This window comes from Hydrogenophaga sp. (assembly GCF_014773545.1).
Taxonomy (GTDB): Bacteria; Pseudomonadota; Gammaproteobacteria; order Burkholderiales; family Burkholderiaceae_C; genus Hydrogenophaga.
Genome location: NZ_SDDV01000001.1, coordinates 57,546 through 169,157, shown reverse-complemented (window position 1 = coordinate 169,157; position 111,612 = coordinate 57,546). Strand labels below are relative to the sequence as shown.

111 protein-coding genes, 2 pseudogenes and 1 riboswitch (2 of these 114 running past the window's edge) are annotated in these 111,612 nt (G+C 64.5%); of the genes and pseudogenes, 28 read left to right on the top strand and 85 right to left on the bottom strand.

Translation table 11 applies throughout. The features are described 5' to 3' along the window. From tatC to EST26_RS00670, 28 genes are all read right to left on the bottom strand, one after another. Nucleotides 1-159: the start of a twin-arginine translocase subunit TatC gene (gene tatC / locus EST26_RS00805; protein WP_291064557.1), read on the bottom strand. The gene continues 639 nt to the left of window position 1, outside the view; the window shows 159 of its 798 coding nt (coding positions 1-159); its start codon is at nt 157-159; the stop codon falls past the left edge of the window. Next, nucleotides 159-653, bottom strand: a complete 495-nt coding sequence (gene tatB, locus EST26_RS00800; RefSeq protein ID WP_291064555.1) for a Sec-independent protein translocase protein TatB — start codon at nt 651-653, stop codon at nt 159-161. The genes tatC and tatB overlap by 1 nt, the downstream gene beginning before the upstream one ends. Before the next feature lie 111 nt (nt 654-764). Beyond that, nucleotides 765-1,007, bottom strand: coding sequence for a Sec-independent protein translocase subunit TatA (gene tatA, locus EST26_RS00795; protein ID WP_291064553.1), 243 nt, complete (start codon nt 1,005-1,007; stop codon nt 765-767). Nucleotides 1,008-1,123: 116 nt separating this feature from the next. After that, nucleotides 1,124-1,486, bottom strand: coding sequence for a histidine triad nucleotide-binding protein (locus tag EST26_RS00790; protein WP_291064552.1), 363 nt, complete (start codon nt 1,484-1,486; stop codon nt 1,124-1,126). Between the two features lie 2 nt (nt 1,487-1,488). Further along, the gene (locus EST26_RS00785) at nt 1,489-1,851 is read right to left on the bottom strand and encodes a hypothetical protein (RefSeq protein WP_291064550.1); all 363 of its coding nucleotides are present in this window, start codon (nt 1,849-1,851) and stop codon (nt 1,489-1,491) included. After that, entirely contained in the window at nt 1,848-2,228 is a 381-nt protein-coding gene (locus EST26_RS00780) for a phosphoribosyl-ATP diphosphatase (RefSeq protein WP_291064548.1), read from the bottom strand. Before EST26_RS00780 ends, EST26_RS00785 begins: the two co-directional genes overlap by 4 nt. Beyond that, nucleotides 2,221-2,631 (bottom strand): phosphoribosyl-AMP cyclohydrolase, encoded by a 411-nt coding sequence (gene hisI, locus EST26_RS00775; RefSeq protein ID WP_291064547.1) that lies wholly within the window; start codon nt 2,629-2,631, stop codon nt 2,221-2,223. The genes EST26_RS00780 and hisI overlap by 8 nt, the downstream gene beginning before the upstream one ends. A 2-nt stretch (nt 2,632-2,633) precedes the next feature. Beyond that, the gene (gene hisF / locus EST26_RS00770) at nt 2,634-3,413 is read right to left on the bottom strand and encodes an imidazole glycerol phosphate synthase subunit HisF (protein ID WP_291064545.1); all 780 of its coding nucleotides are present in this window, start codon (nt 3,411-3,413) and stop codon (nt 2,634-2,636) included. A gap of 40 nt (nt 3,414-3,453) precedes the next feature. Then, nucleotides 3,454-4,194, bottom strand: coding sequence for a 1-(5-phosphoribosyl)-5-[(5-phosphoribosylamino)methylideneamino]imidazole-4-carboxamide isomerase (gene hisA, locus EST26_RS00765; RefSeq protein ID WP_291064544.1), 741 nt, complete (start codon nt 4,192-4,194; stop codon nt 3,454-3,456). Between the two features lie 23 nt (nt 4,195-4,217). Next, entirely contained in the window at nt 4,218-4,880 is a 663-nt protein-coding gene (gene hisH, locus EST26_RS00760) for an imidazole glycerol phosphate synthase subunit HisH (RefSeq protein WP_291064542.1), read from the bottom strand. A 22-nt stretch (nt 4,881-4,902) separates the two neighbouring features. Continuing rightward, complete coding sequence (hisB, locus tag EST26_RS00755; RefSeq protein WP_291064540.1) at nt 4,903-5,523, bottom strand: imidazoleglycerol-phosphate dehydratase HisB; 621 nt, start codon at nt 5,521-5,523, stop codon at nt 4,903-4,905. Next, nucleotides 5,520-6,632 carry a histidinol-phosphate transaminase gene (gene hisC / locus EST26_RS00750; protein ID WP_291064538.1) on the bottom strand — a complete coding sequence of 371 codons (1,113 nt, stop codon included), beginning with the start codon at nt 6,630-6,632 and terminating at the stop codon, nt 5,520-5,522. Before hisC ends, hisB begins: the two co-directional genes overlap by 4 nt. Further along, entirely contained in the window at nt 6,629-7,972 is a 1,344-nt protein-coding gene (gene hisD / locus EST26_RS00745) for a histidinol dehydrogenase (protein WP_291064536.1), read from the bottom strand. Before hisD ends, hisC begins: the two co-directional genes overlap by 4 nt. Further along, nucleotides 7,969-8,622, bottom strand: coding sequence for an ATP phosphoribosyltransferase (hisG, locus tag EST26_RS00740; RefSeq protein WP_291064535.1), 654 nt, complete (start codon nt 8,620-8,622; stop codon nt 7,969-7,971). Before hisG ends, hisD begins: the two co-directional genes overlap by 4 nt. Before the next feature lie 76 nt (nt 8,623-8,698). Then, nucleotides 8,699-9,979: a UDP-N-acetylglucosamine 1-carboxyvinyltransferase gene (murA, locus tag EST26_RS00735; protein WP_291064533.1), complete on the bottom strand. Its 1,281-nt coding sequence runs from the start codon at nt 9,977-9,979 to the stop codon at nt 8,699-8,701. Nucleotides 9,980-9,993: 14 nt separating this feature from the next. After that, nucleotides 9,994-10,233, bottom strand: coding sequence for a BolA family protein (locus tag EST26_RS00730; RefSeq protein WP_291064531.1), 240 nt, complete (start codon nt 10,231-10,233; stop codon nt 9,994-9,996). 8 nt (nt 10,234-10,241) lie between these two features. Beyond that, the gene (locus tag EST26_RS00725) at nt 10,242-10,997 is read right to left on the bottom strand and encodes an ABC transporter permease (RefSeq protein ID WP_291064529.1); all 756 of its coding nucleotides are present in this window, start codon (nt 10,995-10,997) and stop codon (nt 10,242-10,244) included. Then, nucleotides 10,994-11,932 carry an ABC transporter ATP-binding protein gene (locus tag EST26_RS00720; protein WP_291064528.1) on the bottom strand — a complete coding sequence of 313 codons (939 nt, stop codon included), beginning with the start codon at nt 11,930-11,932 and terminating at the stop codon, nt 10,994-10,996. Before EST26_RS00720 ends, EST26_RS00725 begins: the two co-directional genes overlap by 4 nt. Nucleotides 11,933-11,994: 62 nt before the next feature. Further along, nucleotides 11,995-12,285 carry an STAS domain-containing protein gene (locus EST26_RS00715; protein WP_291064526.1) on the bottom strand — a complete coding sequence of 97 codons (291 nt, stop codon included), beginning with the start codon at nt 12,283-12,285 and terminating at the stop codon, nt 11,995-11,997. Nucleotide 12,286: 1 nt separating this feature from the next. Beyond that, the gene (locus EST26_RS00710; protein ID WP_291064524.1) at nt 12,287-12,913 is read right to left on the bottom strand and encodes an ABC transporter substrate-binding protein; all 627 of its coding nucleotides are present in this window, start codon (nt 12,911-12,913) and stop codon (nt 12,287-12,289) included. A 103-nt stretch (nt 12,914-13,016) separates the two neighbouring features. Further along, nucleotides 13,017-13,775: a VacJ family lipoprotein gene (locus tag EST26_RS00705; protein ID WP_291064522.1), complete on the bottom strand. Its 759-nt coding sequence runs from the start codon at nt 13,773-13,775 to the stop codon at nt 13,017-13,019. Nucleotides 13,776-13,813: 38 nt separating this feature from the next. Continuing rightward, nucleotides 13,814-14,293 (bottom strand): outer membrane lipid asymmetry maintenance protein MlaD, encoded by a 480-nt coding sequence (gene mlaD, locus EST26_RS00700; protein WP_291064521.1) that lies wholly within the window; start codon nt 14,291-14,293, stop codon nt 13,814-13,816. A gap of 4 nt (nt 14,294-14,297) precedes the next feature. Further along, nucleotides 14,298-15,080, bottom strand: coding sequence for a lipid asymmetry maintenance ABC transporter permease subunit MlaE (gene mlaE / locus EST26_RS00695; RefSeq protein ID WP_291064519.1), 783 nt, complete (start codon nt 15,078-15,080; stop codon nt 14,298-14,300). Next, nucleotides 15,077-15,907: an ABC transporter ATP-binding protein gene (locus EST26_RS00690; RefSeq protein ID WP_291064518.1), complete on the bottom strand. Its 831-nt coding sequence runs from the start codon at nt 15,905-15,907 to the stop codon at nt 15,077-15,079. The genes mlaE and EST26_RS00690 overlap by 4 nt, the downstream gene beginning before the upstream one ends. Before the next feature lie 86 nt (nt 15,908-15,993). Beyond that, entirely contained in the window at nt 15,994-17,475 is a 1,482-nt protein-coding gene (locus tag EST26_RS00685; protein ID WP_291064516.1) for a glutamate synthase subunit beta, read from the bottom strand. 33 nt (nt 17,476-17,508) lie between these two features. Further along, the gene (locus EST26_RS00680) at nt 17,509-22,287 is read right to left on the bottom strand and encodes a glutamate synthase-related protein (protein WP_291064514.1); all 4,779 of its coding nucleotides are present in this window, start codon (nt 22,285-22,287) and stop codon (nt 17,509-17,511) included. Nucleotides 22,288-22,481: 194 nt separating this feature from the next. Further along, complete coding sequence (locus EST26_RS00675) at nt 22,482-23,129, bottom strand: hypothetical protein (RefSeq protein WP_291064512.1); 648 nt, start codon at nt 23,127-23,129, stop codon at nt 22,482-22,484. Beyond that, on the bottom strand, nt 23,126-23,896 hold the full coding sequence (locus EST26_RS00670; protein ID WP_291064511.1) for a transposase: 771 nt from the start codon (nt 23,894-23,896) through the stop codon (nt 23,126-23,128). Before EST26_RS00670 ends, EST26_RS00675 begins: the two co-directional genes overlap by 4 nt. 80 nt (nt 23,897-23,976) lie before the next feature. Here EST26_RS00670 and EST26_RS00665 point away from each other — a divergent pair, with 80 nt between their 5' ends. After that, entirely contained in the window at nt 23,977-25,266 is a 1,290-nt protein-coding gene (locus tag EST26_RS00665; protein ID WP_291064510.1) for a PLP-dependent aminotransferase family protein, read from the top strand. A 77-nt stretch (nt 25,267-25,343) separates the two neighbouring features. On the opposite strand, the gene EST26_RS00660 is transcribed toward EST26_RS00665, so the two are convergent. Together EST26_RS00660 and EST26_RS00655 are read right to left on the bottom strand one after the other, a co-directional pair. Next, nucleotides 25,344-27,635, bottom strand: a complete 2,292-nt coding sequence (locus EST26_RS00660) for an ATP-binding protein (RefSeq protein WP_291064509.1) — start codon at nt 27,633-27,635, stop codon at nt 25,344-25,346. Between the two features lie 310 nt (nt 27,636-27,945). Further along, nucleotides 27,946-28,791, bottom strand: a complete 846-nt coding sequence (locus tag EST26_RS00655; RefSeq protein WP_291064508.1) for a creatininase family protein — start codon at nt 28,789-28,791, stop codon at nt 27,946-27,948. A 230-nt stretch (nt 28,792-29,021) separates the two neighbouring features. On the opposite strand from EST26_RS00655, the gene EST26_RS00650 reads away from it, so the two are divergent. The 9 genes from EST26_RS00650 to EST26_RS00610 all read left to right on the top strand — a co-directional run bounded on the left by EST26_RS00650 (nt 29,022) and on the right by EST26_RS00610 (nt 40,940). Next, nucleotides 29,022-31,256, top strand: coding sequence for a protein-disulfide reductase DsbD domain-containing protein (locus EST26_RS00650; protein WP_291064507.1), 2,235 nt, complete (start codon nt 29,022-29,024; stop codon nt 31,254-31,256). A 53-nt stretch (nt 31,257-31,309) separates the two neighbouring features. Next, nucleotides 31,310-31,933, top strand: a complete 624-nt coding sequence (locus EST26_RS00645; RefSeq protein WP_291064506.1) for a redoxin domain-containing protein — start codon at nt 31,310-31,312, stop codon at nt 31,931-31,933. Nucleotides 31,934-31,944: 11 nt separating this feature from the next. Then, nucleotides 31,945-32,388 carry a rhodanese-like domain-containing protein gene (locus EST26_RS00640; protein ID WP_291064505.1) on the top strand — a complete coding sequence of 148 codons (444 nt, stop codon included), beginning with the start codon at nt 31,945-31,947 and terminating at the stop codon, nt 32,386-32,388. A gap of 102 nt (nt 32,389-32,490) precedes the next feature. Next, complete coding sequence (gene hemE / locus EST26_RS00635) at nt 32,491-33,594, top strand: uroporphyrinogen decarboxylase (RefSeq protein WP_291064504.1); 1,104 nt, start codon at nt 32,491-32,493, stop codon at nt 33,592-33,594. Between the two features lie 400 nt (nt 33,595-33,994). Continuing rightward, nucleotides 33,995-36,118 carry a primosomal protein N' gene (priA, locus tag EST26_RS00630; protein ID WP_291064503.1) on the top strand — a complete coding sequence of 708 codons (2,124 nt, stop codon included), beginning with the start codon at nt 33,995-33,997 and terminating at the stop codon, nt 36,116-36,118. 329 nt (nt 36,119-36,447) lie between these two features. Further along, nucleotides 36,448-37,434 carry a magnesium/cobalt transporter CorA gene (corA, locus tag EST26_RS00625; protein ID WP_291064502.1) on the top strand — a complete coding sequence of 329 codons (987 nt, stop codon included), beginning with the start codon at nt 36,448-36,450 and terminating at the stop codon, nt 37,432-37,434. Between the two features lie 181 nt (nt 37,435-37,615). Then, on the top strand, nt 37,616-39,205 hold the full coding sequence (locus EST26_RS00620) for a Na/Pi cotransporter family protein (RefSeq protein WP_291064501.1): 1,590 nt from the start codon (nt 37,616-37,618) through the stop codon (nt 39,203-39,205). 116 nt (nt 39,206-39,321) lie between these two features. Further along, nucleotides 39,322-40,194: a Tim44-like domain-containing protein gene (locus EST26_RS00615; RefSeq protein ID WP_291064500.1), complete on the top strand. Its 873-nt coding sequence runs from the start codon at nt 39,322-39,324 to the stop codon at nt 40,192-40,194. A gap of 134 nt (nt 40,195-40,328) precedes the next feature. Beyond that, complete coding sequence (locus EST26_RS00610) at nt 40,329-40,940, top strand: hypothetical protein (protein ID WP_291064499.1); 612 nt, start codon at nt 40,329-40,331, stop codon at nt 40,938-40,940. A gap of 3 nt (nt 40,941-40,943) precedes the next feature. Here the strand turns inward: EST26_RS00610 and EST26_RS00605 are convergent, their stop codons facing one another. The 11 genes and pseudogenes from EST26_RS00605 to EST26_RS00560 all read right to left on the bottom strand — a co-directional run bounded on the left by EST26_RS00605 (nt 40,944) and on the right by EST26_RS00560 (nt 53,533). Beyond that, entirely contained in the window at nt 40,944-41,708 is a 765-nt protein-coding gene (locus EST26_RS00605) for an enoyl-CoA hydratase (RefSeq protein WP_291064498.1), read from the bottom strand. A gap of 34 nt (nt 41,709-41,742) precedes the next feature. Continuing rightward, nucleotides 41,743-42,951: an acetyl-CoA C-acyltransferase gene (locus tag EST26_RS00600; RefSeq protein ID WP_291064497.1), complete on the bottom strand. Its 1,209-nt coding sequence runs from the start codon at nt 42,949-42,951 to the stop codon at nt 41,743-41,745. Between the two features lie 141 nt (nt 42,952-43,092). Continuing rightward, a pseudogene (locus EST26_RS10430) lies at nt 43,093-43,473 on the bottom strand (endonuclease domain-containing protein); the annotation flags it as partial. Between the two features lie 2 nt (nt 43,474-43,475). Beyond that, nucleotides 43,476-45,875, bottom strand: a complete 2,400-nt coding sequence (locus tag EST26_RS00595) for a 3-hydroxyacyl-CoA dehydrogenase/enoyl-CoA hydratase family protein (protein ID WP_291064496.1) — start codon at nt 45,873-45,875, stop codon at nt 43,476-43,478. Between the two features lie 10 nt (nt 45,876-45,885). After that, on the bottom strand, nt 45,886-47,691 hold the full coding sequence (locus tag EST26_RS00590) for an acyl-CoA dehydrogenase C-terminal domain-containing protein (RefSeq protein WP_291064495.1): 1,806 nt from the start codon (nt 47,689-47,691) through the stop codon (nt 45,886-45,888). 36 nt (nt 47,692-47,727) lie between these two features. Continuing rightward, nucleotides 47,728-48,432 carry a TetR/AcrR family transcriptional regulator gene (locus tag EST26_RS00585; protein WP_291064494.1) on the bottom strand — a complete coding sequence of 235 codons (705 nt, stop codon included), beginning with the start codon at nt 48,430-48,432 and terminating at the stop codon, nt 47,728-47,730. A 165-nt stretch (nt 48,433-48,597) separates the two neighbouring features. Beyond that, the gene (argB, locus tag EST26_RS00580; RefSeq protein WP_291064493.1) at nt 48,598-49,506 is read right to left on the bottom strand and encodes an acetylglutamate kinase; all 909 of its coding nucleotides are present in this window, start codon (nt 49,504-49,506) and stop codon (nt 48,598-48,600) included. Between the two features lie 70 nt (nt 49,507-49,576). Beyond that, on the bottom strand, nt 49,577-50,236 hold the full coding sequence (locus EST26_RS00575) for a TetR/AcrR family transcriptional regulator (protein WP_291064492.1): 660 nt from the start codon (nt 50,234-50,236) through the stop codon (nt 49,577-49,579). Between the two features lie 287 nt (nt 50,237-50,523). Next, complete coding sequence (locus EST26_RS00570) at nt 50,524-51,945, bottom strand: NAD(P)(+) transhydrogenase (Re/Si-specific) subunit beta (protein ID WP_291064491.1); 1,422 nt, start codon at nt 51,943-51,945, stop codon at nt 50,524-50,526. A gap of 52 nt (nt 51,946-51,997) precedes the next feature. Further along, nucleotides 51,998-52,324: an NAD(P) transhydrogenase subunit alpha gene (locus EST26_RS00565; protein ID WP_291064490.1), complete on the bottom strand. Its 327-nt coding sequence runs from the start codon at nt 52,322-52,324 to the stop codon at nt 51,998-52,000. Nucleotides 52,325-52,399: 75 nt separating this feature from the next. Beyond that, nucleotides 52,400-53,533, bottom strand: coding sequence for an NAD(P) transhydrogenase subunit alpha (locus tag EST26_RS00560; protein WP_291064489.1), 1,134 nt, complete (start codon nt 53,531-53,533; stop codon nt 52,400-52,402). A 127-nt stretch (nt 53,534-53,660) separates the two neighbouring features. On the opposite strand from EST26_RS00560, the gene EST26_RS00555 reads away from it, so the two are divergent. After that, the gene (locus EST26_RS00555; RefSeq protein ID WP_291064488.1) at nt 53,661-54,146 is read left to right on the top strand and encodes an NUDIX hydrolase; all 486 of its coding nucleotides are present in this window, start codon (nt 53,661-53,663) and stop codon (nt 54,144-54,146) included. Nucleotides 54,147-54,344: 198 nt separating this feature from the next. On the opposite strand, the gene arfB is transcribed toward EST26_RS00555, so the two are convergent. Further along, nucleotides 54,345-54,758 (bottom strand): alternative ribosome rescue aminoacyl-tRNA hydrolase ArfB, encoded by a 414-nt coding sequence (arfB, locus tag EST26_RS00550; protein ID WP_291064487.1) that lies wholly within the window; start codon nt 54,756-54,758, stop codon nt 54,345-54,347. A gap of 187 nt (nt 54,759-54,945) precedes the next feature. After that, on the bottom strand, nt 54,946-55,728 hold the full coding sequence (locus EST26_RS00545) for a class III extradiol ring-cleavage dioxygenase (RefSeq protein WP_291064486.1): 783 nt from the start codon (nt 55,726-55,728) through the stop codon (nt 54,946-54,948). 164 nt (nt 55,729-55,892) lie between these two features. On the opposite strand from EST26_RS00545, the gene mnmA reads away from it, so the two are divergent. Continuing rightward, entirely contained in the window at nt 55,893-57,023 is a 1,131-nt protein-coding gene (gene mnmA / locus EST26_RS00540; RefSeq protein ID WP_291064485.1) for a tRNA 2-thiouridine(34) synthase MnmA, read from the top strand. A gap of 26 nt (nt 57,024-57,049) precedes the next feature. On the opposite strand, the gene EST26_RS00535 is transcribed toward mnmA, so the two are convergent. The 13 genes from EST26_RS00535 to EST26_RS00475 form a co-directional block, all read right to left on the bottom strand. Next, a complete protein-coding gene (locus EST26_RS00535; RefSeq protein WP_291064484.1) occupies nt 57,050-58,363 on the bottom strand; it encodes a DUF3422 domain-containing protein in 1,314 nt (437 codons plus the stop codon). 146 nt (nt 58,364-58,509) lie between these two features. Then, nucleotides 58,510-59,007, bottom strand: coding sequence for a single-stranded DNA-binding protein (ssb, locus tag EST26_RS00530; RefSeq protein WP_291064483.1), 498 nt, complete (start codon nt 59,005-59,007; stop codon nt 58,510-58,512). A 244-nt stretch (nt 59,008-59,251) separates the two neighbouring features. After that, complete coding sequence (locus EST26_RS00525) at nt 59,252-60,262, bottom strand: sodium-dependent bicarbonate transport family permease (protein WP_291064482.1); 1,011 nt, start codon at nt 60,260-60,262, stop codon at nt 59,252-59,254. 177 nt (nt 60,263-60,439) lie between these two features. Further along, nucleotides 60,440-60,727, bottom strand: a complete 288-nt coding sequence (locus tag EST26_RS00520) for a hypothetical protein (RefSeq protein WP_291064481.1) — start codon at nt 60,725-60,727, stop codon at nt 60,440-60,442. Nucleotides 60,728-60,838: 111 nt separating this feature from the next. Further along, on the bottom strand, nt 60,839-61,906 hold the full coding sequence (gene fba / locus EST26_RS00515; RefSeq protein ID WP_291064480.1) for a class II fructose-bisphosphate aldolase: 1,068 nt from the start codon (nt 61,904-61,906) through the stop codon (nt 60,839-60,841). A gap of 129 nt (nt 61,907-62,035) precedes the next feature. Continuing rightward, complete coding sequence (locus EST26_RS00510; protein ID WP_291064479.1) at nt 62,036-63,229, bottom strand: phosphoglycerate kinase; 1,194 nt, start codon at nt 63,227-63,229, stop codon at nt 62,036-62,038. Nucleotides 63,230-63,244: 15 nt separating this feature from the next. Next, on the bottom strand, nt 63,245-64,252 hold the full coding sequence (gene gap / locus EST26_RS00505) for a type I glyceraldehyde-3-phosphate dehydrogenase (protein WP_291064478.1): 1,008 nt from the start codon (nt 64,250-64,252) through the stop codon (nt 63,245-63,247). Nucleotides 64,253-64,282: 30 nt separating this feature from the next. After that, nucleotides 64,283-64,975 (bottom strand): phosphoglycolate phosphatase, encoded by a 693-nt coding sequence (gene gph / locus EST26_RS00500; RefSeq protein ID WP_291064477.1) that lies wholly within the window; start codon nt 64,973-64,975, stop codon nt 64,283-64,285. After that, nucleotides 64,975-66,996, bottom strand: a complete 2,022-nt coding sequence (tkt, locus tag EST26_RS00495) for a transketolase (protein WP_291064476.1) — start codon at nt 66,994-66,996, stop codon at nt 64,975-64,977. The genes gph and tkt overlap by 1 nt, the downstream gene beginning before the upstream one ends. 250 nt (nt 66,997-67,246) lie before the next feature. Further along, nucleotides 67,247-68,131 (bottom strand): phosphoribulokinase, encoded by an 885-nt coding sequence (locus EST26_RS00490; RefSeq protein ID WP_291064475.1) that lies wholly within the window; start codon nt 68,129-68,131, stop codon nt 67,247-67,249. 64 nt (nt 68,132-68,195) lie between these two features. Further along, nucleotides 68,196-69,293 carry a class 1 fructose-bisphosphatase gene (locus EST26_RS00485; RefSeq protein ID WP_291064474.1) on the bottom strand — a complete coding sequence of 366 codons (1,098 nt, stop codon included), beginning with the start codon at nt 69,291-69,293 and terminating at the stop codon, nt 68,196-68,198. Nucleotides 69,294-69,334: 41 nt separating this feature from the next. Continuing rightward, on the bottom strand, nt 69,335-70,024 hold the full coding sequence (rpe, locus tag EST26_RS00480) for a ribulose-phosphate 3-epimerase (RefSeq protein WP_291064473.1): 690 nt from the start codon (nt 70,022-70,024) through the stop codon (nt 69,335-69,337). Between the two features lie 54 nt (nt 70,025-70,078). Next, nucleotides 70,079-70,807 carry an HAD-IA family hydrolase gene (locus EST26_RS00475; protein ID WP_291064472.1) on the bottom strand — a complete coding sequence of 243 codons (729 nt, stop codon included), beginning with the start codon at nt 70,805-70,807 and terminating at the stop codon, nt 70,079-70,081. Between the two features lie 111 nt (nt 70,808-70,918). On the opposite strand from EST26_RS00475, the gene EST26_RS00470 reads away from it, so the two are divergent. Next, complete coding sequence (locus tag EST26_RS00470; RefSeq protein ID WP_291064471.1) at nt 70,919-71,854, top strand: LysR family transcriptional regulator; 936 nt, start codon at nt 70,919-70,921, stop codon at nt 71,852-71,854. 218 nt (nt 71,855-72,072) lie between these two features. Here the strand turns inward: EST26_RS00470 and EST26_RS00465 are convergent, their stop codons facing one another. The 18 genes from EST26_RS00465 to EST26_RS00380 form a co-directional block, all read right to left on the bottom strand. Then, on the bottom strand, nt 72,073-72,375 hold the full coding sequence (locus EST26_RS00465; protein ID WP_291064470.1) for a hypothetical protein: 303 nt from the start codon (nt 72,373-72,375) through the stop codon (nt 72,073-72,075). 7 nt (nt 72,376-72,382) lie between these two features. Then, complete coding sequence (locus tag EST26_RS00460) at nt 72,383-73,207, bottom strand: serine protease (RefSeq protein ID WP_291064469.1); 825 nt, start codon at nt 73,205-73,207, stop codon at nt 72,383-72,385. 38 nt (nt 73,208-73,245) lie between these two features. Further along, on the bottom strand, nt 73,246-73,569 hold the full coding sequence (locus EST26_RS00455; RefSeq protein ID WP_291064468.1) for a hypothetical protein: 324 nt from the start codon (nt 73,567-73,569) through the stop codon (nt 73,246-73,248). Nucleotides 73,570-73,642: 73 nt separating this feature from the next. Beyond that, nucleotides 73,643-74,635: a sodium-dependent bicarbonate transport family permease gene (locus tag EST26_RS00450; RefSeq protein ID WP_291064467.1), complete on the bottom strand. Its 993-nt coding sequence runs from the start codon at nt 74,633-74,635 to the stop codon at nt 73,643-73,645. Between the two features lie 47 nt (nt 74,636-74,682). Continuing rightward, nucleotides 74,683-75,312: a BMC domain-containing protein gene (locus EST26_RS00445; RefSeq protein ID WP_291064466.1), complete on the bottom strand. Its 630-nt coding sequence runs from the start codon at nt 75,310-75,312 to the stop codon at nt 74,683-74,685. Nucleotides 75,313-75,320: 8 nt separating this feature from the next. Beyond that, nucleotides 75,321-77,675 carry a nitric oxide reductase activation protein NorD gene (locus EST26_RS00440; RefSeq protein ID WP_291064465.1) on the bottom strand — a complete coding sequence of 785 codons (2,355 nt, stop codon included), beginning with the start codon at nt 77,673-77,675 and terminating at the stop codon, nt 75,321-75,323. 31 nt (nt 77,676-77,706) lie between these two features. Then, nucleotides 77,707-78,636: a CbbQ/NirQ/NorQ/GpvN family protein gene (locus tag EST26_RS00435; RefSeq protein WP_291064464.1), complete on the bottom strand. Its 930-nt coding sequence runs from the start codon at nt 78,634-78,636 to the stop codon at nt 77,707-77,709. A 34-nt stretch (nt 78,637-78,670) separates the two neighbouring features. After that, nucleotides 78,671-78,916, bottom strand: a complete 246-nt coding sequence (locus EST26_RS00430) for a hypothetical protein (RefSeq protein WP_291064463.1) — start codon at nt 78,914-78,916, stop codon at nt 78,671-78,673. After that, a complete protein-coding gene (locus EST26_RS00425) occupies nt 78,913-79,080 on the bottom strand; it encodes an AAA family ATPase (RefSeq protein WP_291064462.1) in 168 nt (55 codons plus the stop codon). Before EST26_RS00425 ends, EST26_RS00430 begins: the two co-directional genes overlap by 4 nt. Before the next feature lies 1 nt (nt 79,081). Then, the gene (locus tag EST26_RS00420) at nt 79,082-79,345 is read right to left on the bottom strand and encodes a 4a-hydroxytetrahydrobiopterin dehydratase (protein WP_291064461.1); all 264 of its coding nucleotides are present in this window, start codon (nt 79,343-79,345) and stop codon (nt 79,082-79,084) included. Continuing rightward, complete coding sequence (locus EST26_RS00415) at nt 79,342-79,785, bottom strand: ferritin-like domain-containing protein (protein ID WP_291064460.1); 444 nt, start codon at nt 79,783-79,785, stop codon at nt 79,342-79,344. Before EST26_RS00415 ends, EST26_RS00420 begins: the two co-directional genes overlap by 4 nt. A gap of 18 nt (nt 79,786-79,803) precedes the next feature. Next, entirely contained in the window at nt 79,804-80,142 is a 339-nt protein-coding gene (locus EST26_RS00410) for a BMC domain-containing protein (RefSeq protein WP_291064459.1), read from the bottom strand. Between the two features lie 97 nt (nt 80,143-80,239). Then, complete coding sequence (locus EST26_RS00405) at nt 80,240-80,485, bottom strand: carboxysome peptide B (RefSeq protein ID WP_291064458.1); 246 nt, start codon at nt 80,483-80,485, stop codon at nt 80,240-80,242. Then, nucleotides 80,485-80,742, bottom strand: coding sequence for a carboxysome peptide A (locus EST26_RS00400; RefSeq protein WP_291064457.1), 258 nt, complete (start codon nt 80,740-80,742; stop codon nt 80,485-80,487). The genes EST26_RS00405 and EST26_RS00400 overlap by 1 nt, the downstream gene beginning before the upstream one ends. Nucleotides 80,743-80,767: 25 nt before the next feature. Then, on the bottom strand, nt 80,768-82,255 hold the full coding sequence (locus EST26_RS00395) for a carboxysome shell carbonic anhydrase (RefSeq protein ID WP_291064456.1): 1,488 nt from the start codon (nt 82,253-82,255) through the stop codon (nt 80,768-80,770). A gap of 10 nt (nt 82,256-82,265) precedes the next feature. Beyond that, complete coding sequence (locus tag EST26_RS00390) at nt 82,266-84,584, bottom strand: CsoS2 family carboxysome shell protein (RefSeq protein ID WP_291064455.1); 2,319 nt, start codon at nt 84,582-84,584, stop codon at nt 82,266-82,268. Nucleotides 84,585-84,642: 58 nt separating this feature from the next. Continuing rightward, nucleotides 84,643-84,969 (bottom strand): ribulose bisphosphate carboxylase small subunit, encoded by a 327-nt coding sequence (locus EST26_RS00385; RefSeq protein WP_291064454.1) that lies wholly within the window; start codon nt 84,967-84,969, stop codon nt 84,643-84,645. Between the two features lie 48 nt (nt 84,970-85,017). Further along, nucleotides 85,018-86,439: a form I ribulose bisphosphate carboxylase large subunit gene (locus tag EST26_RS00380; protein WP_291064453.1), complete on the bottom strand. Its 1,422-nt coding sequence runs from the start codon at nt 86,437-86,439 to the stop codon at nt 85,018-85,020. 167 nt (nt 86,440-86,606) lie between these two features. Here EST26_RS00380 and EST26_RS00375 point away from each other — a divergent pair, with 167 nt between their 5' ends. Continuing rightward, nucleotides 86,607-87,521, top strand: coding sequence for a LysR family transcriptional regulator (locus EST26_RS00375; RefSeq protein ID WP_291064452.1), 915 nt, complete (start codon nt 86,607-86,609; stop codon nt 87,519-87,521). 46 nt (nt 87,522-87,567) lie between these two features. Beyond that, the gene (locus tag EST26_RS00370) at nt 87,568-88,386 is read left to right on the top strand and encodes a symmetrical bis(5'-nucleosyl)-tetraphosphatase (RefSeq protein ID WP_291064451.1); all 819 of its coding nucleotides are present in this window, start codon (nt 87,568-87,570) and stop codon (nt 88,384-88,386) included. A 95-nt stretch (nt 88,387-88,481) separates the two neighbouring features. Here the strand turns inward: EST26_RS00370 and EST26_RS00365 are convergent, their stop codons facing one another. The 3 genes from EST26_RS00365 to dcd all read right to left on the bottom strand — a co-directional run bounded on the left by EST26_RS00365 (nt 88,482) and on the right by dcd (nt 91,928). Next, nucleotides 88,482-89,933 carry a DEAD/DEAH box helicase gene (locus EST26_RS00365; protein ID WP_291064450.1) on the bottom strand — a complete coding sequence of 484 codons (1,452 nt, stop codon included), beginning with the start codon at nt 89,931-89,933 and terminating at the stop codon, nt 88,482-88,484. 103 nt (nt 89,934-90,036) lie between these two features. Then, the gene (locus EST26_RS00360) at nt 90,037-91,140 is read right to left on the bottom strand and encodes a fatty acid desaturase (RefSeq protein ID WP_291064449.1); all 1,104 of its coding nucleotides are present in this window, start codon (nt 91,138-91,140) and stop codon (nt 90,037-90,039) included. 218 nt (nt 91,141-91,358) lie between these two features. Beyond that, nucleotides 91,359-91,928: a dCTP deaminase gene (gene dcd, locus EST26_RS00355; protein WP_291064448.1), complete on the bottom strand. Its 570-nt coding sequence runs from the start codon at nt 91,926-91,928 to the stop codon at nt 91,359-91,361. Nucleotides 91,929-92,009: 81 nt separating this feature from the next. Continuing rightward, a riboswitch (TPP riboswitch) is annotated at nt 92,010-92,123 on the top strand. A gap of 108 nt (nt 92,124-92,231) precedes the next feature. Here dcd and thiC point away from each other — a divergent pair. The 7 genes from thiC (at nt 92,232) to EST26_RS00320 (ending at nt 98,650) form a co-directional block, all read left to right on the top strand. After that, the gene (thiC, locus tag EST26_RS00350) at nt 92,232-94,187 is read left to right on the top strand and encodes a phosphomethylpyrimidine synthase ThiC (protein ID WP_291064447.1); all 1,956 of its coding nucleotides are present in this window, start codon (nt 92,232-92,234) and stop codon (nt 94,185-94,187) included. Nucleotides 94,188-94,190: 3 nt separating this feature from the next. Beyond that, nucleotides 94,191-95,351 (top strand): FAD-dependent oxidoreductase, encoded by a 1,161-nt coding sequence (locus EST26_RS00345; protein ID WP_291064446.1) that lies wholly within the window; start codon nt 94,191-94,193, stop codon nt 95,349-95,351. Continuing rightward, on the top strand, nt 95,344-95,598 hold the full coding sequence (gene thiS, locus EST26_RS00340) for a sulfur carrier protein ThiS (RefSeq protein WP_291064445.1): 255 nt from the start codon (nt 95,344-95,346) through the stop codon (nt 95,596-95,598). Before EST26_RS00345 ends, thiS begins: the two co-directional genes overlap by 8 nt. Nucleotides 95,599-95,602: 4 nt before the next feature. Further along, nucleotides 95,603-96,433, top strand: a complete 831-nt coding sequence (locus EST26_RS00335) for a thiazole synthase (RefSeq protein ID WP_291064444.1) — start codon at nt 95,603-95,605, stop codon at nt 96,431-96,433. 35 nt (nt 96,434-96,468) lie between these two features. Next, nucleotides 96,469-98,094 carry a bifunctional hydroxymethylpyrimidine kinase/phosphomethylpyrimidine kinase gene (gene thiD, locus EST26_RS00330; protein WP_291064443.1) on the top strand — a complete coding sequence of 542 codons (1,626 nt, stop codon included), beginning with the start codon at nt 96,469-96,471 and terminating at the stop codon, nt 98,092-98,094. 95 nt (nt 98,095-98,189) lie between these two features. After that, a complete protein-coding gene (locus EST26_RS00325; protein ID WP_291064442.1) occupies nt 98,190-98,381 on the top strand; it encodes a hypothetical protein in 192 nt (63 codons plus the stop codon). Further along, nucleotides 98,378-98,650: a hypothetical protein gene (locus tag EST26_RS00320; protein WP_291064441.1), complete on the top strand. Its 273-nt coding sequence runs from the start codon at nt 98,378-98,380 to the stop codon at nt 98,648-98,650. The genes EST26_RS00325 and EST26_RS00320 overlap by 4 nt, the downstream gene beginning before the upstream one ends. A gap of 47 nt (nt 98,651-98,697) precedes the next feature. On the opposite strand, the gene EST26_RS00315 is transcribed toward EST26_RS00320, so the two are convergent. From EST26_RS00315 to EST26_RS00290, 6 genes and pseudogenes are all read right to left on the bottom strand, one after another. Next, nucleotides 98,698-99,903, bottom strand: a complete 1,206-nt coding sequence (locus EST26_RS00315) for a M20 aminoacylase family protein (RefSeq protein WP_291064440.1) — start codon at nt 99,901-99,903, stop codon at nt 98,698-98,700. Nucleotides 99,904-99,985: 82 nt separating this feature from the next. Then, nucleotides 99,986-100,240 carry an acyl-CoA-binding protein gene (locus EST26_RS00310; protein ID WP_291064439.1) on the bottom strand — a complete coding sequence of 85 codons (255 nt, stop codon included), beginning with the start codon at nt 100,238-100,240 and terminating at the stop codon, nt 99,986-99,988. Between the two features lie 68 nt (nt 100,241-100,308). Continuing rightward, complete coding sequence (locus EST26_RS00305) at nt 100,309-101,079, bottom strand: type III pantothenate kinase (RefSeq protein WP_291064438.1); 771 nt, start codon at nt 101,077-101,079, stop codon at nt 100,309-100,311. A 52-nt stretch (nt 101,080-101,131) separates the two neighbouring features. Beyond that, nucleotides 101,132-101,557 (bottom strand): rhodanese-like domain-containing protein, encoded by a 426-nt coding sequence (locus EST26_RS00300; RefSeq protein WP_291064817.1) that lies wholly within the window; start codon nt 101,555-101,557, stop codon nt 101,132-101,134. Nucleotides 101,558-101,758: 201 nt separating this feature from the next. Continuing rightward, nucleotides 101,759-102,271 (bottom strand): annotated as a pseudogene (locus EST26_RS00295) (MBL fold metallo-hydrolase); the annotation flags it as partial. Nucleotides 102,272-102,290: 19 nt separating this feature from the next. Then, complete coding sequence (locus EST26_RS00290) at nt 102,291-102,536, bottom strand: metal-sensing transcriptional repressor (protein WP_291064437.1); 246 nt, start codon at nt 102,534-102,536, stop codon at nt 102,291-102,293. Between the two features lie 244 nt (nt 102,537-102,780). On the opposite strand from EST26_RS00290, the gene aroE reads away from it, so the two are divergent. Both aroE and aroQ read left to right on the top strand, forming a co-directional pair. After that, entirely contained in the window at nt 102,781-103,617 is an 837-nt protein-coding gene (gene aroE / locus EST26_RS00285; protein ID WP_291064436.1) for a shikimate dehydrogenase, read from the top strand. Nucleotides 103,618-103,679: 62 nt separating this feature from the next. Next, the gene (gene aroQ / locus EST26_RS00280) at nt 103,680-104,138 is read left to right on the top strand and encodes a type II 3-dehydroquinate dehydratase (RefSeq protein ID WP_291064435.1); all 459 of its coding nucleotides are present in this window, start codon (nt 103,680-103,682) and stop codon (nt 104,136-104,138) included. Between the two features lie 21 nt (nt 104,139-104,159). Here aroQ and EST26_RS00275 read toward each other — a convergent pair whose 3' ends face one another. Both EST26_RS00275 and aroC read right to left on the bottom strand, forming a co-directional pair. Next, the gene (locus tag EST26_RS00275; protein ID WP_291064434.1) at nt 104,160-105,326 is read right to left on the bottom strand and encodes an MFS transporter; all 1,167 of its coding nucleotides are present in this window, start codon (nt 105,324-105,326) and stop codon (nt 104,160-104,162) included. Between the two features lie 39 nt (nt 105,327-105,365). Further along, the gene (gene aroC / locus EST26_RS00270; RefSeq protein WP_291064433.1) at nt 105,366-106,466 is read right to left on the bottom strand and encodes a chorismate synthase; all 1,101 of its coding nucleotides are present in this window, start codon (nt 106,464-106,466) and stop codon (nt 105,366-105,368) included. Nucleotides 106,467-106,710: 244 nt separating this feature from the next. Between aroC and EST26_RS00265 the strand changes: the two genes are divergently transcribed. The 4 genes from EST26_RS00265 to EST26_RS00250 all read left to right on the top strand — a co-directional run. Beyond that, nucleotides 106,711-107,304, top strand: a complete 594-nt coding sequence (locus EST26_RS00265) for a hypothetical protein (protein ID WP_291064432.1) — start codon at nt 106,711-106,713, stop codon at nt 107,302-107,304. A gap of 268 nt (nt 107,305-107,572) precedes the next feature. After that, the gene (gene clpS / locus EST26_RS00260; RefSeq protein WP_291064431.1) at nt 107,573-107,929 is read left to right on the top strand and encodes an ATP-dependent Clp protease adapter ClpS; all 357 of its coding nucleotides are present in this window, start codon (nt 107,573-107,575) and stop codon (nt 107,927-107,929) included. 91 nt (nt 107,930-108,020) lie between these two features. Continuing rightward, nucleotides 108,021-110,357, top strand: a complete 2,337-nt coding sequence (gene clpA, locus EST26_RS00255) for an ATP-dependent Clp protease ATP-binding subunit ClpA (RefSeq protein ID WP_291064430.1) — start codon at nt 108,021-108,023, stop codon at nt 110,355-110,357. Between the two features lie 120 nt (nt 110,358-110,477). After that, nucleotides 110,478-111,612 carry the 5' portion of a circularly permuted type 2 ATP-grasp protein gene (locus tag EST26_RS00250; RefSeq protein WP_291064429.1) on the top strand. 299 nt of this gene lie beyond the right edge of the window, so only the first 1,135 of its 1,434 coding nucleotides appear in the window; its start codon is at nt 110,478-110,480; its stop codon lies beyond the right edge, outside the window.

The following is a 111,612-nucleotide window of genomic DNA, read 5'->3' as shown; positions in this document are numbered from 1 at the left end:
GATCAGACCGGCCGGGCCGGGCCAGATCGCCAGCAACACCATGCAGGCAGCCAGACCCATCAAGCCATAGAGCAGGCGATCGCGCAGCTCCTTGAGGTGCTGAACAAACGGCTGCTCGCTGCCGGCGAGTTCGTCCTTGGAGTCTTTTGCTGAAGCCATTAGCGGGGCGTGGAAGTTGGCCGGGGCCGAAAACGCGCCACCCGGGCGGCACCCGACTGGGTGTGGGTGCGCACACCGTTGCGCATCTTGTACCACTGCGGTATGGCTTTTTGCTTGATGCGCCAGTTCTTTTTTGGTCGCTTGTAGGCGGGCATGGCATCAAAGCCGATACCGTCTGACGGGGCCGACCCCGGCGTGGCAGCAGCATCGAGACCGGCCGTGACGTCCGACCAGGACTTTTCGAACTCGTGCGTACTGCTGTGCACCGAGTCCTCGACCTCGCGCGCCGCGCCTTCCATCGACTCCTTCATTTTCTTGAGTTCTTCGAGATCTATGCTGCGGCTGACCTCGGCCTTCACATCGGCCACATAGCGTTGCGCCTTGCCCAGCAAGGCACCCACCGTGCGCGCAACGCGCGGCAGCTTCTCGGGCCCGATGACCAGCAGGGCCACGGCTCCAATGACAGCCAGTTCAGAAACGCCAAAGTCAAGCATGGGTCAGGAATTCAGGACACGTGGCGCGCGCCGCAAAGACTGCACGCCTGACCCGGTCAGACAGAAAGATCGCGTCAATCGGATCGAGCGATGATCATATGCGGCCAAAGCTCAGCTTTTTTGCCTGGCTTCGACGTCGATGGTGTTTTTGTCGGCCCGGGTTTCCTGCGTGACTTGCGCTGCCGCAGCCGTGCTGGCGTCAGCGTCGCTCGCACCGCTGTCTTTCACGCCGTCCTTGAAACCCTTGACCGCGCCGCCGAGGTCGGCGCCGATGTTCTTGAGTTTCTTGGTGCCAAACACCAGCACCACGACCAACAAAACGATTAACCAGTGCCAGATTGATAAGGAACCCATGATTTTCTCCAGAGATAGGACAAGACGGCAAATGCAAGTGTTGGGATTCTAAGGTCGGCTCAGAGTTCAGGCTTGCGCCTGCGTAAAACCCAGTTCGAGTAAAAAAATAGGCACCCTCAGCCGCGCAGCCAGGGACGCGCGCCGCCCATGACGTGCAGGTGCAGGTGCTGCACCTCCTGCCCGCCTTCGGCTCCGGTGTTGCAGACGATGCGAAAGCCACCCTGCGGGTAGGGGTTGCAACCTTGCTCCAGCGCCAGCCGGGGTGCCAGCAGCAGCATGCGCCCCAGCAGCCGCTCGTGCTCGGGCGCAATCTGCGCCATCGACGCAATGTGCAGCTTGGGCAGCAGCAGAAAATGCACCGGCGCCCAGGGCTTGATGTCGTGAAAGGCGAGAATCTCGTCGTCTTCGTAGACTTTTCGGCACGGAATGTGGCCAGCGATGATCTGGCAGAAAATGCAACTCGAATCAAACGTGCTCATGTTCAGCCCGGCATGGGTTTTTGATCGCTCCAGTAGAGCAGGCCTTTGACGATGCGGTAGATGAACCAGATTGCCGCCACAAACCAAATGAGGAAGCCGACCAGAATGAACATGGTCAACGCGCCCAGCACAGCCCACAGCAAGCTCCACCAGAAGGTGCGAATCTGCCAACTGAAGTGGCTCTGGTACAAGGTACCGGCAGCGTCTTCGCGTTTGACGTAGTTGATCACGATGGCAATGATGCCAGTGATGCCAGCCAGCCAGGACAAGGCGTACAGAATATAGACCACCAGCGTGATCTGGCGCAGGCTGGCGAGTTGCTCGGGCGTTTTTCCCGCGTCTGGCGTCACGTCGAATGCGTTCATGGCCTGACTCCTTGTTGTTCGGATTGTTTTTGCAGCGCTTGGCGCAAGGCCATTTCATCCAGCCCGCTCAGACCCTCGCGGCGCGCGAGTTCGCTGAGCACGTCGGCGGGCGACTTGCTGTAATACGCCAGCGCAATCAGGCAGTGAAACCAGAGGTCGGCGATTTCGTTGACCAGTTTTTGCGCATCGCCGCCGTGCTCGCAGTCCTTTGCCGCCATTACCGCTTCGGTGGCCTCTTCGCCTATTTTCTTCAAAAACGCATCCGGCCCTTGGTGCAGCAGGCGTGCGACGTAACTGGTCTGCGGATCCCCTCCGTGGGCGGGCTTGCGGCTTTCAAGTACGGCCGCCAGTCGGGCCAGGGTATCGGTTTCAGTCATGAGTGGCTTGCGTGTAAATTGATTCGGGGTCTTTGAGCACCGGATCGACCGTCACCCATTGACCATTGTGAAGACGCTGGAAGAAACAACTGTGACGCCCGGTGTGGCAGGCGATGCCGGGCTCGTGGCCGTGCTGGGTGACTTTGAGCAGCAGCACGTCGTTGTCGCAATCGATCCGGATCTCGTGCACCGTTTGCACATGGCCCGATTCTTCACCCTTGAACCAGAGCTTGTTGCGCGAGCGGCTGAAGTAGACCGCACGGCCGAGCTCGGCCGTCTTTTGCAGCGCCTCGCGGTTCATCCAGGCGAACATCAGCACGTCGCCGCTGCCGACCTCCTGCGCAATCACCGGCAGCAGGCCTTGTGCGTCCCACTTGATGGCATCGAGCCAATTGCTTGTCATGCTCAAAGTCTCACGGGTATGCCGCGTTCGGCCATGCGCTGCTTGGCCTGTGCGACGGTGTATTCGCCGTAGTGGAAGATGCTGGCAGCCAGCACCGCGTCGGCACCGCCTTGCTGCACCCCGTCGGCCAGGTGATCCAGTGTGCCGACGCCGCCGGAGGCAATGACCGGCACGTCCACCGCGTCGGCCACGGCACGTGTCAGCGCCAGGTCGAAGCCGCTCTTGGTGCCGTCACGGTCCATGCTGGTGAGCAGAATTTCGCCCGCGCCGCAGTCGGCCATCTGCCGCGCCCAGGCCAGTGCGTCGAGCCCGGTGTTCTGGCGCCCGCCGTGGCTGTAGACGTCCCAGCCCTGGCCGCGGTGGAGCAGGTCCTCGCCCTGACGGCGCTTGGCGTCGATGGCGACCACGATGCACTGCGAACCGTATTTGTCCGACGCAGCGCGAATCAGCTGCGGGTGGGCAATGGCTGCCGAATTGAAGCTGACCTTGTCGGCGCCCGCGTTGAGCAAGCGGCGCACGTCATCGACCGTGCGCACGCCGCCGCCGACGGTCAGAGGAATGAAGACCTGCGAGGCCACCGCTTCGATGATGTGCAGGATCAGATCGCGCCCGTCGGAGGTTGCCGTGATGTCCAAAAAGGTCAGCTCGTCGGCGCCCTGCTCGTTGTAGCGCGCCGCAATCTCTACCGGATCGCCCGCGTCGCGCAGCTCGACGAAGTTGACACCCTTGACGACGCGACCACCGGTCACGTCCAGGCAGGGGATGATGCGTTTGGCGAGCATGTCAGGCCGCCGCGCAGCAGGTCTTGCGGTGCTTCATGGCTCAACCGTTCAAATCATCGGCGAGCTGCTGCGCAACCTGAAAGTCCAGGTCGCCGCTGTAGATCGAGCGGCCGCAGATGACGCCTTCGACGCCCTCGTCTTCCACCAGGCACAAGGCCCGGATGTCGTCCAGGCTGGACAGGCCACCGGAGGCGATGACGGGGATGGACAGCGCCTGCGCCAGCTTGACGGTGGCTTCGATGTTGATGCCCGAGAGCATGCCGTCGCGGCCGATGTCGGTGTAGATGATTCCTTCGACACCGTAGTCCTCGAACTTTTTTCCCAGGTCAAGCACCTCATGGCCGGTCAGCTTGCTCCAGCCGTCGGTGGCGACCTTGCCGTCCTTGGCGTCCAGGCCGACGATGATGTGGCCGCCGAAGGCGGTACAGGCGTCTTGCAGAAAGCCGGGGTTTTTGACGGCGGCGGTGCCGATGATGACGTAGCGCAGGCCGGCGTCCAGGTAGCGCTCTATGGTGTCGAGGTCGCGGATGCCGCCGCCCAGCTGCACATCCACCTCGGAGCCCACCTCCTTCAGGATGGCGCGGATCGCTGCCTCGTTCCTGGGCTTGCCGGCGAAGGCGCCGTTGAGATCGACCAGGTGCACGCGGCGCGCGCCCTTGTTGACCCAGTTGCGTGCCATGGCGGCCGGGTCTGCACCGAACACCGTGGATTGGTCCATGTCGCCCTGCTTGAGGCGAACGCATTGGCCGTCTTTGAGATCGATGGCGGGAATCAGCAGCATGATGGTGGTCGGTAGCGGTTGGTTCAGGGGTTCCAGGTCAGAAAATTGCGGTACAGCGCCAGGCCCTGGTCGGCGCTTTTCTCTGGGTGAAACTGGGTCGCGAACAGGTTGTCGCGCGCAATCGCCGCCGCAAAGCGGCCGCCGTAGTCGGTCTCGCCCACGCAGTGCTGTGGGTGCGTTGGCTGGGCGTAGTAGCTGTGCACGAAGTAAAAGTAAGCGCCATCGGCAATGCCAGACCACAGCGGATGCGGCGCGCCTGGGCCCAGTTGATGATAGACCCGATTCCAGCCCATCTGCGGCACCTTGAAGCGGCTGCCGTCGGCCTGCAAGCGACCCGCGAGCTGAAAGCGCAGCACCTGGCCCGCAATCAAGCCCAGGCCATCGGTCGGGCCTTCTTCGCTGCGCTGCAACAGCATCTGCATGCCAACGCAGACGCCAAACAGCGGCTTATGGGCAGCAGCGTGCAGCACGGCATCGAGCAGGCCGCAGGCGGCGAGTTCGCGCATGCAGTCGGCCATGTGCCCCTGGCCGGGCAGCACCACGCGTTCGGCCTCCCGCACATCCTGCGCACGCGCGGTGACGCGCACGTCCACATCAGCGGCCTGCGCCGCGTGCGCCACCGCCTGCGACACCGAGCGCAGGTTGCCGCTGCCGTAGTCCAGCACGGCGACTGTCTTGCGTCTCATCGGGGTAGGCAGAAAGGCAAACTCAGAGCGAGCCTTTGGTGGAAGGAATCACGTCGCCCAGGCGCGCGTCGCGCTCGAGCGCCATGCGCAGCGCGCGGGCAAAAGCCTTGAACACGGTCTCGGCCTGGTGGTGGGCGTTCTCGCCGTGCAGGTTGTCGATGTGCAGCGTCACGCCGGCGTGGTTGACAAAGCCCTGAAAAAACTCGAAGGCAAGCTGGGTGTCGAAGCTGCCGACCATGCCGCTCTTGAACGGCACTCGCATGTGCAGGCCCGGACGGCCAGAAAAATCGACCACCACGCGCGACAGCGCCTCGTCCAACGGCACGTATGCGTGGCCGTAGCGGCGAATGCCTCTTTTATCGCCTACCGCTTGCGCAACGGCCTGCCCGAGCGTGATGCCCACATCTTCCACCGTGTGGTGGCCGTCTACGTGCAGATCGCCCTGGGCCTGGATGGCGAGATCGATCAGGCCGTGACGGGCGATCTGATCCAGCATGTGGTCAAAAAAACCGATGCCGGTGGCCAGCTTGGCCGCGCCCGAGCCGTCGAGGTTGACGCGCACGCTGATTTGCGTCTCGGCGGTGTTGCGCTGCACCATAGCCACGCGGTCGGCGCTGGGGGAAACGGATGCGGCAGTGGTCATAGGGCTTGTTGCAGGGCACAGATCAATTGCGCGTTCTCGGCCGGTGTACCCACCGTGATGCGCAAACAATTGCTCAACAGAGGGTGCATTTTAGAAACATTTTTGACCAGAATGCCGTGCTGTTTCAAATGCTCGAAGCAGCGTTGCGCGGCGTCCACATCGGCGCTGTCGCGCCCGGGCAGGCGTACCAGCACCATATTGGCCTCGCTGGCAAACGGCTTGACGCCAGGCAAGCGCGCCAGCGCACCGATCAGCAAGCCACGCTGCTGGCGAATCTGCGCCGCCTGCTGCGCAAACACGTCGGCGTGTTCGAGCGCGAACAGCGCGCATTCGGCGTTGAGCACGCTGACGTTGTAGGGCGGGCGCAGCTTGTCCAGCTCGTGCACCAGCGCCTGCGGCCCCAGCAGGTAGCCCAGACGCACGCCCGCCAGACCGAACTTGGACAGCGTGCGCAGCAGCAGCACGTTGGCGTTGGCGAGCGGGTCGGCGCGCATCTCATCGATCCAGCTGCGACTGGAAAAGGGCTGGTAGGCCTCGTCCAGCACCACCAGGCCGTCGAAGCGGGCAGCCTGGGCAATCAGACGCCGGATCACCCCCGCGTCCCACAGGTTGGCGCTCGGGTTGTTCGGGTAAGCGATGTAGGTGATGGCGGGCTGGTGCGCGCACAGGGCGGCCAGCATGGCGGGCTCGTCGAGCTCGAAGTCGGCCGTCAGTGGCACGCCGTGAAAAGCCAGACCCTGCAACTGCGCGCTCATGGCGTACATGACAAAGCCGGGCAGCGGCGCCAGGATGGACGCACCGGGCACGTCGCAGGCCAGCGCCAGCAGCGAAATCAGCTCGTCCGATCCGTTGCCCAGCATCAGCGCGCAACCCGCAGGCAGGTCGACGTAACGCGCCAGCGCTTGTCTCAGGTCTTCGATGCGCGCACCGGGGTAGCGGTTGATCGCCACCGCGCCCAGGCGCTGCCCGAGCTTTTGCTGCAGCCCGGGTGGCAGCGCAAACGGGTTTTCCATCGCGTCGAGCTTGACCATGCCCCCCGCGTCTTGAATGGCGTAGGCGTGCACGGACTGCAGGTCCAAGCGAATCGGGCCCAGCGGCTTGGCACTCATGCGGCACCCCGCATAGCGGGCACCTCGGTCAGCCGCAGTTCGGCAGCGCGGGCGTGGGCCTGCAAGCCTTCACCGTAGGCCAATTCGGCCGCCACCCGGCCCAACTGCTGCGCACCGGCGGCGCTGACTTCGATCAGGCTGCTGCGCTTTTGAAAGTCATACACGCCCAGGGGTGAAGAAAAGCGCGCCGTGCCGCTGGTGGGCAGCACGTGGTTGGGGCCAGCGCAGTAGTCACCCAAGCTCTCGCTGGTGTAGGCACCCAGAAAGATGGCGCCGGCGTGTTGCAGCAACGGCTCCCAGCGCTGCGGCTCGCGGCAGGCCAGCTCCAGGTGCTCGGGCGCGATGCGGTTGCTGATGGCGCAAGCCTCTTGCATGCTGCGGGTGTGAATCAGCGCGCCGCGGTCGTTCAGGCTTTTGGCGATGATGGCCGCGCGCGGCAGGGTCGGCAGCAGACGGTCCATTTCGCGCTGCACCGCGTCCAGGTAGGCGGCGTCGGGGCACAGCAGAATGCTTTGTGCCAGCTCGTCGTGTTCGGCCTGGCTGAACAAGTCCATCGCCACCCACTCGGCCGGCGTGCTGCCATCGGCCAGCACCAAAATCTCGCTCGGGCCAGCGATCATGTCTATGCCCACGGTGCCGAAAACGTGCTTTTTGGCGCTGGCCACGTAGGCGTTGCCGGGGCCGGTGATCTTGTCCACCTTGGGCACGCTGGCGCTGCCGTAGGCCAGCGCGGCCACCGCCTGCGCGCCGCCGATGGTGAAGGCGCGCGAAACGCCGGCCACAAAGGCCGCCGCCAGCACCAGCGCGTTCTTGGCGCCCAGCGGGGTTGGCACCACCATGATGATCTCGGACACGCCCGCCACGTGCGCCGGAATGGCGTTCATCAGCACACTCGACGGGTAGGCCGCCTTGCCGCCCGGCACATAAATGCCGACGCGCTCCAGCGGCGTGACCTTTTGCCCGAGCAGGCTGCCGTCTTCGTCTCGGTAGCTCCAGCTCTGGCCGCAGGCTTGCAACTGCGCCTGGTGGAAGCGGCGCACGCGCTGGGCGGCAAATTCCAGCGCTGCACGCTGGGCCGCCGGCAAGCCCTCAAAAGCCGCCTGGAGTTCGGCCTGCGTCAGCTCCAGCGCCGCCATGCTGTCGGCACTCAGGCCGTCAAAGCGCGCCGTGTACTCCAGCACCGCCGCGTCGCCGCGCCGCTGCACGTCGGCCAAAATGTCGGCTACGCGCTGCTCGATCGCGCGGTCGGTGGCAGCCGACCAATGCAGCCGCGCTGCAAACTGCGTCTCAAAGTCGGGCGCGCTGGTAGACAGTCGAAGAGGCGCTGCAGCAAAGCTCATGATGCGTCGGCGGGGTTGGCGATGGCGTGGGCGAAAACGTCGATAAGCGGCCGAATGGCGGCCCGCTTGAGTTTGAGCGCGGCCTGGTTGATGACCAGCCGCGAACTGATGTCCATGATGCGCTCGACCTCGATCAACTGATTCGCCTTGAGCGTATTGCCAGTCGAGACCAAATCGACAATGGCGTCGGCCAGGCCGGTCAGCGGCGCCAGCTCCATGCTGCCGTAGAGCTTGATCAGGTCTACGTGCATGCCCTTGTCAGCAAAAAATTCACGTGCTATGCGGGTGTACTTGGTCGCCACGCGCAGCCGCGCGCCCTGGCGCACGGCGCTGGCGTAGTCGAAATCAAGCCGCACCGCCACGCTCATGCGGCACTGCGCAATGCGCAGATCGAGCGGCTGGTACAGACCTTGGCCACCGTGTTCGAGCAAGATGTCTTTGCCGGTCACGCCCAGGTCGGCGCCGCCGTATTCGACATAGGTCGCAACGTCGCTGGCGCGCACCAGCAGCACGCGCACGCCGCTGTGGCTGGTCGGCAAAATCAGCTTGCGCGAGCGCTGCTGGTCTTCCAGCACCTCGATCCCGGCAGCGGCGAGCAGCGGCAGGGTTTCGTCAAAAATGCGTCCCTTGGACAGTGCGAGGGTGATCAATCACCTGCTCCTTAAAAATTGATTCTGCCCAGCACAGCGCACGGCTGGCAACGCCCCAAGGCGGCAGGGACCTGCTTCACTTCATCCGCTCGATGTCGGCACCGAGTGCGCGCAGCTTGTTCTCCATCTGGTCGTAACCCCGGTCGAGGTGGTAGATGCGGTCAACAATGGTTTGCCCATCGGCCACCAGGCCGGCAATCACCAGACTGGCCGAGGCACGCAGGTCGGTCGCCATGACGGCAGCGCCCGAGAGCCGGTGCACGCCTTCGACCACCGCCACCCGGCCCTCGGTCTGGATGCGCGCGCCCAGACGCAGCAGTTCGTTGACGTGCATGAAGCGGTTTTCAAAAATCGTCTCAGTCACCCTGGCGGTTCCCTGCGCGATGCAGTTCAAAACCATGAATTGGGCCTGCATATCGGTCGGAAAACCGGGGTATTCGGTGGTGCGAAAACTCTGCGCCTTGAGCTGCCCGCTGGCGCGCACGCGAATGAAGTGACCCGCAGCATCATGCCCGGCCTCGATGGCGGCTCCGGCCTCGTGCAGCTTGTCGATCACCGCGTCCAGGTGTTCGGCGCGACCGTGGCGCAACACCACGTCGCCCCCGCTGGCCGCCACCGCGCACAAAAAAGTGCCGGCCTCGATGCGGTCGGCCACCACCTGGTGCGTGCAGCCCCTGAGTTGCGGCACGCCCTGAATATGAATGCGGCTGCTGCCATGACCTTCGATTTTCGCCCCCATGGCGATCAGCATCTCGGCCAGATCGGCAATTTCAGGCTCTTGCGCGGCGTTCTCCAGCAGCGTCTCGCCTTCGGCCAGCGCGGCGGCCATGAGGAAATTCTCGGTGCCGGTGACGGTCACCATGTCGGTGGCGATGCGTGCGCCATGCAAGCGTTGCTTGCCCCGCGCCAGCGTGGCCACCAGGTAGCCGTGCTCGACCTCGATGGCCGCACCCATCGCCTGCAAGCCCTTGATGTGTTGATCGACCGGACGCGATCCGATGGCGCAGCCGCCCGGCAGCGAAACGCGGGCACGGCCAAAACGCGCCAGCAAGGGCCCCAGCACCAGCACCGAAGCGCGCATGGTCTTGACCAGCTCATAGGGCGCCTCGGGCCTGATGTCGTCGCCCGCCTGCAGGGTGATGCCGCCGCGCTCGCCGTGGGTTTGCGACTGCACACCCATGCTGTCGAGCAGGTGGCGCATGGTGGCCACATCGCGCAGGCGCGGCACATTGGTCAGCGTGACCGGCTCGGCGCTCAGCAAGGCGGCGCACAGCTCGGGCAGCGCGGCGTTCTTGGCGCCGGATATGATCACATCGCCATTGAGTGGGCGGCCACCGGTGATTCGCAGTTTGTCCATCGGGCGTGCTCGATTCAGGCTTGGTCTGCCCATTCGGCGGGGCTGTAGGTTTTCATCGACAAGGCGTGTACTTCATCGGTTCGAATCCGCGCGCCCAAGGTGGCGTAGACACGCTGGTGACGCGCAATTGGGCGCAGGCCCTCGAAAGCGGACGAGACGACCACGGCCGCCCAGTGGCGGCCGTCGCCGCTGACTTCGAGGTGCTGGCACGGCAGGCCGGCGGCGATGATTTGATGCAGTTGTTCAGCGGTCATGGCAGATGTCAGTGTCGTATTTTGTAGCCGGTTTTCAACAGGTGCAGCGCCAGCGCGCTGACGGCCAGCAGCGCGCTGCTGAGCAGCGCCAGGCTGAGCCATGGCGAGACGTCGCTGACGCCGAAAAAGCCGTAGCGAAAACCGTCGATCATGTAGAAAAATGGGTTCAGGTGGCTGACGACCTGCCAGAAATCGGGCAGCGAATGAATCGAGTAAAACACGCCCGAGAGAAAGGTCATGGGCACGATGAGAAAGTTCTGAAAGGCCGCCATCTGGTCGAATTTCTCTGCCCACAGGCCGGCGATGACGCCGAGCGCGCCCAGCAGCGCCGCGCCCAGGACGCCAAACACCAGTATCCACAGCGGCGCCTCGAGGCTGGGGCGGGCCAGCCACCAGGCCAGCGCCAGCACCACCAGACCGACCGCCAGACCGCGCAGCACCGAAGAGCCGACGTAGGCCACGAACCAGGCCCGGTGCGACAGCGGCGTGAGCTGCAAAAACACCAGGTTTCCCATCACCTTGCTCTGAATCAGCGACGAACTGCTGTTGGCAAAGGCATTTTGCAGCACGCTCATCATGGCCAGTCCGGGCAGCAAAAAGGCCGCGTAATCTACCGACTCGAACACCTGCACCCGGTCTTGCAACACGTGGCTGAAGATCAGCAGGTACAAAACGGCCGTAATCACCGGCGCGGCAACGGTCTGGAAACCAACTTTCCAAAAACGCAGCACTTCTTTGTAGAACAGCGCTTGCCAGCCCCTCATGCGCAAGCCCTCGCTGGCGCCGGGGCATTTTCCGCCTGCCCCATCAGATGAAGAAAAACGTCTTCCAGATCGGCCTTGCGAATTTCAACGTCGCGCGCCTGCACGCCGGCCTCGCGCAGGCGCGTCAGCAGCCGCTCGACCGCCAGCGCATCCAAGGCCGGCAGTTGCACCACGCGCCCGGTGACGCGCGCTTGCGCCAGCAAATCGGCCGGCAAGCGCTGGTCGGTCTTGAAGCGCAGCACATGGGACGAAGCGCGCCGCAGCAGCTCGCTGGTCGATTCGAGCGCCAGCAACTGCCCGTTTTTGAGCATGGCAATGCGCCCGCACAAGGCCTCGGCTTCTTCCAGGTAATGGGTGGTCAGCAGCACCGTGCAGCCCAGCCGCACATTGAGGTCGGAGATGAATTGCCACAGGGTCTGGCGCAGCTCGACGTCGACGCCGGCGGTCGGCTCGTCGAGCACGATCACCTGCGGCTTGTGCACCAGCGCCTGCGCAATCAGCACGCGGCGCTTCATGCCGCCCGAGAGCTGACGCATATTGGCGTCGGCCTTGTCGCTCAGGCCCAGGCCAAGCAGCAACTCGTCGATCCAGTCGTCGTTGCGGCGAATGCCGAAGTAGCCGGACTGAAAGCGCAGCGTCTCGCGCACATTGAAAAACGGGTCGAACACCAGCTCCTGCGGCACCACGCCGAGCAGGCGGCGCGTGGCCTGATAGTCGGCCTGCACGTCCTTGCCATGCACCAGCGCGCGGCCGCTGCTGGCGCGGCTCAGACCAGCCAAAATGCTGATCAGCGTGGTTTTGCCAGCCCCATTAGGCCCGAGCAGGCCAAAAAACTCACCCGACTCGACGTCCAGGGACACCGACGTCAGCGCTTGCACATTGCCGCGCGCGCCAGGGTAGGTTTTTGATATGTTTTGAAACGAGACGGCAGCCATGGCGCAGCAAAGCAGCCTGATCGCGCACAGAACATCCGACGCGGGCGGCTGAACCCAGCATTCTAAACGTGCAGCAATTCGCTCACACCGTATAAGCTGGCCAGCGCCAGCAAGCGCGGTGGCCAGTGCTGAATCTGCAGCGTCTTGCCCTGCGCCAGCAGGCGCCTGCGCAGTTCCAGCAACAGCGCCAGCGCTGACGAATCAAACACTTGCAGGGCTTGTGCGTCCAGCGTGGCCGGGGTGCTTGGCTGCTGCACCAGCAGCGCGGTCAGGCGCGCCAGCTCGGCGCCGGCTTGCTGCTGGGTCAGGCGCAGCGGCAAGGCCGCCGCCAATGCGTGGCTGGTCGCTGGCACTTCAACCTGCACGAGGTGCACCGCGGCGGTTGCGCTGGGCCAGGGTGGCAATCAGCCCGTCGATGCCACGGGCGCTGATTTCCTGCGCGAACTGGCTGCGGTAGGTCTCGACCAGCCAGATGCCGAGCACGTTGATGTCGTAAATTTTCCAGCCAGCGGGCGTCTTCTCCAGCCTGTAATCCATCTGGATCGGCTGCCCCCGACCCCGCACCTCCGAGCGCACCACCACCTCGGTGTCCTCGGGGCGCGCGCGCATCGGCCGAAATGTCAAGGTCTGATCGCGCACCTCGCCCAGCGCGCCGGAATAGGTGCGCACCAGCAAGACTTTGAACTCCTCTTGCAGCCGCTGCTGCTGCTCGGGCGTGGCCAAGCGCCAGTGGCGCCCGACCACCGCTGCGGTCATGCGCGGAAAGTTCACGTGCGGCATGATCTTGGCATCGACCAAAGCGGTGATGCGATCAACATCGCCGGCCTGAATCGCCGCGTCGGCCCTGATGGCAGCCATCACCTCACCGGAGATGCGCTGGACCAAGACATCGGGTGCTTCGATTGAAGCGTGGCCAGGCAACGCCTGCACGGCCAGCACCACGGCCAACAGCCCAAGCAGCCCAAAGCGTCTTCTCAACATATCTGTCTTTCCGGGCCAGTGGGCCCATCACACGCAGCCAGCGCCGCGCCATACCGGTGTTGGAGCGAATCGTTCGATCCAAAGTTGCCTGCGCTGCGCCGATTCATGGCGGCGCCGGGTTGGCCTGTAGTTCATTCCGGTCGCGCACGCCGATACCCAGGTCGATCAGGGCTTCGATCTGGGTATCGCGGCGCTGCAGAAAAATGTCGCGCGTAAAACTGTACCTATCCAGCGCCACGGCGTCGAGTATGGCGGTGGCACGCAACAGATTGGCGCGCGTGTCGACCACGCGCAACACCGACAGCACATTGCGCGCGCCGCCATCGTCCAGGCCTTGCAACAAATCGCCGCGCGCCTCGACGCCGCGCGCGGCCGCGTCGCGCAGCGTCGACGGCCCCAGCAGCGGCAGCACCAGGTAAGGCCCGGAAGGCACGCCCCAGCGGCCCAGCGTCTGGCCAAAGTCGAGCCGGGTGCGTTCGATTTTCATCTCGGACGCAATGTCTAGCACGCCGCCAAAGCCCAGCACGGTGTTGACGTTGAAGCGCATGAAGTTTTCCGCCGCCTCCTGCGGTCGCAGTTGCAAGGCAGCGTTGATGAAGGACCAGAAATCGCTCAAATTAGAGAAAAAATTGCTGACGCCGGTGCGCAGCACATCAGGCGTATGGTCACGGTAGGCGATGGCGACCGGCTTGAGCAGCGCAGCATCGACCCGGTCGTTGAAGGCAGAGACGCTGCGGTTCAAGGGCTCGAGCGGGTCGCGCGGGTGCGCCTGCGGGCCGCTGGCACACCCAGCCAGCAGCGCCAATGAGCAGGCCAGACCGAGCGCCCGTCCAGATGCCCAAAGTTTGTTTGCATTCGACATGTCAAGGCCTAGACGTGAATCACTTTCTGCGGCGGGGTTCATTGTGCCTCGTCAGCCGCAGCGCCGCTGTCGGCGCGGTTGAACAAGAACTGGCCAATCAGATTTTCCAGCACCACCGCTGACTGGGTTTGCCGCAGCACGTCACCTTCGGCCAGCACGCGTTCGTCGGCCCCGGGAACGATGCCGATGTACTGCTCGCCCAGCAGACCGCTGGTGAGAATCTTCAGCGAACTGTCGCGCGGGAAAGCGTAGCGCGCCTCGAGTTCGAGCTTGACTTCGGCCTGAAAGGTCTGGTCATCGAAGCTGATGCTGTGCACCCGCCCGACCACCACACCGGCGCTGCGCACCGCCGCCTGCGGCCTGAGGCCGCCCACGTCGTCGAAGCGGGCGCTGACGCGGTAGGTCGGCTCAAAGCTCAGGCCCAGCAGATTGGCCGCCTGCAGTGACAAAAACAGGACGGCGGCGGTGCCGACAAGCACGAACAGGCCGACCCAGACATCGATTTTGGAAGCTTGCATAACGTCAAATATTAAACATCATTGCCGTGAGCATAAAGTTCAGGCCCAGCACGGTCAGAGAAGCCATGACCACGGTGCGCGTGGTCGCGCGCGCCACCCCTTCGGGCGTCGGATGCGCCTCGAATCCCTGCAGCAGCGCGATAAAGGTCACGGCAACGCCAAACACCAGGCTTTTGACAATGCCGCTGCCAACGTCGGCCCAGACGTCGACGCCGCCCTGGATCTGGCTCCAGAACGCACCGGCGTCGATGCCAATCATCAGCACGCCGACGACCCAGCCGCCAATGATTCCCATGGCGCTGAACACCGCGGCCAGCAAGGGCATGGCGATGATGCCGGCCCACAGGCGCGGCGCCAGCACGCGGTCGATCGGGTCGACCGCCATCATCTCCATCACGCTGATTTGCTCGCCGGCTTTCATCAAGCCAATTTCGGCAGTGAGCGAGGTACCGGCGCGTCCGGCAAACAGCAGCGCGGTGACCACCGGCCCGATTTCACGCACCAGCGACAGCGTCACCAGCAGCCCGAGCGCTTCGGTGGCGCCAAAGCGCTCCAGCGTGTAGTAGCCCTGCAAGCCAAAGACAAAGCCAACGAACAGGCCCGAGACGGCGATGATGGAGAGCGAATAGTTGCCCAGAAAATGGATCTGGTCGCGAATCAGGCCAAAGCGGCGCCAGCTCGACCCGCTCAGCAGCAGCAAACGAAAAAACAAGCGCGCGCCCTGACCCAGGTTGGCCAGCCCCTGGCGCACGGCAAAACCCAGCCGGGCCGGATGCCACCACCTCATGCCTGCACCCCGCTGCGGCCCGCGGGGCCGAAATCGGCCGCCACCGAGGGGCCGGGGTAGTGAAAGCGCACCGGCCCGTCCGGCAGCGCCTGCACGTATTGCTGGATCAACGGGTCGCGGCTGTCGCGCACCTGCTGCGGCGTACCCTCGATGGCGACGCGGCCATGGGCCAGCAGCACCACGTGGTCGGCAATGGCAAAGGTCTGCTCCAGTTCGTGCGACACCACCACGCTGGTCAGGCCCAGCGTGTCGTTGAGCTGGCGGATCAGGCGCGCCGCGGTGCCCAGCGAGATCGGGTCGAGGCCGGAAAACGGCTCGTCGTACATCACCAGTTCGGGGTCGAGCGCGATCGCGCGCGCCAGCGCCACGCGCCGCGCCATGCCGCCCGAGAGCTCGGCCGGCATCAGATCGCGCGCGCCGCGCAGGCCCACCGCGTGCAGCTTCATCAGCACGATGTCGCGCACCAGCGCCGCGGGCAGCCGGGTGTGTTCGCGCAGCGGAAAAGCCACGTTGTCGAACACGCTCAGGTCTGTGAACAGCGCGCCAAACTGAAACAACATGCCCATGCGACGGCGCGCCGCGTACAGCGCGGTTTTGTCCATGCAGGTCACGTCCTCGCCGTCAAACAGCAGCGCGCCGCTTTGCGCGCGCACCTGACCGCCCATCAGACGCAGCAGCGTGGTCTTGCCGCCGCCCGAAGCGCCCATCAGCGTGGTGACCTTGCCGCGCGGAATCTGCAGCGAAATGCGCTCGACGACGGCACGTTCACCGTAAGCAAAGCTAAGACTGCGAAACTCGACCAGAGCAGAAGATGTGGGGCTGGGCATGAAGACGGCGATCGGAAAATAGGGCTTCCGATCCGGAGATCATAAGGGACGAGGGAAAACCCGCTGACCGCTGTGCGGGCTGCCACTCAACGCGGCAGGTCGGAAAATCCCATCAGGAACTCGTCCACCGCGCGCGCGGCCTGGCGGCCTTCGCGGATCGCCCAGACCACCAGGCTCTGACCGCGTCGCATGTCGCCCGCGGCAAACACCTTGGCCACGCTGGTGGCGTAGCCGCCGGTGAAGTCGGTGCTGGCCTTGGCGTTGCCGCGCCCGTCCTTGGCCACGCCAAAGGCGTCGAGCACGGCGGCCACCGGGTTCACGAAGCCCATGGCCAGCAGCACCAGGTCGGCCTGGTATTCCTTTTCGGTACCAGCGATCTCGACCAGCTTGCCGTCTTTCACTTCGACCTGCACCGTGGTCAGGCCGGTGAGCTTGCCCTTGTCGCCCTTGAAGGCCTTGGTGGAAATGGCGAACTCGCGCTGCAGGATGCCCTTCTCGGCGCCTTCGTCGTGGCTGGAGCTGGTGCGCAGCTTGAGCGGCCAGTAAGGCCACACCAGCGGCTTGTTCTCCTGCTCGGGCGGCTCGGGCATGAGCTCGAACTGGGTCACGCTGAGCGCGCCGTGGCGGGTGCTGGTGCCCACGCAGTCGGAGCCGGTGTCACCACCGCCGATCACGATGACGTGTTTGCCGTCGGCGCGCAACTGGCTCTTGAGCTGGTCGCCCGCGTTGACCTTGTTCTGCTGCGGCAGGAATTCCATCGCGAAATGGATGCCGTCCAGATCGCGACCGGGCACCGGCAGATCGCGGCTCTGCTCGGCGCCCCCGGTCAGCAGCACGGCGTCGAACCGGGCCTGGAGCGCTTCGGCGCTGATCACGGTGTGGGCGTCGTTGGTGATCTTGAGGCTGTCGGGCAGGCTGCCGATCAAGGTGCTGGTCTGGAACACCACGCCCTCGGCTTGCATCTGCGCGACCCGGCGGTCGATGTGGCTCTTCTCCATCTTGAAGTCGGGGATGCCGTAGCGCAGCAGCCCACCGATGCGGCTGTTTTTCTCGAACACCGTCACGTCGTGGCCGGCGCGGGCCAGCTGCTGGGCTGCGGCCATGCCGGCGGGGCCGGAGCCGACCACGGCGACCGATCTGCCGGTCTTGTGGCGCGGTGGCTGCGGCAACACCCAGCCCTGCTCCCAGGCCTTGTCGATGATCGCGTGCTCGATGGACTTGATGCCCACCGCGTCCTCGTTGACGTAGAGCGTGCAGGCCGCTTCGCAGGGTGCGGGGCAGATGCGGCCGGTGAACTCGGGGAAGTTGTTGGTGCTGTGCAGCACTTGAATAGCGTTCTGCCAGTCGCCCGCGTACACGAGGTCGTTGAAGTCCGGAATGATGTTGTTGACCGGGCAGCCGCTGTTGCAGAACGGCGTGCCGCAGTCCATGCAGCGCGCCGCCTGCAGCCTGGCCTGGCTGTCATCGAGGGTGACAACAAATTCCTTGTGATGCTTCAGGCGCTCGGGCACGGGCTTGTAGCCCTCTTCCAGACGCTCGTATTCCATGAAGCCGGTGACTTTTCCCATGCTGCGTGTCCTTGGTGTGCGTGCGTTCCGGGCTTATTTGGCAGCGGCCGTGGCCTGCTTGGCCGTGCCCTGAGCTTTGGTGGTGGCGGTGGCGGCCTTTTTGCGGGCGTTGATCTCGCCCAGGGCGCGCTTGTACTCGTTCGGGAACACCTTCACGAACTTGCCGCGCGACTCGGCCCAGGTGTCGAGCAGTTCGCGCGCGCGCTTGCTGCCGGTCCAGCGGTTGTGCTCTTCGAGCAGCTTCTTCAGCTGCGCTTCGTCGCTCAGGCCGCGGTGCCAGATGGCTTTGTCCATGCTGGCTTCCTGCTCGGCCGTGCTCAGCACTTTTTCCATGCTGACCATGGCGGTGTTGCAGCGCTTGGCGAACTGGCCGTCTTCGTCGTACACATAGGCCAGACCGCCGCTCATGCCGGCGGCGAAGTTGCGGCCGGTCTTACCCAGCACGGCCACGGTGCCGCCGGTCATGTATTCACAACCGTGGTCGCCCGTGCCCTCCACCACCGCGGTGGCGCCAGAGAGGCGCACCGCGAAGCGCTCACCGGCCACGCCAGCGAAGAAGGCCTCGCCGCTGGTGGCGCCGTACATCACGGTGTTGCCGACGATGATGTTCTGCGTCGCCACGCCGCGGAAGTCCAGGCTGGGGCGCACCACCACGCGACCGCCCGACAGACCCTTGCCGGTGTAGTCGTTGGCGTCGCCGATCAGGTACAGCGTGATGCCCTTGCACAAGAAGGCGCCGAAGGACTGGCCGCCCGTGCCTTCGAGCTGGATGTGGATGGTGTCGTCGGGCAGGCCTTCGGCGTGCACTTGGGTCACCGCGCCCGAGAGCATGGCGCCGACCGAGCGATTCACGTTGCGCGCCGCCTCCATGAAGCGCACCTTCTCGCCCTTGTCGATGGCCGGGCGGCTCTTGGCGATCAGGATGTTGTCCAGCGACTTTTCCAGGCCGTGGTCCTGGTTCTGCGTGTGCAGGCGCGGCACGTCGGCCGGCACGGCGGGCATGGCCAGCAGGCGGCTGAAGTCCAGGCCCTTGGCCTTCCAGTGCTCGATGCCCTGCTGGGTGTCCAGCAGATCGGCGCGGCCGATCAGCTCGTCGAAGGTGCGCATGCCCAGCTGCGCCATGATTCTCCGCGCTTCTTCGGCGATGAAGAAGAAGTAGTTGACGACGTGCTCGGGCTTGCCGGTGAATTTCTTGCGCAGCACCGGGTCTTGCGTGGCCACGCCCACCGGGCAGGTGTTCAGGTGGCACTTGCGCATCATGATGCAGCCCTCGACCACCAGCGGCGCGGTGGCGAAGCCGAACTCGTCGGCGCCCAGCAGGCCGCCAATCACCACGTCGCGGCCGGTCTTCATCTGGCCGTCGGCCTGCACGCGCACGCGGCCGCGCAGGCGGTTGAGCACCAGGGTCTGCTGGGTCTCGGCCAGGCCGATTTCCCACGGCGAACCGGCGTGCTTGATCGACGACCAAGGCGAAGCGCCGGTGCCGCCGTCGTGACCGGCGATCACCACATGGTCGGCCTTGCACTTGGCCACGCCCGCAGCGATGGTGCCGACGCCGATTTCCGACACCAGCTTGACGCTGATCGAGCTGTGCGGCGCCACGTTTTTCAGGTCGTGGATCAGCTGCGCCAGGTCTTCGATGGAATAGATGTCGTGGTGCGGCGGCGGGCTGATGAGGCCCACGCCCGGCACGCTGTGGCGCAGCTTGCCGATGTAGTCCGACACCTTGCCGCCGGGCAACTGGCCGCCTTCGCCCGGCTTGGCGCCCTGCGCCATCTTGATCTGGATCTGGTCGGCGCTGTTGAGGTATTCGGCGGTGACTCCGAAACGGCCCGACGCCACCTGCTTGATCTTGGAGCGCATCGAGTCGCCGGCTTGCAGCACGTAGTCGACCTCGAAAGTGTCCTTGCCCAGCAGCTCGGACATGGTCTGACCCTGCTTGATCGGGATGCCCTTGAGCTCGTTGCGGTAGCGCAGCGCGTCTTCGCCGCCTTCACCGGTGTTGCTCTTGCCGCCGATGCGGTTCATGGCCACCGCCAGCGTGGCGTGCGCCTCGGTGGAGATGGAGCCCAGCGACATGGCGCCGGTGGCGAAGCGCTTGACGATCTCTTGGGCCGGTTCGACTTCGTCGATGGAAATCGCCTTGCTCGGATCGATCTTGAACTCGAACAGACCGCGCAGCGTCATGTGGCGCTTGCTCTGGTCGTTGATGATCTGGGCGTACTCCTTGTACGTGTTCCAGTTGTTGGCGCGCGTGCTGTGCTGCAGCTTGGCGATGGCGTCGGGCGTCCACATGTGCTCTTCGCCACGGGCGCGCCAAGCGTATTCACCGCCGGCGTCCAGCATGGTGGCGAGCACCGGGTTGTCGCTGAACGCCGCCTTGTGCATGCGGATGCCTTCTTCGGCGATCTCGAACACGCCGATGCCGCCGACGCGGCTGGCGGTGCCGGTGAAGTACTTGGCCACCGTCTCGCTGTTGATGCCAATGGCCTCGAACAGCTGGGCGCCACAGTACGACATGTAGGTGCTCACGCCCATCTTGGACATGATCTTGGACAAGCCCTTGCCGATGGCCTTGACGTAGTTGCTGATCGCCTTCTCGGCGCTCAGCTCGCCCGGCAGGCCCTGGCAGATCGCGGCCAGGGTTTCCAGCGCCAGGTAGGGGTGCACGGCCTCGGCGCCGTAGCCCGCGAGCACCGCGAAGTGGTGCACTTCGCGCGCGCTGCCGGTCTCCACCACCAGGCCCACCGAGGTGCGCAGGCCCGCGCGCACCAGGTGCTGGTGGATGGCCGAGAGCGCCAGCAGCGCGGGAATGGCCACCTGGGTGGCGCTCACAGCGCGGTCGCTGATGATCAGGATGTTCTGGCCGCTCTTGATCGCGTCCACCGCTTCGGCACACAGCGACGCCAGCTTGGCCTCCACCCCTTCACGGCCCCAGAACACCGGGTAGCTGATGTCCAGCGTGTGGCTGCGGAACTTGCCCTGGGTCACGCCCTCGATGTCGCGCAGTTTGGCCATGTCGGCCACGTCCAGCACCGGCTGGCTCACCTCCAGGCGCATCGGCGGGTTGACGTGGTTGATGTCCAGCAGGTTGGGCTTGGGGCCGATGAAGGACACCAGCGACATCACGATCGCTTCGCGGATCGGGTCGATCGGCGGGTTCGTCACCTGGGCGAACAGCTGCTTGAAGTAGTTGTAGAGCGGCTTGTCCTTGTCGGACAGCACGGCCAGCGGGCTGTCGTTGCCCATCGAGCCGATGCCCTCTTCGCCGTTGGCGGCCATCGGGCTGAGCAGGAACTTGATGTCTTCCTGGGTGTAGCCAAAGGCCTGCTGGCGGTCCAGCAGCTCGGGCGAGATGCGCTCGGCGCCGGTGGATTGCGGCGCGGTCTGGCTGATCGGCCGTTCGACCGCATCTTCACCGGCAACGGGGTGCTCCACGTCGTCCAGGTGGATGCGCAGGTTCTCGATCCACTGCTTGTAGGGCTTGCTGTTGGCGAGGTTGGCTTTGAGCTCCTCGTCGTCGATCATGCGGCCCTGTTCCAGATCGATCAGGAACATCTTGCCGGGCTGCAGGCGCCACTTGCGCACGATCCTGTTTTCCGGCACCGGCAGCACGCCCGACTCGGAACCCATGATGACCATGTCGTCGTCGGTGATGCAGTAGCGCGAGGGGCGCAGGCCGTTGCGGTCCAGCGTGGCGCCGATCTGGCGCCCGTCGGTGAAGACGATGGAGGCCGGGCCGTCCCAGGGCTCCATCATCGCCGCGTGGTATTCGTAGAAAGCCCGGCGGCGCTCGTCCATGGTGCTGTGCTGCTCCCAGGGCTCGGGGATCATCATCATCACCGCCTGCGCCAGCGGGTAACCCGCCATGGTCAGCAGCTCCAGGCAGTTGTCAAACGTGGCGGTGTCGGACTGGTTGGCGAAGCTGATCGGGTACAGCTTTTGCAGGTCGGCGCCCAGCACCGGCGAGGCCATCACGCCCTCGCGCGCCTTCATCCAGTTGTAATTGCCCTTGACGGTGTTGATCTCGCCGTTGTGCGCCACATAACGGTACGGGTGGGCCAGCGGCCACTCCGGAAAGGTGTTGGTGGAGAAGCGCTGGTGCACCAGACCCAGGGCGGAAACACAGCGGGTGTCTTGCAAGTCCTTGTAGTAAGTGCCGACCTGATCGGCCAGCAGCAAGCCCTTGTAGATCACGGTGCGGCTGCTCATGCTCACCACGTAATACTCTTTGCTGTGCTTGAGGCCGAGCGACTGGATGTGGGCGCTGGCGGTCTTGCGGATCACGTACAGCTTGCGCTCCAGCGCGTCCTGCACGATCACGTCGTTGCCGCGGCCGATGAACACCTGGCGCAAGATCGGCTCCTTTTTGCGCACGGTGGGCGACATCGGCATGTCCCGGTTCACCGGCACGTCGCGCCAGCCCAGCAGCACCTGGCCTTCGGCGGCGATGGCGCGCTCCATTTCCTGCTCGCAGGCCAGACGCGAAGCGTGTTCCTTGGGCATGAAGATCATGCCCACACCGTATTCGCCGGACGCAGGCAGCGCAATGCCCTGCGCGGCCATTTCCTCGCGGTACAGCGCATCGGGCAACTGGATCAAAATGCCGGCACCGTCGCCCATCAGCGCATCGGCGCCCACGGCACCCCGGTGGTCCAGGTTTTCCAGAATCTTCAGGCCCTGCTGGACGATCGCATGGCTCTTTTCGCCCTTGATATGGGCCACGAAGCCCACGCCACAAGCGTCGTGCTCATGCGCCGGGTCGTACAGACCTTGTTGCTGGAGTTGCTGCTGTTCGGCTGCCGTGGTCATGGCGCTTCCTTCTCGGTGGGGGCAAAAAACGGAGCGCTCGATTCTAGTGCGCCACAGCAAAATTTTCAAAACTTTTAATCGGGGTCAGATTCCAATTAATTGCCTTAAAAATCAATTTTCAATAAATCGGGGACAGATTAAGAAAACTGAAATCCATACCCCGTTCCGTCCCCTGCTGGCAGCACGGCGAACACTCAGAGAAAGCAGCTCGACTCGCTCACGATGAGCTTTGCCAACTCGTCCAGCACCGCGTGATGGATCTGGTCCGCACGGTAGCTGGTTTTCACGATCTCCAGTCCGTTGACGCCCGCCAGCCGGAACTGCAACACGGCGATGTCGTGCTCGGCCGTCACGAGCACGCTGGCGTTCGCAGCCCATTCGTACTCGAACACGATGGACTGCAAGCCGTTGGTCTCAGGGTGACGCAGCTCCTGCCGTTCATACGGCACATGAGCGGCACGCAAGCGGCGCTCGACCCGCTCCAGGTCGGGAGGAAAGTTCACCTTCACGCGGGACTTGCCTGCGGTGCCGTCGCGCGGCACCAGCCGCCAGCCCAGCACGAGGTAGTCAAACACTTCCCTGTCGCGCAGCATTTTCTTGCGCGCATCGAAGCGAAAGTCGGTCTGCTTCATCGCCGGCCACGGTGTCTTGCCGTCCAGACTCAGCGCCGCTGCGGCGGGCTCGATCACGTTGAGCTGGCGTGGCAGATCGGCGAAATAGTGCCAAACGGTCTTGCAGGCAAGCTCGGTCACAGCGGTGTTGGCCTCCAGATCCTTGATCTGCGCGCCCTGCTGCGCCTGCAGCGATTGCGCCTGTTGCTTGAGCTGATTAAGAAAACTCATGCGTTGCTTTCTTTCATTGGATTTCCATTTTTTTTCAAACTCGATTCTTTGCAGTCAGCTTGCATGGAATGCGGCTCCTTGGCTTTCAGGAGCGGTCGGCCGGCGCGCATGGGGCTGATCCGGCGCTCGGTGCGCCGTTGCAGATCGGCAACGAAATCCGGCCCGCCCAGGGCCCAGCCGCTCAGGGTCGAGCGGGTCAGCACCGTTTGCTGCTCGGACCCCAGACCGGCGCGCACCAGATCGGCATAGGCCGCCTCGCGGGCAAAAGGCGTGTTTCCCAGCGACCAGGCCAGCGGATGCGGCGTGATGAGCCGGTCGAGCCGCTGCCCGATGTAGTGCGCGTGGCTCGACCAGGGATAGTCTTGCGCCTGCGCCGTCAGGCCCGCGCGCACTGGATTGAGGTCGATGTAAGCCATGCAAACCAGCAGGTAGCGCTCGGATTCGATCAGCGTCGAGCGATAACGCCCTTCCCACAAGGTGCCGCTGCGGCTCTGGCAGTCGTTGAAATAGCGCACGTAGCGCCGCCCCAAGGCCTGCATCATCTGCGGCAGTCCGTCGCTGGTCTCGGGTGTAGCCAACAGGTGAAAGTGGTTGCTCATCAGCACATAGGCGTGAATCGCGACCCGAAACTTGGCCGCATTCTCGGCCAGCAAGGCCAGCAGATGCCGATAATCGTCAGGCCGCGCGAAAATGGGCTGCCGGTTGTTGCCGCGCTGGATCAGGTGGTGCGCATAACCGGGCACCGTGAGTCGGGGAAGTCGGGCCATGTCGGCGTGCTCGCTGCCTGATGCTTGGAATAATTGGAATCTGACCCCGATTGTATTCAGACGAATTGCAAGGATTGCCGATGAACGCGCTGCCGCCTTTCCCCTGGATTCTGGCCCGCCGCAATGAACGGATGAGCCTGTCGCTGATCCGTGAAATCCTGCAGTTGACCGAGAAACCCGGCGTTGTCAGCCTGGCCGGCGGCCTGCCCGAGCTCAATAGCTTTGCCGTCGATGCGTTTGCCGTCGCCTGCGAGCGCGTGCTGCGCGGTCATGGGGTAGAACACGGCCGCGCCGCCCTGCAATACGCCGACAGCGCGGGCTATGCGCCGCTGCGCGAATGGGTGGCGGCCAGTCTGCCGTGGGCGGTCAATCCGGCTCAGGTGCTGATCACCACCGGCAGCCAGCAAGGATTGGATTTGGTGAGCAAGGTTTTGCTCGATGCCGGCAGCCGGGTGCTGGTGGAGAACCCAACCCACCTGGGCGCTTTGCAAGCCTTTGCGTCCATGGAGCCATCGATCGAGGGCGTGGCCAGCGACGCCGAAGGCGTCGCTGTAGACTCGCTGCTCGAGCAACTGAACCGCGGCCCCGATCATGCGGACGATCCGCAGCGCCGTCGCTTGCTCACACTCAATCTGGACCCCGTTCACCCCCCTTCGACGGCGGCGCGCTTTTTGTATGTGTTGCCGAACTTTCAAAACCCGACCGGTCGTAGCATGAGCGCGGCGCGACGGCTGGCGCTGGCGCAGGTCGCCCACCGCGTCGGCCTGCCGCTGGTGGAGGACAATCCCTATGGTGAACTCTGGTTCGACGCGCCCGCGCCGGCGCCCCTGAGCGCCATTCACCCCGAAGGCTGCATCTACCTGGGTTCGTTTTCCAAAATCCTGGCGCCCGGACTGCGCCTGGGCTTCGTCGTCGCCCCTGACGCCCTTTACCCCAAACTATTGCAAGCCAAGCAGGCTGCCGACCTGCACACCCCGAGCTTGAACCAACGCCTGGCGCTCGAGGTCATCAAGGACGGCTATTTGGAGCGTCACCTGCCCAGCGTGCGCGCACGCTATAAGCGCCAGTGCCAGACCATGCTGGAGGCCCTGCGCGAGCAGATGAGCGGCCTGGACGTGCACTGGGACGCGCCCGCCGGCGGCCTTTTTTTGTGGCTGCGACTGCCTGCGGGCCTGAGCGCCGTCGAACTGCTGCCGCAGGCGGTGGAAAATGGCGTGGCCTTCGTGCCCGGCGCCGCGTTCTACGCCCAGCACGCCGACCCGCGCACGCTGCGCCTGTCGTTCGCCAGCGCCAGCGCCGAGCACATCCGCAGCGGCATCAAGGCGCTGGCGCAGACGGTGCGCCAGTGCTTGCCACCCGGCGCGGCTTGACCAAATGCCTGCCCGCGCAGTTGCAGATCAAACCGCCCGGCACGCGCCAGCGCCGCCGGCTCGCGCTGGCCGACCTCTCAGATCGGCTTCGGCCGCGCCAGACGCGCCACCACCTCACAAAATTGTTCTACCGCGTCGGTCTTGAAGACCACTTCGCGCACGCCGGCGGCCAGCGCGCTCGACTGCAATTCGTCGGTGATATACCCCGATGCCAGCGCCACCGACAGCGCCGGGTTGATGGCCAGCACCGCCCGCGCCACGTCCAGCCCCGACATGCCGGGCATGTTGTAGTCGCTCAGCAGCAGATCAAAGCCGTCGGGCTGGCGGCGCACGGCTTCAATGGCCTGCGCCTGGTCGGTGAAGGCGCTGACTTTGTAGCCGCGCCGCTCGAGCAGGCGACGCACCAGAAACACCAGCGCGTCGTCGTCGTCGAGATACAAAATATGACGCGGATTATCGCTTGTGGTGTCGGCCATGTCAGTAGGCTCCACGGTGTGGGCTGCTCGAAAATCGGCAGCGGCGCTGGCAGCCATTGTGCCTTCAACGGCGTCATGCTTTTGCACAGCAAGTGAAGCAGCAGGCGCTGGCGGCGCTGCCATGGCAGGGAAATAGAGGGTGAATGTGGTGCCCGCGCCAGGTGCGCTGTCGACCTCGATGACGCCGCCGTGCGCCTGCACGATGCCCAGCACCACCGACAAACCCAGGCCGGTGCCGCTGCCGACTTGCTTGGTGGTAAAAAAGGGCTCGAAAATGCGGGCGCGGGTGCTTGCGTCCATGCCGCAGCCGTCGTCCTGCACCTGCAAGCGCACCGCCGCGACCCCGCGCGCCGCACACAGCGGCGCCAGTTCCGCAGGGATTCGGCCGTCGCCCGGCGGCAGTTGATCGAGTCTGAATTCGATCCGCCCGGCTTGCCCCTGCAAGGCGTGGCAGGCGTTGGTGCCCAGGTTCAGCAGCACCTGACTGAGCTGGGTCGAGTCGGCCAGAATCGGTGCCATGTCGGCACCGCAAGTCTGCAGCAGCTCGATCTTGGGCGCTATCCCGGCGCGCAACAGGACGCAGGTCTCAGCCAGTACCTGGGTCAGATCAACCGGCTCGGGTGCCATCGGCTGCTGGCGGCTGTAGGCCAGCACCTGACGCACCAGTTCGCGGCCGCGTCGGGCCGCGGTGCTGATTTCTAGCAGACTGCGGTGCACCGCCGCGCCGTCGGGCAGGTCTTGGCGGGCCAGCTCGGCATTGCCCAGAATGGCTGCCAGGATGTTGTTGAAGTCGTGCGCCACGCCGCCGGCCAGCGTCCCTAGTGCTTCCATTTTTTGCGCCTGCGCGAGTTGGCCCTCAAGTGATTTTTGCTGCTGCTGCGCCTGTTTGAGCGAGGTGATGTCGACAAAAGTCAGCACCACATGGCGCAACCCGCCCATGGCGTCGGTCTCCGGATAGGCGCTGCACAAGGCCCAGCGCAGCGGCGTCTGCGTCTGGGCTGTCATGCCAAAAATCACGTCGCGCACCGGCTGCGCTGTGGCCAGCACGCGAAAGAATGGCATTTCGTGCCGACGCATGGGCTGTCCATCCTCGCGCAGCATGCGCCAGTCCTGCGCCATCGACTCGGGCAGCACCGGGTGGACCTGCTCCTCGCTCCAGCCCAGGAAGCAGCGAGCGGCGTTGTTGACGCTGACCAGCGTCTGGTCGGGCCGAAAAACCATCACCGCAGCACCCAGATTGTCGATCAGTGCACGCGACTGCGCCTCGCGCGTCTGCAACACCTGCCGCCCACGCTCGCTGTCTTGCTGCAAGCGATACGACACCAGCGTGATGCAGAGCACAGCCCCCATCAGTATGTTGAGCAGATAGAAAATCAGCAGCGCACGCGCCAACCAGCCATACGGCGCGACCTCGGCACTGGCGGGCCACCACAGAATCAGCGGCAACAGCAGCAAGGCCATCAGCAACGCATCGGTCGCGACCAGTCGCTTGAAGGCGCGCATCTCGCGCGACTGTCGCGTCAAGCGGTGCTGGCGCAGGTCGCGCCAGACGCACAAAACCAGCACGATGATGGCCAAGACCTCCAGCGCCATGCTAGGGGCCCCTGCGTCCGAGTTGATATAGAGCAGCGCATGTGCACCGAACAGCGCCAGCAGAGCGGCCCCGGCAGCGCGCAGGGGCAGTTGCAAGTCCAGGTAGCGGCGTAGCCCGAACCAGACCAACACCAGACTGGCCAACAAGACGGTATTGCCCAAGGCAATGGAGAGCATATCGGGCGCGCGCGAACGCAAGCCAATCAGCAGCACCGCCAGCACGCCGAGCACACTGGCCAACGCCCACCAGCCCGGACCGGGCACGCTGGGGTGGTGGCGCGTCAAGGTGAAAAATGCCATGGCAAAAACCAAGTGGACGCACACCAAGACAAGCACGAGGGTCAACGGTTCGGTGACTGGCATGTGTAGGTGATGAGATGGAAATTCATGCAAATTCATGCGGCCCGGGCCAGACCGCCCATTGAAGCACAGGGGCCAAGCGCGGGGCGAATGAACAGAGGCAAAAAAACCATGGATTTCGCCACGGGTCAAACGCAAACCACAGCCCTGGCTCGACTATGACGTGCAGTTGTAACGCACAGTTGTAACACCATCAGGGGCGAAAAGACGCGGCCTTATGTTCCATATGCCCGCCACACCACACCAGTGTCTAGTTGCCTGCCGGATCATCGGCGCTGTGCAAGCGCAAGGTGTCGGTCGGCAGCTGGTCGATTTCTGCCAGCAAGCGCGCCAGCGCCCCCCCGGCCGCATCGAGCACGGCGCGTCCATCCTGCGCCGTGGCCGCCGCCGCGTGGCCGGCCGCACCAAGGGCGTTGATGTCTTGCATTTGCCAGCCCAGCCGAGCGCTGCGGCCATTGCCCAAAATGGGAAAACGCTGGGCACGCAGGCGCGAGGTGGAAGCAAAATTGCCGGCCTGCGCCATACGGACCCGATCAGGCGTCAGGGCCAGCATGATGGCAGTCTCGATCTGACCCGCATGAATGCCAAAGCGGTGCTCATCGGCGCCAAAGCGCGCGCCCACGTCCTGCCCCTGCGCATCGAGCAGGGGCAGGTTGAACCAGCTCGCGCTGTAAACCAGCATACCAAGCCGGGCACGCAAATCACGCGCAACCAGGTCGAGTGCGCCCACCTGGCCGCCGTGGGCGTTGAAGAGCACGAGTTTCTTGACCCCACTGGCGGCCACGCATTCGCCAATCTCGGTCCACAAGCGCAGCACGGTGTCGGCCTTGAGGGTCAGCGTACCGGCAAAGCCGGCATGCTCGGGGCTAAAACCAATGGCTTGCGTGGGCAGAAAAAACACCGGCAGCTCGGGCGCCAGTTGTGCCAGCGCCGCATCGATCACCGCATCGACGATGTCGGCGTCGACCGACAGCGGCAGGTGCGGGCCGTGCTGCTCGGTGGCGGCCAGCGGCAGCACGGCAATGGCGCGCGCCTTGTCGAGTGCGGCAAAATCGGTGGTTCTCAGATCGGACCAGAACCGAATCGGGTTCGTCATGGCGAACGATTTTACCGCCCTGAAGCCGGACGACACACTGGGCGCCGAACCAAATGGCTCCAGCGCCTGCCCACTCCAAGCGCTGCCGCCCGTTCGGCATGCCACACTGCCACACTGCCGTATATTTCAGCAGCGCAGGTAGCGGAACTTAAAAAACCTGACACGCTCCTACCGACGCAAAGCGCCAGCGTCCCGAGCCGCTGCGGCCACCCCACCACCGAACCAGACCGATGCATTCACTGCTTTTACCCCTGCGGCTTCCGGCCGCCCGGATCGTTCGCCGTTTGCTGGGCTGCTTGCTGCTGGCTGGCTGGCTGCCCTGGGCGGCACAGGCGCAGGGCTTGCCGGGCGCGGCAACGGGTCAAAGCGTGCTGCAAACCGAGCAAGTGCGCGCCGAGCTGCTGGCGCACGCGCCGGCCGGGGCCGCTCCAGGGCAGCAGGTCTGGGTCGGCCTGAAGTTCAGCCACGCCCCGCAATGGCATAGCTACTGGAAGAATTCGGGCGACTCGGGCCTGCCGACTAGTCTGCAGTGGACGTTGCCGCCAGGCGTCTCGGCCGGACCGATCGCCTGGCCGACGCCGCGCAAATTTGCGCTGGGCAAGCTGGCCAACTACGGCTACGACGGCACGGTGCTGCTGCCGGTGCCGCTGCACATCGGGCCCGACTTTACCGGCGCGCAGCTCAACGTCCAACTCCACGCCAGTTGGCTGGTCTGCCGCAAAGAGTGCATCCCCGGCGAAGGCCAGTTCAGCCTGAGCCTTCCGGTGCACGGATCGACCGCCCTGCACGCCCAGACCTTTGCCGCCGCCTTTGCCGCCGCACCGCAAGAGCAGAGCGCTGCAGCCAGCAGCGTGCGCGCCGATGCCGACTTTTTGCACCTCAGCCTTGACGGCCTGCCCGCCGCCTGGCTCGGCCGCACACTGGAACTCTTCCCCGAGACCGGCGGCCTGATCACACCCGGCTCACCCTGGACGCAGGCCTGGGACGGTCCACGCTGGAGCGCACAGGTGCCGCTTTCACCATACCGCAGCGAAAGTCCAAGCCTGCTGCCAATGGTGTTGACGCTGGCCAACCCGCCGGGCACCGGTGCGGGCAGTCCGGGCGTGCGAATGGAAGTGCCGATGCAAGGCAGTTGGCCGGCTGTAGCAGCCCTGCCGGCAGCCGTGCCAGACGCGCTGACCTTGGCGCTGCAAGCCAATGCCGAACGCGCCGCGGCGCAAGCCGCTGCGGCAAACGCCAGCGTGAGCTGGAGCATCTTTGGCTTGGCGCTGCTGGGGGCCTTGCTCGGCGGCATGATCCTCAACCTCATGCCCTGCGTGTTTCCGGTGCTGACCATCAAAGTGCTGGCCTTTGCCCGGCACGCCGAAGACCGGCGCGCGCACCGGCTCAATGGCCTGGCCTACAGCGCTGGTGTGCTGCTCTCTTTTGTGGCGCTGGGCGGCCTGCTGCTGGCGCTGCGCGCCGGTGGCGAACAGCTCGGCTGGGGCTTTCAGTTGCAAAGCCCGGCCCTAGTGGCCGCGCTGGTGCTGCTGTTTAGCCTGATCGGACTGAACCTGGCCGGGGTGTTTGATTTCGGCCGCATACTGCCCAGCCGCCTGAGCGCTCTGTCAGCCAAAAACCCCAATACCGATGCTTTTCTCACCGGTGTGCTGGCCACCGCCATCGCATCGCCCTGCACGGCGCCGTTCATGGGCGCCTCGCTGGGTCTGGCCATTGGGCTGCCGCCGCTGCAGGCGCTGGCGGTGTTTGCCGTGTTGGGGCTGGGCATGGCGCTGCCGTATTTGCTGGCGAGCTGGGTGCCGGCGGTGGCGCGCGCGCTGCCGCGCCCCGGCCCCTGGATGCTGACCTTGCGCCAGTTCATGGCCTTTCCCATGTTTGCCACCGTGGTCTGGTTGCTGTGGGTGCTGGGGCAACAAAGCAGCATTCACGGCGTGGCCGCGCTGCTGCTGCTGGTGGTGGTGCTGGCGCTGCTGCTGTGGGCGCTGGGGCTAAGCGGCAGGAGCCGCACCGCGCTGGCCAGCCTGTCTTTGCTCGGCCTGCTCTGGCTGGGTTGGGCGCTCGGGCCGCACATCACCCGGCAAGCGCTGGCCGCACCGGCCGGCCCAGCAGCCGCTGCGTCTGACCAAACCACCTGGGAAGCCTGGAGCCCGCAGCGCCAGCTCGAACTGCTGGCCCAGGGCCGGCCCGTGTTCGTCGATTTCACCGCCGCCTGGTGCGTGACCTGCCTGTACAACAAGCACAACGCCCTGGCCGACGCCAGCGTGTTGCGCAGCATGGCAGCCCACAACGTCGCACTGCTGCGCGCCGACTGGACGCGCCACGACCCCGCCATCACCGCCGAACTGGCCCGCCTGGGGCGCAGCGGCATTCCGGTCTATGCGCTGCACCAAAACGGCAAGCCAACCGTGCTCTTGTCCGAACTGCTCAGCGCGCAAGAAATCCATGCTGCGCTGGCGCGGCTGTGAAACCAGGCACCCCGATCACCCTCCACCTGCACCCATCCACGATGCCCACGCCGATGAAACGCCGTCCCTTTCTTGCCAGCTTGCTGCTGGGCGCCAGCGCCTGGCTGTGGCCCAGTCTGGCGCTATCGACCCGCCTGGGCCAGATCGTGCCCCCTTTTACCCTGAACGACAGCAACGGGCGGCCCGTCAGTCTGTCTGACTTCCAGGGTCGAATCGTGGTGCTCGAATGGATCAACCCGACCTGCCCTTTCGTCAACAAGCACTATCAAGGCAATGTGCAGGCGATGCAAGCGGAGTTCATCCGCCGTGGCGTGGTCTGGCTCAGCATTTACACCATGCGCGACGACCACCCCCACTACCACACCCCGCCCCAATTGGGGCGCTGGCTGGCGGCGCAAAAGGCACGCCCCACTGCCGCTTTGATCGACGAATACGGCCAGCTTGCGCGCGCCCTTGGGGTACGCGTGGCGCCGTCGGTGTACATCATTGACACCCGCGGTGTGCTGGCCTATGCGGGCGGAATCGATAACATAGCCTCGACGCGCGTCAGCGACATTCAATACGCGACCAATTTCGTGCGCCAGGCGCTGGGTGAACTGTTGACTGGCCAGGCGGTTAGCATACCGGCGAGTCAAGCCTATGGCTGCGCGATTCACTTTCCCCCCAGCTCCTCATGACATTCTTCACCATGACACATGCACCTTCTTCTGACTCGCGCCGCCTGGCGCTGCGCGGCGCCTTGGCCTTGCTGGGCGCGTTCACCCTGGCCGCTTGCGGTGCCGACGCGGCCAAGACCCCGTTGAGTCTGAGCCTGGAAGAAGGTCGGGACTTGTTTGAGGCGCGCCAGGTGCTGCTGATCGATATTCGCGAACCGCGCGAGCACGCCAGCGGTGTGGTCAGCGGTGCCCTGCTGCTGCCGGCCTCACAGTTCAAATACCGCATGGCGGAAATTCCGAAAGACCCGGCGCAGCCGGTGCTGATCATCTGCAACACGCAAAACCGCTCGCGCATCCTGGTTCGCACCATGCAACAAGCCGGCTGGAGCAACGTGCGCTACGTCCGGGGCGGCATGAGCACCTGGGCAAGACAGGGCTGGCCGATGGTCAGGCCAGGCGCCCAGACCAGCTCCTGAAAGCCGCGCTCGCGCCACCCACTGGCGCGGCCGAACACCAGGCCCGGCGCAGGCGCAGACGGGATAATCGGGTCTACCCCACTCGAACACCACGGATTTCCCATGCCCTTCGCCCCACTGCAAAACGACTGTTTTTTGCGCGCCTGCCTGCGCCAGGCCACCGATTACACGCCGGTCTGGCTGATGCGTCAGGCCGGGCGCTACTTGCCTGAATACCGCGCCTCGCGCGCCCAGGCCGGCAGCTTCATGGGTCTGGCCACGCATCCGGACTACGCGACCGAAGTCACCCTGCAGCCGCTGGAGCGCTACGCGCTGGACGCGGCGATTTTGTTTTCCGACATCCTGACCGTTCCCGACGCCATGGGCCTGGGCCTGTCGTTTGCTCAGGGCGAAGGGCCAAAGTTCGAAAAAACCGTTCGCACCGAGGCCGACGTGGCGGCGCTGGCGGTGCCCGACTTGGAAAAACTGCGCTACGTATTTGACGCCGTGACCTCGATCCGCCGCGCGCTGGCCGGGCGCGTGCCGCTGATCGGATTTTCCGGCAGCCCCTGGACGCTGGCGTGCTACATGGTCGAAGGCGGCGGCTCGGACGACTACCGCGCCGTCAAAACCCTGATGTACCGCCGCCCAGACCTGATGCACCGCATCCTGGCCATCAACGCCGACGCCGTGGCCGCCTACCTGAACGCGCAGATCGAAGCCGGCGCGCAGGCGGTGATGGTGTTTGACAGTTGGGGCGGCGTGCTGGCCGACGGCAATTTTCAGTCCTTCAGTCTGGCCTACACGCACCGCGTGCTGGAGCAGCTCAAACCGACGCACGAAGGCGCGCCCATTCCACGCATTGTCTTCACCAAAGGTGGCGGACTGTGGCTTGACGAGATGAAAGCGCTGGACTGCAACGTACTGGGGCTGGACTGGACGGTCAACCTCGGGCGCGCGCGCGCGCAGGTCGGCGAAGGCCAAAACGGCAAAGCCCTGCAGGGCAATATCGACCCCAACGTGTTGTTTGCCGAGCCGGCGCAGATTGACGCTGAGGTGGCGCGCGTGCTGCACAGCTTTGGCCCGCCGCATCGAGGGCCAGGTTGGGGTGCGACGCACATTTTCAACCTGGGCCACGGCATCAGCCAGCACACGCCGCCCGAACACGTGGCAGCGCTGGTCGATGCGGTGCACGCACATTCGAGGCGCCTGCGCACCGCTGCATGAAAATTCACGCCGACGCGCACCGGCGCCCCGCGGTCCCGGTTATCGACCCGGCCCGATGAAAGCCAAACCCTTATCCGACCCGATCATTAGCACAAATCCAGCCTGGACAGGCTGGACTTATGCACAAATTTTTTATCCCGACCAAGCCGAAAATACCAGACCAAAAAGACTCCCGGCAGGCATCCACACAATGGTTTAACTGATTGATTCATATAGGTTTTGGTTTTTTGCTTTTTTTCAAGGCAGTTTATCCAAGCCCTTGATTTTGAAGGCCTATGGCCGCGTCAGGAGAAACCATCAACAAAGTTATCCACAGAAAATCTGCATATCTGCCAAGGCTTTTTGGAATCAAGGACTTGCGCCACCTTTCAACAAAACAACTGATCTCCCGTCGTCATCCATGAGCTTTTGGCCCAGCGTCATCGTCGCCACCCCGTCTCACAGCGGCCTCGTTGCCGGCTTGAGCTACCAAAGTGAAGCGGCACTGGCACCGGGCACCCTGGTGCGCGTGCCCTTGGGCGCGCGCGAGGTGCTGGGCCTGGTCTGGGACTGCCCCGCCGCGCCCCCTGCGGACCTGAACCTGGCACAAGCCAAGGCCGTCGCCGTGGTATTCGACGAACTGGCGCCACTGGGCGCGCGCTGGCGGCAATTGATCCAATTCACCGCCCAGTACTACCAGCGCAGCGTGGGTGAAGTCGCGCTGGCGGCGCTGCCGGCGCCCTTGCGCGAATTGAGTCCGGTGCAACTGGCGCGTCGACTAAAGAAAATTCGAGTCGACCCGGTCCCGGTTTCATCACCATCGGGGTCAGACCCCCATTGTTTTGCTGACTCGCTGAGCCCGCAACAGCGTCAGGTGCTGGCGGCGCTGCCAGGTGCGCAAGCCCCAGTGCTGCTGTTTGGCGCCACCGGCAGCGGCAAGACCGAGGTCTATCTGCGCGCCAGCGAACAGGTGCTGCTCGGTCCGACAAGCGATGCCACACCGACCCAGGTGCTGGTGATGGTGCCCGAGATCAACCTCACGCCGCAACTGGAGGCGCGTTTTCGCGCCCGTTTCGAGCCGCTGCTCGGCGCAGGTGCGCTGGTCTGTCTGCACAGCGGCATGACAGCAGCCCAGCGGCTGAGCTGCTGGCTGGCGGCGCACACCGGGCGCGCGCGCATCGTCCTGGGCACCCGCATGGCGGTCTTTGCCAGCCTGCCCGGTTTGCGCCTGATCGTGGTGGACGAAGAGCACGACCCCAGCTACAAAAGCCAGGAAGGAGCGCGCTATTCGGCGCGCGACCTGGCGGTGTACCGCGCCAAGATCGAGTCCGAGGCGCTGAGCCCGGCACGCTGTCAGGTGTTGCTGGGCTCTGCCACCCCCTCGCTGGAGAGCTGGCACGCAGCCGAACGGGGCCGCTACGTGCGCCTGTCCATGCCGGAGCGCGTTGGCGGCGGTGCGCTGGCGCGGCTGCGCCTGCTCGACATGCAGCAGCAGCCCCGGGGCACGGTGCTGGCAGCGCCACTGGTGGCGGCAATGGCCGAACGTGTGGCACGCGGCGAACAATGCCTGGTGCTGCTCAACCGGCGCGGCTATGCGCCGGTGCTGAGCTGCCACGCCTGCGACTGGAAGAGCGCCTGCCCGCACTGCAGTGCGTACCGGGTCTTCCACAAGATCGACCGCAGCTTGCGCTGCCATCACTGCGGCGTCGGCGAGCGCGTGCCGCGCGCCTGCCCGGACTGCGGCAACCTCGACATTGCACCGATGGGACACGGCACCGAACAAATCGAGGAACAACTTGCCGGCTTGCTGGCCGACGTGCGCCGGCCCGACGGCGCTGCGGCGCGCGTGGCGCGCATAGACGCCGATTCAACCCGCGCCAGGGGCAGCCTGACGGCACAACTGGCCGATCTGCACAGCGGCGCGGTCGACGTGCTGGTGGGCACGCAAATGATTGCCAAGGGACACGACTTTCGTCGCATCACGCTGGTGGCCTGCGTCAACGCCGACAGCGGTCTGTTCGCCAGCGACTACCGGGCGCCGGAACGCCTGTTTGCCCTGCTGATGCAAGCCGGCGGACGGGCCGGGCGCGACGCGGCGCACAGCGCCGCGAGCGAGATGTGGGTACAGACCTGGTACCCGCAGCACCCCTTGTTTGTCAACCTCAAACGCCACGACTACCCGGCTTTCGCGGCCGCACAACTGGCCGAACGCCTGGCCGCCGGCATGCCGCCGCACGGCCATCAGGCCCTGCTGCGCGCCGATGCCCGCAGCCAGCAGGCGGCGCAGGCCTTCCTCAGCGCCGCCGCCGCGCGCGCCGCCGAATTGACGGAGCAGCAATCGATTGCGCTGTACCCGGCGGTACCACTGACGATCCAGCGCGTGGCCAACGTAGAACGCGCACAACTGCTGGTCGAGAGCGACTCGCGCGCGGCCTTGCAGCGTTTTCTGGCCGCCTGGGCGCCGCTGCTGCTGGCGTGCCGCAAGCTGCCGCAGGCACGCGGCCTGATCCGCTTTGCGATCGACGTCGACCCGCTGACGATCTGAGCGGCTGAGCGGCTTTCGCTCATACCTGCTCAGCCTTCAAAAAAACAGGCCCGCTCTGCGTGCAAGGCTGCGCCACCCGCAGCGCGCACAAGCTGCCCGCACTCCCATCAGCCTGCTAGAATTCGATGCCATTTTGAACTACTCCCCGCACACCATGGACAGCACGCCTCCTAGTTGCGTGCTTTCAGTCGCGTTCGCATTCGTTTGAGCACAGCCCGGCACGGTTGCTGAGGTCAAGCCAGCGGGTGCGGCTGAAAGCACCCCACCCGCTCGCCTGCGGGCCCGCACGGCCCCAGCCTCTGTAAAACCCACATGCCGGGAGCTCCGCCATGCTCAACGTTTTTACCCTGGCCAACGGCCGCCTGTTTCAAGAAGACATTGCGTCGCTCGACGACTTGGCGCGCTGCAAACCCATCTGGGTCGACCTGGAAGCCCCCACGCCGCTAGAGCGGCGCTGGGTCAAACAGCACTTTGGTCTGTCGATCCCGGAAGACGCGATGGACGAAGACATCGAAGAGTCGGCCCGTTTCTTCGAAGAAGACAACGGCGAGCTGCACATCCGCAGCGACTTTTTGATCGACGAAGCAGAAGACCCGCGCACCGTGCGGGTCGCCTTCATCCTCAACCAGCACAACGCCGAACTCAAAAGCCAGGGCGTACTGTTCTCTATCCATGACGAAGACCTGCCGGTGTTTCGGCTGCTGCGCATGCGCGCGCGCCGCATGCCCGGACTGATAGAAAACGCCAAAGACGTGCTGCTGCTGCTGTTCGACGCTGACGCCGAGTACAGCGCCGACACGCTGGAGAACATTTACGACGACCTCGAGCGGGTGAGTCAAAAGGTACTGGCCGGCAACGTGAGCGACACCCTGGCCGGCGAGGTGCTGGCGGCCATTGCACGCCACGAGGACATGTCAGGCCGCATCCGGCGCAACGTGATGGACACACGGCGCGCAGTCAGCTTCATGATGCGCTGCCGCATGCTGAGCGCCGAGCAGTTCGAAGACGCGCGCCAGATTCTGCGCGACCTCGACTCGCTCGACAGCCATACCGCTTTCCTGTTTGACAAGATCAACTTCCTGATGGATACCACCGTCGGCTTCATCAACATCAACCAGAACAAAATCATCAAAATCTTCTCCGTCGCCAGCGTCTCGCTGCTGCCGCCCACGCTGGTGGCCAGCAGCTACGGCATGAACTTCGAGTTCATGCCAGAACTGACTTGGAGGTTGGGTTACCCGATGGCGATTGTGATGATGATTCTGGCGGCGGTGATTCCCATGGCCTACTTTTACAAACGCGGCTGGCTGCGTTGAGCCTCAGCCGCTGCAACGGCGCGCCGACGATGGCGCCGCTGCAGCGGCTGCTCAGACGGGCGGCCAGTGCGGCAAAGACAGTCGTATAAGATGCAGCAATTATGCGTGGCCGTCCCCTGCATTGCTGCGAGAAACCTGATGGCGTGTTGATCTTTTCTCTGCGCCCTCCCGCTTCCATGCCATGACCCTATGGACTTCTGCCAGCCTGCTGGCCGGTGGTCTGGGCCTGTTCCTGCTCGGCATGAACATGATGACCGACGGCTTGAAGCACGCCGCCGGGCCGGCCCTGCACCAAATTTTGCGCAACGCCACGCGCACGCGCTGGCATGCCCTGAGTTCGGGCGTGCTGGTGACGACCGTCGTGCAGTCCTCCAGCGCCGTCACGGTGGCCACCATCGGCTTCGTCAACGCTGGCCTGTTGGGTCTGGCACCTGCGCTGTGGGTGCTGTTTGGCGCCAACGTCGGCACCACCATGACCGGCTGGATCGTGGCGCTGATCGGGCTCGAGTTCGACGTCGAAACCCTGGCGCTGCCGCTGGTTGCCTTGGGTGTGCTGCTGCGCCTGAGCAGCTCCGAACAGCAGCGCCGCGGCGCCATCGGAACCGCCATGGCCGGCTTTGGCCTGCTGTTTCTGGGCATTGGCCTGATGCAGCAGTCGTTTGCCGGTCTGGACGAGTACATCACTTTGCCGCAAGGAACAGGCTTTTTCGCCGTGCTGGCGCAGTTGAGCATTGGGATGGTGCTGACGGTGCTGATGCAGTCGTCCAGTGCGTCGATGGCGATCGTGCTGACCGCCGCCCAAGGGGGACTGATCGACCTGCAGAGCGCTGCTGCCGCCGTCATTGGCGCCAACATCGGCACCACCGTCACCGCGCTGCTGGCGGCCATAGGGGCGACACCGAACGCGCGCCGCGCCGCTGCCGCGCACGTCATCTTCAACCTGCAGACCGGCGCCGTGGCGCTGCTGCTGCTGCCCTGGTGGATTCCGTTGCTGCAGACGCTGCGCGACTATTTGGGTCTGCAGACCGGCCCAGCGGTGCTGCTGGCCTTGTTTCACACCAGCTTCAACCTGCTTGGGGTGCTGCTGATGTGGCCGCTGGCCAACGCGCTCACGCGCTGGCTGCAGCGCCATTTCCGCGCCCGCGAGGAAGACCTGGGGCAGCCGCGGCACCTGGACGACAACGTTCTGCCGGTGCCCTCACTGGCCTTGCAAGCGCTCGAGCGGGAGGTGGAACGCTTTGGTCAGATGTGCGTGGCCCTGGCCCGCCGCGTCCTGAGTGGCGCTTCGGTCGAGTTGCTGCGCGATGAGCGCAACGCCATCGCTTCGCTCGACGCGGCGGTGGAAGCCTTTGTCGAACGCATGAGCCGTGGCGCCTTGTCGATACCGGCCAGCCAGCGCCTGGCCGAGCTGCTGCGCGTCCAGCGCTATTACGAAACCTGCGCCGATCTGTCCTTTGCGGCAGCGCCGCTGTCAGCCCCTGGTGTGGACGACGAAAAAATCCAGCAACAGCACCAGGCTTTTATCAGCGCCACCCTGCAACTACTGGCCGAACACGATGCGGCACCAGCGACGGCGGCGCCGCGCGCAGCGCTCGACCTGCGTCCGATGGAAAGCGCCTACCAGCAATTGAAGGCCAGCGTATTGGCCTGCGCCGCCACCGCTGCGCTGGCGCTGGACGAAATGGAAACCCAACTCGATCGCTACAGCTCGCTGCGCCGCGCCATGCAGCAAGCGGTCAAGGCGCGGCTGCGGCTGCTGCCGCAGGCTTGACGGCTGGTCTTGAACTCTTCCGTTTTTACGAATTAAACATCCCGATTTATCTTGTTTTTCAAGCTAAAAAAAGGATTATGCTCAGCCGCTTGCAATCCCATTCTTTGGAGACCCCGATGAGGAAAACGCTTTCTTTGCTGGCTGTCGTGTTCACCCTTGGCCTGTCGACTGTCGCCATGGACGCCGAGGCTTCAAAACGCCTGGGCGGCGGCAAGTCCATGGGCATGCAACGCGACGCCCCGGACCGCACCCCCGCTGCCACACCCGCCCAAACCCCTGCCACCGCTGCTGCAGGCGCTGCTGGCGCTGCAGGCGCTTCATCGAAAAGCAAGTGGCTCGGCCCGGTGGCCGGCATAGCCGCTGGTATTGGTCTGGTGGCGCTGGCTTCGCACTTCGGCTTTGGAGAAGAACTGGCCAACCTGCTGATGCTGGGCTTGCTGGCCTTGGCGGTGCTGCTGGTGGTGGGTTTCGTGCTGCGCAAGCGGGCTGCCGCGCGCATGGGTGGCATGCAATTCGCCCCCGCCGGCATGCCGGGTGGCAGGCCTGCTGTGCCGCCCTACCAAGTGGCCATGCCGGGTTCGTCGATTGGCGCCAACCTGAGGCCCACGAGCAAAATCCCGGCCGACTTCGACAGCGCCGCTTTTGTGCGCAATGCCAAGATCAACTTCATCCGCTTGCAAGCCGCCAACGATGCCGGCAACCTGGACGACATCCGTCAGTTCACCACGCCGGAGATGTTTGCCGAACTCCAGATGAACCTGTCCGAGCGCGGCGGCACCAGCCAGCACACCGACGTGGTGCGCATCGACGGCGAGGTGATCGAGGTGATCGAAGAAAGCAACCGCTACCTGGTCAGCGTGCGCTTCACTGGTGAAACGCGCGAAAGCGGTGCCGCTGGCAATGAGGCTTTCGACGAAATCTGGCACCTGAGCAGGCCGCGTCAAGGCGCCGGCGGCTGGGTGCTGGCCGGTATTCAGCAAACGGCCTGATGGATTCGGGCGGCTAAAAACCGCCGCCTACCCTGCACCTCGAAAAATCCCGCTGCGCTTGCAGCGGGATTTTTTTATGCGCGCGGCAAGCGCCCACCGAGCGCCCCGCCAGCAGCCGTGATAATTCAGGCTCTATGGACTTTTACCTCGTATGGATTGTGCTCATTGCGGCCGCTTACGCCGTCAAAACGGTCGAGCAGCGTCAGCGCATTGCCCTGTTGGGTAGTTTCTTGCATCCGTACCAACTGGAACAACTGATGCAAGACCTGAGCAGCGGCTACCTGCGCGCCATGGGCGAAGCAGACCCACAGCGGCGCGCAGCGATCTGGCACACGCTCGAAAGCAGCGAACAGACGCTGCGCGAACAACTGCAAGGGCTGGCAGCCGACCTGCGCCGCTTGAGCGAACCACAAGCCCGGGTCAGCCGCCTGCCGCTGGCGCTGCCGCTGATCAACCGTCTGGTGGCCGGTCAAAGTTTCGATCTGCGGGCGGCGGTGGCCATCCATGCGAAAAGCTTTTCCGACATCCTGGACAACCATCAGTGCATGAGCCGCAAAGACCAGAGCTTTATGCTGCTGGCCGAGCTGATGCTGTTTCAGCACACCTGCCACTGGTTTTGCCGCTCCCAACTGGTGGCATCGGCGCGGCTGCAGGTGCGCCACAAAACCGCCTACGAGCAGGTGCTGGCGGCGGTCTCGGCACCGACGCGCCAGGCCTACAACGCGCTGTTGCGGCGTGCTGGCTGAGCTTTAGAACTTGGAAAAATCAGGGCGGCGGCGCTCCATAAAGGCGCTGAAGGCTTCACGCGCGGCGCCCTCGCGCAACAGGCGCGAAAAGCAGACCGACTCCTCGGCCATCACAGCCAGCACCTGCGGCGTTTGGCCGGCCTTCATCAGCCGCTTGGTCTCTAGCAGCGATGCCATCGGCTTGAGCGCCAGCTTGCGCGCCACACCCTGCGCGTGGGCGGCCACTTCCAGCGGCGGCAGCACGCGGTTGACCAGACCCATTTCAAGTGCGGCCTCGGCCATGAAGGGCTCACCCAGCAACAAGGCTTCAGCAGCCCGCTGATGCCCCATCAAGCGCGCGGCCAGCAGGCTAGAGGCCGCCTCTGGACACAGGCCCAGGTTCACGAACGGCATCGAAAAAGCAGCGTTGTCGCCCGCGTAGACCAAGTCACAATGAAACAAGAGCGTGCTGCCAATGCCCACCGCCGGGCCACAGACCGCAGCCAACAGAGGTTTGGGAAACCCGGCGATGGCATGCAGAAAGCGAAACACCGGCGCATCCGGCGTGGTCGGTGGCTGCTGCAGAAAATCGGCAATATCGTTGCCGGCGGTGAAAACCGCCTCGTGACCTTGCAGCAACACGCAGCGCACCGCCGGGTCGGCCTGCGCGGCTTGCAGCGCGTCGGCCAGCGCGGTGTACATGGCCGCCGTGATGGAATTTTTCTTCTGCGGCCGGTTGAAGGTCAGGGTGCAGACACCTGCCTCGGTGTGGATCAGAACCTCGTTCATGCTGGCGCTGGGTGTGGGGGAGTTTTCCATCGTCTTACACCCGCTCGAAAATACCGGCTGCGCCCTGCCCCATGCCCACGCACATGCTCACCATGCCGTACTTCTTGTTGTGCCGCCTGAGCGCGTGCACCACGGTGGCTGAGCGGATGGCGCCGGTGGCGCCCAGCGGGTGACCCAGCGCGATGGCGCCACCCATGGGATTGACCTTGGACGGGTCCAGGCCGAGCGTGTTCATGACGGCGAGCGACTGGGCGGCAAAAGCTTCGTTGAGTTCGAACCAGTCGATGTCGTCCTGCTTCAGGCCCGCGTTTTTCAACGCGGCGGGTATGGCTTGCACCGGGCCGATGCCCATGATGTGCGGCGGCACGCCGCGCGATGCGTAGCTGACGAAGCGCGCCAGCGGCGTGAGGTTGTAGCGCTTGAGCGCGGCTTCGCTGACCAGGATCAGCGCACCCGCACCGTCGCTGGTCTGCGAGCTGTTGCCCGCCGTCACCGAGCCGCGCGCGGCGAACACGGTGCGCAGTTTCGCCAGGCCTTCGAGCGTGGTGTCGGGGCGGGCCCCTTCGTCCAGGCTGATGGTGCGCTCGCTGATGGACAGCTCGGCCGAGTCGAGGTCCACACTGCGTTCTTGCACCGTCACCGGCGTGATCTCGTCGCTGAACTCGCCGTTCTTCATCGCGATCACGGCGCGCTGGTGCGACTGCACCGCAAACGCGTCCTGCGCCTCGCGGCTCACCTTCCACTGCTGCGCCACTTTCTCGGCCGTCAGGCCCATGCCGTAGGCAATGCCGTAGCTCTCGATGTCGTCGGTGTTGCGGAAGATGGCGGGCGAGAGGCTGGGCGCGTTGCCCATCATGGGCACCATGCTCATGCTCTCGACCCCGGCGGCGATCATCACGTCGGCTTCACCGACGCGGATGCGGTCGGCCGCCATGGCCACGGCCGACAGGCCCGAGGCGCAGAAGCGGTTGACCGTGATGCCGCCGACCGAGTGGGGCAAGCCGGCCAGGAGGGCGCCGATGCGCGCCACGTTCAGGCCTTGCTGGGCTTCGGGAATGGCGCAGCCGGCGATCACGTCTTCCACCGCCTTCGGGTCCAGGTTCGGCACCTGGGCCATGGCCGCGCGCAGTGCAAAGGCCAGCAGATCGTCCGGGCGCAGGTGCTTGAACGAGCCCTTGTGCGAACGGCCGATGGGGGTGCGGGTGGCGGCGACGATGTAGGCGTCCTGGATCTGTTTGCTCATGGTGGTTCCTAGATGTCTTGCTCCCTCTCCCGCCTGCGGGAGAGGGCCGGGGTGAGGAGGTCCGCATGCACGCGCGAAGCGGCTGTCTTGCTCCCTCTCCCGCCTGCGGGAGAGGGCCGGGGTGAGGGTCTGCAACGTCTGCCAGATCGACTCCAGCACGGCAGGGGTTTCATTCATGACCGCATGGTTCCAGAATCGGATCACGGTGTGGCCTTGGGTTTCGATGAACGCAGTCCGCGTCTGGTCATAGGCTTCCTGTTCAACGTGCTGGCCGCCGTCGATCTCGATCACCAACCCCGCCTGCAGACACACAAAGTCCAGGATGTACGGACCCAGCGGGCGCTGACGGCGGAACTTGAAATCCTGGAAGCGCCGACCACGAAGGTGTTGCCACAACAGGCTCTCGGCATCGGTCATCTGACCTCGCAATTCACGCGCCTTCTCCTTGGCGTGCGCCCTCACCCCAACCCTCTCCCGCACGCGGGAGAGGGGGTAAGTCACGTCGGCCTCGGTCGGCTTCATGGTCAGTTGCGCACCGGTTTGCCGGTGTTGAGCATGCCCAGAATCCGCTCCTGCGTCTTCGGGTGCACGATCAAAGAGCAGAACGCACGGCGCTCCAGCGTCATCAGGTATTCCTCGCTCACCAGCGTGCCCGCCTCGACGTCGCCGCCGGTCACCACGCCCGCGATCAACGCGGCGATGTGGAAGTCGTGCGGGCTGATGAAGCCGCCGTCGCGCATATTGACCAGGCTGCCCAGGATGGTGGCCCGTCCGTCGCGTCCGGCGACCGGGAACAGGCGCTTGTGCGGCGCGCGGTAGCCGCTCGCAAACATGGCTTTCGCTTCGTTGAGGGCGACGAACAGCAGCTCGTCTTTGTGCGGCACGATCACATCGGAATGCAGCACGTAGCCGAGCTGGCGCGATTCGATGGCGCTGGTGCCGACCTTGGCCATGGCCGCGGCGGTGAAGCCCTCGCTCAGAAACGGCAGCAGGTCCTTGGCCGTCGAGGTTTCGGCGTTCTCGGCCGCGCGGCGCGCGATGTAAGTCAGACCCCCGGCGCCGGGCACCAGGCCCACGCCGACTTCGACCAGGCCGACATAGCTTTCCATGTGCAGCACGCGGCGCGCGCTGTGCAGCGCCAGCTCACAGCCGCCACCCAGTGCCAGGCCGCGCACGGCCGACACCACCGGCACGCTGGCGTAGCGCAGGCGCAGCATCACCTGCTGCATGAAGCCTTCGGCGTCTTCGATGGCGGCCACGCCCACGGCCATGAAGGCCGGCAGCATGGCCTGCAGGTCGGCACCGGCGCTGAAGGGCTCGTCGCCGGACCAGATCACCAGGCCCTGGTATTCCTTCTCCGCGAGGTCCACCGCAGCCATCAGGCCCTCGCAGACCTCGGGGCTGATGGCGTGCATCTTGGTTTTGATGCTGGCGATCAGCACCAGGCCGTCCAGCGTCCAGGTGCGCAGGCTGTCGTTCTCTTCGAGGGTGGTGCCCGCCGTTTCGAACTTCGGCCCGGCCTCGCCCAGCAGCAGCTCGGGGAAGTGCTGGCGCGCATGGACCGGCAGCGAGCGACGGGCTTCGAACACCCCCTTGGAAGGGTTCCACGAACCCTGTGCGGTGTGCACGCCACCCGCGTCAGCCACCGGACCTTTGAACACCCAGTCGGGCAGCGGTGCTTTGCTCAGCGCCTTGCCTTCGGCGATGTCCTGCTGGACCATCTTCGCCACCTCCAGCCAGCCGGCTTCCTGCCAGAGCTCGAACGGGCCCTGCTTCATGCCGAAGCCCCAGCGCATGGCCTGGTCCACGTCGCGCGCGGTTTCGGCAATCTGGCCCAAGTGCACGGCGGCGTAGTGAAAACCGTTGCGCAAAATCGCCCACAAAAATTGCCCCTGCGGCCCTTCGCTGTCGCGCAGCAGCCTCAGGCGCTCGGCCGCCGGGCGTTTGAGCATGCGGCCATAGACCTCGTCGGCCTTTTCACCGGCGGGCACGTAGTCCTCGCTGTCCAGGTCGAAGCGCAGGATGTCGCGCCCCACCTTCTTGAAGAAGCCGGCCTTGGCCTTCTGGCCCAGGTTGCCCAGCTCGATCAGCCTGGCCAGCACCGGCGGCGTGCCGAAGCTGCCGTAGAACGGATCGGTCTGCTCGTTCAGGTTGTCCTGCAGCGTCCTGACCACGTGGGCCATGGTGTCCAGGCCCACCACGTCGGCGGTGCGGAAGGTGCCGCTGCTGGCGCGGCCCAGGCGCTTGCCGGTCAGATCGTCGACCACGTCATACGTCAGGCCAAAGTTGTCCACCTCCTTCATGGTCGCCAGCATGCCGGCGATGCCGATGCGGTTGGCGATGAAGTTGGGCGTGTCCCTGGCGCGCACCACGCCCTTGCCCAGGCCGCTGGTGACAAAGGCTTCGAGGTGATCGAGGATCTGGGCTTCGGTGCTCGGCGTGTTGATCAGCTCCACCAGCGTCATGTAGCGCGGCGGGTTGAAGAAGTGGATGCCGCAAAAGCGCGGCTTGATCGCCTCGGGCAGGCCCTCGCTCAGCTGGGTGATCGACAGGCCCGAGGTGTTGCTGGCCACGATGGCGTGCTCGGCGACGAACGGGGCGATCTTCCGGTAGAGATCGAGCTTCCAGTCCATGCGCTCGGCGATGGCCTCGATGATGAGGTCGCAGCCGCGCAGCTGTTCCAGATGCTCCTCGTAGTTGGCCTGACCGATCAGGTCGGCGTCAGCGGCCACGCCCAGCGGCGAGGGCTTGAGTTTTTTCAGGTTCTCGATCGCGCGGGTGACGATGCCGTTTTTGGCGCCCTCTTTCGCAGGGAGGTCAAAGAGGACCACCGGCACCTTGACGTTGACGAGATGTGCCGCGATCTGCGCGCCCATCACGCCCGCGCCGAGCACGGCGACTTTTTTTACTTGAAATCTATTCATGGGTTTTCCTTCACACGGTTGCGGCCAGCGCCGCGTCGGTGTCCATCAAGACCTTGGCTCCGCTGCGCGCCGTGCGCATCAGCGTGGCGGTCTCGGGGAACAGCCTGGCAAAGTAAAAGCGCGCCGTCTGCAGCTTGGCCACATAGAACGGGTCGGTATTGCCAGCGGCGATCTGCTGCAGCGCCACCTGCGCCATGCGGGCCCAGAAGTAGCCGAACACCAGATGCCCGGCCACGCGCAAATAGTCCACCGCTGCGGCGCCCACCTCGTCGGGGTTCTGCAAGCCCTTGAAGCCGATCTCCATGGTGAACTTGGTGATCTGCTCGCCCAGCAGCGCCAGCGGGTTGATGAACTCGGCCATCTTCTCGTTGACGCCCTCTTCCATCACCAGCGCGCCGACCAGCTTGCCGAATTTCCTGAGCGTGGCGCCGTTGTTGCCCAGCACCTTGCGGCCCAGCAGGTCCAGGCTCTGGATGGTGTTGGTGCCTTCGTAAATCATGTTGATGCGGGCGTCGCGCACGAACTGCTCCATGCCCCATTCCTTGATGTAGCCGTGACCACCGAACACCTGCTGGCACATCGTCGCCGCCTGGTAGCCGTTGTCGGTCAGGAAGGCCTTGGTGATGGGCGTGAGCAATGACAACAGTTCGTCGCTCTCCTTGCGCACGGCCTCGTCGGGGTGCTTGTGCACCTTCTCCAGCAGCACCGAACAGAACATGGCCAGGGCGCGGCCGCCTTCGGCGTAGGCCTTGGCGGTCAGCAGCATCTTGCGCACATCGGGGTGCACGATGATCGGGTCTGCGGCCAAGTCCTTGGCCTTGACGCCGGAGAGGCTGCGCATCTGGATGCGGTCCTTGGCGTAGGCCAGCGCGTTCTGGTAGGCCACCTCGGTCAGGCCGAGCGACTGGTTGCCCACGCCCAGGCGGGCGGCGTTCATCATCACGAACATGGCCTGCATGCCCTTGTGCGGCTGGCCCACCAGGGTGCCTACCGCGCCGTCGAGCACGATCTGCGCCGTGGCGTTGCCGTGGATGCCCATCTTGTGCTCCAGGCCACCGCAGTAGACGCTGTTGCGCGCGCCCAGACTGCCGTCGACGTTGACCAGAAACTTCGGCACCACGAACAGGCTCACCCCCTTGATGCCGGGCGGCGCATCGGGCAAGCGTGCCAGCACCAGGTGGATGATGTTGGCGGCCATGTCGTGCTCGCCGGCGCTGATGAAAATTTTGTTGCCGCTGATTGTGTAGCTACCGTCGGGCTGCGGTTCGGCCTTGCTGCGCATCAGGCCCAGGTCGGTGCCGCAGTGCGGTTCGGTCAGGCACATGGTGCCAGTCCACTCGCCGCTGCTCATTTTGGCCAGGTAGGTCGCCTTCTGCTCGGGTGTGCCGTGGGTGTGCAGCGAGGCGTAGGCGCCGTGCGTCAGGCCCGGGTACATGGCCCAGGACTGATTGGCCGAATTCAGCATTTCGTACAGGCACTGGTTGAGCACCAGCGGCAGACCCTGGCCGCCGTAGGCTGGGTCACAACTCAGCGCCGCCCAGCCGTTGTCGACGTAGCGCTGATATGCCTCTTTGAAACCGCTGGGCGTCTTGACTTCATGCGTGCGCTGGTCCAGCGTGCAGCCCTCGGTATCGCCGCTGATGTTGAGCGGGAAAATCACCTCGGAGGCAAACTTGCCGGCTTCTTCGAGCACCGCGTTGATGGTGTCGGCATCAACCTCGGCGTGCTGCGGCATGGTCTTGAAATCGTCCGTGACCTTGAGCACTTCGTGCATCACGAACTGCATATCGCGCAGCGGCGGGTTGTAAACAGGCATGGAAAACTCCTGGAATGAAACGACGGGGAAAAAAGTTCAAGCCGACGCCAGCGCATCGACCCGGACAAAAGCGGCGTTGGCGTGGCGTTGCACCAGGCCTTCAAAAGCGCTACGGGTGCGGCGCAGCGCATCGTGATGGCGCAAAAACCGGGCTTCGTAGTGCAGCGCAAGAATCAAGGCGTGCATTTCAAACGCCATTTGCTCGCCGTCGGTGGCGGCGTCCAGGTGACCTTGCGCGACGGCCAGACCGACCGCGTGGCGCAGCGCCGCCAGCCAGGCGTTGACCGAAGCCGCCAAGGCTTCACGCACCGGCCCGGCACGCTCCTCGAACTCGATTGCGCCGCTGATGTAGATGCAACCCGAATCGATTTCGACCGAGGTGCGCTGCATCCAGTTATCAAACAGTGCGCGCAGACGTGGCAGCCCGCGCGGCGCGCTCAAGGCGGGGTAGAACACCTCGGCCTCGAAACGCACGTGGTATTCGCGCACCACCGAAACCTGCAACTCCTCGCGTGAACCAAAGTGGGCAAACACACCCGACTTGCTCATGTGCATGAGAGCGGCCAGCGCGCCGATGGACAGACCTTCAAGGCCGATCTGCGTCGCCAGACCAAGCGCCGCTTCAACGATGGCGCAGCGGGTCTGCTGCCCCTTTTGCAGCGGCTTGATCGCACGCCGGCGCACTGCACGGCCGTCTGCGGGCGCGTCACTCGGGAGAACACAGCGAGTGGATGCATTCATGCGGGTAGAACAGGGAAAAATAAACCACCGAAAAAATAGAACGACCGTGCTATTTTTACCGAAAATCCGGCCTGCGGCGCCCCTGGCCAAAATTTATTCGTAACTATCTCGCCCGCTGCTGCGCCGTGCAGCACGGCGCAGCAATGAACACCCGAGCGGCGTGGCTCAGTGCGAACGGATCAAGGTGCCCAGCGGCTGCTTGCCCAACACCTCGAGCAAGAGCGCGTGCGGCACCCGGCCGTCGATGATGTGCACCGCGTTGACGCCGCTCCTGGCCGCGTCCAGGGCGCCGGCGATCTTGGGCAACATGCCGCCGGAGATGGTGCCGTCGGCGCACAGCTCGTCGATGCGGCGCGGCGTGAGCTCGCTCAGCAACTGCCCCTGCTGGTCGAGCACGCCCGGGATGTTGGTCAGCATGAGCAGCTTTTCAGCCTGCAACACCATCGCCAGCTTGGCCGCCACCACGTCGGCGTTGATGTTGTAGCTCTCGTTGTGCTGGCCAAAGCCAATCGGGCTGATGACCGGTATGAAGGCGTCGTTTTGCAAGGCCTGGACGACGCCGGGGTCGATGCTGACGATGTCGCCGACCAAGCCAACGTCGTGCTCCAGGCTGGGGTCTTGCGTATCGGTCAGTCGCAGCTTCTGGGCCCGGATCATGGCCCCGTCGCGCCCGGTCAGACCGACCGCCTTGCCGCCAGCGGCGTTGATCAAACCGACGATGTCTTGCTGCACCTGGCCGCCAAGCACCCACTCGACGACTTGCATGGTTTCGGCGTCGGTCACGCGCATGCCCTGGATGAACTGGCCTTTTTTCCCCAGGCGCTGCAACAGGGTCTCGATCTGCGGCCCGCCGCCGTGCACCACCACCGGTTTGATGCCGACCAGCTTGAGCAGCACCACGTCAGCGGCAAAATCCTGCTGCAAAGCGGGGTCTGTCATGGCGTTTCCGCCGTATTTGATGACCATGGTCTTGCCGTGAAAGCGGCGAATATAGGGCAGCGCCTGGGCAAGAATTTCGGCTTTCTCGCGCGGCTGAATGTGGTCAAGAGAAACGGCGCAGTGCTTGTGGTTCATGGGGCAGAATCCAAGTATCGGGGTTGGCGCGAAATTGTAGGCTGGGCGCATGAGCACATGGGTTGCGGTTTCAGCCCGGCGTCTTGTAGGCCGCCGAGAGCTGCTGCAAGTGCTGGCGTTGTTCGCTCCGCAGGTAGGGCAGCAACAGACTGAGCACGTGCTCTGCGCCGCGCAACATGGCCTGCTGGGCGTGCTCGGGCTCGAGGGCGCGGCGCGGGTCGCGCACGTATTCGAAGCTCAGCCAATAGGTCAACAGCACGACCATGCAGCGCGCCGTCGGCTCCACCGCCGCGGCATCGATGTCGAGTGCCGCGTGGCGGCTCAAGCCAGCCAACAGGTGGCGCATGGCGCGGGTCTTGTTTTTCAACACCGCCTGAAAATGCGTCTCCAACAAACGGTTCTTGCACAGCAAATCGTTGAGGTCGCGGTAGAGAAAGCGGTAAGCCCAGATCGTCTCGAACAAGGAATGCAAAAAGACCCAGGCGTCCTCCACGTTGCGCACACCGTCAGCGGTGGCCAACAAGTGCGCCAGCGCACTTTCAAAACGCCCGAACAAGGCGTTGATCAGCTCTTCCTTGGCCGGGTAATGGTAGTAAAGATTGCCCGGACTGATGCCGAGTTCGGCCGCAATCAGCGTGGTCGATACGTTGGGCTCGCCCAAGCGATTGAAGCGCTCCAGTGTGAGCTCAAGAATGCGCTCAGCGGTTCGACGGGGCGCCTTCGTGACCATCGCTGCTCACAGCGCCGACAGCGCCGCCAGCCAGCGCGGTGCGCCGCTGGTGCCGGGGTCTGATTGTTTCAATCCACGCCCGCACGGATCGGGCGCAACAGCACAGAAAAGCTCACGCCGCGCCCGCCTCCCGCTGCCCCCCTGAGGGAGGATGTCTCCAACCGGCGTTTGTCTTTGATGCAAGAGAGCGGCCATCACAGGCCCGAGTGTAGAGCGGCAACGCAGCCGCCGCCCAGCCTGGTGTGGCTGGAGCGTCTGTGAGACAGCCACAGCGCAGGACAGGCCGCCTACTCGATGGCCCTGGTCATCTCCTCGACCACCTTCTTGGCATCGCCAAACACCATCATGGTCTTGTCCATGTAGAACAGCTCGTTGTCCAGCCCGGCGTAGCCAGCGGCCATGGAACGCTTATTAACGATGACGGTCTTGGCTTTGTAAGCCTCGAGAATAGGCATGCCGTAGATCGAGCTGCCTTTTTGCAGCGCGGCCGGATTCACCACGTCGTTGGCACCCAGAATGATCGCCACGTCGGCCTGGCCGAATTCGCCGTTGATGTCCTCCATCTCGAACACCTGGTCGTACGGCACCTCGGCCTCGGCCAGCAGCACGTTCATGTGGCCCGGCATACGCCCGGCGACCGGGTGAATGGCGTATTTCACCGTGATGCCCTTCTCGCTCAGCTTGTGCGCCAACTCCTTGACCGCGTGCTGAGCGCGCGCCACCGCCAGGCCGTAGCCGGGCACGATGACCACCGTCTCGGCGTTGCCGAGCACGAAGGCCGCGTCGTCGGCGCTGCCGCTTTTCACTGGCCGCTGCTCGGCCTTGCCGGCAGCAACCGCTGTCTCACCGCCGAAGCCGCCCAGAATGACGTTGAAGAACGAGCGGTTCATGGCCTTGCACATGATGTAGCTCAAAATCGCACCCGAGCTGCCGACCAGCGAACCGGCGATGATCAGCATGCTGTTGTTCAAACTGAAGCCAATGCCGGCCGCAGCCCAGCCCGAATAGCTGTTGAGCATGGACACCACCACCGGCATATCGGCGCCACCAATCGGAATGATGATGAGCACGCCGAGCACGAACGAGATCGCAATCAGGATGAAAAATGCGGTCCAGTTCTCGGTGAAGGAAAAGTACACGCCCAGCGCAACGGTAATGATGCCCAGCACCAGGTTGAGCGTGTGCTGCCCGGAAAAAGTCACGGGTGCGCCCTGGAACAACCGGAACCTGTACTTGCCCGACAGCTTGCCAAAGGCAATGACCGAGCCGCTGAAGGTGATGGCGCCAATGGCCGCACCCAGGAACAGCTCGAATTTGTTGCCAAACGGAATCGGCTCGCCGCGCTCGGTGATGCCAAACACCCAGGGTTCGGCCACCACCGCCACCGCGATGCAGACCGCCGCCATGCCAATCATGCTGTGCATGAAGGCCACCAGCTCAGGCATTTTGGTCATCTCGACCCGCTTGGCCATCAGCGTGCCGAGTACGCCGCCCACCAGCAGCCCCCCCAGCACCAGCGGCATGCCAGCGGCGATGCCACCGGCCAATTTGATCACCAGCGCAATGGTGGTCAGGATGGCAATCGCCATGCCGACCATGCCAAAAAGATTGCCGCGTATCGACGAGGTCGGGTGCGAAAGCCCCTTCAAAGCCTGGATGAAACAGACCGAAGCGACCAGGTACAGCAGCGTGACGAGGTTCATGCTCATTTTTTTAATCCCAGATTCATTTCGGCGAGCCGCAAGTGGTTCTGCGCTGCGCTCATGACTTGACCCCATCCGCGCTGGCGGCTGGTTTGCGTTCTTTTTTCTTGAACATCTCGAGCATGCGCCGGGTGACGAGAAAGCCGCCAAACACATTGACCGCCGCCAGCGCAACAGCCAGCACGCCCATGATCTGACCCAGAGCGGTTTCGGTCAGCGCAGCGGCCAGGATGGCGCCGACGATGACAATGGCCGAGATGGCGTTGGTGACCGCCATCAGCGGCGTGTGCAAGGCCGGGGTCACGTTCCAGACCACGTGATAGCCGACGTAAATAGCCAGCACGAAAATAATCAGGTTGATGATGGTGGGGGATACGATTTCCATATGTTGCTCCGAATCAGCGTCAAGGGTTGGAATTTCTCATCGAGGCAGCGCGGGGCCAGACCGCGGAGCGCCGATTCACTGAGCGCGCTTGACCTCGCCGCCATGCGCCATCAGGCAGGCCGCCACAATGTCATCTTGCAAGTCTAGGTGCAGCGCACGGTCTTGGTTGATGATGAGCTTGGAAAAGTCGAGCACGTTGCGCGCGTACAGGGCCGAAGCGTCGGCCGCCACCAGCGCGGCCAGGTTGCTGTGGCCAATCAACAGCACGCCGTGCTTGAGCACGCTGCGGTCGGTTTCGGTCAGCGGACAATTGCCGCCCACGCCTTGCGGGCCTTTGCCGGCCGCAAGGTCTACGATCACCGAACCAGGCTTCATGCTTTTGACCATTTCTTCGGTGATCAGCGTCGGCGCAGCACGGCCAGGGATGAGCGCGGTCGAGATCACCACGTCGGCCTGCGCCACGCGCTTGGCCACTTCGACTTTCTGACGCTCCAGCCAGCCCGGCGGCATCGGTCGGGCGTAACCACCTACCCCCTCGGCGGCCTCTTTTTCCTCGGCCGTTTCATACGGCACGTCGATGAACTTGCCGCCCAGCGATTCGACCTGCTCTCTCACGCTGGGACGCACGTCGGAGGCCTCGATCACGGCGCCCAGACGCTTGGCGGTGGCAATCGCCTGCAAGCCCGCCACGCCAACGCCAAGAATGACGACGCGCGCGGCCTTGACCGTGCCGGCTGCCGTCATCAGCATGGGAAAGAAGCGCTGGTAGGCGTTAGCCGCCAGCATGACGGCCTTGTAACCAGCGATGTTGGCCTGCGAAGACAACACGTCCATGCTTTGCGCGCGCGTGCTGCGCGGTGCGGCCTCAAGGGCAAACGCGGTCAATTGGGCCGCCGCCAGGCGTTGCAGGCCGGGCGCGTCAAACGGGTTGAGCATGCCCACCACGGCGGCGCCGGGCCGCATGAGGGCGAGCTCGTTCTCCAGCGGTGCACGCACCTTGAGCACCAGATCGCAACCGAAAGCGCCGGCTGCGTCGCACATCTGAACACCCAGCGCCGCGTAGGCGGCATCGGGCACACTGGCGGCCACACCTGCGCCACTTTGCACCCGCAGTGTGTGGCCCTGCGCCAGAAATTTTTTCGCCGTCTCTGGGGTGACAGCCACCCGAGTCTCGCCCACCGTGGTCTCAGCGGGTACGCCAATCAGCATAAAGTTCTCCTCACTCGCGCAACAAAAGATGAATTGTGTGCAAGCTTACCTGAAAGCCGCCGGGCACCCCACTCGACCGCACGACCCCTGCGCCTGATTCGCCGTGACAATTCAAGATAATGCGCCCATGGACACCCGATGGAAACCCAGCGTCACCGTGGCCGCCATCATAGAGCGCGGCGGCCGCTACCTGCTGGTGGAAGAACACACGCCCGAAGGCCTGCGCCTGAACAACCCGGCCGGCCACCTCGAACCCTTCGAGAGCCCGGCCCAGGCCGTCGCACGCGAGACACTGGAAGAAACCGGCCACAGCTTCACGCCCACCGCCTTGGTCGGCGTCTACCTCTGGCGCCTGCAGCGCGACGGAACGGGTGAAGACATCAGCTACCTGCGCTTTGCCTTTTGCGGCGATCTCGGCGCGCCCGAAAGCGGCCGCTCCCTCGATCCGGCCATCGTGCGCACACTCTGGCTCACGCCCGACGAACTCCACGCCAGCAGCGCACGCCATCGCAGCCCGCTGCTGCTGCGCTGCGTGCAAGACCACTTGAGCGGCCAGCGCTATCCGCTCGAATTGATGCAGACCGACAGCTCGGTGCTGGCGCGGGCCGACTGAGCCTAAAAACCGCAGTTGAGCGCTGATTTCCGCTTGGAATGCCGCATGGACACTCACTTTTGTACCCACGCGCAGACGCGCCTTCTGGGTGACAGCGCTACCTGCGGTTTCCAGGCTGAATCGGACCGTCTGGCAGAGCGCACCCGCCGGCTCTTGCTGCAGCGCGCGCTCGACAGGCAAATTGCCGCAACACCTTGATCAGTCGACCCCTGCAACCCGGCAGCGCTGCGACTTGATATCGGCGCGCTTGGCCTTTCCCTGCAAGCGCCGTTGCTCAGAACCCAGCGTCGGCCGTGTGGCCAGGCGGCGCTTGGGCACGCGCGCGGCACGGTCGACCAGGTCTTGCAAACGCGCCAGCGCCTGGGCTTTGTTGTGCTCCAGGCTGCGGCTGCTTTGCGCCTTGATGACAATCACGCCTGCGGCGCTGATGCGCTGGTCGCTCAAGGCCAGCAGGCGCGCCTGAATGTCTTGCGGCAAGGACGAAGTACGAACGGTAAAGCGCAGGTGTACCGCGTTCGACACCTTGTTGACGTTCTGCCCACCCGAACCCTGGGCGCGGATGGCGGTGAATTCGACTTCGGCCGCACTCACTGAGGGAGCGAAAAACTTCATCGGCCAAGTCTGCCACAGCAAGCCAATCCAGCCAATCCCCCATGCAAGCCAGCCCGAAGCGCGCGATCACGCGATCAATTACAGGTCGGCTTTCGGGCTACTGAGCGGACGGTGGTGCTGGGCCGACGACCAAATTTACGTCATCGGGGCGACTCACTGCAAGCGGCGGCTCGCCTCAGAACGCAAGTTAGTCAAACCGATAGGCATCCATGGACAGCACGCCGTGGGTGATGCCGCCGTCGATGCGTGTTGCCGCCGCCTGCACCCCTGCCGCACCGGCGGCCAGCAGCAGCGGCCACAGGTGTTCGGCGCTCGGGTGGGCGCGCTCGGCATGTGGTGCCAGCGTCATGACCTGCTGCAAGCGCGCATGGTCGCGCTGGCGCAGCGTTTGCTCGATCCAGGCGGTGAACTCGACCGCATAGGCTTGTACCTCGGCCGCTGGGGCGTCAAAGCGCACGTCATAGAGGTTGTGCGTCAAACTGCCCGAACCGACGATGAGCACGCCTTCCAACGCCAGCGGCGCCAGCGCCTGGCCCAGGGCGTAGGCGCGCGCGCCGTCCAGCCACACCGGCAGCGAGACCTGAAACACCGGCACATTGGCCTGTGGATACAGGTGCAGCAGCGGCACCCAGGCGCCGTGGTCCAGACCCCACCGGTCGTCGGGCTCGGCAGACCAAGCGGCCGCGCGCAGCAGTTCGACGGCGCGCGCCGCCAGCAGCGGGTGGCCAGGCGCCGGGTAGTTCAATTGGTAGAGCGCAGGCGAGAAGCCACCGAAATCGTGCAGGGTCTTGGGCGCGGCGCTGCTGGCCACGCGTGGATGGCGCGTGCTCCAGTGCGGCGAGACCACCAGCACGGCGGCCGGGCGCTGCAACTTCTGACCCAAAGCGCTGAGCGCCGCACCGGCCCGGCCGGGTTCGAGCGCAAAAGTGGGCGCGCCGTGTGAGATGAACAACGTGGGCCAGCGGGTCATGATCGGGTTCCTGGGTTTGTGCGGGCCGTTGCACCCGCATATGACGCCAATGTAAGCGCAAGCGAGCCAGCGATCGTTCGATGGCATTGGTCGCCATCAACCATCGATTTGCACGATGCCCCGCCGGCCCGGCGAGCACACCCGGCCACGCGGATAATTCCCCTATGACAAGCAAACAGCGCGTGGTGGTGGGGCTCAGCGGCGGCGTGGACTCGGCGGTGAGCGCGCACCTGCTCAAGGAGCAGGGATATGAGGTGGTCGGCATCTTCATGAAGAACTGGGAAGACGACGACGACAGCGCCTACTGCTCGAGTCGGCAGGACTGGCTGGACGCTGCCAGTGTGGCCGACGTGCTGGGAATTGAGATCGAACACGTCAATTTTGCGGCCGAATACAAAGACCGTGTGTTCGCCGAGTTTTTGCGCGAGCATCTGGCCGGGCGCACGCCAAACCCCGACGTGCTGTGCAACGCCGAAATCAAGTTCAAAGCTTTTTTGGACCACGCCGTTCGCCTGGGCGCCGAGAAAATAGCCACCGGGCATTACGCGCGCGTGCGTCACAACGAAAGCCGCGACCGCTACGAGCTGCTCAAGGGCCTGGACGCGCTGAAAGATCAGAGCTATTTTTTACACCGTCTGAACCAGGCGCAGCTCGGTCAAACGCTGTTCCCGGTCGGTGAGCTGCCCAAGACCGAGGTGCGGCGCATCGCTGCACAAATCGGTCTGCCGAATGCGAAAAAGAAAGATTCAACCGGCATTTGCTTCATCGGTGAGCGGCCGTTCCGTGATTTTCTGAACCGCTACATCGCCAAGGAACCCGGCCCGATCAAAGACCCGCACGGCCGCATCATCGGCCAACACGTGGGTCTGAGTTTTTACACGCTGGGTCAACGTCAGGGGTTGGGTATTGGCGGCGTTAAAAAAATGACTGCTCCGCCGCACCCCGAAACCGACGGCCTGCACCTGCCCTGGTTCGTGGCGCGCAAAGACATGCAAAACAACACGCTGTGGGTGGTGCAAGGGCACAACCACGCCTGCTTGCTCTCGAGCGCGCTGCATGCACAAGACGCCAGCTGGGTCGCGGGCCAGGTGCCGACGGCGGTCGATCTGAGCGCCAAGACACGCTACCGGCAGACCGACGCACCCTGCCGCTTCGAGGCCGAGGGTGAGCCGGGCTTTGCGCTGCGCTTTGCCGCACCACAATGGGCCGTGACACCGGGCCAAAGTGCCGTGCTCTACGACGGCGAGGTCTGCCTGGGCGGCGGCGTCATCCGCAGCGCGCTGGGCGGCGACTGAACGCCAGCGCAGCCCACTTCTGCACCTCAGTGCGGCACGCGCAGCTTTTGGTGAATGCGCCGCGTGGTGCGCCACACCCCCCAAAGCACCAGAGGAATCAAGGCACCGGTGGCGATTTCCGGGTTCAGCGGTGCCCCTGCCGCCTGGGCTGCTTTTGCCAGGTACAGCAGCAGGCTGACCACGTAATAGGAAATGGCGGCGATCGACAGCCCTTCCACCGTGCTTTGCAGGCGCAGCTGCATTTCCTGCCCGCGCGTGAGCTTTTCCAGCAGTTGCTGGTTTTGCGCCTCGGTGACGATGTCAACCCGCGTACGCAGCAAAGCGCTGGTGCGCGAGACGCGCGCCGACAAGAACTCCAGCCGCTGTGCGCTAGCGGCCACCGTGGCCAGGGCGGGTGAGAAGCGCCGACGCAAGAATTCGCCGATGGTTTGGGTGCCCGGAATCGGCAGCTCCCGCAACTCACCCAGGCGCTGCTGCACCAGCGCGTCGTAGGCCCGGCTGGCGGCGAAACGAAATGCGGTTTCGGCCGTGGCGCGCTCCACGCTGGCGGCCAGCGTCACCAATTGGTCCAGCAGTTGCTGCTCGGAACTGGCCTTGCTCTCCATCTCGGCGGTGATGGTGGCAAGGCGGGTTTCTGCCTGTGCCAGCATGGGCAAGAGTGTCTTGGCCACCGGCAGACCACGCAGCGCCATCAGGCGGTAAGTCTCCAGATCGAGCAGCCGATGCGCAATGCGCCCGGCACGGGTTTCGCTTGTGCCTGCCGGGGTGAGCACCAACATGCGCTCAAAGCCACAGAGGTCGATGCGAAAATCGGTCAGGGCCCACGAATGACCACCGCCCAGTTGTGATGCCACCACGGTGCGGCCACCGAACCACTGCTGCGCCGATGCCATCAACTCGGCCTGTTCGGCCGGGTGTGGCTGCGGCAACTCGGCTTGCAACAGCACCAGCTTGATGGCCGCCACGGTACGGCCTGGAATATCGCGCCACCACCCCGCCGGTGTCGCCAGCGCCGCGAGCAACTCCGGCTCATGGCTGCCCAGGCCGGTGCCATCGGGCAGGGGCTGCACGCTGGCGTAGCGGGTGAATTCGGTGTGACGCTCCCACTTGAGCGTGTGGCCACCCAGGCGCAGGCGCAGAAAATTCTCGTGCAACAACGCCAGCGGCAGTTGTTCTTGCCCCGGCAGACGGCACAAGTGCTGCCACTCCTGTTCGCGGCTGACGCCTTCGTTGAGCACCGCCACGTAAACCACCAGCGCGGGCAACCGAATGCGCGCCAGCGGGCGCGCGTGCAACTCGTTGTGCAGCAGCTCGCGCAACGCGTCATCGGGCGGCAACATAGAAGCCGGCTGGGGAAGGCTTGGCATTGAACTTGAATCGTTCATGGCAGGCATGGTGCGGCTTGACCAGCGGATGCACCGGCGCGCCCCTGGGGTGCGTGCTGCTCCAGGGGCCGCGCTGCTTGCAGTCTAAGGGCCGGCAGGTGTTAAAAAGGAATGTCGTCGTCCAAGTCGTCAAAGCTGCTGGCTGGCCGCGCCGGCGCGGCCGCCGGCGCAGGAGCCGACGGCGCGCGCGCGGGTGACTGTCGCGCGCTGGCCGCGCGCGGGGCATAAGCGCCGCCGCCCTCGTCACCCCCACCCTGACCCTCCCGACCACCGAGCAACTGCAGTTCGGTGGCGATGATGTCGACGGTGTTTTTTTCCACCCCGCTGGCTTTGTCGACATAAGTGCCGTATTTCAGCCGCCCTTCGACATAAATCGGACGGCCTTTCTTGACGTATTCACCAGCGATTTCGGCCAGGCGGTCATAAAAAGTGATGCGGTGCCACTGCGTGTCCTCGACCGTCTCGCCTGTATTCTTGTCCTTGCGGCGGCTCGACGTCGCCAGACTCACGTTGGCCACCGCCTGACCCGACGGCAGGTAGCGAATTTCAGGGTCGCGGCCGCAGTTGCCGACGAGAATGACTTTGTTGACCGATGCCATGATGGACGTGCCTCGCAAAAAAAAGCTGGGAACGCGGCACTTGCGGGCCGCGACGGGACCAGCGCATTGTGCCGCAAGCGCTGCGGCCATCCAGGCGCCCCGGCTTGCGTTGTGCCTGCGCCGGGGCGAAGCAGCTGCCGCTGCAGCTTGCCCGCTCGCACGTCAGCGCGCGCCGCAGCATCCGAACCCAGACAGGCACCCGAGCATACCAACAAAGCAGCGCAGGCAAGCAATTCTGGTGGCGTTACAGATTAAAAACATTGACGCCCAATGCAATGAAGAAAGGAATGCACAAGGCAATCGCCACCACCGTTCCAATGCCGGTCGACGTGCCGATGTAGGCCGAAGGGTTGGCGCTGGGGATGCCGGCACGCAAGGTGGGCGGACCCGACACGTCGGAGCTGGAAGCCGCTATCACCGCCAGCAAAATCACGCCGCCCGGGCTCAAGCCCACCCAGATATGCGCCAGATAGCCCAGACCAAAAGCCAGCAAGCCGTGAATGAACGGGGCCAAGAAGGCGTAGAAAATGTACCAGTGCGCGACCTTGAGCAAGTCTTTCAGCTTGAAGTAGGCGTCCATGCCCAGGGTCAGCATCAGGATGCTGATGAAGCCGACGAACAGCGGATCGAAGAACTGCTCGTAGACCGGCTGCACGTTGATGAACATACCCAGCACCACACCAGCCAGCAACACCGAGATGGCAAAACCAGTCAAGGTTTCCTGGATGATGGGCCAGATCTTCAAACCCTTTTGCGCATCGACCGATTTTTCCTTCATCAAATAGACGTTGGCCAGCACCACGGCGAACACCAGTGCCGGGATGTCCATGAACGGATAGAGCGCAATCACCCACGGTTCAAAAGCGATTTTGGCCTGATCCAGGGCCAACATGCCGGCGGCCAGTGTCGAGCCGCTGACGGCGCCGAACAAGCCGGCGGTGGCAATGGCGTCATCTTTTTTCACACCCGGCAAGCGCGCCAGCGTGAAGTTGCCAATCAGCACCACCGCCACGCCAATGATGACGGAGAACAGCGCCGGCAAGGCCATGGCAGCCAGGTCGGCGTCGCGAATCGCCATGCCGGCCCCCAGGCCAATTTTCATCAGCAACATGAAAATCGAAAACTGATAAATCGCCCTTGGAATGCGAAAGGTGCTGCCAACCGCCGCCAGCAACACGCCGGCAAACAAAAAACCGAGTGCCGGCGTGGTGAGCTGAGAGACAAACCGGGCCAGAAAATCAAAAATAAAGTCCATGACACTTCCTTCGAAGTAAAAAACTGGCCGCGCGCATGACGAGGCAAGACTTGTCAAGCAACAGCGTTCAAGCGCGCAGGAAAGCGCCCCACCGAGCTGACCAAGCCAGCGCAAAGAACAAGAAAAAAACAAAAGCTGCTGCGCCGCATAGCCGGGCGCAGCACAATTGACGCAAACTTAATTCAACAGATCAATCGGGCGCGAGAAAATCAGCAAGCCGAAATTTTTCTCGTATTTCTCCGTCAACAGACCGGCCACGTGCAGACTCACGTCGTGCTCGCACATGATTTCGATCCGAATGTTCGGGCTGGCGGCAGCGATCATATTGGTGGACACGTGCGTACCACGCCCACGGCAATCAGACACGGTATAACCCTTGATACCGAGCTGCTCCAGATCATTGAGAATCTTTCTTTCCAGCACCGACTCGGAGAAAATAGTCACCAACTTGAGGTCTTTTGTCACGATACAACTCCTTTGCTAAATTGAAATACATGAGGATCGACAACTTCGACGCCGGCCTGCAGAATCGAATTTTTTACGCGACACGGCTCCTCTGAGCAGCTCGTCACTTATTCAAGCCACGCGCGCGGCCAGCTCGCCTTTGTCGTAGCGCTTCTGCATCGTCTCCAGGCTGTGCACCTGGGTGATTTTGCTGGCCATGCCGGCGGCGCCAAAGGCCTCGTAGCGCGCCGCGCAAATCGCCTGCATCGCCTTGGTGGCTTCTTTGTAAAACTTGCGCGGGTCGAAGTTCTTGCGGTCTTCGGCCAGGTGCTTGCGAATGGCTCCGGTGCTGGCCATGCGCAGGTCGGTGTCGATGTTGATCTTGCGCACGCCGTTTTTGATGCCTTCGACGATTTCCTCCACCGGCACGCCGTAGGTCTGGCCCATGTCGCCGCCGTACTGGTTGATGATGGCCAGCCAGTCTTGCGGCACACTGCTGGAACCGTGCATCACCAGGTGCACGTTGGGGATGCGCTGGTGGATTTCTTTCACCCGGTCGATGCGCAGCACCTTGCCGCTGGGCTTGCTGCTGAACTTGTAGGCGCCGTGGCTGGTGCCGATGGCAATCGCCAGCGCGTCGACCTGGGTCTTGCTCACGAAGTCCGCCGCCTCATTGGGGTCGGTGAGCAAAGCCGAGTGGTCCAACACGCCCTCAGCGCCGTGGCCGTCTTCTTCACCGGCCTTGCCGGTTTCCAGCGAGCCCAGGCAACCGAGTTCACCCTCCACCGACACGCCGCAGGCGTGCGCCAGGTCCACCACTTGGCGGGTGGTCGCCACGTTGTATTCGTAGCTCGCGGGCGTCTTGCCGTCGGCCAGCAGGCTGCCGTCCATCATCACCGAGCTAAAGCCCGATTGAATCGAGCGAAAGCAAATCGCTGGCGTGGCGCCGTGGTCCTGGTGCATGCAGACTGGAATCTGAGGGTACATCTCGACCGCTGCCGCGATCAGGTGGCGCAGAAAGGGCTCGCCCGCGTAGGCGCGCGCGCCCGCCGATCCTTGCAGGATCACGGGACTGTTCACCTGGTGGGCCGCCTGCATGATGGCCTGCACCTGCTCCAGGTTGTTGACGTTGAAGGCCGGCAGGCCGTAGTTGTGCTCGGCGGCGTGGTCGAGCAACTGGCGTAGGGAGATGAGGGCCATGGTGTTCCTTGGGGTGTTGTGTTGAAAATAGCAAGTCCGTTCGGGCTGAGCCTGTGAAGCCCCATGGCGGCATGTGCGCCAAGCCCTTCGACAGGCTCAGGGCGAACGGAAAAACAGGGGGTCGTTTCGTCAGGCCGCACGGCGCGCCAGCACTTCAAACGCTGGCAGCGTCTTGCCCTCCAGCACTTCCAGGAAGGCACCGCCACCGGTGGAGATGTAGCCCACCTGTTTCTCGATGCCGTACTTGGCAATGGCGGCGAGCGTGTCGCCACCGCCGGCGATGCTGAAGGCGTTGCTCTGGGCAATCGCCTGCGCAATCACCCGCGTGCCGTTCTCGAATGCGGCGAACTCGAACACGCCCACCGGACCGTTCCAGACAATCGTCCCGGCTTTCTTCAGTTGCTCGGCGAGTTTCGCGGCGGTCTTCGGGCCGATGTCCAGGATCAGGTCGTCGTCTTCCACCTCGGTGGCAGCTTTCACCGTGGCCACCGCATCGGCGCTAAAGGTTTTGGCGCAGACCACGTCTTCGGGAATCGGCACCGCCGCGCCACGCGCCTTCATGGCGTCGATCACCGCCCGTGCTTCGCCGACCAGGTCCGGCTCGGCCAGGCTTTTGCCGATCTTCAGACCGGCCGCGAGCATGAAGGTGTTGGCGATGCCGCCGCCCACGATCAGGCCGTCCACGTTCCTGGCCAGGGATTGCAGGATGGTGAGTTTCGTTGAGACCTTGGAACCAGCGACGATGGCGATCAGCGGGCGCTTCGGGTTGGCCAGGGCTTTGCCGATGGCGTCCATCTCGGCCGCCAGCAGCGGCCCGGCGCAGGCGATCGGGGCTGTTTCGGCGATGCCGTAGGTGCTGCCCTCGGCGCGGTGCGCGGTGCCAAAGGCGTCGTGCACAAAGATGTCGCACAGGGCGCCCAGCTTCCTGGCGAGATCGGGGCTGTTCTTCTTCTCGCCCACGTTCAGGCGGCAGTTCTCCAACAGCACCACCTCGCCGGGCGCGACCGCGAAGTCGCCATCGACCCAGTGGGCCACCACGCGCACCGAACGACCCATGAGCTGGCCCAGGCGCGCGGCCACCGGGGCCAGGGAATCGGCGGGCTTGAACGCGCCTTCGGTCGGGCGGCCCAGGTGGCTGGTCACCATGACGGCAGCCCCGGCGTCCAACGCCATCTGGATCGCCGGGATGCTGGCGCGGATGCGGGTGTCTTCGGTGATCTCGCCCGCGTCGTTCTGCGGCACGTTCAGGTCGGCACGGATGAAGACGCGTTTGCGGCGGGCTTGGCCCTGGGCACAGAGGTCGGAGAATCGAAGGAATTTCATGCTGTGTTCTCCAAATCAGTGGCGACCCACGTGCTGCACGAAACGCATCATGTTGCAGGTGTAGCCGTACTCGTTGTCGTACCAGGCCACGACCTTGACGAAGGTCTTGTCCAGCGCGATGCCCGCGTCGGCGTCGAAGATGGACGGCATGGCGCAGCCACGGAAGTCGGTGGATACCACCTTGTCGCTGGTGTAGCCCAGCACGCCCTTGAGCGCACCTTCCGATGCGGTCTTCATGGCCTGGCAGATGTCGTCGTAGCTGGCGGGACGGCTCAGCTCGACCGTCAGGTCCACCACCGACACATCAGAGGTCGGCACGCGAAAGGCCATGCCGGTGAGCTTCTTGTTCAGCTCGGGCAGCACCACGCCCACCGCCTTGGCGGCGCCGGTGGACGAGGGGATGATGTTTTCCAGGATGCCACGGCCGCCGCGCCAGTCTTTGGACGAGGGGCCGTCCACGGTTTTTTGTGTGGCGGTGGCAGCGTGCACGGTGGTCATCAGGCCGCGCTGGATGCCAAAGCTGTCGTTGAGCACCTTGGCCACCGGGGCCAGGCAGTTGGTGGTGCAGGACGCAGCGGAGACGATGGCCTCGCCAGCGTACTGGGCGTGGTTTACGCCGTAGACGAACATGGGCGTGGCGTCCTTGGACGGGGCCGACTGCACCACCTTCTTGGCACCCGCAGCTATGTGTTTCTGGCAGGTGTCGGCAGTCAGAAAGAAGCCGGTGGACTCGACCACGACGTCGGCACCCACGTCACCCCATTTCAGCTTGGAAGGGTCTTTTTCGGCGGTCAGGCGGATCTTTTTTCCGTTGACCACCAGGTGGTTTCCCTCCACGACCACGCTGCCCTTGAAGCGGCCATGCACGCTGTCGTGCTGGAGCATGTAGGCCAGGTACTCGGGCTCCAGCAGGTCGTTGATGGCGACCACTTCAAGGTCTTTGAACTCGGCTTCCTGCGCAACGGCGCGCAACACCATGCGGCCGATGCGCCCGAAACCATTGATACCGATCTTGAGGGCCATGGGAATGTCTCCAGAAAAAAGAAAAGGGGTTCAGGTGGCGCTGATCAGGCCTGGGGTCAGCGCCGTGAAGTCGGCAATCACGCGGTCCGGGTGGCAGCTCTCGATGGGCTGGCCCATGTTGTAGCCGTAGGGCAGCACCCAGACGGCGATACCAGCGTTGCGCGCGGTGGCCACGTCGATGCTGGAATCGCCCACGAACAGCGCGCGTTCGCGTGCCACACCGAAACGCTGCAGGCAGTCGTCGATGGCGGCGGGGTTGGGCTTTTTCACCGGCAAGGTGTCACCGCTGATCACGCGGTCAAACAGCGGCGCCATCTGGTGCGCGTCGAGCACGGTTTGTGTGTAGCGGCCCTCCTTGTTGGTCACCACCGCCAGCTTCACGCCCGCCGCGCGCAGCGTGTGCAGCGTTTCGCGCACATGCGGGTAGAGGTGGCTGCGGGTGCCGCAGCGCGCCTGGTAGTGCCGGCCGAATTCGGCTTCGATGGGTTTGAAGCTGTCGGCGTGGCGCACCGCATCGGCCGTTGTCTGGTCGACAAAAGCCAGTGCCTGGATCAGCAGCTCGCGCGTGCCGTGGCCGATCCAATCGTTCACCTGCTGCTGGCTCACCGGTGGTCGGCTGAAATGCGCGAGCGTGTCATTGACCGCGTCGGCGATTTCCGGCGCGGTCTCGATCAGCGTGCCGTCGAGGTCGAACAGGATCAGGTCGTACGGGTAGGCGCTCATCACAACACCCCCTTGACCGCCGCCACCACCGCCGCCGACGTGATGCCGAAGTGGGTGTACAGGTCTTTCGCGGGTGCCGATTCGCCGAACGTGGCGATGCCAATCACCACGCCGGTGCGGCCCACGTACTTGCGCCAGAAATCCGGGTGCGCGGCCTCCACCGCCACCGTGGGCAGCGACAGCGGCAACACCATGTCCTGGTAGGCCTTGGGCTGGCGGTCGAACACGTTGCTGCAGGGCATGGAGACCACGCGGGTGCTGATGCCCTCGGCAGCCAGCGCCGCATGGGCTTGCATCGCCAGCGAGGTCTCGGAACCGGTGGCCAGGATCACGGCCTGGGGGTTGGCGCCCTCGGCCAGCACATAGCCGCCCTGGCGGATCTGCTCGACCATGCTTGCATCGCTCAGGCGCGGCAGGTTCTGGCGCGACAGGCACAGGGCACTTGGGCCGCCCTTGCGCTCGATGGCGCAGGCCCAGGCCACGGCGGTCTCCAGGCCATCGGCCGGGCGCCACACGTCCAGGCCGGGGATGATGCGCAGGCTGGGCACGTGCTCGACCGACTGGTGTGTCGGGCCGTCTTCGCCCAGGCCGATGGAGTCGTGGGTGAAGACGTGGATCACGCGCTGCTTCATCAGCGCGGCCATGCGGATGGCGTTGCGGCTGTAGTCGCTGAACGTCAGGAAGGTGCCGCCGTAAGGGATGTAGCCGCCGTGCAGCGTGATGCCATTCATGATGGCGGCCATACCGAATTCGCGCACGCCGTAGCTCAGGTGGTTGCCCCAGGCGTCGCGCCCGGCCTTCACGCAACCCTTGAAATTGGTGAGGTTGGAGCCGGTCAGGTCGGCGCTGCCGCCGAAGAATTCGGGCACCAGCGGCGCCAGCAGGTCGAGCGCGTTCTGGCTGGCCTTGCGGGTGGCGAAAGCATCGGACTTGGCGGCGATGGCCTCCAGCACGGCGGGCAGTTGCTGGGCAAACGCGGGCAGCAGATCGCCGGCCATGCGGCGCTCGAACTCGGCGGCTTCCAGCGGGTACTGCACGCGGTAGGCTTCGAAGCGGTCGCGCCAGGCGCGCTCGGCGGCGGCACCGCGGGCCTGGGCGTTCCAGGCCTCGGCCACGTCGACCGGGATCTCGAACGGGGCCGATGTCCAGCCCAGCGCGTCGCGCGTGGCCTGCACCTCGGTGGCGCCCAGCGCGGCGCCGTGCACGTCGTGCGTGCCGGCCTTGTTGGGCGAGCCCATGCCGATCACGGTCTTGCAGCAGATCAGCGTGGGTTTTCCATCGGCGCGCGCGCCCTGCTTCTTGGCTTCGATCAGTGCGGCCTCGATGGCCACCGGGTTGTGGCCGTCCACGTTGGGGATCACGTGCCAGCCGTAGGCGTCGAAGCGCTTGGGCGTGTCGTCGGTGAACCAGCCTTCGACGTGGCCGTCGATGGAGATGCCGTTGTCGTCGTAGAACGCCACCAACTTGGACAGGCGCAGCGTGCCGGCCAGCGCGCAGGCTTCGTGGCTGATTCCCTCCATCATGCAGCCGTCGCCCAGGAAGACATAGGTGTGGTGATCGACGATGTAGTGGCTGCCCTCTTCGTCCTCGCGGTTGAATTCGGTCGCAAGCAGCTTCTCGGCCAGCGCCATGCCGACCGCGTTGGCCAGCCCCTGGCCGAGCGGGCCGGTGGTGGTTTCCACCCCGGGGGTGATGCCCACCTCGGGGTGGCCGGCGGTCTTGCTGTGCAACTGGCGGAAGTTCTTCAGCTCTTGCACCGGCAGCTCGTAGCCGCTCAGGTGCAAGAGCGCGTAGATCAGCATCGAGCCGTGGCCGTTGGACAGCACGAAGCGGTCGCGGTCGCTCCAGTGCGGGTTGGCCGGGTTGTGTTTGAGGTGTCGGTTCCACAGCACCTCGGCAATGTCGGCCATGCCCATGGGCGCGCCAGGGTGGCCGGACTTGGCTTTTTCCACCGCGTCCACGGCGAGCATGCGGATGGCGTTGGCCATCTGGCGGGCGAGTTCGGGAGAGGGGTTGTTCATCGTTGACCTTTGGAGATTGGGCGGTTCGGGTTCTGGGTGAGGTGTCTGCTGGCGGGCCCCCACCCCTGCCCTCCCCCAGCGGGGGAGGGAGCCATTCGGGGAGGCTCTTGCCTTCGTTCCTTCCCCCGATGGGGGAAGCTTAGCCTGTCCTGAGCCTGTCGAAGGGCCTGTCCTGAGCCTGTCGAAGGGCCTGTCCTGAGCCTGTCGAAGGGGGGGATGGGGCCCGCGCGAAGCAGCGCAGATCAAAGATTCAAGCCAGTCCCATCGCCCTTTTCTTGCGCTCCATCATGCGCCAGATGAAGGGGGTGAAGATGAGCTGCATGGCCAGCTCCATCTTGCCGCCGGGCACCACGATGGTGTTGGCACGGCTCATGTAGCTGTCATGAATCATGTTCAGCAGGTACTGAAAGTCGATGCCCTTGGGCTTGGCAAAGCGAATCACCACCATGCTCTCGTCGGCGGTCGGAATGTCGCGCGCGATGAAGGGGTTGGAGGTGTCGACCATAGGCACGCGCTGAAAGTTGACGTGCGTGTGCCCGAACTGCGGCACGATGTAGTTCACGTAGTCGGGCATGCGGCGCAAAATGGTGTCGGTTACTGCCTCGGTGCTGTAGCCGCGCATGTTCTTGTCGCGGTAGAGCTTCTGGATCCACTCCAGGTTGATCACCGGCACCACGCCAATGAGCAAGTCGGCGTGTTGCGCGACGTTGTGTTCTGGCGTCACCACCGCACCGTGCAAGCCCTCGTAGAACAGCATGTCGGTGTCCTGCGCCAGGTCTTCCCAGTCGGTGAAGGTGCCCGGCGCCTGTTGGTACGGCGCGGCCTCCTCCTCGTTGTGCAGGTACTTGCGCGAGCGTCCGCGGCCCGTTTTGGCGTAGCTGGCAAACAGCGCTTCGAGTTCGCCAAACAGGTTGTTGTCGCTGCCGAAATGGCTGAAGTTCAGGTTGCCCGATTGCTCTGCATCGGCCTGGCGCCGCTTCATTTCCTTGCGGTCGTAGCGATGAAAGCTATCGCCTTCGATGATGGCCGCGCTGATGTCGTCGCGCCGGAAAATGTTGGCGAACGTGCGCGTCACGGTGGACGTGCCGGCGCCGCTGGAGCCGGTGATGGCGATGATGGGGTGTCGTTCTGACATGGTGTGTCTCCTGGGATGCCGGGAATCGATGGACTCCGTTCGAGCGGAAAAACAAGTAGCCTGATCAATCTCTGAAAAGACTGCGCTCGACGAACAGCGGGTTCGCGTCGTCCTTGCAGGCCGCAGGTTCGCGGTGGTAGCGCTCGATGCGCTCGACCTCGTTCTTGCTGCCGAACACCAGACCGATGCGCTGGTGCAGCGAAGTGGGTATCACGTCCATCATCGGCTCGCGCCCGGTGCTGGCACGGCCACCGGCTTGCTCCATGAGCAGGCCGACCGGGTTGGCTTCGTACAGCAGCCGCAGGCGCCCGGGCTTGCTTGGGTCTTTGTTGTCGCGCGGGTACAGAAAGACGCCTCCGCGCATCAGAATGCGGTGCGCCTCGGCCACCATCGAGGCGATCCAGCGCATGTTGAAATCCTTGCCGCGCGCGCCGGTTTTGCCGGCCAGGCATTCGTCCACATAGCGTTTGACGGGTGCTTCCCAGAAGCGGGCGTTGGAGGCGTTGATGGCAAACTCCTGCGTGTCGGGCGGCACCTGGATGCGCGGGTGCGTCAGCATGAATTCGCCCAGGTTGGGGTCGAGCGTGAAGCCGTTGACGCCGTTGCCAACGGTCAGAACGAACATGGTGGTCGGGCCGTAGAGCGCGTAGCCGGCCACGCATTGCTGGGCGCCGGGCTGGAAAAAATCGGCCTCGGTGACGTCACGCCCGCTCTCGACCACGTCCGCTGGCGCGCGCAGGATAGAGAAAATGCTGCCGACCGAGACGTTGACGTCGATGTTGCTCGACCCGTCCAGCGGGTCGAACACCAGCAGATACTTGCCGCGCGGGTACTGGCTTGGAATCTGGTACGGCAGCTCCATTTCCTCGGACGCCATGCCGGCCAGCAGGCCCGACCATTCGGTGCGCTGCAAGAACACCTCGTTGCTGACCACGTCGAGTTTTTTCTGCGTTTCTCCCTGCACGTTGACGCTGGCGGCAGCGCCGTCGCCTTGGTTGCCCAGCACGCCGCCGATCTCGCCTAGGGCCACAGTGCGTGCAATCGCCTTGCACGCCAGCGCGACGTCAAGAATCAGCGCATTGAGATCACCGCTGGCCGTTGGGTGGCGGCGCCGCTCTTCGATCAGAAACTGGGTCAGGGTGGAGTGATGGGATAGCAGCATGGTGGCTTCTCGCAACAAGAGAACTGGCAGGACATCGGGACTCAGACGTTGCGCGCATTGCTGCGCAACTGTTTCATCACGGTTTTGTAGCCGCCGTCGTTGTCGGGCGCACCGAACACGGCACTGCCCGCCACCAGGGTGTCGGCACCGGCACGCACAATGTCGGCGATGTTGTCGACCTTGACGCCGCCGTCGACCTCGAGCCAGATCGGCTGGCCGCCGCTGGCTTGGTGCGCATCGATCAGTTGGCGCAGCGCGCGCAGCTTGTCCAGCGTCGCAGGGATGAATTTCTGCCCGCCAAAACCCGGGTTCACGCTCATCAGCAGCACGATGTCGAGTTTGCCCCAGACGTGATCGAGCCATTGCAGCGGCGTGGCCGGATTGAGCACCAGACCAGCCTTGCAGCCGTGGTCTCGAATCAGTTGCAGCGTGCGGTCAACGTGGCGACTGGCTTCGGGGTGAAAGGTGATGATGTTGGCGCCGGCCTTGGCAAACAGCGGAATCAGCGCGTCCACCGGTTCAACCATCAGGTGTACGTCAATCGGAATCTTGACATGCGGCCGGATCGCCTCGCACACCAGCGGCCCGATGGTCAGATTGGGCACGTAATGGTTGTCCATCACGTCAAAGTGCACCAAGTCGGCACCAGCGGTCTCAATGGCGCGCACCTCGGCGCCCAGTCGCGCAAAGTCGGCCGAAAGAATGGAAGGCGCAAGGCGGATGCTTGTCATGGGAAGAACGGGTAGGTATGGAACATAAAGAAAATGACGCGACAGGCCAGACAGTCAGCGTTTGACGCTGAATTTTTTGTTCGCGTGCCACTCCTTCAGGCGCGCCAGATTGACCTGACCGAGGTCTGGCACGACGCGCAGCGCGCCGCCGAAATCGTCCTGAGCGGTGAAGCTGTTGGGCGTAATGACGGTAGCCAGCCCGGCCGCCATAGCGGCGCGCAGACCATTGCGCGAGTCCTCAAACGCCATGCAATCGGCAGCGCCGAATCCCATGCTGGCGAGCACCTGCAGATAGACCTGCGGGTGGGGTTTTTTGAGCGGTGCTGAAGAAGCGTCGCCAATGGCCAGAAAATAGCTGCGCCAGTCTGGCCCGATGGCGCGGCGCAGCAGTGCAGCGATGTTGACCGGCGAAGTGGTGGTGGCAATCGCCAGCTGCAGACCTTGGCTGTGCGCCTCATTCATGAGTGCCAGCACACCAGGGCGCATGATCACCGCGCCGTTGTTGACCGCGTTCTCGTACCAGGCGGTCTTGACTTGGTGCAGACGATCGATGCTGGCGCCCAGCGCCCCGGCGTCGACCTCGGTCAGGCCAGGACTGAGCAGACGCCAGTAGTGCAGTATGCGCTCCTTGCCACCAGAGATTTTCAATAAGTCGGTGTACTGCTCGACGTCCCAACGCCAGTCCAGCCCCTCTTGCGCAAAGGCGTGGTTGAATGCCGCCAGGTGCACGCTTTCCGTGTCGGCCAGCGTGCCATCGACGTCAAAAATCAAGGCCTCCAGCATGTCTCCAACCTTTTTGATTGCCTGCGGTAACGGGGCATTTTATGAACTATAGAAGCCAGACATAATAAGGTAAATTTAAGTTTTTTTTACTCTCGATTCAGCTTTTACTGAATGAAGAACACCACATTCCGCCAGCTCAGGGTTTTTACTGAGGTCGCCCGACACCTGAGCTTTGCCCGCGCCGCCGAGGCACTGCACCTGACGCCACCGGCGGTGACGATGCAGGTCAAAGAACTCGAAGGCCATGTGGGGCTGCCGCTGTTCGAGCGCAACGGCCGCCAGGTGGCCTTGACCACGGTGGGCGAGTACATGCTGGTCTACGCGCGCAAGCTGCTGGCCACGCTGAAAGACGCCGAAGACGCGGCGGCACGCCTGCAGCGGCTGGAAGTGGGCACGCTGACCATAGGCATGGTCAGCACCGCCAAGTATTTTCTACCCCGGCTGCTGGCGCAGTTTCAAAGCGAACACGCCGGCATCGAACTGCGGCTGGCAGTAGGCAACCGCGAGCAACTGATACAGATGCTGCAAGGCAACGAGGTTGACATCGCCGTCATGGGCCGACCGCCGACCGAGCTGGCCACGCGCGCCGAGCCGTTTGCGGCGCACCCGCATATGTTTGTGGCATCGACCGAACACCCGCTGCTCAAACTGGGAAGCCCCAGGGTCGACGATCTGCGCCCGTACGGTTTCATTGTGCGCGAGCGCGGTTCGGGCACGCGCGCAGCGATGGAGAATTTTTTGCAGAAATCGCACCTGGAACCGCGCGTGATAATGGAGGCGGCGAGCAACGAGACCATTAAACAGGCCGTCATGGCCGGTCTGGGCATCAGTTTTCTGTCGCTGCACACCATGGGGCTGGAGTTGGAGCACCAGTTGATTGCGACGCTGGACGTCAGCGGCACGCCTATCGTGCGCGCCTGGAACGTGGTGCACACCCAGTCCAAGCTGCTCTCGCCAGCCGCCGAGGCGTTTCGCTACTTCATGCTCGAGCGCGCCGAAGGCCATCTGGCCGACAAGTACGGCAAGCTGCTCAAGCTGGCGGTCTAGTGCAGTGTTGCGCGCTATCTGGAACATAAAACCGCGTCTTTTCGCCCCTGATGTCGTTGCAAATCCGCGCCATAGTGAAACTATGGCTGTGGTTTGCGCCTAATCAGGGTCAAAAATCCATCGGTTTTATTTGTTCCATCAAGCACACAACACTGCACTAGCAGCCCAGGCCGCCCATCGGTGCTGCGGCGCCGGGCCGTCCAGGCCAGACGCCCGGCTTACTCGTCGTCCGCCAGCTCGGGGTTCCAGCCGCGCTGGCGCGCCCGCTCGGTGGCCCAGGCGTACAGCTCTCGGTGGCGCTGCTGCAAGGGCGCAGGCAGCCGGCTCGGCAGGTGGGCGTGCGGCTCCCAGCTGGCCTGCACCCGGTCGGACAGCATCTGCATGCGCGTCAAGTCCCAGCCGCTGCAGTCTTCGCTGCGCGGCAGCAGTTCAAACAACCAGGCGTCGAGCACCACCCGGCCCAGCAAGGTGATGCCGTGGCTGTCTTGGTTGAAACCGCAGTAGTTGATTTTTTCTTTCATGTCGTCTTTATTCGATCCAGCGGCCCAGATAGGCGTTGATGAGATCGACCACCGCCTGCGACTTGATCACCAGGCCAAGGTCAATCATCTCCGAACTCATCACCAGGCCGTGCTTATGGGCCGGCACGGGAGCGGCCACCAGGTGGTTGGCCTCTTCACGGAAAAACACCGCTGCGACCACACCAACAAACAGGAACTTCTTGCCTGCGCTCTGGCCCGGGCGTTGTGCGTCGCTCAGGTAAACAAACACCGGGCTGCCGCTGGAGCCGGGGTAGACGGCAGCGTCGATCAGGAACTCGGCCCGGCCCTCGAAGTCTAGCGCCATCGGGGTGGCGGTGGTGCCGCGGCGCAGGATGGGTATCAGATTGACCTGGTCCCAGACCCCGCTGGGGTAGCCCACGAACAACACCTCTTCCAGCGCGTCCAGCGCACGGGTGGCGGCTTCGTCGGGCACCAGCCGGCTGTCGATGGCCTGGTAGTAGAGCTCGACGCCTTGGTTGTTGGCGGCCTGCTCCAGCGGACGCATCGGGATGATGGCCAGGTCCACCGCCGGGTCGGGGTGGCCGAACCAGGCTTGGGGGAAATCGTCGATGTTGAGCTGGAAGCGCTGGCCCAGCCACGGCTGTCCGTCGCGCTTCTGGGTGAACACCAGCCCGCCGCTGCGCACGCCGTCCACCAGATGCCGGTTGGTGACGATGAAGCTGTGATGGCCCCGCGCATGGGCGTGGCTGACCACGAACGCCGTGCCCGAACCTTCGCTGCCGTCCTCCAGCACGGTGTCGACACGGATCGTGTTGAAGAGCAGCTTCTTGGTGGTGGAGTTGATGTCCATGGGCATTTTCCTGAACCAGCGCGCTGGGCAGCGACCGCCTAGCCCGACGTGCCCCCGGGCGACTTCTTGCGGGGCAGGATCGAGATGTCTGTCACGATCACCTTGATCCGGTAAGACCGGGTCATCAGCGCATCCAGATCCTCCAGCAGCAGGTTCAGACGGGCTTCCGAGAGAATGACGTAAATGAGCACGTTGGAGTCGCTGTCGAGCGCGCCCGACTGGACGCCGAAGGCCCCCACGCCGGTGGCATCCACCACGGTGTAGCCCCCCACCTCGCGCGCCTTCAGTATCTCGGTGACGATGTTCTTGAAGGCGTGTGCCGTGATGAGGGTGAGCAGTTTTTTCTGTTCCAGGGCTCGCATGATCTGATCTCCTGTGCGTCAATGGGGTGGGGCTTGTGTGGTGTCGCGCGTCTCGTTGCGGCGGGTCCTGCGGCTACAGGTACGCGATCAGTTGGTAATACAGGGGAATGCCTATGATCACGTTGAACGGAAACGTCATGGCCAGCGCCATGCTGAAATAAAGGCCCGGATTGGCCTCCGGAATCGCCGCCCGCACCACCGCCGGCACAACGATGTAAGACGCGCTGGCAGCCAGCACCGCAAGCATCAGGGAGTTTCCATCGGACAAACCGGCCCAGTGCGCCAAGGCAATGGTGATGGCGGCATTGAGCATGGGAACGACGAATGCAAAGCCGATGAAGAAGGGATCGATGCCCTTCATTTCACGCACCCGGCGCGCCACCAGCAGGCCCATCTCCAGCAGGAAGAAGGCCAGCAAGCCTTTGAAAATGTCGCCCGTGAAGGGCTTCATGAGCTCGTAGCCCTTGACCCCCACCACAGCCCCCACCACCAGACTGCCCAGCAGCAAGAGATGGCCGCCATCGGTGAAGGCCTCGTGCAGCACGCTTTTCATCGACACCTTGGCGTCACCGGCAGCCGGGACGGCGCCACTGTGCAAATTCGCCTGGCCACGCGCATGGGCGGCCAGCGCCACCGCCATGATGATGGCGGGCGACTCCATGAGCACCAGAGCCACCGCCATGTAGCCGCCATATTCCACGCCCTGGTTGTTCAGGAATTGACCGGCGGCAATGAAGGTCACGGCGCTCACCGACCCATAGGTGGCGGCAATGGCCGCTGCGTTGTAACCGTCGGTCCGCAGGCGCAGCAGCGGGTAGGTGTAAGCAGGCACCAGAAACGCCATCAACAAGGCAATCCCGAGACCAAGCAGTATGTGCGGCTGGATACCGCTCACACTCAAAGCCATGCCGCCCTTGAGGCCGATGGCCATGAGCAGGTACAAGGAGAGAAACTTGGAAATCTGGGCCGGTATTTCCAGATTCGAGCGCACCGTCGCGATGAACAAGCCCAAGATGAAAAACAGAATCGCCGGGTCAAGCAGCGTTGCAAACATGCCAGCAGACATTTCTATGCCTTCGGGTTGTGGAAAGGGAAATGCATGGCGATCCCGCCTCAGTCGTGTCGCGCCTGGCGGTTGAGCTGGTCAATGGCGCGGTGCGCTGCCTGCGCAGCCGCCTCGGCCTCGGCCTCGGTACCCATCATGGTCAGGCGGCCAAAGCTGCCAAACGCCTTGACGTCGACCAGGGTCACGTGGGCGGCCTTCTCGGCCTCGTTGGCAGCGTAGACGATGTAGCCGGCCGGTTCCGTTTCCAGAATGAACATGCTCTTGCCCGGCAGCAGCATCGAGCCCTTGCGCGTCTGGCGGTTGATCAGCGTGGCGTGGTCGGGGGTGACGGCGCAGATCACTTCGCTCCAGGCGATGCGGCAGGCCATGCGGTCGCTCACCTGCGCGCCGAGCTGCTCCAGCATGATGCGCCCGGCCTCCTGCACCTCGCTCTGGTTGCGGTAGTGGATTTCCATTGAACCAAAAGACCGCTCGACCACCTGCTCGCCCATGCGCACATTGGTCTTCTTGAGCGCGATGTCCGACAGCCGGTGCACCGCCATGCCAGGAGCGACCTCGATCCACAGGCAGGCGTCGCCCGGTATGGGCAAGAAGCCCTGGGACGAGGTGGCCAGGTACGACGCCAGCTGCGGCTGCAGCGAGTCGATGAAAACAAAGGTGCGCAGGCTGATGTCCATGGCTCGCTTCAGCGGGTCAGGCCCAGGTAGAGCAGCGGCAGCTTCTCGGGCAGGCGCTCGACGTGGTCGATCACGGTGAAGTTCTTGGCGCCAAAAATGCGCGCCACATACTGGTCGGCGTGCGGGTCCAGGCTCAGCGCATAGACGGTGATGCCGTCACGCGCCAGCTCTTGAACCGCGCGCTGGGTGTCAAAGCGCAGGTACTGCGGGTCGCGCACATCGTTGTCGGCGGGCTCGCCGTCGGTGATGATGAACAGCACCTTCTTGCGCTTGGGCTGCAACTTGAGTGCCGCCCCGGCGTGGCGCAGCGCTGCACCCATGCGGGTGGAGTAGGCACCCTTCATGCCTGCCAGCCGCGCCTTCACCAGATCGTTGAACGGTTGGTCAAAGTCCTTGAAGCGGTGGTAGTGCACATCGTGCCGCCCGTCGGAGCAAAAACCGTGCAGCGAAAAGGGGTCGCCAATGCGCTCCAGCGCGTCCGACAGCAGCACCGTGGCGGCGCGCGACAAGTCCATGATGCTGCTGTCTTGCCCGCGCACTTTGTCGTTGCACGACTCGGACATGTCCAGCAGCAGCAGCACCGCCAGGTCGCGCTGGCTGCGCTTGTGGCGCATCATGATGCGGGTGTCGGGCTGCAGGCCCATGCGAATGTCTATCATCGCGCGCACCGCCGCATTGATGTCGAGTTCGTCGCCGTCTTCGACGCGGCGGATGCGTTGCATGCCCTGCGGAATCATGGACTCGATGAGAAACTTCAGGCGCGAGATCACCGGCCTGTTGTCGTCCACGATCTTCTCTATCATCGCCAGCTCGCCCAGCGGCGCACGGCGTTCGAGCACCGTCACCCAGCTCGGGCGCTCCAGTTGAATCTGGTAGTCCCACTCGTGGTAGTGCACCGGGTCGGCCACGGGTTCGCGCCCCTCCAGCGAGTTGATGGAAACGCCCTCCTGATCGAGATAGAACTCGGTCGGCAACACCCAGATTTCCTGTGCGTCGTCGCCGGCGAATTCGTTGTTGGTCTCGTTGACCATCTCCATCAGGTTGACCTTTTTGCGCACCTGCTTGGGCGCCCAGGTGGCCTCCAGCGCCGCGGCTTCGTCGTAGGCCTCGGAGGCCCAGACGGTGCGGTTGTCATCCCGGTAGAGCGCCCGCAGGCCGTCGCTGCGCGGGTTGAATTCCGGCAAGTCCAGCTGGCCCAGGCTGTGCGCCAGCGCCACGCCGATGTTCCAACTGGTCTGGTTGCCAGACAGATCGGTCTCGGCCCGGAACAGCGTCACCCCTTCTTGCACCCAGGGGTGGGAATCGGTCGAGTCCGGATCAAGCAAGGCACGCGCAAGACGGTTCAGCAAATCACCCACGGTCTGGGGTTCACCCAAACCGGGCAGTGGGTGAAACACCAGCCAGGCCGCGCGCATGTTCGGAAACTGCCGGCAGGCCAGCGCCTCCACCCGGGCGTCTTCCAGCACCTCGATGATCGCCTTTTGCGTGCTGTTGAGCGTCTGCAGCGACAGCGGCGCCTGCGTGAACACCAGGTGCGCCGCGCAGTGGTTGACCACGGCGCGGTAGACCTCGGGACCGGCCACCACGTCCTGCTCGGACGTGGCATCGCCCTGGGCGCGGTAGTCGTCGTAGGCGTCGGCAATGTGAACACAGAAGCGCTCGATGTAGGGTTTGAGCCCGACGCGGTTTTCGTAGTCGCCGGCGGTGGGGCGCAGGAAAAAGTCGCGACCCCACATGGCACGCAGGTAAATGTTCAGGCGGCGCTGCACATCCACAAACAAGGTGCCCTTGCGCTCTTGCTGCAGCACCGACAGCGCGTCGCTGCTGTGCAGGGCAAAGTACTTTGCCTGCCCCTCAAAATCCGACTTGTAAGCCTGCGCCCCCCACATCACCCAGCGGCGCAAACCGCCCAGCGTGAGCTGGGACAGGAGACGCTCGAGGTTCTCCAGCATCGGACGCAGGCCGCGTGGCACCTGTGCCAGCACGATGGACAGCACGTTCAGGTAGTGGCGAAAGAGTTCCTCATCGCCCAGGCGGGTGGCCGCCAGCGGCGCGGTGCCCACGATCAGCGCGAGCACCGCTCCAGAAGTCTTGGACGCCATGCCGAGCAGGAAGTTGACGATGTCGGGCAGCACGTCTTCGCCGATGGCGCGCGCCACCTCGGGCATCGTCTGGATGAAGCTGACCACCAGTTCTTCGCCACGCCCCAGGTGGTGCAGCGCCAGCGCGCCCTTGAGGTAGTTGTCCAGCCCGCGCGAGGAAAACACCCGCGCCGCTTCGCTCCAGGCCGCGCGCAGCACGTCCTGCGCGCCGTGTGGCAGATCGGCCAGCAGCTCCGGGTGGTCGTCGAGGTGGATCGCCATGGGACGGGTGGATGGCAGTGAAGGCGCGGCTTCAGAAGTAGGTGGTCACGGCCGCATCGAGCGCGTCGCGCATGTCGGCGTCGTCGGTGATCGGGCGCACCAGTGCCACCCGGCAGGCCGCCAGCGTCGGCACGCCGCGCGCGATCAGCGAACCGGCGTAGATCAGCATGCGGGTGGACAGCCCTTCGTCCAGACCGTGGCCCTTGAGGTTGCGCGCACGCTCGCCGATGTGCACCAGCTTCTTGGCCACATCCAGACCGACGCCGGACTCGTGCGCCACGATTTCGGCCTCGACCTCGTGCTCGGGGTAGCTGAAGTCCAGCGCGCCGAAACGCTGCTTGGTGGACTGCTTCAGGTCCTTCATCAGCGACTGGTAACCCGGGTTGTAGGAGATCACGATCTGGAAGTCGGGGTGCGCTTGCAGCAGCTCGCCTTTTTTCTCCAGCGGCAGCACGCGGCGCGCATCGGTCAGGGGGTGGATCACCACCGTGGTGTCCTGCCGCGCCTCGACCACTTCGTCCAGGTAGCAGATGGCGCCAAAGCGCGCCGCCAGCGCCAGCGGCCCGTCCTGCCAGCGCGTGCCGTTGGCATCCAGCAAGAAGCGCCCCACCAGGTCGGAGGCGGTCATGTCTTCGTTGCAGGCCACGGTGACGAGCGGTTTACCCAACTTCCAGGCCATGTACTCGACGAAGCGGGTCTTGCCGCAGCCGGTCGGACCCTTGAGCATCATGGGCATGCGCACCGAGTAAGCGGCCTCGTACAGATCGACCTCGTCGGCCACGGCGCGGTAATAAGGCTGGCTGTGTACGCGCTGTGCTGCCAGCGCGTCGCCGCTGCCGTTGGCTGCGCTGCGCAGCAGGGTTTGCGAGGGCAGCGGAGCTTGGGTCACGAGCTGCTGGTCGGCACTCGCTGCAAGGGGCTGACGCGGTGTGTAGCTGCGGGTCGAAAAATGATTGGACATCGTGCGCACCTGGTGAAATCGGTTGAACTGGGCTTCAGTCGGGCCAGACCCGATCAGGAAATGCAAAACCGCTCGACGGCTTGCGTGGCGGCGGCACGGGCAGCGGCTGCACTTGCACGCCGGCGCTGGAATCGTCGCTCGGACTGATCGCAACCGCAGGCCGGGGTTTGACGCGCGCCTGGGGGGCGCGAACGAGCGGCGCCGGTTCTTGGGTCGCGCCGGACGGGCCGGCCTTGGCCTGGCGCAGGCTGGCCACGAGTTTGTCTTTCAGGTTGCTCATGCGGCGATGACCTCGTTGATGAGAACTTCGATATCGCGGGCGGCGCCAGCACCTGGGAACACCGCAGGGGCGCGCCGCACCAGGCCGGCAGCCAGGTTCAGCGCCAGCGTGGTCTTGCCCGCGCCGCCCTTTTGGTTGATGACTGCCGTGACCTGGGTGGCCATGTCAGGCTCCGGCAGGCCGGTGGTACAAGGCGTTGATGCGCTCGGCCAACTCGGCATCGAGCGCGCCCGTGGCACTCGGATCCAAGGTAACGTTGACGTAGGTGGCGCCAAAGTTGATGTTTTGCGGATGCGCTGCACCCGCTGCCGCCAAGGCCGACAGCGCGTCGACGAAGTCGCGCGTCTGGCTGTAGCGCTCAAAGCCGAAGCGGCGAAACAAGATGGCTTGCTGGCCGCGCGACTCCCAGCCGGCGGGAAGTTCGGTCATGACTGATGTGCTCCGTTAACATTGACAAGCAGCGTCTCGACGGCGGCCAGATGCGCTATTTCATCTTGCAGCAGCGCCTGCATCAAAGCCTCGCCATCGACATCGCGCACACGGCGCGCGTGCATCAAGGCCTCCTGGTACAGCCGCACCGCTTCCAGCTCCAGTTGCCGGTTGGCGCGCAGCAGTTCATCGACCTGTCGGCCCAGCCGCGCCGGCGCCAAAGGGCCCGCAGCCGGTGCCACGCCCAACAGCAGCAGGCGCTCCATCAGCCGCTGCGCGTGCTGCAGTTCTTCGTCTGCTTCACGTCGCAGTTGCTGCGCCAGCGCCTGCTCGCCCCACAGGTCGGCCAACACCGCCTGCGCCAGATACTGCTGCACAGCGCCGAGTTCGTGCGTGAGGGCGCGACCGAGCCAGCCCAGGGTGCGCGGATCGGCGTTCATGGGCGCAGCGTTCGGGGTTCAGGAGCGGGTCATGGTGATTTCGGCGTCGCGGCCACCGCCCTCAGTCTGCGGGTCGCTCGGCAAAATGCCTTCGACCTCGCTGTGCACGCGGGCGATGATGTGCGCGGCCACCAGGCCGTCACCGACGCGCTCGCAGGCATCGGCACCGGCGCGCACCGCTGCGTTGACGGCGCCGGTCTCGCCGCGCACCAGCACGGTGACGTAGCCGCCGCCGACGAACTGACGACCGACCAGCCGCACCTCGGCCGCTTTGGTCATGGCGTCAGCCGCCTCGATGGCGGGCACCAGACCGCGCGTTTCAATCATGCCCAGGGCAATACCTCTGTTCTCAGCCATTTCAGGACTCCTTCATGAAAAAAAGAAAAACAACACAAAACCTCATCCGCCTCGAAGTTTCAGGGCCTTCGCACGCCCGCCAAAATCCTGCAGCAGCTCATTGATCCCATTGATCGATGAGTCCGCAGATCGTCAAGTCAGTAAAAACATCGGACGTATTCATAGCCAGCCGCGCGGCGCTGCCAGATGTGGTGAACACCCACTTGCCTATCGGTGCGCCGACCGGATCGGTGGCCACCGACAGCGCACCCGACTGACTCTGCAGCACCCGCAGCGACACCGATCCCAGGCCCGGCAGTCGGCGCGTACACACCAGCTCGCCCTTGACGCGCATGATGTCCATCAGCTCTGCTCCGCCTGCCAGTGGTCGATGATGCCGACGATGGTCAGATCGGACGGAAAGTCCCTGCTGCCGGCAGCGTCGCGCGCGGCCGAAGAACCCACGCACAGCACCCAGTCGCCCGGCACGCAGCCAATCGGATCGACCGCCACGCTGCGCGCAGCGCCGGCTTTTTCCTGCACCACCAGCAGCGGCCGGTGCCCAAAGGCATCGATGCGGTTGGTCGACACCAGCGTTTTCTCGACTCTCATGATCTTCATACAAACACCTTGCGCGTGGCGGGCATCAATGCGCCGACACATCTTGCGACGCGTCGATCAGGGTGCAGCGTTCGCTGCCGTCTTGGTCACTCAATGCCATCTGGCAGTGCAGCAAACCCTGCGCATGCAAGGCGGCGTAACGCGACTCGATCGCGGCTTTGACGCGCCAGCAGCGCTGCAAGGCACGCTCGCGTGCGCCCGGCACCCGGGCGCGATAATTGAAATGCACCAGCACCGGCACCGGCAGGCCGCGGCTGACGTTGAGCGCGTTGAAAATCTTGATCCCGACGTCCATGTCGGCCGCACCTTCTTCGACGGTGTCAAGATGGGCAAAATAAAACTTGTTGCGCAACTGCACTTCGCTCACGGCTTCGCCGGCACAGATCAGGCGCTCGTTGTGGCCAATGATGGTGTAGCGCCCGGCGTGGTGTCGAATCACGTATTCGATCTGCGACAGATTGGCCTCCAGCAGGCGTTCGACCAGATGGCGCATGCCCGGGCGCAGGCTGTGGCCGCCGGCTGCCGCCTCGACCGCGCGCGCAATCGCCTGGCGCGCCTGCGGCGCCGGCAGGCCCAGCGTCTCGCGAAACACCTGCACATTGTCGACGCTGCGCAGCGCGCTGTGCGCTGAATGCTCATCAGGCAGATGGACCAAAATCGCGTCGGTGTCGGTGTCCACGCCGATCAACAGCGTCTGCGGTGCCGCCCCCTGGCCAAAGGTGTTGTCAACGGCGGCACGCAAACCCTGCAAGCGCGTGGCCGCAGCCTGCATAGCCTGCTCGTCGCTGCTGCCGTGCGCCGCGCAGCCTTGCAAGCAGGGGTCGGACGTGCTGTAGTGATAGACCGCGATTTTCAGGTAGTCACCGTCTTGCGCTCCCGGCAAGGCGCCGCTGAGTCGCTCGAGTTCGCGCCGGGTCCAGTCGGCCAGGTCGAGTTCGATATCGAACAGCGCGCCCGCATACGCTTTGACGCCAATCGAATCGTGCGAAGCCATGCGCAAGACAAAGGGCAGCAGGCCCTGCAAGCGGCCGTCCGAGCAGGGACTGACGTCGACCGTGTGATAAGCGCAGGCGTGCAAAAAAGCCTGATCGATAGCCATGCGCTCGATCCAGGGCGCCTGATCAGCCTCGGCGTGCTCTATGCACGCTTTGAAGCTGCGAAAAATGCAATGCGAATGCAGCGCACGCAAATCCAGACCATTGACCCAGGCCACGCCGAGCAACGGCTCCGGCAGGCTGTAGCCCAGGCGCTGCTGTGCCAATTGCTGCGCGCGGGCGATGAAATCGGCTTCGTGTTGCATCGCCGACAAGTCCTTGAGCAGCTCGATGATCGGGGCAAAGCGACCGCGCACCTGCATCTCATAGGTGAACAGGCGCTGGTTGAGGTCTCGATCGACCAGCGTGTGCTCGCACGCCTGCTCGGAGCCCATGACGCAGGCCGGGTTGTCCAGGCCTGCCGACGGGCGCAGGACAGCACCACGGCGCAGGGCGGCAAGGCGTTTGTACGTATTCACCACAGTCCCCTTAGCCGCGCGCGCCGCCCGACAAGGTCACAGCCGCGCCCTTGGCGGTGTTGCCCGATGAGCCGGTGATGCGGCTTTGCGGCTGTTCGCTGCGCTCGACGTCACGAAACTGCTGGGCGTTCATGCCCATGGCGGGACCGCGCGCCTGGCCCTTTTGCGAAGGATTGCGCCGCAAGGAAGACGCGCCTTCGGTGCCGGTGACGCGCCCCGAAGACTGCCAGGCATCGCCGCTGACGCGCGAGCCGGCCTGGCTGCCTTCACCGGTGAGGCGTCTGGCAGCCGCCACCGGCAGCTCGATCGGCGCGGCGCTCGCAGCAGGCATCGCTTCGCTGTGGCGAAACTCGGGTGTGCCGGTGATCAGGCCGCCGGCTTTGTTGACCGGGCCGGTGATGCGCTGGTTGCTAAAGACAGAACCGGTCACGGCGCCGCGCTCGCGCGCCTGACGCGCCGGCGATTGAATGCTGAAATCTTGCGGCGTCGGCATCTGCACCCTGGGCTGCGGTGGGCGTGCTCGCGTGACGTAGCGGCTGCTGCTGGGCGGGCACTGTGTTGGCGCGTTGTCGCGTCCGACATAAGGGGTTCCACTGACCGAGCCGCAGGCGCCGCGTGCGTCGCCGGTCATCGCCGAGCCGCCCGCACCGGGACGATCGCCGGTGACGGCAGCGGCTGGAATCATCGCCTCGGTGCGCAGCCGCGCCTGCTGCCCGGCCTGTTCGGTTGGCAAACAAAAAGCCTGGTACTGGCCCCGGCCGATATAGGGCGTGCCGCTGATCGGGGCGCAGGCGCCGTATTCGTCGCCGGTTACTTTGTCGGCACGGCCGACGTGGCTGCCGGTGATGCTCTGGCCGCGCCAGGTCTGGTCTTGACCGACCTTGGCGATCGGCGCCACTGGCGTGCTGGATTCGCACACCGCTTGCAGTTGCTGGGTGCTTATGTATTCGGTACCGGTGACGGAACGGCAGGCGCCGCGATCGTCACCGGTGAGCTTTGGGCTGCGGCCCATCTCCGTGCCGGTAACGGTGCTGCCGGCGCCGGTTTGCAACACGGCGACCTTGCCGACGCTGACGCCGCGCGCGCCATCGATATGCATGTACTGACTGCCGGTGAGTAGTCGTGTGGCGCCGGCCTCGTCACCCGTGACTTTGCTGGAAAGACCAAGCTCGCTGCCCGAGACGCGCTGGCCGCCGTGCGACGACATCACGCTGACTTTGCGCGGCGCGGGCTCGGGTACGCTCGCGCAGACCGCCTCGAAATGCTCGCGCGCCAGGTATTCGGTGCCGGTGATGCCGCGACAGGCACCGACTTCGTCACCGGTGACTGCAGCACTGCGGCCGACTTCGGTGCCGGTGATTTTTTGCTCACGCCAGGTGCTGCTGACGCCGACCTTGGCCGGACCCGCTTCGGGCCGCGTGCCGCAGATCGTCTCGAACGGCTCTGCCCCCAGGTATTCGGTGCCGGTGACGTTGCGGCAAAGCCCGCTTTCGTTGCCCGTGACCTTGCTGCTGGCGTCGACCAGGCTGCCACTGACGGTTTGCCCCGACAGCGTCGTGCCCTGCCCCACTTTGGGCGGCACGGCAGCGGCTGGCTGTTTGCTGCGCACGCGCCCGCTGGGTCGGGTTGATTCAGAAGTCGTTTGGCTGGCACCCGCCACGGCGCGCACCAGACGCCGCTGCATCGCCACCTGACGCCCGGTGGCACCTTTGTCGATTGCCAATTGCCAGTCTTGCTGCGGCAGCACCGCCACCAACTTGGTGGCCTGCGCCACACGCCGTTGACCGATCTTGCCGTCGCTGGACATGGCAGCGCGGCGCGCGCGTGCCAGCGCCCGGATGGTTCGGGTCTGCGGCGCGGGCGCAGCAGCTTGCGCAGGGGCTGGCGACGCCGACGCCGACGCTGCCTGCTCGACCTGCGTCTGGCCACAGACTGCGCTGCCACGGCCCGCACAGTCGCAGGAACTCACCGGCAGCGGCAGCGACACCGGCTGTGGACGCCCGGGCAGCGAACGCGCCGCCGTGGATGGCAGCGGCAAGGCCGACTTGCCCGACTGGCTCAAGGCCTGACGGCGCAGCCGCGCCGCATTTTCCGTTGGCCGCAGCAGCACAACAGATGGCGTCGATGCCGCCGCCACCACAGCGCAGGCTGCTTCCGATCGAAGCGCACTGGGAGTGAGCGCGCGCGCTGGCAGCGCAGCCGACGCGCGCACATGCGCCGCCTTGACCACACCCGTCTTGCCGCGCATGGCCAGCGCCTGGCGCCGCATCAGGGCCAGCGCCCGTCCTGACAGGGTGAGGTGGTCGACAGGTGCATCGGCTGTGGTCATTTTTTTACCTCTTGCGCGGGTGGCGGGTGGCGGGTGGCGGCTTGCTGCCGTCTGTGGCTCAGCGATAAACGACGAAGGACATGCCCTGGCTTTGCGAGTAGTTGTCGTAAGCCACGACGCGCACCAGGTGGGTCGGGAACTCGCGATGGCAGGCATCCAGTTCAGCCAGCACGGCATCCACCGATTGCTCACCGAACAGCGGCAACTTCCACATGTACCAGAAGTTGCTGGTGGCAGCGGTGCCCTTTTCGGTGTGCTCGACCGCCGGGTTCCAGCCCTGGCTGATCGAGTAGGCGATTTGACGGCGCACCTGTTCGGCCGTCATGGCCGGCAGGTAGGAGAAAGTTTCGTACTTCTGGGACGATTTATACGCTTGGACAGCCATGTCGGTTTCCTTAACAAGAGAGGGTTGCAATGGGCCGGTGAGTCTCTATCACTTGTGGGACAGATCGAGCTTGTCCACGGTGTCGAACTCAAACTTGATCTCTTTCCAGGTCTCCATGGCGATCTTGAGTTCGGGGCTGCTCGCAGCAGCGTTGCCAAGAATGTCCTTGCCCTCTTTCTCCAACTGACGGCCTTCGTTGCGCGCTTGCACGCAGGCTTCCAAGGCCACGCGGTTGGCGCAGGCACCAGCGGCGTTGCCCCAGGGGTGGCCGAGTGTGCCGCCACCAAACTGCAGCACCGAATCGTCGCCGAAGATGCTGACCAGCGCCGGCATGTGCCAGACATGAATACCACCCGAGGCCACAGCAAAGACGCCAGGCATAGAGCCCCAATCTTGATCGAAGAAGATGCCGCGCGAGCGGTCTTCCGGCACAAAGGATTCGCGCAACAAGTCGATCCAGCCCAGGGTGGAGGCGCGATCGCCTTCGAGCTTGCCGACCACGGTGCCGGTGTGCAAGTGGTCGCCTCCCGAGAGACGCAGAATTTTGGTCAATACGCGAAAGTGAATGCCGTGCTGCGGGTTGCGGTCGATCACCGCGTGCATGGCGCGGTGAATGTGCAGCAGCATGCCGTTGTCGCGGCACCAGTTGGCCAAGCCCGTGTTGGCACAGAAGCCGCCGGTGATGTAGTCGTGCATGATGATGGGTGCGCCAATTTCCTTGGCGTACTCGGCGCGCTTGTACATCTCTTCAGGCGTCGGTGCGGTCACGTTCAGGTAGTGGCCTTTGCGCTCGCCGGTTTCGACTTCGGCCTTCAAGGTGGCCTCTTGCACGAAGTCGAAGCGCTGGCGCCAACGCATAAAGGGCTGGCTGTTGATGTTTTCGTCGTCCTTGGTGAAATCCAGTCCGCCGCGCAGACATTCATACACCGCACGCCCGTAGTTCTTGGCCGACAAGCCCAGCTTGGGCTTGATGGTGCAGCCCAGCAGCGGACGCCCGTACTTGTTCATCAGGTCGCGCTCGACCTGGATGCCGTGCGGCGGACCGCCGCAGGTCTTGATGTAAGCAATCGGGAAGCGCACATCTTCCAGACGCAGCGCGCGCACCGCCTTGAAGCCGAACACGTTGCCCACCAGCGAGGTGAACACGTTGACCACCGAACCTTCTTCGAACAGGTCGATCGGGTAGGCGATGAAGGCATAAAAGCAACTATCGTCGCCCGGCACGTCCTCAATGCGGTAGGCACGGCCTTTGTAATAGTCCATGTCGGTCAGCAGGTCGGTCCACACCGTGGTCCAGGTTCCGGTGGACGATTCAGCGGCCACCGCAGCAGCGGCCTCCTCCCGATCCACGCCGGCTTGCGGCGTGATTTTGAACACCGCCAGAATGTCGGTGTCCAGCGGGGCGTACTCGGGCATCCAGTAGGTCTGGCGATACTCCTTGACACCGGCGTTGTAGGTTTTAACGGCCATTTTCGCTCCTGAAATTACAGACAGATCGATTGCAGTGGTGCGCCCAGTGCGCCCTGCTTGGGTGGATGTGCGCTGAACTGACGTGGATTCTGATAGAGCGACAGCATTATTAAAAGTAAAATATTCAAAACGTTAGGTTTTATTTTTATCAACTGTTGATCGCACTGATGAACCTGCGCCACGCCACCTTGCACCAGTTGCGTATTTTTCTGACCGTGGCGCGCCATTGCAGCTTTGCCCGCGCCGCCGAGGCATTGCACCTGTCGCCGCCGACCCTGTCCTTGCAGGTCAAACAGTTGTCGCAGACGGTGGGGCAACCGCTGTTTGAGCAATTGGGCAAAAAAATCTTTCTCACTGCCGCAGGCCAGACGCTGGCCGATGCCTGCCACGACATCGATGCGCGCCTGGAGCGGCTGGCACAAGACCTGGACGCGCTGCAGGGGGTGGAGCGCGGCAGCCTGAAAATCGCCATTCTGACCACGCTGAAATACACCGTGCCCAAGCTGTTGGGTAGCTTTTGCGCCGCGCATCCGGGCATCGACGTCGCCATGCAGGTCGGCAACCGCGAGCTGCTGTTGCAGCGGCTGGCGCACAACCAGGACGACTTGTACGTGATGGGGCAAGCACCTGAGCAAATGGACCTGGTGTGCGAGGACTTTGCCGACAATCCGCTGGTGCTGGTGGCACCCCCCGGGCACGCGCTGGCAGGGCAAAAAAACATTTCGCCGCAGCGGCTGATGCATCAACCTTTTATCTTTCGCGAACCCGGCTCAGGCACACGCCTGACGGCAGAGAGGTTTTTTGCCAGTCAACAGGTGACGCTGAAGAATCGGCTTGAAATCAGCAGCAATGAAGCCATCAAGCAAACCGTCGCCGGCGGACTCGGGCTGGCGGTGCTCTCACGCACCACCGTGTCGTCTGAACTGGCGCTGGGTGAACTGGTGCTGCTCGACGTGCAGGGCTTTCCGCTGATTCGCCGCTGGCATGTGGTCTACCCGCGCGGCAAGCGCCTGTGCGCCGCCGCATTGGCATTCAAAACCTGGCTGCATCAGCACCGGCCGGTCGCAGACCCCCGCGCCTGAAGACACAGGCGCTTGATCGGACAGCACTTGCACCGACAATCGACCTATGGCTGTTTACGCGGTGGGTGACGTGCAGGGTTGCGACCAAGCGCTGGCGCGCCTGCTCGACACCCTTGCTTTTTCTCCCAGTCGCGACACGCTTTACCTGCTGGGCGACTTGGTCAACCGGGGCCCGCACTCGCTGGCCGTGCTGCGGCGGTTGATGGCGCTCGAAGGCGCGGCCCAGTGCCTGCTGGGCAACCACGACCTGCATCTGCTGGCCAGCGCGCACGGTGTGCGCAAACCGCATCGGAGCGACACGCTGGATGAGATCTTGCACGCGCCTGATCGACTGCGCCTGCTCGACTGGCTGCGCCGGCGCCCCTTGGCCTGGTTCGAACACGGCTGGCTGATGGTGCACGCGGGCGTGCTGCCGCAGTGGGACGCCGCGCAGACGGTAGCGCTGGCGCAGGAACTGCAGGAGGCGCTGTGCAGTGCGGACTGGATCGACTTTCTGCGCCAGATGTACGGCAATCAGCCCGATCGATGGAATGAGCGGCTGTGTGGCAGCGAGCGCCTGCGCGTGATCGTCAATGCGCTGACCCGGCTGCGTTTTTGCAGCGCCCAAGGGGTGATGGAATTCGGCAGCAAAGACCGCGCAGATGCTGCGCCGAGCGGCTTCATGCCTTGGTTCGACGTGCCCGGGCGCAAAACTGCCGGGGTGCCGCTGGCTTTTGGCCACTGGTCAACGCTGGGCGCGATCGATCGGGGCGACGTGTTGCCGCTGGATAGCGCTTGCGTCTGGGGTGGACGCCTGACGGCGGCGCGCCTGGGGCATTCAGTCGAGCAGACCGAACTGATTTCGGTCTCTTGCGCGCCGACGTGAGTGTGGGGTGCGCGCGGGCTGAAGACCAGCCGCTGCTTGTGCGGCACAGGTCTTCCCGATCAGGCGGCTGCCTGCGTCGGCGTGCTGGTCGGTCTTTAGCCTTGCGGCAACTCGGCCACCGGGCTCTTGAACAGGGCCGGCACCTTCTTGCGTGACCTGATGTTGGGAGAAATCGAGCGCGCCGCCGACTTTTGCGTGACCTCCCAGGCGGGCGGCTCTGCGGCGTCCGAACGGGGCTCGTAAGCTTGATCGAACAGCGGATCCGCCGGCGTTTTGGCCGCGCGTGCGGCTGGGGCGCCCGCACGCGAGTCGCTGCGCGCCAGACGCGGCGGCCGAACGGGCGCGTCTGGCGGCTGCTGCCAGACGCGCTGGCCGTCGTTGAAACGACCGGCCGGACGACGGTCAGCCTCGAATTCGAGCGCCTCGAGTTCGAGTTTCTTGCCCAGCAGATGCTCCAAATCTGTCATCAAGCGCGCGTCGCGCCCGCTCACGAACGACACCGCCAAGCCGCAAGCCCCGGCACGGCCGGTGCGGCCGATGCGGTGCACATAGTCTTCGGCGTTGAATGGAATGTCGAAATTGAAAACCGCTGGCACGTCCTTGATGTCCAGGCCACGCGCGGCCACGTCGGTGCAGACCAGCAAATCGACCGCGCCGCTTTTGAACGCTTCCAATGCCTTTAAGCGCTCGTCCTGGCTTTTGTCGCCGTGCAGTGCGGTGGTGTTGAGGCCTTCGCGTTCGAGCGAGCGCGCCAGCCGGGCGCAACCCAGCTTGCTGTTGACAAACACAAAAGCCTGCCTGATGCCGCGCTCTTGCAGCACCTGTTTGAGCACGCTGCGCTTGTCGTCGTCTTCTACCCGGTAAAAATGCTGCTCGACGGTGGAAGCGGTGGCGTTGGAGCGCGCCACCTCGATCGTCACCGGGTCTTGCAAGTAGCTGTTGGCCAGACGCTTGATCTCGGTTGAAAAAGTGGCCGAGAACAGCAGCGTGGTGCGCTGCTTGGGCAGGTGCGACAAGATGCGCTGCAGATCGGGCAGAAAGCCGATGTCGAGCATGCGGTCGGCTTCGTCGAGCACCACGTACTCGACCTGGTTGAGCACGCAGTTCTTGGCCTCGATGTGATCGAGCAAACGCCCCGGCGTGGCCACCAGCACCTCGACGCCTTTTTTCAGTTCGGCGGTCTGCGGCCTCATGTCCATGCCGCCAAACACCACCGTGCTGCGCAACTGGGTGTGCTTGGCGTAGAGCGCGATCTGCTCGGCCACCTGGTCGGCGAGTTCGCGCGTGGGCAGCAACACCAGCGCACGCACCGGATGCCGCGCCGGTGAGGTGGAGGCGTTTTCGTGCTTGAGCAAGCGCTGCAGCAGCGGCAGCGAGAAGGCGGCGGTCTTGCCGGTGCCGGTCTGGGCCGCACCCATGACGTCACGTCCTTGCAAGACCACGGGAATGGCCTGCGCCTGGATCGGCGTCATGGTCATGTAACCCATTTCGGCCACGGCGCGCGCCAGCGAAGGGGAAAGTGAGAGTTCGGAAAAAGATTGGGTCATTTAACTTAGGATTGGCCCGCGATTGTCTGTGCAAGCCGAGCGCCGAACAAGCAGCAAAGCGCTGCCAGAGCAGCGCTTGCTAAAAAATGGCAAGGCCTGGTGCTCAGGCCGCCGCAGGCTTGCAGTCGCTGGTCGGGCGGCCCTGAAAGTCGGTCCAGCAACGCCGGGTGAAATCGTAGAGTTTGCACTTGCGTGCGGTATCGAAATACCAGCGCCAAGAAAATTTTTGCACGATGATGCGTCCGGGCAACGTGTCTTCCAGCAGTTTTTGCGCACTCTTGAGCTTGTAGAGCGGAATACTCATGTCCACATGGTGCGCCGTATGCTCCATGATGTGGTGCAGCAGGCCGCCGATGCGCAGGGGGAAGGTCAGGTGTACGGTGGTGGAGACGAAGGGGGCGGCCTTGGCCCAGACGGCTTTGTCATCGTGCCACTGCACGGCGGTGTGGGTGTGGTGCACGTAGACCACAAAACCGATCATGGCGTTCCAGAACAGGAAGGGCAGCACAAAACCAAAACCGAGCAAGACCCAGACCGACTGGCCACTGGCATAGGCCGCAGCCACCAGCGCCGCGATCCAGAGCGCCGCACTGACGCTAACGAACAAGCCGTCCCAAATGAATTCTTTGCGCTGCGTGCCCATATAGGTTTTGCGCGGAAAAAACATGCGCAGCCACCACATTTCAATCAGGTAATACAGCGCCGGCCCCCAGCCGCTGCGGTAGATGCGCTCGAGCACACGGCGCGATGGAGACAGCGCCTCGTATTCGGCCTTGGTCAAGGGCGCCCAGACGAAATCAACCCCCTTGAGGTTGGTGTAGCCGTGATGCACCACGTTGTGCCCGACTTCCCACAGGCTGTAGGGGGTGAGCGAGGGCAGCAGCGCAATGCGCCCGAGCAAGCGGTTGAGCTTGCGGTGCGGGGTGTAGCTCTGGTGGCAGGCGTCGTGGCCGATGATGAACAGGCGCCCGATCCAGAAACCAGCCGCCAGGCCGCACAAGAGCTTGGCCCACCAAGGCGTCAGCAGCACCGTGCCGACCATCAGAGCGGCGAAAATGACCCAATCCAGCAGCAGCAAAAACACCGCCAGCGGGGTCCGCCGCGCAGAAATGGGGATCATCCAACTGCGAATGACCTTGCGGTGCGGCAGCGGCTGACCGGCCGGAATGGGCTCGGGGGTCTGAATCGGCGAGGAATTTTGCGACATAGGATAAAAATGAGACCCGCGCAGCACCTGCTGCAGACGTGGCGGACACACAAGCGTTCGCTTTCGAACGCAAACACCCTGTGCGCCGCGGGCGCGGTTTCACACCTGAGTGCGGGTCATTCTAACCGGGCTGGCCAGATCGCGCGCGCGCGCAGGAAAAACCCCCCAGTCGGCTCGGCCTTGAGCGCTGGGCAGCCGCAGTGGCGGCGCAGACAGGTTCAGGCTTTGGGCAGCGTCACCCCGACTTGGTGCTGGTACTTGCCGCCCCGGTCTTTGTAACTCACCTCGCAGACTTCATCGCTCTCGAAGAACAACACTTGGGCGCAGCCTTCGCCGGCATAAATTTTCGCCGGCAGCGGCGTGGTGTTGCTGAATTCCAGCGTCACAAAACCTTCCCACTCGGGCTCGAAGGGTGTGACGTTGACGATGATGCCGCAGCGCGCGTAGGTGCTCTTGCCCAGGCAAATGGTCAGTACGTTGCGCGGAATGCGAAAGTACTCAAGCGTTCGCGCCAGCGCAAAACTATTGGGCGGAATGATGCAGTAATCGCCATAAAAATCAACAAAGCTCTTTTCGTCGAAGTTCTTTGGATCGACCACGGTGCTGTGGATATTGGTGAACACCTTGAATTCGGGCGCGCAGCGGATGTCGTAGCCGTAGCTGCTGGTGCCGTAGCTGACGATTTTCTGGCCCTGCGGGCCCAGGCGCACCTGCGCTGGCTCGAACGGCTCAATCATGCCGTGCTGCTCGGCCATGCGGCGGATCCATCGGTCGCTCTTGATGCTCATGCGCTTGCTCCGCTGCGGCTGGTTTCGGGTGCGCGCATTGTAGGCTCGGCAACCAGGCCACAGGCACTGGCGCTATACTGGCGCCATGCTCCGGGGTGCCGCGCGTCGCAAGATGCAAGGCTGAGATGGCCTGCCAGCCGAACCCGCGAACTTGATCCGGCTAGTACCGGCGAAAGAAGAGCGCAGACCCGCAGGGCCTGCTTGCCGAATCCGACCCGCTGGGGCCACCCACGGCACAGGGTTGCGGCGCAGAACCTGGTCACCGGCCCTGCGGAGCAGTTGCTGCCCCACCAGGAGACCGCCATGAACGCCCCCGACAAACTCCCGCTGGCCCCGCCAGCCGAATCCACTGCTGCGGCTTTGCCGGGCGGTCTTGCCGGCTCGCGCGCGCCTTTTCCGGCGTCGCGCAAAGTCTATGCCGCTGGCAGTCTGCCCGGTGTGCGCGTGCCGATGCGCGAAATCGCCCTCAGCAACGGCGAACGGATCACGGTCTACGACACCTCCGGCCCCTACAGCGACCCGGACGCGGCGATCGACGTGAAGCGCGGCCTGCCCGACCTGCGCTCGGCCTGGATTCAAGCGCGCGGCGACAGCGAGAGCTACCCCGGGCGCGTGCGCCAGGCGCTCGACGACGGCGCGAAAAACCAGGCGCGCCCGCACGACAGCGGCAGCGAGCGCATCGAGGCGCTGCGCGCGCAAGCGGCCGGCCTGCAACGCACGCCGCGGCGCGCCCGGGCCGGCACCAACCTGACCCAGATGCACTACGCGCGCCGTGGCATCGTCACGCCCGAAATGGAGTACGTGGCGCTGCGCGAGAACGGCAAACGCGAGTGGATGCGCGAGTACCTGGGCGATGCAGCGCGGGAAGCGCGCCTGCGCGGCAACCCCATGGGGGCGTGCATTCCCGAGCGCTTCACGCCCGAGTTCGTGCGCCTTGAGGTGGCGCGCGGGCGTGCCATCATCCCGGCCAACATCAACCACACCGAACTCGAGCCGATGGCCATCGGACGCAATTTCGGCGTCAAGATCAACGCCAACATCGGCAACTCGGCGCTGACGTCGAGCATCGAAGAAGAGGTGGACAAGCTGGTGTGGGCAATCCGCTGGGGCGCCGACAACGTGATGGACTTGTCCACCGGCAAAAACATCCACACCACGCGCGACTGGATCGTGCGCAACAGCCCGGTACCCATTGGCACGGTGCCGATCTACCAGGCGCTGGAAAAAGTCGGCGGCGTGGCCGAAGACCTGAGCTGGGCGATCTACCGCGACACGCTGATCGAGCAGGCCGAGCAGGGGGTGGACTACTTCACCATTCACGCCGGCGTGCGGCTGGCCTACATCCACCTGACCGCGCAGCGGCGCACCGGCATCGTCTCGCGCGGTGGCAGCATTCTGGCCAAATGGTGCATCACGCACCACAGGGAAAACTTCCTCTACACACACTTCGAGGAAATCTGCGAAATCATGAAGGCCTACGACGTGAGCTTCTCGCTCGGCGACGGCCTGCGCCCCGGCAGCTCGGCGGACGCCAACGACGAAGCGCAGTTCGCCGAGCTGCGCACCCTGGGCGAGCTGACTCAGGTGGCCTGGAAGCACGAGGTGCAAACCATGATCGAAGGCCCTGGCCACGTGCCCATGCACCTGATCCAGGCCAATATGGACGAGCAGTTGAAGCACTGCGCCGAAGCGCCGTTTTACACCCTGGGGCCGCTGACCATAGACATCGCGCCCGGCTACGACCACATTGCCAGCGCCATCGGCGCGGCCATGATCGGCTGGATGGGCACTTCCATGCTGTGCTACGTCACGCCCAAGGAGCACCTGGGCCTGCCGGATCGAGACGACGTCAAGCAGGGCATCATCGCCTACAAAATCGCCGCCCACGCAGCCGACATCGCCAAAGGCCACCCGGGCGCGCGCGCGCGCGACGACGCCATGAGCAAGGCGCGCTTCGAGTTCCGCTGGCGCGACCAGTTCGCGCTCGGCCTGGACCCGCAGACCGCGGCCGACTACCACGACGAAACCCTGCCGAAAGACTCGTCCAAGGAAGCGCACTTTTGCTCCATGTGCGGGCCCAAGTTCTGCTCGATGAAGATCACGCAGGACGTGCGCGACTACGCCGCCGCGCAGGGCGTGAGCGAGACCGAAGCGCTGCGCAAGGTCGCCGCACAAGGCATGGCGGCCAAATCGGTCGAGTTCAAGGCAGTGGGTGGCGAGTTTTACGTGCCGCTGGAGGCACTCAAGGCAAAGGATTGAACCATGGCATCGATCGGCATTGCCGGCGCCGGGGTGCTGGGGCGGCTGCTGGCCTTTGAACTCAGCCACGCCGGCCACCAGGTCAGCGTGTACGACCCGGCGCCCGGTCCGCAGGCGCGCAGCGACGGCCTGGGCGCAGCCGGCTTCACCGCCGCCGGCATGCTCAGCCCGCTGGCCGAACTGGAAAACGCCGGCCCGGAAATCGCCCACCTGGGCTGGCGTTCGATCCGGCGCTGGCGCGACATCAGCAGCCAACTCAACGCGGCGAGCAGCAGCCCGGCCCTGAACCGGCCTCCCGGCACCCCGATCTACTTTCGCGCCCTGGGCAGCCTGCTGCTGGCCCACGGCAGCGATCTGGGCGCAGCGCAGCGCGTGCTGGCGCGCCTGCAAGGCCATGGGGACCATTGGGGTCAGATTCCCATTTCACCGACCACATCCGGGGCCGATCCCGATCATCCCCATTCCGCCCCGCAAGCACTGGATCGGGCCGCGCTGGCCGCACTCGAACCGGCCTTGGCGGGCGAGCTGCACGCCTGGCTGCTGCCCGGCGAAGGACAGATTCTGCCGCAGCAGATACTGCCGGCGCTGTGCGCAGCCGCACCCCAGGTGCACTGGCACTGGGGCCGATCGGTGGCGCGCGTGCGCGCCGGCACGCTGGAGCTCGACGACGGCAGCAGCCAGCCGTTCGAGCTGGCGGTCGACGTGCGCGGCAGCGGCGCCCGGCCCGACCTGCCGGTGCGCGGCGTGCGCGGCGAAGTGCTCTGGCTGCACGCGCCGGGCGTGGCGCTGGCGCGTCCGGCGCGTCTGCTGCACCCGCGCCACCGGGTCTACATCGTCCCGCGCCCGGGCGACATGATCGTCATCGGTGCGAGCGAAATCGAGAGCGAAGACCGCTCGCCGGTCAGCCTGCGCAGCGCGGTCGAACTGATGACGGCCGCGCACAGCGTGCTGCCCGAACTGGCCGAGGCGCGCATCGTGCATCTGGAGACCAATCTGCGCCCGGCCCTGCCCGACAACCACCCGCACACCCAGGTCGAACCGGGCCTGCTGCGCATCAACGGCTTGTTCCGGCACGGCTGGCTGATTGCGCCCGCGCTGGTGGACGACGCCTTGCAGCGCTGCGGCCTGCCGACCCCCATTGGGCAAAGCAGCGTCCATGTCTGAGCACGCCGCCCACCGTATGGCCCCGCCCGCGCCGCTGCCAGCCGGAGCAACGCTGCGTTTGAATGGCGCGCCGCTGCCCTGCCCGGCGCCGTTGTGCTTGCAAGACCTGCTGGAACAACACGGCTTCGAAGCCAACGCTGTGGCCAGCGCCGTCAACGGCTGCTTCGTGCCACGCGCCGCGCGCGCGTCCACCCTGCTGCACCCCGGCGACGAGGTGCTGACTTTCCAAGCCATTGTCGGAGGCTGAGGACATGACGCCAGCCAGAGCACATCCCGCCACCCCGACCCGCAGCCCCTGGAGCGTTTACGGCACCGAACTGAGCAGCCGTTTTCTGCTCGGCAGCGCCGGCTACCCTTCGCCACAGGTGCTGCAGGACGCCATCGCCGCTGCCGGCACGCAAGTCGTCACGGTCGGCCTCAAGCGCACACTGGGTGCCGGCAGCGCCGACAACGGCTTTATCGCCAGCGTGCGCGAGGCGCTGCAGGCGCAGGGCGCGCGCCTGCTGCCCAACACCGCCGGCTGCCGCAGCGCGCGCGAAGCGGTGCTGCTGGCGCAGATGGCACGCGAGATCTACGGCACGCACTGGATCAAGCTCGAAGTGGTGGGCGACGAGCACACCTTGCAACCCGACCCCTGGGGCACGCTGGAAGCTGCGGCGCAACTGATCAAAGACGGTTTTGCCGTTTTCCCCTACTGCACCGACGACCTGGTGAGCTGCCAGCGGCTGCTGGATGTGGGCTGCCAGGTGCTGATGCCCTGGGGCGCGCCGATTGGTTCCGGCCAGGGCCTGCTCAACCCGTTTGCACTGCGCACGCTGCGCGCGCGCCTGCCCGGCGTGCCGCTGGTGGTGGACGCCGGCATAGGCGCGCCCTCGCACGCGGCGGCCGCACTGGAACTCGGCTTCGACGCCGTGCTGCTGAACTCGGCCGTCGCACAGGCGCGCGATCCGGTGCGCATGGCGCGCGCCTTCGGTCTGGCGATCGAAGCCGGCCGCTGCGCCTTCGAAGCCGGTGTGATGGCCGCGCAAGACATGGCGGTGGCCAGCACGCCGGTGAGCGGACGGCCGTTCCTGATCGACTGAACGGGCGCGCCGCGCGCTCGCCTGACGCACTGCACATGTTTCCCACCCCCTCACTGCCCTCACTGCCCTCATCGCCCCCGATCGTCTGGAGCGTGGCCGGCACCGACAGCGGCGGTGGCGCCGGTCTGGCCGCCGATGCGCGCGCCGTGCACGCCTTGGGCGTCCATCTGTGCCCGGTACCCGCCGCCATCACAGCGCAAAACAGCCAGGCCGTCACGCTGGTGCACGCGCTCGACGCCAGCGTGCTGCAAGCCCAGCTCGACGCGCTGGCACACGACCTGCCGCCGCGCGTCATCAAGACCGGCCTGCTCGGCAGCGCCGCCAACGCACGCGCGCTGGCGCGCACGCTGGACCGGCTGCGCCAGCGCGCACCGGTGGCGCTGGTGCTGGACCCGGTGCTGCGCGCCAGCACCGGCGCGGCCTTTGCCGACAAAGAACTGCTGCGCGTCTACCGCGACGAGCTGCTGCCGCGCGCCTGCGTCATCACGCCGAACCGGCGCGAAGCCCAAGCCCTGCTCGGCCTGCCCGACGCAGACACGTCAAGCGTGCCCGAACAGGCGCTGGCGCTGCAAGCCCTGGGCGCAGCAAGCGTCTGCATCACCGGCGGCGACGCTGCCGAGCGGTTGGCCAACGACTGGCTGCACAGCCCGCACGCCAGCGGCTGGCTCAGCCTGCCGCGCGTGGCCAGCGTGCACCACCACGGCAGCGGCTGCACTTTTGCCAGCGCGCTGGCGGCCGCGCTGGCGCTGGGCTTCGTCAGCGCCGACGCCGCCGTGCTGGCCAAGATGCTGAGCACCCACGCGCTGCGTCAGTCCTACCCGCTCGGCCAGGGCGCCGGGCCGGTCTGCGCCAGCGCCGGTTTTGGCACCGACCCGACGCTGCTGCCGCGCCTGTCGCTGGAGCCGACGGCGCCGACCGACTGGCCGCAGCGCCAGCGCGCCCAGTCGCCCGGCGTCTACGCCATCGTCGACAGCGCGCAGCGGGTGCGCCAATGCCTGAGCGCAGGCGTGCGCACGCTGCAACTGCGTATCAAACGGCCCGCAGGCCTGGCCGCCACCGACCCGGCCTGGATCGAACACCTGAGCGGCGAAATCCGCGCCGCTCAGGCCGCTGCGCAGACGCACAAAGCCACGCTGTACATCAACGACCACTGGCAGCTCGCACTCGAGCAAGGCGCACGCGCGCTGCACCTGGGGCAAGAAGACCTGCTGGCGCTGAGCGCCGCCGACCGCGCGCGGCTGGCGCAGGCGCGCGCCGACGGTGTGGCGCTGGGCCTGAGCACGCACAGCCTGTGGGAACTCTGCCGCGCCGCCGCCTTGCTGCCCGACGCCATTGCCTGCGGCCCGGTCTGGCCCACCCGCAGCAAAGACATGCCCTGGCACCCGCAAGGGCAAGACAACCTGGCCTGGTGGGCACACATGGCGCCGGCGCCGGTGCTGGCAATTGGCGGCATTCTGACGCCCGAACAACTGGCGCAGACCGCCCGCAGCGGTGCGGCCGGCGGCTGCGTGTTGCGCGGCCTGGGCACCGACCCGGCGCTCAGCCTGCCGCACTGGCTGGCGGCCTGGGAACGGGGCCTGCAAGCGGCGCGCCCAGCGCCACCTGACTTGCCGCACCCCAGCCTACCAGGCCCGGCAGCACCGATCACGCCGCCTGATTGATCACCCCCACCCTCTCCCAGTGGGCTACCGCATGCACACATCTCTGGCACGAACAATGCCTGCGCAGATAGGGTTTACCTACGGAGGTTTTGGCCATGGAAATGAAACGGCAAGAGGTGCGAGACGAGCGATATGCCTTGGGAGATTTTGGCGATGCGCGCTTAAAAAAACGGCAGCGGAACTGCATGAGCGGCTGGTGGGCGCGCAGCAAGTTTGTCTGCGGCAACTGGGTGGGAATCGTGCGGGAGAGGTTCGCTTTGGCCGGTTTTTGGCTAATCCGCGCGTGAGCGTCGAGGAATTGATCGATGGTGCGTGTGCCGATATTGGCATGCGCAGTCGTGGTCGGCATGTGTTGGCTATTCAGGACAGCAGCGAGATCAACTTTCAACGCCACGCCAACCGGGTGAGCGGCTTGGGCACGCTCGGCAATGGCAGCGATCTGGGCTTCTTTATCCATCCGTTGCTGGTGGTGGATGCCGATGAGTCCGCCTGTCTGGGGCTGGCACATCTGCACCTGTGGCAGCGCACGCTGGATCGATACCGTCGTTGCCGGTAAAAAGCGCCTGACTGATGCGGCAATGAAACCTATTTGGGGACGATGCACTAGCCCAGCCAGCGCTCCACCAAGCGCACCCAGTACGTCGCGCCGAGCGGAATCAGCTCGTCGTTGAAGTCGTAATGCGGGTTGTGCAAGGTACACGGGCCCAGCTCGTGCCCGCCGCCTGAGTAAGCGCCCCGGTGCGCGCCCTCGCCATTGCCGATGAACACGTAACAGCCAGGGCGCTGCTGCAGCATGTAGGCAAAGTCTTCCGCGCCCATGGTGGGCTCTTGCGGCAACACCTGCTCGCTGCCCAGCAGGTCGATCAGCACGGTGCGCGCCAATGCGCTGGGCTGCGGGTGGTTGATGGTGGGCGGGTAGTTGCGCTGAAACTGAAATTCACAGCTGGCACCGAAGGCGGCACTGGTGTGCTGCGCCACCTCGCCCATGCGGTGCTCGATCAGGTCGAGCAGTTCGTTGCTGAAGGTGCGCACCGTGCCCTGGATTTCACAGCGCTCGGGCACCACGTTGGTGGCCTCGCCGGTGTGGATCATGGTGACCGAGATCACCCCCGCTTCCACCGGTTTTTTGTTGCGCGTGATGATGGTCTGAAACGCCATCACCATCTGGCAGGCCACCGGCACCGGGTCGATGCCGTTGTGTGGCAGCGCGGCGTGCGCGCCCTTGCCCTGGATGACGATGCGAAATTCATTGCTCGACGCCATCACCGGACCGGGACTGACGGCAAAGCTGCCGACCGGCAAGCCCGGCCAGTTGTGCATGCCAAACACCGCCTCCATCGCAAAGCGCTCGAACAAACCGTCCCGAATCATCTCGCGTGCGCCGCCACCGCCCTCTTCGGCGGGCTGAAAGATCAGATAGACCGTGCCGTCAAAATCGCGCTGGGCGGCCAAGTGCTGCGCCGCCGCCAGCAGCATGGCGGTGTGGCCGTCGTGGCCGCAGGCGTGCATTTTGCCGGCGTACCGGCTGGCGTGGGCAAAGTGGTTGTGCTCTTGCATCGGCAAGGCGTCCATGTCGGCACGCAAGCCGATGGCGCGGCCGCAGGCCCCGGCGTCGCGCCCACGCACGACACCCACCACCCCGGTGCGGCCCAGTCCACGGTGCACCTCGATGCCCCAGTCACCGAGCTTTTGCGCCACCAGTTCGGCGGTGCGCAGCTCCTCGAAACACAGCTCGGGATGGGCGTGTATGTCGCGCCGCAGCGCCGCAATGCCTGCCGCCTGGGCCACAAGGGATTCGATCAGTTGCATGCTTGGGCCTCGCAAAGTTCAAAAGCGCATCGTAGCCAAAACCAGTCTCGGCGGCTGCCCGCCCCTGCGGCCGACTGCTGCCTCAGCGCAAGGACTCGATCAGATCGATGTATTGCTGCATCGCCGCAGCGCCCGGTGTGCCCTTGAGCCGGTTCCAGGCGTCCCATTTGGCGCGCCCGACCAGGTCGGAAAAGCCTGGTTTCTGGTCCACGTTATCACCTGCTGTGGCTTGCTTGAAGAGCGCGTAGATGTTGAGCAGCGTGGCATTGTCAGGGCGCTCGCTCAGGCCTTTGGCATGGGCGGTGGCGGCATCAAAACGGGTTTGAAGGTCGGACATGGGGATTTTCTGCTCAAAATGGCCGTTGGCGGCGCGTTCGACTGTAACTCAAGGGCCAGGCAAACCGTTCAGCCCCTGCCCAGCCGCTGCTGCGCAATTTCCAGCAGACCGTCAAAAATAAGGCTCTCGACCAGTTCCACCGGCATCGACATACTAGGCGCCATTTTCCAACCGGCGCCTCCGGTCATGTAAACCACCGGCTCGCCGGCACAGTGGCGGCGCAGGTTTTCCACCATGCGTTGCACCGCCCCGGCAATGGCAAAAGTGCCACCGCTGGTGAGTGCGTCGCTGGTGTTGGTGGGAAAGTCGCGCACCTCACCCGTGGGCACGTGCAGCCCGGCGGTGCCCGACTCGAGCGCGCGCAGCATGATGCCGTGCCCGGGCAGGATGATGCCACCCAGAAAGCGGCCGCTGGCGTCGATCGCCTCCACCGTTACCGCTGTGCCCACCATCACCACCACGCAAGGCCGCGCCGGACCGCGCGAGAGCAAACGCTGGCGCGCACCAATCATTGCGACCCAGCGGTCGCAGCCGAGCCGGGCCGGATGATCGTAGCCATTTACCAGTCCCGCCTCGGCGCTGCTGGAGACCACCCACTGCGGCGCCACGTCCCACATCTCGAGTTGGTCTTCGATCCGGCGCCTGACAGCGTCAGCAGCGACCACGCAGCCCAGCAGCGCACTCGGTACCGGCAGTCCGCGCCAGTCGCCGTCCGCGAGCTTGTCGATGTTTTCCAGAAACTGAGCCCCGTGCGCGAGCAAACGCGCGCTGGGGCGGGGCGCTTCGTACAAAGCCCATTTCAGACGGGTGTTGCCCACGTCGAGAGCCAGAAATCTCATGCGCGCAGAGCTTGTTCGTTCAACACATCCATACAGGCAGCAACGCGCTGCCTCAGCTCTGCCGCCAGGGCAGGCCGTGGTAGCGCCAGCCGCCGCTGTGGCCACGCTGCGCGCTGGCGTCGAGGTCGCCCTCGAAGCCTTCCAGGATGTTGTAGGCCTGCAAACCAAGTTCGGTGGCCCGCTTGGCGCCGGCGATCGAGCGCACACCACTGCGGCACAGCAGCAGCAGCTTTTTGCCTGCGGCACCCGCTTGCCGCAAGCCCTCGTCAAAGGCGGGATTCGGCACCATACCAGGCCAAGTCTTCCAGGGCAGCGCCTGCGCGCCGGGGACAGAACCGACCCACTCACGCTCGGCGTCGGTGCGCACATCCACCAGCAGCGCCTGGCCTGACTGCACCCACTGCCAGGCCAGTTGGGGCGTCACGTCGCCGGCGTAGCTGCCCTGATGCACGCCCTGCGCCGGGCGCGGCTGCAGCAGCCAGGCACCGTCGGCGTCGTGCCGGATGCCAGACTTGAGATTGGCCGGCACGGCTTCGTCGATCCGGCGCGGTTTGGGCAAATTCAGCGCATCCATCAGGGCCACGAATTCGGCCTCGGTCTTGCCCGCCAGACGGGCATTGTTGGCCTTTTCGCGCCCGATGCTGGAGTGGCTGCGCCCCTGGTAGTCGTGCCCGGGCCAGACGGTGGTGGCATCGGGCAGGGCAAACAACACCTGGGTGATGCTGTGATACAGGTCCTTGGCGCTACCCGACTGAAAGTCGGTGCGACCGCAGCCGTTGATGAGCAAGCTGTCCCCGGTGAAGACGTGAGCAGCGTCCGGGGATTGCCAGAGAAAACTCATGCTGCCGGCGGTATGACCCGGCGTGTGCAGGGCCTGCAGCGTTTGACCTCCAAAGCGCAGCGCCGCGCCGTGTTGCAGCTGCACGCTCGCAGTGCCAATGCCGCAACCCTGCGGAGCCGCGGTCTGGCAGCCGGTGAGCTCGGCGAGTTTGGCCGCGCTGGTGATGTGGTCGGCATGGGCATGGGTTTCCAGCGCCCAGACCAGTTTGAGTCCGTACTCGCGCAGCGCAGCCAGATCGCGTTCAAGCTGCTCGTCCACCGGGTCGATGATGAGCGCCGCGCGCGTGTGCGGGTCGAACAGCACATAGGTGTAGGTGCTGGAGTCGGCATCAAAGAGCTGGATTGGATTCATGCCAACCTGTACCTCTGCATCAGGAAAAACGCGCCAACATGTCGGCAATATCGTCCGGCGGCAGGTCGCCTTGCGCGATGATACAGCCGACCATGGCGTAGAAGGACTTGTCCAGGGCCTTGCGCGCCGCTGTCAGTTGCTGGGCCACTTTTTCACAATCGGCACCGGTTTCGATCAGGTTCTGGACACCGCGCAACTGCCCCTCTACGCGCTTGAGTCGCAACACTAATGCTCGTTTGCGTTTGGGGTCGTGGACGGTGGTCATGGGGGATGATGAACTGGTGTCGACTGGATGCAGCGCGCCCAGCGCCGAGGCGCAGCCGGCACAAGGGTGTGGGTCGGGGCATTTTAAACCCTGTCTGCAAAACGACGCGGCGTCATGACATGGACCCATACACAGACTCGCCCCCGCCTTGCGGCTCATGCCTCGTGAGACAAGGCCGCAAGCGCTCCGACCTCCACCGGCCAGCGACAATGGGTCTTTTTCCACCCTGCCGCAACGCCCACCCATGCCCGCCACCTGCACCCCGGACCGCTACGCCGTCATCGGCCACCCCATTGGCCACAGCAAGTCGCCGCAGATTCACGCCGCGTTTGCGCAAGCCAGCGGCCAAATCATGGCGTACAGCGCCATCGAAGCCCCGCTGCACGGCTTTGCCGCCACCGTGCTGGCGTTTCGCGCTCAGGGCGGGCGCGGCGTCAACGTGACGCTGCCCTTCAAGCTGCAAGCGCTGGCCCTCGCCAGCGACGCGCTCCAGAGCGCACGCGCAGCGGGTGCAGCCAACGCGCTGAAGTTCGAGGGCGATCGCATCTGGGCGCAAAACTTCGACGGCGTCGGGCTGGTAAACGACATCCAGTGCAACCTGGGTTTTTCGCTGGCGGGCAAGCGCGTGCTGTTGCTGGGCGCGGGTGGAGCTGCGCGCGGCGCCATCTTGCCGCTTGCGGCGCAACGGCCGGCGCTGCTGGCCGTGGCCAACCGCAGCGCCGACAAGGCGCACCGCCTCAAGCGCGACTTTGCCGCCCACGTCGAGCTGCAAACCGGTGGCTTCGATGAGCTGGCGGGCGAGGTGTTTGACCTGGTGCTCAACGCCACCTCGACCGGCCTGTCGCACGCCGCCCTGCCCTTGCCAGCCCATTTGTTCGCAGCCGACGCGCTGGCCTACGAACTGGTCTACGGCCAGGGGCTGACGCCTTTTTTGCGACAGGCCCGCGCCGCCGGCGTACACCAACTCGCCGACGGCGTCGGCATGCTGGTCGAGCAAGCGGCCGAGGCGTTTGCATGGTGGCGCGGCGTGCGCCCGCAGACCCGGCCGGTGATAGCGCGTCTGAGCGTGCCGCTGGTTTGAGAGGCTGAGCCAAGCTTTGCACCGCCCTCAAGAGCGCGGTTTCAACCGGAGCTAGTTTTACGATGAAAAAAATCCTGATCCTCAATGGCCCGAATCTGAACCTGCTGGGCACACGCGAACCCGCCCTGTATGGCAACACCACGTTGCCTGAACTGGAGGCGCTGTGCCAGGCCACGGCGAGCCGACTGGGCTTTGCCGCCGAGTGTTTTCAGAGCAACTGGGAAGGCGCTCTGATTGACAAAATTCACGACTACGGCCGCCTGTACCAGGCCGGCGCGGCGCTGGGCTGCGTGTTCAACCCGGGCGCTTTGACCCACACGTCGATTGCCCTGTTCGACGCCATTCAAGCCGTCGCCGGTCTGCCAGTGATTGAGTGCCACATCTCCAACGTGCACGCGCGCGAGAGCTTTCGCCAGCACTCTTGGGTCTCGCCGGCGGCAGCCGGCATCGTGATCGGTTTTGGCGTACACGGCTACGCACTGGCCATCGAGGGTCTGGTGCGCAAATACGGCGCGCCCTAGCGGCCTGGGCCGCTCTGGCGCTCACGCTGCGCGCGTCAGCCCACGCAAGCGCAGCGTGCAAGCCAGGGCCAGCAGCGCGCAGACCAGACCCAGCCAGAACACACTGGCCAAGCCGTAGACCGATGCCAGCAAGCCGCCTCCCAGGCCACCCAACACGCCCGGCAGACCGTAGCCGAACACGGTGTAGAGCGCCTGTCCACGCCCGCGCAGGCGCCCCGGAAAATGCTGCGAAAGCAAGGCGATGCAGACCGTGTGGTGTGCAGCAAAAGTGATCGCGTGCAGGGCCTGCGCCAGCAGCAACAACGGCCACACCAGCGGCAGTCCGGCGGTCAGGCCCATGCGCAGCGCCGTCAGCACGGCCGCCAGCACCAGCCAGCCACTGAGTGACAGGCGCGGCAACCAGCGCGCCTGGCTGAAAAACCAGGCGATCTCGATCAGCACCGAAAACGCCCACATGAGGCCGATCACCACTTTGCTGTAACCCAGTGAATCGAGATAAAGCGAGAAAAAAACGTAGATGACGATGTGCGCCAGCAGGTGAAAGAACAAGGCCAGAAAAAACCAGCGCACCGGCGGCCGGCGCAGCACCGGCCACACGCTGGGCTGACTGGATTCGTGCTGCGCGGCCTCGCGCACATCGGGCAGCAGCCAAACGCAAAGCAGCACGGCGGCCAGCGTAGCCAGCGTCCAGGCAGGAAAATCAGACAGCCCAAAGCGCTCAAACCACCAACCGGCGGCGACCACGGTGAGCAAGAAACCCAAGGAGCCCCACAGACGCACGCGGCCGTAACGCCGCGCATCAAAAACCCCGTCCTGACTGACCAGGTGCGCCAGCGCCGCCTCGCTCATGGGCATCATGGCGCTGGTGTGGCTGAACATGAGCAGCAGCAGCACGAACAGCGCGACGCCACCAGGTTCGAACCACAGGCCCAGCGACAGCAACAAGGCCAGCGTGGCGCAGTAGCGCAGCAGCCACACGCGCTGGCCGGTGTAATCGCTCAGCGAACCCCAGAGGTAGGGCGCGAACAGGCGCGTCGCCGACGGCACCGAGACCAGCACGCTGATCGCCAGCAGGCCAAAACCGAGTTCATCCAGCCACAGCGGCAAATAGGGGTTGAAAAATCCGATGTGCGCGAAGTAGCTCGCCGAAAGGGCTGCAAAAGGCAGCAGTTGACGGCGTTTGACCACGGCGAAAGTGCTGCCGAACAACGGCCAGCAGGCGCAGCATCAGCGGCGCGACAGCGCTGCGATGTCGGGCGTGGGCACGCGCACGTCGCCACACTGCGCACGCTGGCGCAGCGCATGATCCATCAGCACCAGCGCCAGCAAGGCCTCGGCAATCGGTGCGGCGCGCAGGCCGACACAGGGGTCGTGCCGGCCCTTGGTGATGATCTCGCTGGGCTGGCCGGACAGGTCAATGCTGGGGCGCGGAATCAGAATCGAGGGGGTCGGTTTGATCGCCAGCGCCACCTCCAGGTCTTGCCCGGTGCTGATGCCACCGAGCACGCCACCGGCGTTGTTGCCCACGAAACCATCCGGCGTCAACGCATCGCCGTGCGTGCTGCCGCGCTGGCTGACGCTGGCGAAACCGGCGCCGATCTCGACCCCCTTGACGGCGTTGAGTCCCATCATGACGCGGGCGATGTCGGCGTCGAGCTTGTCGTACAGCGGCTGGCCCAGGCCAACGGGCACCTGCTGCGCCACCACGCGCAGGCGCGCGCCGCACGAGTCGCCGCTTTTGCGCAGCGCGCTCAGATAATCCTCCAGTGCCGAGACGTCAGCCAGCGGAGCAAAAAACGGGTTATTCGGCACGTGCTGCCAGCCTTCGAACGCCAGCGGCAGCTCGCCCAACTGCGTCAGGCAAGCGGCAAAGCGGGTGCCGTATGTTTGCAGCAGCCACTTCTTGGCCACCGCAGCGGCGGCCACCGTGGGCGCCGTCAGGCGCGCCGAACTGCGGCCGCCACCGCGCGGATCGCGAATGCCGTATTTTTGCCAGTAGCTGTAGTCGGCATGGCCGGGCCTGAAAGTCTGCGCGATGTCGCCGTAGTCGTGGCTGCGCTGATCGGTGTTGCGAATCAGCAGCGCAATCGGCGTACCGGTGGTCTGGCCCTGGTAGACGCCAGAGAGAATTTCCACTGCGTCGGGTTCCTTGCGCTGCGTCACATATTTGGATGTGCCAGGGCGGCGGCGATCCAGGTCAACCTGGATGTCGGCCTCGCACAAGTCCAGGCCGGGTGGACAACCGTCGATCACGCAGCCAATGGCCGGACCGTGAGATTCACCAAAATTGGTGACACAAAACAAAGTACCCAGGGTGTTGCCGCTCATGCCCGCGATTATCCGGGATAGCGCGCGCAGCAGTCGGCGCCTGCGCGTCGGCGGCAGCAGCGGGCTGCGCGCACGCCCAGGCCAGACACCCGGCCCAGACGGGCGCCCAGCGCGTGCGGCTCTCAGCGCGCGCTGGCGTCGCCGCTGGCGCCTCGCATCGCACAAGTGTCACAGACATCGGCCACACTGAACCGCTCTTGATACAGATGAAGAACTGGAGCGGGCACTCGGGTGTCCGGATGTGATGGAGTACCTTCTCAAAACCGACAAGGCCGTAGCCGAGTTGAGCTCACGCCAGCGCACGCTGGGGCTGAAAGAACGCGCGCTCTTGCTGCTGGCCGACGGCAAGAAAACCGGCCCCGAACTGGCCAGCCTGGTCCAGGCCGAAGCCACACTGATCCACGCGCTGCTCAACCAGGGTTACCTGGCCCCAGTGCGGATTCCTGCGCCGCAAACCCCAGCCAGCGCCAAGGGCAAGACACAGCCAGTGCCTGCCGCCACGGCCAGCACGCCAAGCGTTCCATCGCCAGCCGGGGAAAAACCACCGGCCCACCCTGCGCAGCCCGTGCGTGGGGCCGCCGACACCTTTGATGGAAAGCGCTCGCTGGTCACGGCACGCATGTTTTTGTTCGACGTGGCTGAGCGCATGTTTGCCCGGCGTGACCCGGCGCTGGTGGTGGCCATGCGCGAACAGTTCAGGGGTGCGCACGACCGCGAATCCCTGCAGTCCGTGGCCCGCGAGTTGTTGCAGCGCATCGAAACTGAAGCGGGTTCAACCCGTGCCGATGACATCAGCGCCCGGCTGGCCATGCTGCTGCCGGACGACATCGCCGCATAGGTGGTGCAACATTCGTTCTGTAATTTCCCGGCCCCCTGAAACAGGACTCGCTGCGAAGTACTTCTGATTTCTGTTTTTGATTTTTTTTCATCAGACCCCTTCCAGGCCGCCAAAACAGCACGCGCCCGAAACGAGGGCCTGCTGCGACAGGGTACGCAATCGCACGGAACCCGACAGCTTGTCTGAGGCGGCGGCTCCTGGTGTGGTGTGGCGCGCTGGCATTTTTCGAGCGCGAGCGGGTTGGGATGTCCTGGGTAAAATGGCTCGCATGGCACCCAGGAATCCCAAACAATCCGCCCCACCGCTGACCCAACCCAGAGCGGACGGTGACGATGCGGTGGTGCTCGAACGTCGCAGCCAGCGCACCCAGCCGCCGCAGATGTTTCAGGTGGTGCTGCTCAACGACGACTTCACGCCGATGGAGTTCGTGGTGCAGGTGCTGCAGGAGTTTTTCAACAAGGATCGTCAGGCCGCGACCCAGATCATGCTCAAAATTCACCTGGAAGGCAAAGGCATTTGCGGGGTTTACAGCCGTGATATCGCCAACACCAAGGTCGAGCAGGTGCAGCAAGCGGCCCACAGCGCCGGTCATCCGCTGCAATGCCTGAGCGAGCCGATTGAATAATTAACAACACGCCCCACCTGATACGCCGCTTTCGCGTAATCTTCGGTCAAGCGCTGCGTTTGACCTCACCACCAGCCCAAAGGACGTGACCATGATTGCCCAGGAACTTGAAGTCAGCTTGCACATGGCCTTCGTCGAAGCCAGGCAGCAGCGGCACGAATTCATCACCGTCGAGCACCTGCTGCTGGCCTTGCTCGATAATCCCAGCGCGGCCGAGGTGTTGCGCGCCTGTTCAGCCAATCTGGACGATTTGCGCAAGTCGCTGGCCCACTTCATCAAAGACAACACACCGCAGGTGAGCGGCAGCGATGAGGTGGACACCCAGCCCACGCTGGGTTTTCAGCGCGTCATTCAGCGCGCCATCATGCACGTGCAGTCGACTGGCAACGGCAAGAAGGAAGTCACCGGCGCCAACGTGCTGGTGGCGATTTTTGGTGAAAAAGATTCGCACGCCGTCTACTACCTGCACCAGCAGGGTGTCACGCGGCTGGATGTGGTCAATTTCATTGCGCATGGGATTCGCAAAAGCGATCCGCCCGAACCCAGCAAACCGGGCGAGGGTGCGGCCGACAACGAAGAAGCCGGAGAAGCCAAGTCGAACGAAAAGGCTTCCCCGCTGGAGCAGTTCACCCAGAACCTGAACCAGCTCGCCAAAGACGGCAAGATCGACCCGCTGATCGGGCGCGATTACGAGGTCGAACGCGTAATTCAGATTTTGTGCCGTCGGCGCAAAAACAACCCGCTGCTGGTGGGCGAGGCCGGCGTCGGCAAGACCGCCATTGCCGAGGGGCTGGCCTGGCGCATCACCCAGAACGAGGTGCCCGAAGTGTTGGCTCAATCGCAGGTCTATTCACTCGACATGGGTGCCTTGCTGGCCGGCACCAAATACCGGGGCGACTTCGAGCAGCGCTTGAAAGGCGTGCTCAAGTCGATGAAAGACAAACCGAACGCGATTTTGTTCATCGATGAAATCCACACCCTGATCGGCGCCGGTGCGGCCTCGGGCGGCACGCTGGACGCATCCAACCTGCTCAAGCCCGCACTCTCCAGCGGCATGCTCAAGTGCATTGGCGCCACCACCTTTACCGAATACCGCGGCATTTTCGAGAAAGACGCGGCGCTCTCGCGCCGCTTCCAGAAGATCGACGTGGTCGAGCCGTCGGTAGAGCAGACGGTGGACATCCTCAAAGGTCTGAAGTCGCGTTTTGAGGAGCACCACAACGTCAAGTACGCCCTGGCGGCGCTGCAAGCGGCGGCCGAACTGAGCGCCAAATACATCAACGACCGGCACCTGCCCGACAAGGCGATCGATGTGATCGACGAAGCCGGCGCGGCGCAGCGCATTCTGCCGCTGTCCAAGCGCAAGAAAACCATCACCAAGACCGAGGTGGAGGAGATCGTGGCCAAAATTGCCCGCATTCCACCCGCCAACGTCTCCAGCGACGACCGCAGCAAGCTGCTCACACTTGAGCGCGATCTCAAAAGCGTGGTGTTCGGTCAGGACAAGGCGCTTGAGGTGCTGGCCTCCAGCGTCAAGATGGCGCGCTCTGGCCTGGGCAAGTCCGACAAGCCGATCGGCGCCTTCTTGTTCAGCGGTCCTACCGGCGTTGGCAAGACCGAAGCGGCCAGACAGCTTGCCTACATCATGGGCATCGACCTGATCCGCTTTGACATGTCGGAGTACATGGAGCGCCACGCGGTCAGTCGCCTCATTGGTGCGCCACCCGGCTACGTGGGTTTTGACCAGGGGGGTTTGCTGACCGAGGCGGTGACGAAAAAGCCGCACTGTGTGCTCTTGCTCGACGAGATCGAAAAAGCGCACCCCGACATCTTCAACGTGCTGTTGCAGGTGATGGACCACGGCACCTTGACCGACAACAACGGGCGCAAGGCCGATTTTCGCAACGTCATCGTCATCATGACGACCAACGCCGGCGCCGAGACCATGAATAAGGCGAGCATCGGCTTTACCAACCCGCGCGAGGCGGGCGACGAGATGGCCGACATCAAGCGCCTGTTCACGCCAGAGTTTCGCAACCGGCTCGACGCCATGGTCAGCTTCAAAGCGCTGGACGAGAACGTCATCATGCGGGTGGTGGACAAGTTCTTGCTGCAGCTCGAAGGCCAGCTCGGCGAGAAGAAAGTCGAGGTCACGTTCACCGACGCGCTGCGCAAACACCTGGCCAAGAAGGGCTTTGACCCGCTGATGGGTGCGCGCCCTATGCAGCGACTGATTCAGGAGATGATTCGGCGCGCCCTGGCCGACGAGTTGCTGTTTGGCCGCCTGACCGAAGGCGGGCGCTTGACGGTGGACCTGGAGAGCAAAACCGACGAAGCGGGCAAGGACGTGCAAGAGGTCAAACTCGACATCCAGCCGCTGCCCAGGAAAGAGGGCAAGGCCAAGCCCGAGGAAGCCACAGCCGGTTGAGCGTTCTTGGTTGGCACGGCGCTTGCTTTAGTCAAGTCAGTATAAATACCGAGCGCCTGCCGCACCGACTGTCTCCCCTGCGTGGTTGGTGCGCGGCGCGTGCAACCCACGAGCCCACCGATGATTGATGAAATGTATGCATCACCCGACCAGGTTCGGGTGCATTACCGCAACTACGCCCGCTGGTTGGCGAAACAACCCAATGCAGTGATGGCGGCGCGGCGCGAAGAGGCGGAAATGATTTTTCGCCGCGTCGGCATCACTTTTGCGGTTTATGACGAACAAGGCACCGACGCCAGCAACGGCGGCACCGAGCGCCTGATTCCCTTTGATCTGATCCCGCGCATCATTCCGGTGCACGAGTGGGATCGACTGCAGGCCGGTTTGGTGCAGCGCGTGAGCGCGCTGAACCGTTTCGTGCACGACGTCTACCACGAGCAAGAAATCATCCAGGCCGGCATTGTCCCGGCTGAACAAGTGCTGCACAACGAACAGTTTCGCCCCCAGATGATAGGTGTGGCCGTTCCCGCCGGCGTGTATGCACACATCGCGGGCATAGACATCGTGCGCGCACCGAACGCCCAGGGCGAGGGCGAATACTTTGTATTGGAAGACAACCTGCGCGTGCCCAGCGGTGTGTCGTACATGCTGGAAGACCGCAAGATGATGATGCGCTTGTTTCCCGATCTGTTCGGCGAAAACCGCGTCGCCCCGGTGGCGCACTATCCCGACTTGTTGCTCGAGACCCTGCGCGCCGTCGGCCCGGCCACCACGGCCGAGCCAACCGTGGTGCTGCTCACGCCCGGCATGTACAACAGCGCCTATTTCGAGCACGCTTTCCTGGCGCAGCAAATGGGCATTGAATTGGTCGAGGGGCAAGACCTGTTCGTGAAAGACAACTTTGTCTACATGCGCACCACGCGCGGACCGAAACGGGTTGACGTGATTTACCGCCGTGTCGACGACGATTTTCTCGACCCGCTGGTGTTTCGCCCCGGCTCCCAGTTGGGCTGTGCCGGGTTGCTGGACGTCTACCGCAACGGTAACGTGACGATTTGCAACGCGGTCGGCACCGGGGTGGCCGACGACAAGTCGATCTATCCCTATGTGCCGCAGATGATCGAGTTCTACCTCGGTGAAAAGCCGCTGCTCAGCAATGTGCCCACCTTCCTGGGGCGCAATCCGCAAGACCTCAAGTACATGCTGGCGCACCTGGGCGAGTTAGTGCTCAAAAAGGTGCACGGCGCCGGCGGCT

Bases quoted from the DNA above. Each gene is read 5' to 3' on its own strand.
- tatB (WP_291064555.1), bottom strand. From the start codon at position 653: ATGCTTGACTTTGGCGTTTCTGAACTGGCTGTCATTGGAGCCGTGGCC.
- tatA (WP_291064553.1), bottom strand. From the start codon at position 1,007: ATGGGTTCCTTATCAATCTGGCACTGGTTAATCGTTTTGTTGGTCGTG.
- EST26_RS00790 (WP_291064552.1), bottom strand. From the start codon at position 1,486: ATGAGCACGTTTGATTCGAGTTGCATTTTCTGCCAGATCATCGCTGGC.
- EST26_RS00785 (WP_291064550.1), bottom strand. From the start codon at position 1,851: ATGAACGCATTCGACGTGACGCCAGACGCGGGAAAAACGCCCGAGCAA.
- EST26_RS00780 (WP_291064548.1), bottom strand. From the start codon at position 2,228: ATGACTGAAACCGATACCCTGGCCCGACTGGCGGCCGTACTTGAAAGC.
- hisI (WP_291064547.1), bottom strand. From the start codon at position 2,631: ATGACAAGCAATTGGCTCGATGCCATCAAGTGGGACGCACAAGGCCTG.
- hisF (WP_291064545.1), bottom strand. From the start codon at position 3,413: ATGCTCGCCAAACGCATCATCCCCTGCCTGGACGTGACCGGTGGTCGC.
- hisA (WP_291064544.1), bottom strand. From the start codon at position 4,194: ATGCTGCTGATTCCCGCCATCGATCTCAAAGACGGCCAATGCGTTCGC.
- hisH (WP_291064542.1), bottom strand. From the start codon at position 4,880: ATGAGACGCAAGACAGTCGCCGTGCTGGACTACGGCAGCGGCAACCTG.
- hisB (WP_291064540.1), bottom strand. From the start codon at position 5,523: ATGACCACTGCCGCATCCGTTTCCCCCAGCGCCGACCGCGTGGCTATG.
- hisC (WP_291064538.1), bottom strand. From the start codon at position 6,632: ATGAGTGCCAAGCCGCTGGGCCCGATTCGCTTGGACCTGCAGTCCGTG.
- hisD (WP_291064536.1), bottom strand. From the start codon at position 7,972: ATGAGCTTTGCTGCAGCGCCTCTTCGACTGTCTACCAGCGCGCCCGAC.
- murA (WP_291064533.1), bottom strand. From the start codon at position 9,979: ATGGACAAACTGCGAATCACCGGTGGCCGCCCACTCAATGGCGATGTG.
- EST26_RS00730 (WP_291064531.1), bottom strand. From the start codon at position 10,233: ATGACCGCTGAACAACTGCATCAAATCATCGCCGCCGGCCTGCCGTGC.
- EST26_RS00725 (WP_291064529.1), bottom strand. From the start codon at position 10,997: ATGAGGGGCTGGCAAGCGCTGTTCTACAAAGAAGTGCTGCGTTTTTGG.
- EST26_RS00720 (WP_291064528.1), bottom strand. From the start codon at position 11,932: ATGGCTGCCGTCTCGTTTCAAAACATATCAAAAACCTACCCTGGCGCG.
- EST26_RS00710 (WP_291064524.1), bottom strand. From the start codon at position 12,913: ATGTTGAGAAGACGCTTTGGGCTGCTTGGGCTGTTGGCCGTGGTGCTG.
- EST26_RS00705 (WP_291064522.1), bottom strand. From the start codon at position 13,775: ATGTCGAATGCAAACAAACTTTGGGCATCTGGACGGGCGCTCGGTCTG.
- mlaD (WP_291064521.1), bottom strand. From the start codon at position 14,293: ATGCAAGCTTCCAAAATCGATGTCTGGGTCGGCCTGTTCGTGCTTGTC.
- mlaE (WP_291064519.1), bottom strand. From the start codon at position 15,080: ATGAGGTGGTGGCATCCGGCCCGGCTGGGTTTTGCCGTGCGCCAGGGG.
- EST26_RS00690 (WP_291064518.1), bottom strand. From the start codon at position 15,907: ATGCCCAGCCCCACATCTTCTGCTCTGGTCGAGTTTCGCAGTCTTAGC.
- EST26_RS00685 (WP_291064516.1), bottom strand. From the start codon at position 17,475: ATGGGAAAAGTCACCGGCTTCATGGAATACGAGCGTCTGGAAGAGGGC.
- EST26_RS00680 (WP_291064514.1), bottom strand. From the start codon at position 22,287: ATGACCACGGCAGCCGAACAGCAGCAACTCCAGCAACAAGGTCTGTAC.
- EST26_RS00675 (WP_291064512.1), bottom strand. From the start codon at position 23,129: ATGAGTTTTCTTAATCAGCTCAAGCAACAGGCGCAATCGCTGCAGGCG.
- EST26_RS00670 (WP_291064511.1), bottom strand. From the start codon at position 23,896: ATGGCCCGACTTCCCCGACTCACGGTGCCCGGTTATGCGCACCACCTG.
- EST26_RS00665 (WP_291064510.1), top strand. From the start codon at position 23,977: ATGAACGCGCTGCCGCCTTTCCCCTGGATTCTGGCCCGCCGCAATGAA.
- EST26_RS00660 (WP_291064509.1), bottom strand. From the start codon at position 27,635: ATGGCATTTTTCACCTTGACGCGCCACCACCCCAGCGTGCCCGGTCCG.
- EST26_RS00655 (WP_291064508.1), bottom strand. From the start codon at position 28,791: ATGACGAACCCGATTCGGTTCTGGTCCGATCTGAGAACCACCGATTTT.
- EST26_RS00650 (WP_291064507.1), top strand. From the start codon at position 29,022: ATGCATTCACTGCTTTTACCCCTGCGGCTTCCGGCCGCCCGGATCGTT.
- EST26_RS00645 (WP_291064506.1), top strand. From the start codon at position 31,310: ATGAAACGCCGTCCCTTTCTTGCCAGCTTGCTGCTGGGCGCCAGCGCC.
- EST26_RS00640 (WP_291064505.1), top strand. From the start codon at position 31,945: ATGACACATGCACCTTCTTCTGACTCGCGCCGCCTGGCGCTGCGCGGC.
- hemE (WP_291064504.1), top strand. From the start codon at position 32,491: ATGCCCTTCGCCCCACTGCAAAACGACTGTTTTTTGCGCGCCTGCCTG.
- priA (WP_291064503.1), top strand. From the start codon at position 33,995: ATGAGCTTTTGGCCCAGCGTCATCGTCGCCACCCCGTCTCACAGCGGC.
- corA (WP_291064502.1), top strand. From the start codon at position 36,448: ATGCTCAACGTTTTTACCCTGGCCAACGGCCGCCTGTTTCAAGAAGAC.
- EST26_RS00620 (WP_291064501.1), top strand. From the start codon at position 37,616: ATGACCCTATGGACTTCTGCCAGCCTGCTGGCCGGTGGTCTGGGCCTG.
- EST26_RS00615 (WP_291064500.1), top strand. From the start codon at position 39,322: ATGAGGAAAACGCTTTCTTTGCTGGCTGTCGTGTTCACCCTTGGCCTG.
- EST26_RS00610 (WP_291064499.1), top strand. From the start codon at position 40,329: ATGGACTTTTACCTCGTATGGATTGTGCTCATTGCGGCCGCTTACGCC.
- EST26_RS00605 (WP_291064498.1), bottom strand. From the start codon at position 41,708: ATGAACGAGGTTCTGATCCACACCGAGGCAGGTGTCTGCACCCTGACC.
- EST26_RS00600 (WP_291064497.1), bottom strand. From the start codon at position 42,951: ATGAGCAAACAGATCCAGGACGCCTACATCGTCGCCGCCACCCGCACC.
- EST26_RS00595 (WP_291064496.1), bottom strand. From the start codon at position 45,875: ATGAATAGATTTCAAGTAAAAAAAGTCGCCGTGCTCGGCGCGGGCGTG.
- EST26_RS00590 (WP_291064495.1), bottom strand. From the start codon at position 47,691: ATGCCTGTTTACAACCCGCCGCTGCGCGATATGCAGTTCGTGATGCAC.
- EST26_RS00585 (WP_291064494.1), bottom strand. From the start codon at position 48,432: ATGAATGCATCCACTCGCTGTGTTCTCCCGAGTGACGCGCCCGCAGAC.
- argB (WP_291064493.1), bottom strand. From the start codon at position 49,506: ATGAACCACAAGCACTGCGCCGTTTCTCTTGACCACATTCAGCCGCGC.
- EST26_RS00575 (WP_291064492.1), bottom strand. From the start codon at position 50,236: ATGGTCACGAAGGCGCCCCGTCGAACCGCTGAGCGCATTCTTGAGCTC.
- EST26_RS00570 (WP_291064491.1), bottom strand. From the start codon at position 51,945: ATGAGCATGAACCTCGTCACGCTGCTGTACCTGGTCGCTTCGGTCTGT.
- EST26_RS00565 (WP_291064490.1), bottom strand. From the start codon at position 52,324: ATGGAAATCGTATCCCCCACCATCATCAACCTGATTATTTTCGTGCTG.
- EST26_RS00560 (WP_291064489.1), bottom strand. From the start codon at position 53,533: ATGCTGATTGGCGTACCCGCTGAGACCACGGTGGGCGAGACTCGGGTG.
- EST26_RS00555 (WP_291064488.1), top strand. From the start codon at position 53,661: ATGGACACCCGATGGAAACCCAGCGTCACCGTGGCCGCCATCATAGAG.
- arfB (WP_291064487.1), bottom strand. From the start codon at position 54,758: ATGAAGTTTTTCGCTCCCTCAGTGAGTGCGGCCGAAGTCGAATTCACC.
- EST26_RS00545 (WP_291064486.1), bottom strand. From the start codon at position 55,728: ATGACCCGCTGGCCCACGTTGTTCATCTCACACGGCGCGCCCACTTTT.
- mnmA (WP_291064485.1), top strand. From the start codon at position 55,893: ATGACAAGCAAACAGCGCGTGGTGGTGGGGCTCAGCGGCGGCGTGGAC.
- EST26_RS00535 (WP_291064484.1), bottom strand. From the start codon at position 58,363: ATGTTGCCGCCCGATGACGCGTTGCGCGAGCTGCTGCACAACGAGTTG.
- ssb (WP_291064483.1), bottom strand. From the start codon at position 59,007: ATGGCATCGGTCAACAAAGTCATTCTCGTCGGCAACTGCGGCCGCGAC.
- EST26_RS00525 (WP_291064482.1), bottom strand. From the start codon at position 60,262: ATGGACTTTATTTTTGATTTTCTGGCCCGGTTTGTCTCTCAGCTCACC.
- fba (WP_291064480.1), bottom strand. From the start codon at position 61,906: ATGGCCCTCATCTCCCTACGCCAGTTGCTCGACCACGCCGCCGAGCAC.
- EST26_RS00510 (WP_291064479.1), bottom strand. From the start codon at position 63,229: ATGAAATTCCTTCGATTCTCCGACCTCTGTGCCCAGGGCCAAGCCCGC.
- gap (WP_291064478.1), bottom strand. From the start codon at position 64,252: ATGGCCCTCAAGATCGGTATCAATGGTTTCGGGCGCATCGGCCGCATG.
- gph (WP_291064477.1), bottom strand. From the start codon at position 64,975: ATGAGCGCCTACCCGTACGACCTGATCCTGTTCGACCTCGACGGCACG.
- tkt (WP_291064476.1), bottom strand. From the start codon at position 66,996: ATGAACAACCCCTCTCCCGAACTCGCCCGCCAGATGGCCAACGCCATC.
- EST26_RS00490 (WP_291064475.1), bottom strand. From the start codon at position 68,131: ATGTCAGAACGACACCCCATCATCGCCATCACCGGCTCCAGCGGCGCC.
- EST26_RS00485 (WP_291064474.1), bottom strand. From the start codon at position 69,293: ATGCTGCTATCCCATCACTCCACCCTGACCCAGTTTCTGATCGAAGAG.
- rpe (WP_291064473.1), bottom strand. From the start codon at position 70,024: ATGACAAGCATCCGCCTTGCGCCTTCCATTCTTTCGGCCGACTTTGCG.
- EST26_RS00475 (WP_291064472.1), bottom strand. From the start codon at position 70,807: ATGCTGGAGGCCTTGATTTTTGACGTCGATGGCACGCTGGCCGACACG.
- EST26_RS00470 (WP_291064471.1), top strand. From the start codon at position 70,919: ATGAAGAACACCACATTCCGCCAGCTCAGGGTTTTTACTGAGGTCGCC.
- EST26_RS00465 (WP_291064470.1), bottom strand. From the start codon at position 72,375: ATGAAAGAAAAAATCAACTACTGCGGTTTCAACCAAGACAGCCACGGC.
- EST26_RS00460 (WP_291064469.1), bottom strand. From the start codon at position 73,207: ATGGACATCAACTCCACCACCAAGAAGCTGCTCTTCAACACGATCCGT.
- EST26_RS00455 (WP_291064468.1), bottom strand. From the start codon at position 73,569: ATGCGAGCCCTGGAACAGAAAAAACTGCTCACCCTCATCACGGCACAC.
- EST26_RS00450 (WP_291064467.1), bottom strand. From the start codon at position 74,635: ATGTCTGCTGGCATGTTTGCAACGCTGCTTGACCCGGCGATTCTGTTT.
- EST26_RS00445 (WP_291064466.1), bottom strand. From the start codon at position 75,312: ATGGACATCAGCCTGCGCACCTTTGTTTTCATCGACTCGCTGCAGCCG.
- EST26_RS00440 (WP_291064465.1), bottom strand. From the start codon at position 77,675: ATGGCGATCCACCTCGACGACCACCCGGAGCTGCTGGCCGATCTGCCA.
- EST26_RS00435 (WP_291064464.1), bottom strand. From the start codon at position 78,636: ATGTCCAATCATTTTTCGACCCGCAGCTACACACCGCGTCAGCCCCTT.
- EST26_RS00430 (WP_291064463.1), bottom strand. From the start codon at position 78,916: ATGAGCAACCTGAAAGACAAACTCGTGGCCAGCCTGCGCCAGGCCAAG.
- EST26_RS00425 (WP_291064462.1), bottom strand. From the start codon at position 79,080: ATGGCCACCCAGGTCACGGCAGTCATCAACCAAAAGGGCGGCGCGGGC.
- EST26_RS00420 (WP_291064461.1), bottom strand. From the start codon at position 79,345: ATGACCGAACTTCCCGCCGGCTGGGAGTCGCGCGGCCAGCAAGCCATC.
- EST26_RS00415 (WP_291064460.1), bottom strand. From the start codon at position 79,785: ATGAACGCCGATCCGCGCACCCTGGGCTGGCTCGGTCGCGCCCTCACG.
- EST26_RS00410 (WP_291064459.1), bottom strand. From the start codon at position 80,142: ATGGCTGAGAACAGAGGTATTGCCCTGGGCATGATTGAAACGCGCGGT.
- EST26_RS00405 (WP_291064458.1), bottom strand. From the start codon at position 80,485: ATGGACATCATGCGCGTCAAGGGCGAGCTGGTGTGTACGCGCCGACTG.
- EST26_RS00400 (WP_291064457.1), bottom strand. From the start codon at position 80,742: ATGAAGATCATGAGAGTCGAGAAAACGCTGGTGTCGACCAACCGCATC.
- EST26_RS00390 (WP_291064455.1), bottom strand. From the start codon at position 84,584: ATGACCACAGCCGATGCACCTGTCGACCACCTCACCCTGTCAGGACGG.
- EST26_RS00385 (WP_291064454.1), bottom strand. From the start codon at position 84,969: ATGGCTGTCCAAGCGTATAAATCGTCCCAGAAGTACGAAACTTTCTCC.
- EST26_RS00380 (WP_291064453.1), bottom strand. From the start codon at position 86,439: ATGGCCGTTAAAACCTACAACGCCGGTGTCAAGGAGTATCGCCAGACC.
- EST26_RS00375 (WP_291064452.1), top strand. From the start codon at position 86,607: ATGAACCTGCGCCACGCCACCTTGCACCAGTTGCGTATTTTTCTGACC.
- EST26_RS00370 (WP_291064451.1), top strand. From the start codon at position 87,568: ATGGCTGTTTACGCGGTGGGTGACGTGCAGGGTTGCGACCAAGCGCTG.
- EST26_RS00365 (WP_291064450.1), bottom strand. From the start codon at position 89,933: ATGACCCAATCTTTTTCCGAACTCTCACTTTCCCCTTCGCTGGCGCGC.
- EST26_RS00360 (WP_291064449.1), bottom strand. From the start codon at position 91,140: ATGTCGCAAAATTCCTCGCCGATTCAGACCCCCGAGCCCATTCCGGCC.
- dcd (WP_291064448.1), bottom strand. From the start codon at position 91,928: ATGAGCATCAAGAGCGACCGATGGATCCGCCGCATGGCCGAGCAGCAC.
- thiC (WP_291064447.1), top strand. From the start codon at position 92,232: ATGAACGCCCCCGACAAACTCCCGCTGGCCCCGCCAGCCGAATCCACT.
- EST26_RS00345 (WP_291064446.1), top strand. From the start codon at position 94,191: ATGGCATCGATCGGCATTGCCGGCGCCGGGGTGCTGGGGCGGCTGCTG.
- thiS (WP_291064445.1), top strand. From the start codon at position 95,344: ATGTCTGAGCACGCCGCCCACCGTATGGCCCCGCCCGCGCCGCTGCCA.
- EST26_RS00335 (WP_291064444.1), top strand. From the start codon at position 95,603: ATGACGCCAGCCAGAGCACATCCCGCCACCCCGACCCGCAGCCCCTGG.
- thiD (WP_291064443.1), top strand. From the start codon at position 96,469: ATGTTTCCCACCCCCTCACTGCCCTCACTGCCCTCATCGCCCCCGATC.
- EST26_RS00325 (WP_291064442.1), top strand. From the start codon at position 98,190: ATGGAAATGAAACGGCAAGAGGTGCGAGACGAGCGATATGCCTTGGGA.
- EST26_RS00315 (WP_291064440.1), bottom strand. From the start codon at position 99,903: ATGCAACTGATCGAATCCCTTGTGGCCCAGGCGGCAGGCATTGCGGCG.
- EST26_RS00310 (WP_291064439.1), bottom strand. From the start codon at position 100,240: ATGTCCGACCTTCAAACCCGTTTTGATGCCGCCACCGCCCATGCCAAA.
- EST26_RS00305 (WP_291064438.1), bottom strand. From the start codon at position 101,079: ATGAGATTTCTGGCTCTCGACGTGGGCAACACCCGTCTGAAATGGGCT.
- EST26_RS00290 (WP_291064437.1), bottom strand. From the start codon at position 102,536: ATGACCACCGTCCACGACCCCAAACGCAAACGAGCATTAGTGTTGCGA.
- aroE (WP_291064436.1), top strand. From the start codon at position 102,781: ATGCCCGCCACCTGCACCCCGGACCGCTACGCCGTCATCGGCCACCCC.
- aroQ (WP_291064435.1), top strand. From the start codon at position 103,680: ATGAAAAAAATCCTGATCCTCAATGGCCCGAATCTGAACCTGCTGGGC.
- aroC (WP_291064433.1), bottom strand. From the start codon at position 106,466: ATGAGCGGCAACACCCTGGGTACTTTGTTTTGTGTCACCAATTTTGGT.
- EST26_RS00265 (WP_291064432.1), top strand. From the start codon at position 106,711: ATGGAGTACCTTCTCAAAACCGACAAGGCCGTAGCCGAGTTGAGCTCA.
- clpS (WP_291064431.1), top strand. From the start codon at position 107,573: ATGGCACCCAGGAATCCCAAACAATCCGCCCCACCGCTGACCCAACCC.
- clpA (WP_291064430.1), top strand. From the start codon at position 108,021: ATGATTGCCCAGGAACTTGAAGTCAGCTTGCACATGGCCTTCGTCGAA.